At 58.8% G+C, this 113,631-nt stretch carries 109 protein-coding genes, 1 tRNA gene and 2 pseudogenes (1 of these 112 only partly in view); 39 read left to right on the top strand and 73 right to left on the bottom strand.

The features are described 5' to 3' along the window. Nucleotides 1–339: the 3' portion of a hexitol phosphatase HxpB gene (gene hxpB, locus GRH90_RS09850; RefSeq protein WP_162365770.1), read on the top strand. 327 nt of this gene lie to the left of the window's left edge; only the last 339 of its 666 coding nucleotides appear in the window; its start codon lies beyond the left edge, outside the window; its stop codon occupies nucleotides 337–339. A gap of 104 nt (nucleotides 340–443) precedes the next feature. Here hxpB and GRH90_RS09845 read toward each other — a convergent pair whose 3' ends face one another. Then, a complete protein-coding gene (locus GRH90_RS09845) occupies nucleotides 444–776 on the bottom strand; it encodes a cupin domain-containing protein (protein ID WP_162365769.1) in 333 nt (110 codons plus the stop codon). 281 nt (nucleotides 777–1,057) lie between these two features. Here GRH90_RS09845 and kduI point away from each other — a divergent pair, with 281 nt between their 5' ends. From kduI to katE, 4 genes are all read left to right on the top strand, one after another. Beyond that, nucleotides 1,058–1,894 carry a 5-dehydro-4-deoxy-D-glucuronate isomerase gene (kduI, locus tag GRH90_RS09840; protein WP_162365768.1) on the top strand — a complete coding sequence of 279 codons (837 nt, stop codon included), beginning with the start codon at nucleotides 1,058–1,060 and terminating at the stop codon, nucleotides 1,892–1,894. Between the two features lie 83 nt (nucleotides 1,895–1,977). Continuing rightward, nucleotides 1,978–2,739: a 2-dehydro-3-deoxy-D-gluconate 5-dehydrogenase KduD gene (gene kduD, locus GRH90_RS09835; protein WP_162365767.1), complete on the top strand. Its 762-nt coding sequence runs from the start codon at nucleotides 1,978–1,980 to the stop codon at nucleotides 2,737–2,739. Nucleotides 2,740–3,004: 265 nt separating this feature from the next. Beyond that, a complete protein-coding gene (locus GRH90_RS09830) occupies nucleotides 3,005–3,574 on the top strand; it encodes a metal-dependent hydrolase (RefSeq protein WP_162365766.1) in 570 nt (189 codons plus the stop codon). A 165-nt stretch (nucleotides 3,575–3,739) separates the two neighbouring features. After that, nucleotides 3,740–6,013 carry a catalase HPII gene (katE, locus tag GRH90_RS09825; RefSeq protein ID WP_162365765.1) on the top strand — a complete coding sequence of 758 codons (2,274 nt, stop codon included), beginning with the start codon at nucleotides 3,740–3,742 and terminating at the stop codon, nucleotides 6,011–6,013. A gap of 129 nt (nucleotides 6,014–6,142) precedes the next feature. On the opposite strand, the gene osmE is transcribed toward katE, so the two are convergent. Further along, the gene (gene osmE, locus GRH90_RS09820) at nucleotides 6,143–6,475 is read right to left on the bottom strand and encodes an osmotically-inducible lipoprotein OsmE (protein ID WP_162365764.1); all 333 of its coding nucleotides are present in this window, start codon (nucleotides 6,473–6,475) and stop codon (nucleotides 6,143–6,145) included. A gap of 229 nt (nucleotides 6,476–6,704) precedes the next feature. Between osmE and nadE the strand changes: the two genes are divergently transcribed. Continuing rightward, a complete protein-coding gene (gene nadE / locus GRH90_RS09815) occupies nucleotides 6,705–7,532 on the top strand; it encodes an NAD(+) synthase (protein ID WP_162365763.1) in 828 nt (275 codons plus the stop codon). 157 nt (nucleotides 7,533–7,689) lie between these two features. On the opposite strand, the gene spy is transcribed toward nadE, so the two are convergent. From spy to GRH90_RS09795, 4 genes are all read right to left on the bottom strand, one after another. Then, on the bottom strand, nucleotides 7,690–8,175 hold the full coding sequence (spy, locus tag GRH90_RS09810) for an ATP-independent periplasmic protein-refolding chaperone Spy (RefSeq protein ID WP_162365762.1): 486 nt from the start codon (nucleotides 8,173–8,175) through the stop codon (nucleotides 7,690–7,692). 421 nt (nucleotides 8,176–8,596) lie between these two features. Next, nucleotides 8,597–9,937 (bottom strand): N-succinylarginine dihydrolase, encoded by a 1,341-nt coding sequence (gene astB / locus GRH90_RS09805; RefSeq protein ID WP_162365761.1) that lies wholly within the window; start codon nucleotides 9,935–9,937, stop codon nucleotides 8,597–8,599. Continuing rightward, complete coding sequence (gene astA / locus GRH90_RS09800; protein WP_162365760.1) at nucleotides 9,921–11,021, bottom strand: arginine N-succinyltransferase; 1,101 nt, start codon at nucleotides 11,019–11,021, stop codon at nucleotides 9,921–9,923. Before astA ends, astB begins: the two co-directional genes overlap by 17 nt. 543 nt (nucleotides 11,022–11,564) lie before the next feature. Continuing rightward, nucleotides 11,565–12,995, bottom strand: a complete 1,431-nt coding sequence (locus tag GRH90_RS09795) for a YchO/YchP family invasin (RefSeq protein WP_162365759.1) — start codon at nucleotides 12,993–12,995, stop codon at nucleotides 11,565–11,567. Nucleotides 12,996–13,234: 239 nt separating this feature from the next. Here GRH90_RS09795 and GRH90_RS09790 point away from each other — a divergent pair, with 239 nt between their 5' ends. Next, on the top strand, nucleotides 13,235–14,530 hold the full coding sequence (locus GRH90_RS09790; protein WP_162365758.1) for an acyltransferase family protein: 1,296 nt from the start codon (nucleotides 13,235–13,237) through the stop codon (nucleotides 14,528–14,530). A 136-nt stretch (nucleotides 14,531–14,666) separates the two neighbouring features. Here the strand turns inward: GRH90_RS09790 and GRH90_RS09785 are convergent, their stop codons facing one another. Both GRH90_RS09785 and chaB read right to left on the bottom strand, forming a co-directional pair. Further along, the gene (locus GRH90_RS09785; protein ID WP_162365757.1) at nucleotides 14,667–15,374 is read right to left on the bottom strand and encodes a gamma-glutamylcyclotransferase; all 708 of its coding nucleotides are present in this window, start codon (nucleotides 15,372–15,374) and stop codon (nucleotides 14,667–14,669) included. A 251-nt stretch (nucleotides 15,375–15,625) separates the two neighbouring features. Further along, the gene (chaB, locus tag GRH90_RS09780) at nucleotides 15,626–15,856 is read right to left on the bottom strand and encodes a putative cation transport regulator ChaB (RefSeq protein WP_162365756.1); all 231 of its coding nucleotides are present in this window, start codon (nucleotides 15,854–15,856) and stop codon (nucleotides 15,626–15,628) included. 414 nt (nucleotides 15,857–16,270) lie between these two features. Between chaB and chaA the strand changes: the two genes are divergently transcribed. Further along, nucleotides 16,271–17,365: a sodium-potassium/proton antiporter ChaA gene (chaA, locus tag GRH90_RS09775; RefSeq protein ID WP_162365755.1), complete on the top strand. Its 1,095-nt coding sequence runs from the start codon at nucleotides 16,271–16,273 to the stop codon at nucleotides 17,363–17,365. Between the two features lie 291 nt (nucleotides 17,366–17,656). Beyond that, nucleotides 17,657–19,363 carry a C4-dicarboxylic acid transporter DauA gene (dauA, locus tag GRH90_RS09770; protein ID WP_162365754.1) on the top strand — a complete coding sequence of 569 codons (1,707 nt, stop codon included), beginning with the start codon at nucleotides 17,657–17,659 and terminating at the stop codon, nucleotides 19,361–19,363. Between the two features lie 145 nt (nucleotides 19,364–19,508). On the opposite strand, the gene kdsA is transcribed toward dauA, so the two are convergent. From kdsA to hemA, 6 genes are read right to left on the bottom strand one after another with little or no spacing between them, the layout of a single operon-like run. Beyond that, nucleotides 19,509–20,363 carry a 3-deoxy-8-phosphooctulonate synthase gene (kdsA, locus tag GRH90_RS09765; RefSeq protein ID WP_162365753.1) on the bottom strand — a complete coding sequence of 285 codons (855 nt, stop codon included), beginning with the start codon at nucleotides 20,361–20,363 and terminating at the stop codon, nucleotides 19,509–19,511. 60 nt (nucleotides 20,364–20,423) lie between these two features. Further along, a complete protein-coding gene (gene sirB1 / locus GRH90_RS09760) occupies nucleotides 20,424–21,233 on the bottom strand; it encodes an invasion regulator SirB1 (RefSeq protein WP_162365752.1) in 810 nt (269 codons plus the stop codon). Then, nucleotides 21,230–21,628 (bottom strand): SirB2 family protein, encoded by a 399-nt coding sequence (locus GRH90_RS09755; RefSeq protein ID WP_178113101.1) that lies wholly within the window; start codon nucleotides 21,626–21,628, stop codon nucleotides 21,230–21,232. The genes sirB1 and GRH90_RS09755 overlap by 4 nt, the downstream gene beginning before the upstream one ends. A gap of 33 nt (nucleotides 21,629–21,661) precedes the next feature. Further along, nucleotides 21,662–22,495 carry a peptide chain release factor N(5)-glutamine methyltransferase gene (prmC, locus tag GRH90_RS09750; protein ID WP_162365750.1) on the bottom strand — a complete coding sequence of 278 codons (834 nt, stop codon included), beginning with the start codon at nucleotides 22,493–22,495 and terminating at the stop codon, nucleotides 21,662–21,664. Continuing rightward, the gene (gene prfA / locus GRH90_RS09745) at nucleotides 22,495–23,577 is read right to left on the bottom strand and encodes a peptide chain release factor 1 (RefSeq protein ID WP_162365749.1); all 1,083 of its coding nucleotides are present in this window, start codon (nucleotides 23,575–23,577) and stop codon (nucleotides 22,495–22,497) included. The genes prmC and prfA overlap by 1 nt, the downstream gene beginning before the upstream one ends. A gap of 32 nt (nucleotides 23,578–23,609) precedes the next feature. After that, nucleotides 23,610–24,866, bottom strand: coding sequence for a glutamyl-tRNA reductase (gene hemA, locus GRH90_RS09740; RefSeq protein WP_162365748.1), 1,257 nt, complete (start codon nucleotides 24,864–24,866; stop codon nucleotides 23,610–23,612). A 222-nt stretch (nucleotides 24,867–25,088) separates the two neighbouring features. On the opposite strand from hemA, the gene lolB reads away from it, so the two are divergent. From lolB to prs, 3 genes are all read left to right on the top strand, one after another. Next, nucleotides 25,089–25,712 (top strand): lipoprotein insertase outer membrane protein LolB, encoded by a 624-nt coding sequence (gene lolB / locus GRH90_RS09735; protein ID WP_162365747.1) that lies wholly within the window; start codon nucleotides 25,089–25,091, stop codon nucleotides 25,710–25,712. After that, nucleotides 25,709–26,569: a 4-(cytidine 5'-diphospho)-2-C-methyl-D-erythritol kinase gene (gene ispE, locus GRH90_RS09730; protein WP_162365746.1), complete on the top strand. Its 861-nt coding sequence runs from the start codon at nucleotides 25,709–25,711 to the stop codon at nucleotides 26,567–26,569. The genes lolB and ispE overlap by 4 nt, the downstream gene beginning before the upstream one ends. 151 nt (nucleotides 26,570–26,720) lie before the next feature. Beyond that, entirely contained in the window at nucleotides 26,721–27,668 is a 948-nt protein-coding gene (prs, locus tag GRH90_RS09725; protein WP_162365745.1) for a ribose-phosphate diphosphokinase, read from the top strand. Between the two features lie 364 nt (nucleotides 27,669–28,032). Here prs and ychH read toward each other — a convergent pair whose 3' ends face one another. Beyond that, the gene (gene ychH, locus GRH90_RS09720; protein WP_162365744.1) at nucleotides 28,033–28,302 is read right to left on the bottom strand and encodes a stress-induced protein YchH; all 270 of its coding nucleotides are present in this window, start codon (nucleotides 28,300–28,302) and stop codon (nucleotides 28,033–28,035) included. A 505-nt stretch (nucleotides 28,303–28,807) separates the two neighbouring features. Next, nucleotides 28,808–29,287 (bottom strand): GNAT family N-acetyltransferase, encoded by a 480-nt coding sequence (locus GRH90_RS09715; protein WP_162365743.1) that lies wholly within the window; start codon nucleotides 29,285–29,287, stop codon nucleotides 28,808–28,810. 229 nt (nucleotides 29,288–29,516) lie between these two features. On the opposite strand from GRH90_RS09715, the gene pth reads away from it, so the two are divergent. Continuing rightward, complete coding sequence (pth, locus tag GRH90_RS09710) at nucleotides 29,517–30,101, top strand: aminoacyl-tRNA hydrolase (protein ID WP_162365742.1); 585 nt, start codon at nucleotides 29,517–29,519, stop codon at nucleotides 30,099–30,101. Between the two features lie 197 nt (nucleotides 30,102–30,298). Beyond that, on the top strand, nucleotides 30,299–31,390 hold the full coding sequence (gene ychF / locus GRH90_RS09705) for a redox-regulated ATPase YchF (protein ID WP_162365741.1): 1,092 nt from the start codon (nucleotides 30,299–30,301) through the stop codon (nucleotides 31,388–31,390). 330 nt (nucleotides 31,391–31,720) lie between these two features. On the opposite strand, the gene GRH90_RS09700 is transcribed toward ychF, so the two are convergent. From GRH90_RS09700 to GRH90_RS09665, 8 genes and pseudogenes are all read right to left on the bottom strand, one after another. Beyond that, on the bottom strand, nucleotides 31,721–33,985 hold the full coding sequence (locus tag GRH90_RS09700) for a pentapeptide repeat-containing protein (protein WP_162365740.1): 2,265 nt from the start codon (nucleotides 33,983–33,985) through the stop codon (nucleotides 31,721–31,723). Between the two features lie 496 nt (nucleotides 33,986–34,481). Beyond that, nucleotides 34,482–34,697, bottom strand: coding sequence for a hypothetical protein (locus tag GRH90_RS09695; protein ID WP_246235966.1), 216 nt, complete (start codon nucleotides 34,695–34,697; stop codon nucleotides 34,482–34,484). A gap of 10 nt (nucleotides 34,698–34,707) precedes the next feature. Next, nucleotides 34,708–35,100 carry a hypothetical protein gene (locus tag GRH90_RS09690; RefSeq protein ID WP_162365739.1) on the bottom strand — a complete coding sequence of 131 codons (393 nt, stop codon included), beginning with the start codon at nucleotides 35,098–35,100 and terminating at the stop codon, nucleotides 34,708–34,710. 44 nt (nucleotides 35,101–35,144) lie between these two features. Further along, nucleotides 35,145–36,086: a pentapeptide repeat-containing protein gene (locus GRH90_RS09685; protein ID WP_162365738.1), complete on the bottom strand. Its 942-nt coding sequence runs from the start codon at nucleotides 36,084–36,086 to the stop codon at nucleotides 35,145–35,147. Nucleotides 36,087–36,721: 635 nt separating this feature from the next. Then, a complete protein-coding gene (locus GRH90_RS09680; RefSeq protein ID WP_162365737.1) occupies nucleotides 36,722–36,919 on the bottom strand; it encodes a hypothetical protein in 198 nt (65 codons plus the stop codon). A 922-nt stretch (nucleotides 36,920–37,841) separates the two neighbouring features. After that, nucleotides 37,842–38,279 carry a GNAT family N-acetyltransferase gene (locus tag GRH90_RS09675; protein WP_178113099.1) on the bottom strand — a complete coding sequence of 146 codons (438 nt, stop codon included), beginning with the start codon at nucleotides 38,277–38,279 and terminating at the stop codon, nucleotides 37,842–37,844. Between the two features lie 206 nt (nucleotides 38,280–38,485). Next, nucleotides 38,486–38,944: a GNAT family N-acetyltransferase gene (locus GRH90_RS09670; RefSeq protein ID WP_246235964.1), complete on the bottom strand. Its 459-nt coding sequence runs from the start codon at nucleotides 38,942–38,944 to the stop codon at nucleotides 38,486–38,488. 222 nt (nucleotides 38,945–39,166) lie between these two features. Continuing rightward, a pseudogene (locus GRH90_RS09665) lies at nucleotides 39,167–40,246 on the bottom strand (MFS transporter); the annotation flags it as partial. A gap of 2 nt (nucleotides 40,247–40,248) precedes the next feature. Between GRH90_RS09665 and GRH90_RS09660 the strand changes: the two are divergent. Then, nucleotides 40,249–40,509, top strand: a pseudogene (locus GRH90_RS09660) (helix-turn-helix transcriptional regulator); the annotation flags it as partial. Between the two features lie 195 nt (nucleotides 40,510–40,704). Here GRH90_RS09660 and GRH90_RS09655 read toward each other — a convergent pair. The 3 genes from GRH90_RS09655 to GRH90_RS09645 all read right to left on the bottom strand — a co-directional run bounded on the left by GRH90_RS09655 (nucleotide 40,705) and on the right by GRH90_RS09645 (nucleotide 43,220). Continuing rightward, nucleotides 40,705–42,084: an ATP-binding cassette domain-containing protein gene (locus GRH90_RS09655; protein WP_162365736.1), complete on the bottom strand. Its 1,380-nt coding sequence runs from the start codon at nucleotides 42,082–42,084 to the stop codon at nucleotides 40,705–40,707. 61 nt (nucleotides 42,085–42,145) lie between these two features. Next, entirely contained in the window at nucleotides 42,146–43,018 is an 873-nt protein-coding gene (locus tag GRH90_RS09650) for an aKG-HExxH-type peptide beta-hydroxylase (RefSeq protein WP_162365735.1), read from the bottom strand. Nucleotides 43,019–43,082: 64 nt separating this feature from the next. Next, nucleotides 43,083–43,220, bottom strand: a complete 138-nt coding sequence (locus GRH90_RS09645) for a hypothetical protein (protein WP_162365734.1) — start codon at nucleotides 43,218–43,220, stop codon at nucleotides 43,083–43,085. A gap of 625 nt (nucleotides 43,221–43,845) precedes the next feature. Between GRH90_RS09645 and GRH90_RS09640 the strand changes: the two genes are divergently transcribed. Next, a complete protein-coding gene (locus GRH90_RS09640) occupies nucleotides 43,846–44,310 on the top strand; it encodes a nuclear transport factor 2 family protein (protein WP_162365733.1) in 465 nt (154 codons plus the stop codon). Between the two features lie 6 nt (nucleotides 44,311–44,316). Here the strand turns inward: GRH90_RS09640 and GRH90_RS09635 are convergent, their stop codons facing one another. After that, entirely contained in the window at nucleotides 44,317–45,114 is a 798-nt protein-coding gene (locus GRH90_RS09635) for an alpha/beta fold hydrolase (protein ID WP_162365732.1), read from the bottom strand. Between the two features lie 87 nt (nucleotides 45,115–45,201). Between GRH90_RS09635 and GRH90_RS09630 the strand changes: the two genes are divergently transcribed. Continuing rightward, nucleotides 45,202–45,585, top strand: a complete 384-nt coding sequence (locus tag GRH90_RS09630; RefSeq protein ID WP_162365731.1) for a MerR family transcriptional regulator — start codon at nucleotides 45,202–45,204, stop codon at nucleotides 45,583–45,585. 9 nt (nucleotides 45,586–45,594) lie between these two features. On the opposite strand, the gene GRH90_RS09625 is transcribed toward GRH90_RS09630, so the two are convergent. Genes GRH90_RS09625 through GRH90_RS09610 form a run of 4 tightly spaced genes read right to left on the bottom strand, consistent with a single transcriptional unit; the run spans nucleotide 45,595 to nucleotide 47,737 of the window. Then, the gene (locus tag GRH90_RS09625; protein WP_162365730.1) at nucleotides 45,595–46,194 is read right to left on the bottom strand and encodes an ATP-dependent Clp protease proteolytic subunit; all 600 of its coding nucleotides are present in this window, start codon (nucleotides 46,192–46,194) and stop codon (nucleotides 45,595–45,597) included. A 45-nt stretch (nucleotides 46,195–46,239) separates the two neighbouring features. Continuing rightward, nucleotides 46,240–46,602, bottom strand: a complete 363-nt coding sequence (locus GRH90_RS09620; protein ID WP_162365729.1) for an SRPBCC family protein — start codon at nucleotides 46,600–46,602, stop codon at nucleotides 46,240–46,242. Next, complete coding sequence (locus GRH90_RS09615; RefSeq protein ID WP_162365728.1) at nucleotides 46,599–46,913, bottom strand: ArsR/SmtB family transcription factor; 315 nt, start codon at nucleotides 46,911–46,913, stop codon at nucleotides 46,599–46,601. The genes GRH90_RS09620 and GRH90_RS09615 overlap by 4 nt, the downstream gene beginning before the upstream one ends. A 44-nt stretch (nucleotides 46,914–46,957) precedes the next feature. Next, nucleotides 46,958–47,737 (bottom strand): SDR family NAD(P)-dependent oxidoreductase, encoded by a 780-nt coding sequence (locus tag GRH90_RS09610; protein WP_162365727.1) that lies wholly within the window; start codon nucleotides 47,735–47,737, stop codon nucleotides 46,958–46,960. 159 nt (nucleotides 47,738–47,896) lie between these two features. On the opposite strand from GRH90_RS09610, the gene GRH90_RS09605 reads away from it, so the two are divergent. After that, the gene (locus GRH90_RS09605) at nucleotides 47,897–48,772 is read left to right on the top strand and encodes an AraC family transcriptional regulator (RefSeq protein WP_218586234.1); all 876 of its coding nucleotides are present in this window, start codon (nucleotides 47,897–47,899) and stop codon (nucleotides 48,770–48,772) included. Nucleotides 48,773–48,776: 4 nt separating this feature from the next. Here the strand turns inward: GRH90_RS09605 and GRH90_RS09600 are convergent, their stop codons facing one another. Further along, nucleotides 48,777–50,156, bottom strand: a complete 1,380-nt coding sequence (locus GRH90_RS09600; RefSeq protein ID WP_162365725.1) for a CoA transferase — start codon at nucleotides 50,154–50,156, stop codon at nucleotides 48,777–48,779. 185 nt (nucleotides 50,157–50,341) lie between these two features. Between GRH90_RS09600 and GRH90_RS09595 the strand changes: the two genes are divergently transcribed. After that, on the top strand, nucleotides 50,342–51,184 hold the full coding sequence (locus tag GRH90_RS09595) for a helix-turn-helix transcriptional regulator (protein WP_162365724.1): 843 nt from the start codon (nucleotides 50,342–50,344) through the stop codon (nucleotides 51,182–51,184). Nucleotides 51,185–51,295: 111 nt separating this feature from the next. Here GRH90_RS09595 and btsR read toward each other — a convergent pair whose 3' ends face one another. The 3 genes from btsR to GRH90_RS09580 all read right to left on the bottom strand — a co-directional run bounded on the left by btsR (nucleotide 51,296) and on the right by GRH90_RS09580 (nucleotide 54,912). Beyond that, nucleotides 51,296–52,021, bottom strand: a complete 726-nt coding sequence (btsR, locus tag GRH90_RS09590) for a two-component system response regulator BtsR (protein ID WP_162365723.1) — start codon at nucleotides 52,019–52,021, stop codon at nucleotides 51,296–51,298. Next, entirely contained in the window at nucleotides 52,015–53,706 is a 1,692-nt protein-coding gene (locus GRH90_RS09585; protein WP_162365722.1) for a sensor histidine kinase, read from the bottom strand. The genes btsR and GRH90_RS09585 overlap by 7 nt, the downstream gene beginning before the upstream one ends. Before the next feature lie 198 nt (nucleotides 53,707–53,904). Beyond that, a complete protein-coding gene (locus tag GRH90_RS09580) occupies nucleotides 53,905–54,912 on the bottom strand; it encodes a zinc-binding alcohol dehydrogenase family protein (protein WP_162365721.1) in 1,008 nt (335 codons plus the stop codon). Nucleotides 54,913–55,213: 301 nt separating this feature from the next. On the opposite strand from GRH90_RS09580, the gene GRH90_RS09575 reads away from it, so the two are divergent. Beyond that, the gene (locus tag GRH90_RS09575) at nucleotides 55,214–55,903 is read left to right on the top strand and encodes a GntR family transcriptional regulator (protein ID WP_162365720.1); all 690 of its coding nucleotides are present in this window, start codon (nucleotides 55,214–55,216) and stop codon (nucleotides 55,901–55,903) included. Here the strand turns inward: GRH90_RS09575 and GRH90_RS09570 are convergent. The 5 genes from GRH90_RS09570 to GRH90_RS09550 all read right to left on the bottom strand — a co-directional run bounded on the left by GRH90_RS09570 (nucleotide 55,900) and on the right by GRH90_RS09550 (nucleotide 62,089). After that, nucleotides 55,900–56,730 (bottom strand): ABC transporter permease, encoded by an 831-nt coding sequence (locus GRH90_RS09570; RefSeq protein WP_178113098.1) that lies wholly within the window; start codon nucleotides 56,728–56,730, stop codon nucleotides 55,900–55,902. The genes GRH90_RS09575 and GRH90_RS09570 overlap by 4 nt on opposite strands. 14 nt (nucleotides 56,731–56,744) lie before the next feature. Beyond that, nucleotides 56,745–58,004: an ABC transporter permease gene (locus GRH90_RS09565; protein WP_246235974.1), complete on the bottom strand. Its 1,260-nt coding sequence runs from the start codon at nucleotides 58,002–58,004 to the stop codon at nucleotides 56,745–56,747. Nucleotides 58,005–58,056: 52 nt separating this feature from the next. Beyond that, entirely contained in the window at nucleotides 58,057–59,085 is a 1,029-nt protein-coding gene (locus tag GRH90_RS09560; protein WP_162365718.1) for an ABC transporter substrate-binding protein, read from the bottom strand. 256 nt (nucleotides 59,086–59,341) lie between these two features. Continuing rightward, nucleotides 59,342–60,799 carry an NAD-dependent succinate-semialdehyde dehydrogenase gene (locus GRH90_RS09555; protein ID WP_162365717.1) on the bottom strand — a complete coding sequence of 486 codons (1,458 nt, stop codon included), beginning with the start codon at nucleotides 60,797–60,799 and terminating at the stop codon, nucleotides 59,342–59,344. A 21-nt stretch (nucleotides 60,800–60,820) separates the two neighbouring features. Continuing rightward, the gene (locus GRH90_RS09550) at nucleotides 60,821–62,089 is read right to left on the bottom strand and encodes a 4-aminobutyrate--2-oxoglutarate transaminase (RefSeq protein WP_162365716.1); all 1,269 of its coding nucleotides are present in this window, start codon (nucleotides 62,087–62,089) and stop codon (nucleotides 60,821–60,823) included. 130 nt (nucleotides 62,090–62,219) lie between these two features. On the opposite strand from GRH90_RS09550, the gene pdxR reads away from it, so the two are divergent. Continuing rightward, nucleotides 62,220–63,704, top strand: coding sequence for a MocR-like pyridoxine biosynthesis transcription factor PdxR (gene pdxR / locus GRH90_RS09545; protein WP_162365715.1), 1,485 nt, complete (start codon nucleotides 62,220–62,222; stop codon nucleotides 63,702–63,704). A 452-nt stretch (nucleotides 63,705–64,156) separates the two neighbouring features. After that, nucleotides 64,157–65,257: an ABC transporter ATP-binding protein gene (locus GRH90_RS09540; RefSeq protein WP_162365714.1), complete on the top strand. Its 1,101-nt coding sequence runs from the start codon at nucleotides 64,157–64,159 to the stop codon at nucleotides 65,255–65,257. Nucleotides 65,258–65,455: 198 nt separating this feature from the next. Here the strand turns inward: GRH90_RS09540 and GRH90_RS09535 are convergent, their stop codons facing one another. Together GRH90_RS09535 and GRH90_RS09530 are read right to left on the bottom strand one after the other, a co-directional pair. Then, on the bottom strand, nucleotides 65,456–65,704 hold the full coding sequence (locus GRH90_RS09535; RefSeq protein WP_162365713.1) for a GlsB/YeaQ/YmgE family stress response membrane protein: 249 nt from the start codon (nucleotides 65,702–65,704) through the stop codon (nucleotides 65,456–65,458). Nucleotides 65,705–65,884: 180 nt separating this feature from the next. Further along, the gene (locus GRH90_RS09530; RefSeq protein WP_162365925.1) at nucleotides 65,885–66,541 is read right to left on the bottom strand and encodes a metallophosphoesterase; all 657 of its coding nucleotides are present in this window, start codon (nucleotides 66,539–66,541) and stop codon (nucleotides 65,885–65,887) included. 260 nt (nucleotides 66,542–66,801) lie between these two features. Between GRH90_RS09530 and GRH90_RS09525 the strand changes: the two genes are divergently transcribed. Continuing rightward, complete coding sequence (locus GRH90_RS09525; RefSeq protein ID WP_162365712.1) at nucleotides 66,802–67,674, top strand: DMT family transporter; 873 nt, start codon at nucleotides 66,802–66,804, stop codon at nucleotides 67,672–67,674. 61 nt (nucleotides 67,675–67,735) lie between these two features. Here GRH90_RS09525 and hutU read toward each other — a convergent pair whose 3' ends face one another. The 6 genes from hutU to GRH90_RS09495 form a co-directional block, all read right to left on the bottom strand. After that, nucleotides 67,736–69,421 (bottom strand): urocanate hydratase, encoded by a 1,686-nt coding sequence (gene hutU / locus GRH90_RS09520; RefSeq protein ID WP_162365711.1) that lies wholly within the window; start codon nucleotides 69,419–69,421, stop codon nucleotides 67,736–67,738. Nucleotides 69,422–69,438: 17 nt separating this feature from the next. Then, complete coding sequence (gene hutH / locus GRH90_RS09515; protein ID WP_162365710.1) at nucleotides 69,439–70,998, bottom strand: histidine ammonia-lyase; 1,560 nt, start codon at nucleotides 70,996–70,998, stop codon at nucleotides 69,439–69,441. 126 nt (nucleotides 70,999–71,124) lie between these two features. Beyond that, nucleotides 71,125–71,910 carry an ABC transporter ATP-binding protein gene (locus GRH90_RS09510; RefSeq protein ID WP_162365709.1) on the bottom strand — a complete coding sequence of 262 codons (786 nt, stop codon included), beginning with the start codon at nucleotides 71,908–71,910 and terminating at the stop codon, nucleotides 71,125–71,127. After that, nucleotides 71,907–72,683 carry an ABC transporter permease gene (locus tag GRH90_RS09505; protein WP_162365924.1) on the bottom strand — a complete coding sequence of 259 codons (777 nt, stop codon included), beginning with the start codon at nucleotides 72,681–72,683 and terminating at the stop codon, nucleotides 71,907–71,909. The genes GRH90_RS09510 and GRH90_RS09505 overlap by 4 nt, the downstream gene beginning before the upstream one ends. Before the next feature lie 98 nt (nucleotides 72,684–72,781). Further along, nucleotides 72,782–73,672, bottom strand: a complete 891-nt coding sequence (locus tag GRH90_RS09500) for an ABC transporter substrate-binding protein (RefSeq protein WP_246235972.1) — start codon at nucleotides 73,670–73,672, stop codon at nucleotides 72,782–72,784. Nucleotides 73,673–74,037: 365 nt separating this feature from the next. After that, on the bottom strand, nucleotides 74,038–74,637 hold the full coding sequence (locus GRH90_RS09495; RefSeq protein WP_162365707.1) for a HutD/Ves family protein: 600 nt from the start codon (nucleotides 74,635–74,637) through the stop codon (nucleotides 74,038–74,040). Nucleotides 74,638–74,895: 258 nt separating this feature from the next. On the opposite strand from GRH90_RS09495, the gene hutC reads away from it, so the two are divergent. The 3 genes from hutC to hutG are packed head-to-tail and all read left to right on the top strand — an operon-like array spanning nucleotide 74,896 to nucleotide 77,694. Beyond that, nucleotides 74,896–75,606, top strand: coding sequence for a histidine utilization transcriptional repressor HutC (hutC, locus tag GRH90_RS09490; protein ID WP_162365923.1), 711 nt, complete (start codon nucleotides 74,896–74,898; stop codon nucleotides 75,604–75,606). 31 nt (nucleotides 75,607–75,637) lie between these two features. Further along, entirely contained in the window at nucleotides 75,638–76,858 is a 1,221-nt protein-coding gene (hutI, locus tag GRH90_RS09485; protein WP_162365706.1) for an imidazolonepropionase, read from the top strand. 35 nt (nucleotides 76,859–76,893) lie between these two features. Next, nucleotides 76,894–77,694, top strand: a complete 801-nt coding sequence (hutG, locus tag GRH90_RS09480; protein ID WP_162365705.1) for an N-formylglutamate deformylase — start codon at nucleotides 76,894–76,896, stop codon at nucleotides 77,692–77,694. Between the two features lie 160 nt (nucleotides 77,695–77,854). On the opposite strand, the gene GRH90_RS09475 is transcribed toward hutG, so the two are convergent. Next, nucleotides 77,855–78,400 carry a nitrogen fixation protein NifQ gene (locus tag GRH90_RS09475; protein WP_162365704.1) on the bottom strand — a complete coding sequence of 182 codons (546 nt, stop codon included), beginning with the start codon at nucleotides 78,398–78,400 and terminating at the stop codon, nucleotides 77,855–77,857. Further along, nucleotides 78,400–79,830 carry a nitrogenase cofactor biosynthesis protein NifB gene (nifB, locus tag GRH90_RS09470; RefSeq protein ID WP_162365703.1) on the bottom strand — a complete coding sequence of 477 codons (1,431 nt, stop codon included), beginning with the start codon at nucleotides 79,828–79,830 and terminating at the stop codon, nucleotides 78,400–78,402. The genes GRH90_RS09475 and nifB overlap by 1 nt, the downstream gene beginning before the upstream one ends. Nucleotides 79,831–80,062: 232 nt before the next feature. On the opposite strand from nifB, the gene GRH90_RS09465 reads away from it, so the two are divergent. Together GRH90_RS09465 and rlmF are read left to right on the top strand one after the other, a co-directional pair. Then, the gene (locus GRH90_RS09465) at nucleotides 80,063–80,230 is read left to right on the top strand and encodes a hypothetical protein (RefSeq protein WP_162365702.1); all 168 of its coding nucleotides are present in this window, start codon (nucleotides 80,063–80,065) and stop codon (nucleotides 80,228–80,230) included. Between the two features lie 124 nt (nucleotides 80,231–80,354). Continuing rightward, nucleotides 80,355–81,332, top strand: coding sequence for a 23S rRNA (adenine(1618)-N(6))-methyltransferase RlmF (rlmF, locus tag GRH90_RS09460; protein WP_162365922.1), 978 nt, complete (start codon nucleotides 80,355–80,357; stop codon nucleotides 81,330–81,332). Between the two features lie 49 nt (nucleotides 81,333–81,381). On the opposite strand, the gene nifA is transcribed toward rlmF, so the two are convergent. Continuing rightward, entirely contained in the window at nucleotides 81,382–82,965 is a 1,584-nt protein-coding gene (gene nifA, locus GRH90_RS09455; RefSeq protein ID WP_162365701.1) for a nif-specific transcriptional activator NifA, read from the bottom strand. Next, nucleotides 82,962–84,473: a PAS domain S-box protein gene (locus tag GRH90_RS09450; protein WP_162365700.1), complete on the bottom strand. Its 1,512-nt coding sequence runs from the start codon at nucleotides 84,471–84,473 to the stop codon at nucleotides 82,962–82,964. Before GRH90_RS09450 ends, nifA begins: the two co-directional genes overlap by 4 nt. A 327-nt stretch (nucleotides 84,474–84,800) precedes the next feature. Between GRH90_RS09450 and rsxA the strand changes: the two genes are divergently transcribed. From rsxA to GRH90_RS09410, 8 genes are all read left to right on the top strand, one after another. Continuing rightward, the gene (rsxA, locus tag GRH90_RS09445; RefSeq protein WP_162365699.1) at nucleotides 84,801–85,379 is read left to right on the top strand and encodes an electron transport complex subunit RsxA; all 579 of its coding nucleotides are present in this window, start codon (nucleotides 84,801–84,803) and stop codon (nucleotides 85,377–85,379) included. 10 nt (nucleotides 85,380–85,389) lie between these two features. Then, the gene (locus tag GRH90_RS09440; protein WP_162365698.1) at nucleotides 85,390–85,932 is read left to right on the top strand and encodes an RnfABCDGE type electron transport complex subunit B; all 543 of its coding nucleotides are present in this window, start codon (nucleotides 85,390–85,392) and stop codon (nucleotides 85,930–85,932) included. Continuing rightward, complete coding sequence (gene rsxC / locus GRH90_RS09435; protein WP_162365697.1) at nucleotides 85,925–87,373, top strand: electron transport complex subunit RsxC; 1,449 nt, start codon at nucleotides 85,925–85,927, stop codon at nucleotides 87,371–87,373. Before GRH90_RS09440 ends, rsxC begins: the two co-directional genes overlap by 8 nt. Then, nucleotides 87,367–88,344: an RnfABCDGE type electron transport complex subunit D gene (locus GRH90_RS09430; RefSeq protein WP_162365696.1), complete on the top strand. Its 978-nt coding sequence runs from the start codon at nucleotides 87,367–87,369 to the stop codon at nucleotides 88,342–88,344. Before rsxC ends, GRH90_RS09430 begins: the two co-directional genes overlap by 7 nt. Continuing rightward, nucleotides 88,341–89,006 (top strand): electron transport complex subunit RsxG, encoded by a 666-nt coding sequence (gene rsxG, locus GRH90_RS09425; protein WP_218586233.1) that lies wholly within the window; start codon nucleotides 88,341–88,343, stop codon nucleotides 89,004–89,006. The genes GRH90_RS09430 and rsxG overlap by 4 nt, the downstream gene beginning before the upstream one ends. Next, a complete protein-coding gene (locus GRH90_RS09420; protein WP_162365695.1) occupies nucleotides 89,006–89,707 on the top strand; it encodes an electron transport complex subunit E in 702 nt (233 codons plus the stop codon). Before rsxG ends, GRH90_RS09420 begins: the two co-directional genes overlap by 1 nt. After that, nucleotides 89,707–89,967 carry an RnfH family protein gene (locus tag GRH90_RS09415; RefSeq protein WP_162365694.1) on the top strand — a complete coding sequence of 87 codons (261 nt, stop codon included), beginning with the start codon at nucleotides 89,707–89,709 and terminating at the stop codon, nucleotides 89,965–89,967. Before GRH90_RS09420 ends, GRH90_RS09415 begins: the two co-directional genes overlap by 1 nt. Nucleotides 89,968–90,130: 163 nt before the next feature. After that, nucleotides 90,131–90,658, top strand: coding sequence for a flavodoxin (locus GRH90_RS09410; protein WP_162365693.1), 528 nt, complete (start codon nucleotides 90,131–90,133; stop codon nucleotides 90,656–90,658). 97 nt (nucleotides 90,659–90,755) lie between these two features. Here GRH90_RS09410 and GRH90_RS09405 read toward each other — a convergent pair whose 3' ends face one another. The 3 genes from GRH90_RS09405 to GRH90_RS09395 form a co-directional block, all read right to left on the bottom strand. Then, complete coding sequence (locus tag GRH90_RS09405; RefSeq protein WP_162365692.1) at nucleotides 90,756–91,076, bottom strand: PTS sugar transporter subunit IIB; 321 nt, start codon at nucleotides 91,074–91,076, stop codon at nucleotides 90,756–90,758. Between the two features lie 153 nt (nucleotides 91,077–91,229). After that, nucleotides 91,230–91,868 (bottom strand): pyridoxamine 5'-phosphate oxidase family protein, encoded by a 639-nt coding sequence (locus GRH90_RS09400; RefSeq protein ID WP_162365691.1) that lies wholly within the window; start codon nucleotides 91,866–91,868, stop codon nucleotides 91,230–91,232. Nucleotides 91,869–91,943: 75 nt separating this feature from the next. Continuing rightward, complete coding sequence (locus tag GRH90_RS09395) at nucleotides 91,944–92,603, bottom strand: O-methyltransferase (protein ID WP_162365690.1); 660 nt, start codon at nucleotides 92,601–92,603, stop codon at nucleotides 91,944–91,946. A 106-nt stretch (nucleotides 92,604–92,709) separates the two neighbouring features. Between GRH90_RS09395 and GRH90_RS09390 the strand changes: the two genes are divergently transcribed. Continuing rightward, complete coding sequence (locus GRH90_RS09390) at nucleotides 92,710–93,606, top strand: LysR substrate-binding domain-containing protein (protein WP_162365689.1); 897 nt, start codon at nucleotides 92,710–92,712, stop codon at nucleotides 93,604–93,606. 127 nt (nucleotides 93,607–93,733) lie between these two features. Here the strand turns inward: GRH90_RS09390 and nifM are convergent, their stop codons facing one another. The 16 genes from nifM to nifH form a co-directional block, all read right to left on the bottom strand. Then, complete coding sequence (gene nifM, locus GRH90_RS09385; RefSeq protein ID WP_162365688.1) at nucleotides 93,734–94,591, bottom strand: nitrogen fixation protein NifM; 858 nt, start codon at nucleotides 94,589–94,591, stop codon at nucleotides 93,734–93,736. A gap of 59 nt (nucleotides 94,592–94,650) precedes the next feature. Next, on the bottom strand, nucleotides 94,651–95,094 hold the full coding sequence (locus tag GRH90_RS09380; RefSeq protein WP_162365687.1) for a nitrogen fixation protein NifZ: 444 nt from the start codon (nucleotides 95,092–95,094) through the stop codon (nucleotides 94,651–94,653). Further along, a complete protein-coding gene (locus GRH90_RS09375; protein ID WP_162365686.1) occupies nucleotides 95,091–95,450 on the bottom strand; it encodes a nitrogenase-stabilizing/protective protein NifW in 360 nt (119 codons plus the stop codon). Before GRH90_RS09375 ends, GRH90_RS09380 begins: the two co-directional genes overlap by 4 nt. A gap of 1 nt (nucleotide 95,451) precedes the next feature. Next, nucleotides 95,452–96,612, bottom strand: coding sequence for a homocitrate synthase (gene nifV, locus GRH90_RS09370; protein ID WP_162365685.1), 1,161 nt, complete (start codon nucleotides 96,610–96,612; stop codon nucleotides 95,452–95,454). 17 nt (nucleotides 96,613–96,629) lie between these two features. Then, entirely contained in the window at nucleotides 96,630–97,838 is a 1,209-nt protein-coding gene (gene nifS, locus GRH90_RS09365; RefSeq protein WP_162365684.1) for a cysteine desulfurase NifS, read from the bottom strand. Nucleotides 97,839–97,847: 9 nt separating this feature from the next. Continuing rightward, nucleotides 97,848–98,720: a Fe-S cluster assembly protein NifU gene (gene nifU / locus GRH90_RS09360; protein ID WP_162365683.1), complete on the bottom strand. Its 873-nt coding sequence runs from the start codon at nucleotides 98,718–98,720 to the stop codon at nucleotides 97,848–97,850. A gap of 68 nt (nucleotides 98,721–98,788) precedes the next feature. Then, nucleotides 98,789–99,109 (bottom strand): hypothetical protein, encoded by a 321-nt coding sequence (locus tag GRH90_RS09355; RefSeq protein ID WP_162365682.1) that lies wholly within the window; start codon nucleotides 99,107–99,109, stop codon nucleotides 98,789–98,791. Between the two features lie 154 nt (nucleotides 99,110–99,263). Beyond that, a complete protein-coding gene (locus GRH90_RS09350; protein WP_162365681.1) occupies nucleotides 99,264–99,725 on the bottom strand; it encodes a NifB/NifX family molybdenum-iron cluster-binding protein in 462 nt (153 codons plus the stop codon). After that, the gene (gene nifN, locus GRH90_RS09345; RefSeq protein ID WP_162365680.1) at nucleotides 99,722–101,101 is read right to left on the bottom strand and encodes a nitrogenase iron-molybdenum cofactor biosynthesis protein NifN; all 1,380 of its coding nucleotides are present in this window, start codon (nucleotides 101,099–101,101) and stop codon (nucleotides 99,722–99,724) included. The genes GRH90_RS09350 and nifN overlap by 4 nt, the downstream gene beginning before the upstream one ends. A gap of 10 nt (nucleotides 101,102–101,111) precedes the next feature. After that, on the bottom strand, nucleotides 101,112–102,494 hold the full coding sequence (gene nifE, locus GRH90_RS09340) for a nitrogenase iron-molybdenum cofactor biosynthesis protein NifE (RefSeq protein ID WP_162365679.1): 1,383 nt from the start codon (nucleotides 102,492–102,494) through the stop codon (nucleotides 101,112–101,114). Between the two features lie 194 nt (nucleotides 102,495–102,688). Continuing rightward, complete coding sequence (locus GRH90_RS09335) at nucleotides 102,689–104,314, bottom strand: carboxylesterase/lipase family protein (protein WP_162365678.1); 1,626 nt, start codon at nucleotides 104,312–104,314, stop codon at nucleotides 102,689–102,691. Nucleotides 104,315–104,607: 293 nt separating this feature from the next. Continuing rightward, a complete protein-coding gene (locus tag GRH90_RS09330) occupies nucleotides 104,608–105,285 on the bottom strand; it encodes a NifB/NifX family molybdenum-iron cluster-binding protein (protein WP_162365677.1) in 678 nt (225 codons plus the stop codon). Between the two features lie 23 nt (nucleotides 105,286–105,308). Then, the gene (nifT, locus tag GRH90_RS09325; protein ID WP_162365676.1) at nucleotides 105,309–105,524 is read right to left on the bottom strand and encodes a putative nitrogen fixation protein NifT; all 216 of its coding nucleotides are present in this window, start codon (nucleotides 105,522–105,524) and stop codon (nucleotides 105,309–105,311) included. A gap of 53 nt (nucleotides 105,525–105,577) precedes the next feature. Continuing rightward, complete coding sequence (nifK, locus tag GRH90_RS09320) at nucleotides 105,578–107,149, bottom strand: nitrogenase molybdenum-iron protein subunit beta (protein ID WP_162365675.1); 1,572 nt, start codon at nucleotides 107,147–107,149, stop codon at nucleotides 105,578–105,580. Nucleotides 107,150–107,211: 62 nt separating this feature from the next. Beyond that, entirely contained in the window at nucleotides 107,212–108,660 is a 1,449-nt protein-coding gene (nifD, locus tag GRH90_RS09315; RefSeq protein ID WP_162365674.1) for a nitrogenase molybdenum-iron protein alpha chain, read from the bottom strand. Between the two features lie 78 nt (nucleotides 108,661–108,738). Next, the gene (nifH, locus tag GRH90_RS09310; RefSeq protein ID WP_162365673.1) at nucleotides 108,739–109,623 is read right to left on the bottom strand and encodes a nitrogenase iron protein; all 885 of its coding nucleotides are present in this window, start codon (nucleotides 109,621–109,623) and stop codon (nucleotides 108,739–108,741) included. Nucleotides 109,624–110,050: 427 nt separating this feature from the next. Between nifH and GRH90_RS09305 the strand changes: the two genes are divergently transcribed. After that, nucleotides 110,051–110,126 (top strand) — tRNA-Asn (locus GRH90_RS09305). 229 nt (nucleotides 110,127–110,355) lie between these two features. Then, complete coding sequence (locus GRH90_RS09300; protein WP_162365672.1) at nucleotides 110,356–111,795, top strand: tyrosine-type recombinase/integrase; 1,440 nt, start codon at nucleotides 110,356–110,358, stop codon at nucleotides 111,793–111,795. Between the two features lie 968 nt (nucleotides 111,796–112,763). Here the strand turns inward: GRH90_RS09300 and GRH90_RS09290 are convergent. After that, on the bottom strand, nucleotides 112,764–113,631 hold an 868-nt coding region (locus GRH90_RS09290), incomplete at its 5' end, for a threonine ammonia-lyase (RefSeq protein WP_162365671.1).

Here is a 113,631-nt window from a genome sequence, read left to right as displayed (position 1 = left end):
AAGATTGGCATGGCATCGGCCTCGCCGCTGTTTATGCTGGAGAACGTGCTGGAAATGTTCAATCTGCGCCGCTATTTCGACCATCTGGCGTCGGCGCAGAATTTGCCCTACAGCAAACCGCACCCCGAAGTCTATTTGCAGGCGGCGGCAAGCCTGGGCGTCGCGGCGGAACGCTGCACCACCCTTGAGGACTCCTTTAACGGCATGATCGCCACCAAAGCGGCGCGGATGCGTTCGATTGTGGTGCCGGATGCCGCCTTGCGCGCCGATCCCCGCTGGGCGGTGGCCGATTTCAGGCTGGCGTCGCTTGAGGAGTTAACCCCCGGGCACATCCGCTAAATAACGGGTAAGCGGCACTGTCGCTTCCCGCGCCGCCGGTTATCGGCAACACCAACGCGCCGCATGCCGGCCGGGGCCGATACGCGCCCCGCGGGCAGCGCGATTCAAAGAAAATCATCCCGTTTCGGCGTGAAGGTGTCGATCAGCACGCTGTTATCCTCAAGCGCCAGTACGCCATGCATTTCATGTTTTACCGCGCGATAGGCATCGCCGGTTTTCAGCACCCGCGTTTCACCTTCGATGGTTACCTCGAAGCTGCCGGCGGCAACGTAGGCGATCTGATCGTGGATATCATGCTGATGCGGCGTGCCGATCGCCCCCTTGGCAAAATGGACGCAGACCATCATCAGGTCGTCGCTCCAGGTCATGATTTTTCGTTTAACGCCCTCGCCCACGGCTTCCCATGGCGTTTCCCGATCGATATAAAAAGTTTTCATGCTCACTCCCGATTAAAACCGCCCGGCCGATAGGGTGCGTAAAACGACGTTTGCGGCGGCGGTACAACGTCTTTTCAGATGACTCATTTTAAAGTGAAGCGGACGGAATGAAACCGAAAAACATCAAAAGCATGACGTTCCTCATAAAATAAATAAAACAATATTTCATTTTTATTGAATTAACATCCCGCTAGCACTATCATTTCAGCATTAAACGAGAACGCTTTCCTTCGGGTTAAAGCCATATTGAGAACATGTTCTGAAAGAGAGGCATTACCATTATGCAAGTTCGCCAAAGCATTCATAGCGATCACGCTAAACAACTGGATACCGAAGGACTGCGCAGCCAGTTCATGATCGAGAAAATCTTCGAGGAAGATGCCTATACCATGACGTATAGTCATATCGACCGCATCATCGTCGGCGGCATCAAGCCCGTCACCAAAGCGGTCGCCATCGGCGCCGAAGTGGGCAAGCAGCTGGGCGTGAGTTATTTCCTGGAACGTCGCGAACTGGGCGTTATCAATATCGGCGGACCGGGCGTCATCGTCGTCGACGGCAAAACCTACGAAATAGGCCATCAGGAAGCCCTGTATGTGGGCATGGGGGCTAAAGACGTGCAGTTCACCAGCGTGGACGCCGCCAAGCCGGCCAAATTTTATTACAACAGCGCCCCGGCGCACACGACTTACCCAAGCCGCAAAATCACCCTGGCCGAAGCGTCTCCGCAGACCATAGGCGATAACGCCACCAGCAACCTGCGCACCATCAACAAATTTATCGTTCCCGACGTATTGCCGACCTGCCAGTTGACCATGGGCCTGACCAAGCTGGCCGAGGGCAACCTGTGGAACACCATGCCGTGCCATACCCATGAGCGCCGCATGGAAGTCTATTTCTACTTTGATATGGACGAAGAAACCGCGGTATTCCATATGATGGGCCAGCCACAGCAAACCCGTCACCTGCTGGTGCATAACGAACAGGCGGTGATCTCGCCGAGCTGGTCGATCCATTCGGGCGTGGGCACTAAAAACTATACCTTTATCTGGGGCATGGTCGGCGAAAACCAGGTTTTCGACGATATGGACCATGTAAAAGTCAGCGAAATCCGCTAATAACGTTTCCGGCCGCACCTTTCCGGCCCTTTAAACACACAACGTTGTCGGCCGCGTCCGGCCGCCAATAATGAGGTTCTGGTATGATTTTAGATTCATTCAATTTGCAGGGTAAAGTGGCGCTGATTACCGGTTGCGACACCGGCCTGGGTCAAGGCATGGCGATCGGCCTGGCGGAAGCCGGTTGTGATATTGTCGGGGTCAACATCGTCGATCCGGAGGAAACCATTGCCAAAGTCACCGCCCTGGGGCGTCGTTTCCTGAGCCTAACCGCCGATTTGACCAAGACCGACGATATCCCGGGCATCATTGGAAAATCAGTAGCTGAATACGGCCATATCGATATTTTGGTGAACAACGCCGGGATTATCCGTCGCGAAGACGCCATCGAGTTCAGTGAAAAGAACTGGGACGACGTGATGAACATCAATATCAAAACCGTGTTCTTTATGTCGCAGGCGGTGGCGCGCCAGTTTATTAAGCAGGGCAAAGGCGGCAAGATCATCAATATCGCCTCCATGCTGTCCTTCCAGGGCGGGATCCGCGTGCCCTCCTATACCGCGTCAAAAAGTGCCGTCATGGGCGTTACCCGTTTGCTGGCCAACGAATGGGCCAAGCACAATATCAATGTCAACGCCATCGCGCCGGGCTACATGGCCACCAACAACACCCAGCAGCTGCGCGCCGACGAAGGCCGCAGCAAAGAGATCCTGGAACGTATCCCCGCCGGTCGTTGGGGCCTGCCGGGCGATCTGAAAGGTCCGGCCATTTTCCTGGCCTCCACCGCTTCGGACTACATCAACGGCTACACCATCGCCGTGGACGGCGGCTGGCTGGCGCGTTAATCGGAACGTGCTGAGAGCAACACCATGAATGCGGGGATGGGTAAAGACGCCGTAAACACATCCCCGCAGGCTCAGGCGCGCCATCCGTGGCGCGCTACGTTTTTTTTCCCTCGCCCGCCATCCCCGCATCAAACCCATGCGCAGATTTGCCGGCAAATTCAACGCTGTTTATACAGTTTTTTTTTGTTACGATGTAACCTATTTCAGCTTTAGCCGGATTCCTCTATACTGGACAAATGACCAGTTCGATAGGCATCCACCCGTTATGACCGCTGAAGGGCACCTCATCTTTGCTCTGGCAAGCACCATTTTGGCCAAAAAAATGGAGCTTTCACCTGCGCTCGCCCAAGGCGATTGGTGGCATATCGTGGCCGGCGGGCTGTTGACCTGCCTGCTGCCCGATATCGATCATCCCCAGTCATTTCTTGGTCAACGCCTGAAATGGCTGTCGCTGCCCATCGCCCGCGCGTTCGGGCATCGCGGCTTTACCCACAGCCTGCTGGCCATTATCGCCGGTATCCTGCTGTTTACCTTAAAGCCGGACCCCGCCATGCTCATCCCGCTGGATGCGTTCCAGGGCATGATTCTCGGCTATTTGAGCCATATCGTCGCCGATATGCTGACACCGGCCGGCGTGCCGTTGCTGTGGCCGTGCCGGTGGCGCTTTCGCCTGCCGATACTCTATCCGCAAAAAGGCAACCAGCTGGAACGGGCGCTGTGCGTGGCGGTATTGATCTTTGCCGTGCAGCATCCCCAGGGGACGCCGCTGGGCGCCCAAATATCCATGCCGGATTCCGTTGCGGCGTTATGGCACAGGGTACGCGGTAATTTCTAACCTCCCTTTTGCCGCCAATATCATCTTTTCAGAAAATAAAGTGCAATTGCGTCACGCCCCCCGATCCGCTGCAAAAACTGTTCTATAGTTGATCTACCGCGCATATAACCATAACTGCGGACCAGCCAATGTTTGCCATTTCACTGGTAAGAGGAGCAATGTACAATGTCAAAACCCACAGATCCCGCGCAAGGTAAAAAACTCCTGACCCATCCGGCCCCTGCCCCCGACGGCAGTTCGGCGCAACCTGGATTGGGCCATTTGGCCCCGGACGACAACAGTCATCTGGCGCAACCCGGCAGTTCGGAACCCGGAAAGCAGCCCACCGTCTCCGGCTCGGTTAAAAGCCCGCAAAACGGCAATGCCAAGCTCGACGCCCTGGAACCCCACCGTAAATCAGGCTACCAGCAGCCGCTGACTACCGACCAGGGCGCAAAAATCTCCGACGACCAAAACTCCCTGCGCGCCGGCAAGCGCGGGCCGACCCTGCTGGAAGATTTTATCCTGCGTGAAAAAATCACCCATTTTGACCATGAGCGCATTCCCGAGCGTATTGTCCACGCCCGGGGATCCGCCGCGCACGGGGTGTTCGAGGTCTACCGTCCGCTGACCGAAATCACCAAGGCCGGCTTCCTGAACGACCCGGCGGTCAAGACACCGGTCTACGTCCGGTTTTCCACCGTGCAGGGTTCCCGCGGCTCGGCGGATACCGTGCGCGATATCCGGGGGTTCGCCACCAAATTTTATACCCAGGAAGGCAATTTCGACCTGGTGGGCAACAATACGCCGGTGTTTTTTATCCAGGACGCCGTGAAATTCCCCGATTTCGTGCATGCGGTCAAACCCGAGCCGCATAACGAAATGCCGCAGGGCGGGTCTGCCCACGATACCTTCTGGGACTATGTCTCCCTGCAGCCGGAGACCCTGCACAACGTGTTCTGGGCCATGTCCGATCGCGGCATTCCGCGCAGCTACCGCACCATGGAAGGATTCGGCATTCATACCTTCCGGCTGATCAATGCCGAGGGCAAGGCCACCTTCGTGCGTTTCCATTGGAAACCCGTGGCGGGCAAAGCCTCGCTGGTATGGGATGAAGCGCAGAAACTGGCCGGTAAAGACGCTGATTTCCACCGTCGCGACCTGTGGGACGCCATCGAGGCCGGCGACTATCCGGAATATGAACTGGGCCTGCAGCTGATACCGGAGGAGGACGAACATAAATTCGACTTCGATCTGCTCGACCCCACCAAGCTTATCCCCGAAGCGCTGGTGCCGGTGGAGATCGTCGGCAAAATGACGCTGAACCGCAATCCGGACAACTTCTTCGCGGAAACCGAGCAGGTGGCGTTTCATCCCGGCCATATCGTGCCCGGCATCGATTTTTCCAACGATCCGTTGTTGCAGGGCCGGTTATTCTCCTATACCGACACGCAGATCAGCCGGCTGGGCGGGCCGAACTTCCATGAAATCCCGATCAACCGCCCGGTCTGTCCTTATCATAATTTTCAACGCGACGGTATGCACCGGCAGGATATCGATACCAATCCCGCGGCGCATGGACCCAACTCAATCAATGACAACTGGCCGAGGGAAACCGCGCCGGCGGCGGAAAACGGCGGTTTTGAGTCGTATCAGGAACGGGTGGACGGCCATAAAATCCGCGAACGCAGCGACTCGTTCCTGGAATATTTTTCCCATCCGCGCCTGTTCTGGCTCAGCCAGACCCCGGCCGAACAGGTGCATATCGTGGACGCCTTCAGTTTCGAACTGGGCAAGGTCGGACGTGCCTATATTCGTGAGCGCGTCGTGGATTTGCTGACCCGCGTCGATGTCGATCTGGCCAGGCAGGTCGCGACCAAGCTGGGCATCCAGCTGTCCGACGATGCGCTCAGCACGCCGCCGCCCAAGCCGGTTAACGGCGTTACGCAGGATCCGGCCCTAAGCCTGTATGCCACCGGCAGCGGCGCGCTGAAGGGCCGCCAGGTGGCGCTGCTGGTCAGCGACGGCGTCGACGCCGCCGATGTGCTGGAGGCATTGCAGGCGCTGAAAGCCGAGGGCGTGCATGCCAAGATACTGGCCGGCCACGGCGGCAATGTAGTGGCGAACGACGGTTCCACCCTGCCTATCGACGCCACCTTTGACGGTTCGCCGTCGATAACCGTCGACGGGGTGATCGTGCCGAATGGCAATCTGGACGCTCTACTGCTTAACGGCGCCGCTCGTCATTATATCCTGGAAGCTTATAAGCACCTGAAGGTCATCGCCCTGAGCGGCGACGCCAATCGCTTCAAACAGCCGTTGGGATTGACCGATCAATTGGAAGACGGGATTTGTGAAGGCGCCTCGACCCAGGGCCAGCTGATGCAGGATTTCCTGGATCAGTTGAAACTGCACCGGGTGTGGTCGCGAATTACCAAGATTGACGGCGTGCCGGCCTGACCGCCGGCGCGTGGCGCCCTTTCCCGGGGGCCTGACCTGCGATGATACGGGCGCAGAAACCAAATGGGCGATAAGTGAAATTATTCACTTATCGCCCATCGCCAAGCTTAGCCAATCGTCAGGAACGGATTATTTCTGTGGGTTGGTATCGTATTCCTGGCAGCTTTGGAAGCCCTTGTTCAGCACGATATTGTTCTGGTCGTAGCTGACGAAATAATTGATCGGCTTGCCGTCGCGTGTGCCCAGGACATAGGAATCACAGGTCCCGCGGGCGTTGATCATGGTGGCGGAGGTGGAAGGAATGCCACCGATAGCGCGCGCCTGCTGTTTAGTCATGCCTTTTTTTACATCGCTCACTACAGGTTTTTTCATATAACTATCGGCGCGATCGTAAACGGTACAGCCGGAAAGGATGGCAAGCGCGGTAGCCGCGGTAAAAGCAATAACAATCTTCTTATTCATAAGTGTCACCTCATTTTGGGTATGTATGGTTAAGTGTAGAAGGCAAAAGGCTTTTTCACAAATGTAAGCGCAGCGGTTAGTCACTTTTTTCATCCGCCCACATAATGTACAATCGGAGCGCGTGCCGTGGGTTATGCTTTCTCCAGAAATCAATTCGCCTTACACTCAGGTAATTAATCAATTTTTGGCAGCGATACCGCAGCGCGGTATTATTGAGGGGAAGATACGGATGGCACGACAGCAAGACATTATCGAGGCGTTAGGCGTGAAACCGGTTATTGATCCGGCGGACGAATTTCGCGTTAGCGTGGATTTCCTGAAACGGTATCTGCAAACCTATCCGTTTATCCGCTCGCTGGTGCTGGGCATTAGCGGCGGCCAGGATTCCAGCCTTACCGGCAAGATCTGCCAGGCCGCCGTCGGCGAGCTGCGCCGGGAAACCGGTGACGCGCGCTATCAATTTATCGCCGTGCGCCTGCCCTACGGCGAGCAGCAGGACGAAGCTGACTGCCGGGACGCCATTGCCTTTATCCAGCCCGATCGCCTGCTGACGGTGAATATCAAACCCGCCGTCCTGGCCAGTGAAGCCGCGCTGCGGGACGCCGGCATCACCCTGAGCGATTTTATCAAGGGCAATGAAAAGGCGCGCGAACGCATGAAGGCGCAGTACAGCATCGCCGGCATGAATGCCGGGCTGGTGGTCGGCACCGACCACGCGGCCGAGGCGGTAACCGGCTTTTTTACCAAATACGGCGACGGCGGCACGGATATCAATCCGATTTACCGCCTGAACAAGCGCCAGGGCCGCTCGATGCTAAAATACCTGGGCTGCCCGGAACACCTTTACCTGAAAGCCCCGACCGCCGATCTGGAAGAAGATCGCCCGGCGCTACCGGACGAATCCGCTCTCGGCGTGACTTATGAAATGATTGATGATTATCTGGAAGGAAAAACTATCGCGCCTGACGCGGCAACAATTATTGAAGGCTGGTATCATCGCACCGAACATAAACGCCGCCCGCCGGTAACGGTATTTGACGATTTCTGGCAACCATGACCGAATGGGCAGTGCGCCGCAGGCTGGCTGCGATAAAAACGCGGCCGCATTGTCCGCTGCGTCGCCGGTGCGCTAATAGCGTCCTGGTAATGCCGATATAAAAAGATAAAAAAACGCGGCCGGCCGGCCGCGTTATTATGTTATGTCGCTAGGTAAATTATTTTGCATCGCGCTGTTGCATTTTTTCCGCGCGTTCCTGGAATTTTTTATTAAATTCCGTCTTTTGTTCCGGCGTCAAAACGTTATACATTTTGTTTTGCATTTCCAGGTTAGCCAACATCCTTTGGTTCTGGTCCTGGGACATGGCGCTTACCAGGGCCTGGGCCTTGGTGGAATCAAAACTGTCGGCGGCGATCACGTCATGCATCTGCTGATGCTCGGCGGCAGACGGCTTTTTCATATCTTTCATGGAATCACGCGCAATATCATGCATTTTCTGGCGCTGTTGTTCCGTGAGTTTAAGATCCTTGAACATGTGATCCATCATCATAGGACCACCTCTATGTTGCATATCGCCTTTATGATGCATCTCGCCTTTGGCCGGCGCATTGTCGGTGGCGGCAGTGGTATCGGCGGCGCTGGCTAATTGAACAGAACCTAACACCAGGGTAGTGGCCATAAATAAAGCGGTTAATTTGCGCATAATTTCCTCATATCTGATTATCGTCTGCCGCAAAATAATTTCGCCGGCAGTGTTCGTTACAAATATAAGTGTACTCCGGTTATCTTCAAGTAATGCGAGTAAAAGTAAATAACTTAAAGCCTGAAACTCACTTTGCTGCCAATCATGGAGAAAAGATGGATTTTGTGTGTGGAAAGCGTTATTTTTCGTGGCAATGAAACTTTATTTTAGCTCATGTCAATATGATAACTCTTACTTCCTCACCCGCCAACGAATACTTAGTAATATCCAGCGCGGCCCCGCATGAATAATAATTGTCTGTATTCGCGGATTATGCCCGCGATAAATAAAACCCGCCAGCGCCGGCCCGGATATTGTACGTTACGGAGACTGCGCCCTATGTCGGGTTAGGCCCGCAATCGCCTGACCTGAAATGATGGCTTCATTGCTGGAATGGATAAATCGCGCCCAAATCCAGCAGTTGGGTCAGTTCGTCCAGCGCGGTGCGCACTTCATTAAGCAGCGCCGGATCCGCAAGGTCGTCCTGGTTAAGCCGGTCACGGTAATGACGGTCGACCCAAAGGTTTAGGCTGTCGAACAACGCCGGGGTCATCAGGGTACGGGGATTAACCGCCAACTGCTCCCGTGGCGTGAGCACCACCCGCAGGCGCAGGCAGGCCGGACCGCCGCCGTTGCGCATGCTTTCACGCAAATCCACCACGTCGACCCGGTCTATCGCCAGGCCCTCGGCGACCACTTCGCCTAGGTAATCCCAGACGCCCGGATGCTCCCGGCACTCCTGCGGCACGACGATGGTCATCTTGCCGTCCCCTCGGCTCAATAGCTGACTATTGAACAGGTACGTCCCCACCGCGTCGGCCACGGATACGCGCCGCTCCGGCACTTCAAGACCGATGAATTCCTGGCCGAGCAGCGCCAGGCCGCGGCTTAATTGCCCGCGCACCGCGCCGCCGTCGGTAAACGCCTGCTGGTGATAGAACAGCACCTGCTCGTTGCTCACCGCAATAACGTCATTATGAAACACGCCCTGGTCAATGACGGCGGGATTCTGCTGCACCATCAGGCAGCGCTCCGGCGCCAGCAGGTGCAGGCGCGCGACGGCCTCGCTGGCTTCCAGCGTCTGCCTGGCGGGATAACGCATCGGCTCGCGGCCTTCATCCAGGCCACGTTTACCATAGACAAACATTTGCAGTCCCGGGGCGTCGTAACGTCCCAGGCGATTATGGTTGGCCGCGCCCTCATCGCCGAACAGCGCCGACTGCGGCAACGCCGGATGGTGGCAAAAATAACGCGCGTCGCGAAACACCGCCCGCAAAATGGCGCTGGTGGTGTCGGCTTCTATGGCGCGATGGAATTTATTATGCAGGTTGGCGGCGGTAAAATGCACCTTGCCGTCGGCGCTGTCCGCCGATGGGCTGACGGTGGCGGCATTGGCCACCCACATGGCCGACGCCGAGCTGAGCGCCGATAGCAGTTGCCGGTGATCCCGCGCCACCTGCGCCAGGATCTGCGCGTCGCTGCCGCTAAACCCCAGCCGGCGCAGATAAGGCAAATGCGGCCGCTCATGGGGCGGCAGGACCCCCTGCACAAACCCCGCGTCGGACAACGCTTTCATTTTAGCCAGCCCCTGCCTTGCGGCCAGGCGCGGATTGGCGTCTTGCCGGCGGTGGCGCGTCGAGGCCTCGTTGCCAAAAGAAAGCCCCGCGTAATGATGCGTGGGGCCGACCAGTCCGTCGAAGTTCGCTTCAACACAACGCTGCATGGGTAAATCCTGTTTGATGATGTGAGGCGGTAGATCCCGCACGTGAGCGCCCGTCGGCGTAGAGTGTCGCCGCCCGCAGCGGTTGGCCCGGGGAAAGGCCGAGCGCCGCGGCGGTATCGACGCCTATCTCCAGCGGTTCCTGGCCGATAACGCACCGGCAGGCCACGGCGCGGAACCCCTGGTAATCCTCGTTGGCCAGCAGGCACCAGGCGGCGTCCTGTCGCGACCCGACGTCGCCATCAGCGGCAATACGCGCCGTCGCCTGGCGGCTGTCGCGCACCGTGCGGATATGATCAATTTCAGCCTCAAGCGTCGGCCCGCCGTCAAAAATATCGATATAGCCGCGATAACCCAGCCCCTCGGACTCGAGCAGCGCCCTGGCCGGCTCGGTCTGCGGATGCACCCGGCCGATAACCGCGCGGGCCTCGGGCGCCAGGAAATCGACGTAGAGCGGATGTTTCGGCATCAGTTCGGCAATAAACGCCTTGTTGCCGGTGCCGCTTAAGTAATCAGCCTGGGCAAAATCAATGGAAAAAAACCGCTGGCCGAGATTGGCCCAAAAAGGTGAATGGCCCTGTTCGTCGCAATAGCCGCGCATTTCCGCGAGCACGCGCTGGCCAAAATGCGCGCGGAAGGTTGCCATAAACATCAGGCGCGCTTTGACCAGCAACTGGCCGTTGGTGCCGTGACGGTATTGCGGATCGAGGAACAGCGTGCACAGTTCGCTCAGCCCGGTATGATCGTTGCTCAGGTACAGGGTCGGCACGGCGTTATAGACGTTTAACGCCGTGGACGCATGCACCAGGGTGCCAACGCGGAAATTGTACCAGGGTTCCTTGAGTCCCACCGCCACCTCGATGGCGCTGACACCGACCACCTTGCCCCGCTCGCTGTCTTCGAGCACAAACAGGTAACCCTGTTCGCCGCGCGCGACGATGCCTTGCCAGGTGCGCACCGAACGATCGATGCGGGCCGCCAGCACCTGCTCATTGGACGGGAGGGAGGTCAGTCCCGCGCCGGCCTTGCCCGCCAGCGCCAGGATATCCCCCAGATCACGGTATTCAACCGGCCGGATAATCATCATAATTAAGGCTCCTCGGAACGCAATGGGGTGTAATTAAACGGTTTTCAACCGATCGCCCTATTAATGGGCACAATGTCCAGGCCCGATTAATGGAAAACGTGGCTGGATCTACCCCGCCTGTGAGCCACAGGTGAACCGCGATAGTTGATATTGAGTATAGACTGCACACACCGTGCCAGCCATAGCCAAATAAGTGAATAAAATTTAATGGTGTCTTTAAAAACAATAAGTTACATAACATCATTATTCATTTTTTATGAATATAAAATGAATATTATGCACTGGCGGTGCGATTGCGCGCTTAAAGGAGAAAGTTTATGCAAAGCGATGACGCATTGCGACAGGCGGGCATGGAGACGATGTGCGGATGCGGCGCGGCGGCTCCCGGTTGGCGGCCATGCCTCATTAGCGCGCGCGACGGCACCAAAACGGTGCGTCGGGACGTCTTATCACCTGACCGCCCTTTTGCCTGCGCGCGCGGAAACGATGACCGGCGGATGTTAAAACATCTATGCCCGAATCCCGTCCATGCGCATAGGGAATTCACTCATAAACGCCGCTGCCGGCGCCGATGGTTAATGGAGGTTCGACTTTCAGCACGATCCAGTTCGAGGTTACGCGCTGCTGTTTTTCATCCTCCACCGTCAGGGACAAATGGTATTCGTTGGCGGCGCCCGCCGAGTCATCCCATTGCGGCATGATGATGCTCCAGCCGTCCGGCTGGTCGCCGCGCGCGGGCGGCGTCAGGCTGAGCGCATGGGTATCGCCCTGCCAGCTGACGGCGGTAATTTTATTACGCGCGTCAACCTGGGGTTTCAGTTCCAGGGATTCGCCGCCATGCAGCGACCACGGCGGGGTGGCGAGAAATACCGACAGTGTTTTGCGCTGCTTGAACGCCAGCACCGGCGTATTGTTGCGGGAAACCAGATCATAACGGCTGCCGCGCAGCGCGTGCGCATCCGCGACATAGCGCGCGGAAATCTGTTGTTCAAAGGGCACGCCGAACCGGTAATTCACCGTCAGGGAATAGTGATCCTGCGATTCGCCGCTGTCGCCCTGTTTATGCGTGGCCGTCAGGCTCATCAGCGGCACCGGCGTGTAGTTGACCCCGAATTCCAGCGCCGATGGATCGCTGCGATAGTTGCCGCTATCGAATAAATCCACGTTATCGCCATAATAACGCTCATATTTCACCGAGGCGCCCAACTGACGGTAAAACGGCAGGTAGCCGCGGGTGGTCATGTCATAGCCGCTGGCCGTTTGCCGCAGGAACCTCTCGGCGTTTTGCCCGGCTTTCATGGCGGACAACGGATAATAATAGTTGGTGGAAAAACGGAGGTAATCACCGCTCGCCTCGGCACCGAGGGCGCCGCGCCGCAAAGACTCCTGCTCGAGATATTGATCGTAAAACAGGCTATAGCCCACCTGCCAGCGGCCGGTATTCCAGCGCTGCCCGAGGCCGATATTGGCCACCGCGCCCCGGTCCGTACCCAGCACGCCGACCTGGCTGAACGTCAAGGCCCGATTGGGGTTGTCGAATAGCGGCAGCAGCAACTGCCCCGCGCTGCCGGACACATCGCCGTCCGGGGAAACATCCAGCGAGACGCTGGAATGCCCCAGCGGTTGCAGCATGCTCTCACTTTGCTGCTGCAATTGGTTTAACATCTTTTCTTTTGCTTGATTAAATAGATAGGTACGCCAGGACCGATCGGCCGAGTCGTTATTGGCCGCGGCCAGCTGTTTAGCCAGCGCCGCGAGCTTCTTTTCCGTATCACTTTCGTTTAAACTTCCGCTCCCCAAATCCGGTAGAGTCTGCTGTTCGGCACCTGCTGGTGTTGTCTCATCCGGGGTCAACGCCGCTGCGCTTAGCGGCAACAGGCCCATGATTACGCCACCCAGCGCCAGCGGGGGAAAAAACGCGCGCAGGTGAGCTGGCCGCTCACAGGGCATACGACATTGCATACGATAGGGCATAAGGATGATATCCCCTCTCAGTTCGCACCCGAAAACAGGCGCGGCGCCTTGATGACCGGCGCAATGCCGGACTGCTCATAAAGTAACCCGAGACGGGCACTATAACATAACCCGGGATCGTCGCTAACACCCAAGCCAACTAAGCATTTTAAACTACAATTATTAAACTGCTATGTTTTAACCGGCACCTGCCCGCCACAAAAAAAGTCCATACAAGACTACGGCCCGGAGATAACGTTATGAAACCCTTAGAAAAGGAACGATTTATTGGCTTAGAGTGGCTGCGTTTTTTGCTCGGCTGTTATGTCATGCTCTACCATACCGCCCATACCTATCCCCAGATCCAAAGCCTCGGGGGGGTCGGTGAACTGACCAGTATGGGTTTTTTTGCCACCAGTTCATTTTTTGTTTTATCCGGTTTCCTGCTGGCGCATGTCTATGTGCGCGGCAATCAGCTGCGCGATCCGGCCGCCACGTTCTGGGCCAAGCGTCTGTTTAATCTTTACCCGATCCATATCGTGGCGCTGGTGTCGTCCATCCTGGTCATCGCGCTGATGCAATGGCTGGCCATCCCGCCCGAAGGTCCGGCCGCCAGCGTGCGTTTTGTGGTGTACGACACCAACGAAGTTTTGGGCCAGACCAACCCGGAGCTGTTCCGCCATTATATGGACAACGGCCAGCTGGCCTTCAACAGCGTGCTGCAGCTGTTGTTGATGCAGGCCTGGAACCCCTACTTCCTGACGTTTAACGCGCCGCTGTGGTCGCTTTCCACCTTGTTTTTCTTTTATATCCTTTTCCCCTGGTTTGCACCGCGGCTGATGAACGCGCGCCGCACCTGGCTATGGCTGGCGGTTATCTGGGTGATTTACCTGCTGCCGCCGGCGTGGGTGGTATGGAAACATTTGTACGGCGTCCCCTATACCGGCCTGCTGCAGCGGGTGCCGATTTTTCGCGTGCCGGAATTCTTCGGCGGGATACTGGGTTATGCCTTGTTCCGCCGCGCCCGGCTCAAAGAGCAGGTATTGACCCTGTGGCAACGCCGCGCCATGGCCTTATCCATCCTTGGGTGTTTTGTGGCCGCGGCGGTGCTGTTCACCCACGGGCCGAAATACTGGTATTTCCTGCTGCATAACGGCCTGCTGCTGCCGTCGCAGATTGCGCTGATTTACCTTTGCGCCCTGGCGCGCAACCCGGACAGCGAATGGCTGCGGCATTGGTCCCCGCGCCTGGGGGCGGCGTCGCTGTCCATGTTCGCGCTGCATGTGCCCTTATTCAACCTTTGGCGCACCCTGGAGCAGTTTTTCCGCGGCGATCCCAACTTGTGCTTCAGCGATTGGAGCGGTTGCATCGCCGCGGCGGGCAACGTACAGCTGTCTGTCGGCGGGTATGTTACTTATCTGTTGATGACCATCGCGCTGTGCGTCGTCTTCCAGGAACAGTTTGTTACCCGCATGCGCAAACGCCTGGTGGCAAGATTTTTAACCAAGGACCAGCATGTCCGGCGTTTAGGCGCACCCGGCCGTTCCCCTTCCTGATTATCACCCCAACGCGCTAAGCGCGACACGCCGCCCGGTCAATGCCGGGCGGTATGCGTCAACGCTGACGCCAGGATAAAAACCGGCCGGGGTCTTTTCACCCTGCCATTTACCGGAAGCGCTGCGCCGCCATAGACTAGAGCGCGAGCGGTGAGCCGTCAAAGGGGTGACGGTTGATAGCGGAACGAGCCTGCAGCAGTTGACGGACATGCTTGACCAGTTCGACCATACATTCATCATGCATCCCGTAATTATTCAGTTCCTGCTCCAGGGCAAACAGATATTGGGCGTTGGTCCCCAACGGACCACTGGCGCAGGCAATCAACGGAGCAATAATCTGCGAGCGGGTATCCGCTTCAAAAAAAGGATGTTGCGGGTCCATCACAAACGCCAGCGCCGTGACTTTTTCGTCCTCTTCAAGCCTAAGCTCCGTCCAGGTCGGAATATAACAACCGGTCAACATTTCCCGCTTCCATAACAATTCCAGCTCTTCATGCAATTTTTCCTCCGGCAGCCTGAAGGCCAGGCCGGTGGTCTGCCCGCCCTCCTTCAGGGCCAGCATCCGTCCGGGCTGGGTGGCGGTGCCGCGCCCGGCGGTAAGCCGCAGGCAAAAAGCGCGGTGCCATCCCATCAGCGTAGCGGGACTGACTTTGTCCGCTTCAAAAATGGGATTCCACATCAGGGAACCATAGCCGAAGATCCACACCGGGCTATTGTCCGGTCGACGCGAAAGCGTATTTTGCAGTGAGGCGGAGCGTTGTTCAGCGGTCAGCAGCAGCGCCTCGTCGATAATGCCGAAGGCGGTCTTACAGTCGGCTTTTTGCAAAAAATCACGTGTTAACACTCGTTTGTTTTCTCCAGGCCCCGGTTGCCACAGGCTAAGGTAAAGCCGTTCACCCGACACTAACAATAAGAATTATGTAAGAGTCAATTATTTTATTGTGAACATTATGACATTATTCGTTTATCGGGACGCTGGCAAGTTTGATCTTTATCACGCTAAAAAAAGCGGCGGCCTTGCCCGGCGCAGATATCAGGCAAGGCCGTTACTTTCAATCCGGGGGAAATAATGGCGGGAGCGGCCGGGGCGTTGGGTTATTTCTTGGGATGCCATCTGTCGTCATCGCCTTTCTGGTAACCGTGCTTCACCGCGGCCCAGGCCACCTTATGCGCGGTTTGCTCGCGGGATTCATCACCGCGCCGCGCCGACTTATCGGCATATTGATCCCAGGCGTGGTTAAACGCCTCGCGATAAATATCCTGCGCATGTTTGGGTAATGCGTTGGCCACGCTGTCCGGTAATGATGAATTGCTTTTATAAGGCATGGTGCGTCTCCTTGGCTGCGCTGACAAAGTCTCCCTAAAGTATAGGAACTTCGCAGGCCTTCGCCAGGACGGCCGGCAACAGGCCGACGCACATGAGTCTAATTATAGGTGCCTAATATCGATACTTCATAAAAACCTTCAAATATACGTCATTAGATAAGTAACATATGGCGGCAAAAAGAGAAAATTATTATCATTTCCTCCACTAGGGTGTGATTTACCCGGTAAAATTGATTACATATTGTATTTTATCGGCGAATTACGGCCTATTTTTATCGAAGCAGCGATTTATACATAACTTGACGTTATATTCGCCCGTTTTCTGGTAGGCTTGTTCCATTAATATCATCGCTGGCGCCTGGTTATAATGATATCCGGTATCAGACCTTACTTTTTGCAAGGAGATCAACTACGATGAAATCCTCCGTCCAAGGTGTCAAAACGCGTCACAAGGAATATACTCTGCTGTTTCCCATTGCGGCGCTGGCGGTATTGATAGTATGGGGCGCCACGCCCTCTTTCGCCGTGACGGTTATCATCAATCTTATCGCCCTGGCCGCTATCCTGGTCAGCGCGTTCAACGTCGTGCGCCACGCGGATGTGCTGGCGCACCGGCTGGGAGAGCCCTTCGGGTCCCTGATCCTGAGCCTGTCGGTGGTGATCCTCGAGGTCAGCCTGATTTCGGCGCTTATGGCCACCGGCAACGCCTCACCGGGCCTGATGCGCGATACCCTGTTTTCGGTCATCATGATTGTTACCACCGGCCTGGTAGGGTTTTCCCTGCTGCTGGGCGGTCGGAAATTTGCCACCCAGTCGGTGAACCTGGCCGGCATCAAGCAATACCTGATGGCCATTATCCCGCTGGTGGTGATTGTGCTGGTGCTGCCCGCGGCCCTGCCGGAGGGAAATTTCAGCACCGCGCAGGCACTGTTCGCCGCCGCCATCTCCGCCGCCATGTACGGCGTATTCCTGTTGATACAGACCAAAACGCACCAAAAATATTTCATCTACGAGCATGAAGATGGCGACGACGACGATTCGCACGGCAAACCCTCCGCCCACAGTTCCAGATGGCACAGCATCTGGCTGCTGCTGCACCTGCTGGCGGTGGTCAGCGTTACCAAGTTCAACGCCGGCCCGCTGGAGCAACTGCTCGGCGACCTGAACGCCCCCCAGCAATTTACCGGTTTTCTGGTCGCGCTGCTGATCCTGTCGCCTGAGGGACTGGGCGCCATCAGGGCGGTGCTTAAAAACCAGGTGCAACGCGCCATGAACCTGTTTTTCGGTTCGGTGCTGGCCACGATTTCCCTCACGGTGCCCACCGTCACCATCATCGCCATCCTCACCGACCATCCGCTGGCGTTCGGCCTGGGCATGCCGCAAATCGTGGTGGTATTAACCTCGATGATACTGTGCCAAATCTCCTTTTCGACCGGGCGCACCAATGTATTGAATGGAACCGCGCATCTGGCTCTGTTCGGCGCCTATGTGATGACCCTGATGCTGTGACGGTATACCCCTCAAATTGAAACGCTTAGCGGGAGCAACGCGGCTCCCCCGCTCATTTTTTAATGCCCACCAGCCTGCGGAAATGGAGGGTCCCCAACGCCGCCCGGCGGCATAAAGCCCTTTTTTATGCCGATAAGAAAGAATTTAAAGCAAAATAGTAGCCATGCCTGTTCTTTTTCACCTTTATAATGATGTAGTACTGGTTTTCCATTCCCCATAGCTGGTATTTTAACGGCTCTTTACGACGGACCGCACGGCCCGCCTCTGCTAACGTTTTGGCTCGTTGTTTTAATGAAAAATCGTCTCTTTGCCGGAATACGGCCGTTCAGCGCGCTTATCGATGCCTGCTGGAAAGAACCTTACACCACTCAACGCTTCATCAAAGACATCATTGCCGGTATTACCGTCGGCATTATTGCCATTCCCCTGGCGATGGCGCTGGCTATCGGCAGCGGCGTGGCGCCCCAATACGGGCTTTATACCTCCGCCGTCGCCGGTATCGTCATCGCCCTGTGCGGCGGGTCGCGATTCAGCGTATCAGGTCCCACCGCGGCCTTTGTGGTGATCCTGTATCCGGTGTCCCAGCAGTTCGGGCTGGCAGGGTTGCTGATAGCCACCCTGCTTTCCGGCCTGATCCTGGTGATCATGGGTTTTGCCCGGCTGGGCAAACTGATTGAGTTTATCCCGCTGTCGGTCACGCTGGGTTTTACCTCGGGGATTGCCATCACCATTGCCACCATGCAAATCAAAGACTTCTTTGGTCTATACCTGCCGGTGGTGCCGGAACAATATGTCGGCAAGGTGGCGGCGCTGGTCGGCGCGTTGCCGACGTTTAACATCGGCGATACGCTGATTGGCGTGGGAACCATGGCGGTATTGGTCTATTGGCCGCGCCTGGGCATCCGTTTCCCGGCGCATCTGCCGGCGCTGATAGTCGGCTCAGGCATCATGGCGCTGTTATGGCTGTTTGATATGCCGGTGGCCACCATCGGCACCCGTTTCGGCTATATACTGGCGGACGGCACCCATGGCCAGGGCATTCCCCCGATCCTGCCGCAGTGGCTGGTACCCTGGAATATGCCGGACGCGCGCGGCGTGCCGATGGGCCTGAACTGGCATACCATCTCCGTGCTGCTGCCCGCGGCGTTTTCCATGGCGATGCTCGGCGCCATCGAGTCGCTGCTGTGCGCCGTGGTGCTCGACGGCATGACCGGTAAAAAACATCAGTCCAATAATGAGCTGATCGGGCAAGGCTTGGGCAATATTGTCGCGCCGTTCTTCGGCGGCATCACCGCCACCGCCGCCATTGCCCGCTCGGCGGCCAACGTACGCGCGGGCGCTACCTCGCCGGTGTCGTCGCTGGTGCATTCCCTGCTGGTACTGCTGGCGCTGCTGGTGCTGGCGCCGGCGCTGTCCTACCTGCCGCTCTCCGCCATGGCGGCGCTGCTGCTGCTGGTGGCCTGGAATATGAGCGAGGCGCGCAAGGTGATTTACCTGCTGCGCCGCGCGCCGAAAGATGACATCGTGGTCATGCTGCTGTGTATGTCGCTGACGGTCTTGTTCGATATGGTGATAGCCATTACGGTCGGCATCGTCCTGGCTTCGCTGCTGTTCATGCGGCGCATTGCCAACATGACGCGTATCAGCGAACTGCCGCAGAGCGCCGGCGGGCGCCGGGTGCTGCGGGTGAATGGTCCGCTGTTTTTTGCCGCCGCCGAGCGTATCTTTGAAGAAATTGCCACCCTCACCGCCCGGGATCAGGTGATTATCCTGCAGTGGGATGCGGTGCCGGTGCTGGACGCCGGCGGCCTGCAAGCCTTTTTGAACTTCAGTGAACACCTGCCGGCGGGCAAACGACTGGTGATTACCGATATTCCTTTCCAGCCGCTGAAAACGCTGGCGCGGGCCAATATCCATCCGATAGCGGATCGACTGGCCTTTTACAGTACGCTGGAGCTGGCGCTGCGCGACGAGCCCCGGCCGGTACCGGCCGACTGACACGCCGGAACGCCGGGCAATAACAGGGATACCAATGGTTACCCCCAGTTATTGCTTATTGACCATGTACTCATGGCACGCCGCGCGCACGTTCACCGCACTCAAATCAAACGTGTTAAAGGGAGGGCGCGCCAATGAGGTCCGGTTAGCTGCCCGTATCCAGCGCCGGGAAACTTTTCACCAGATCGTCGATGGCTTTCATTTGTACCAGGAACGGCTCAAGCTTATCCAGCGGCAGCGCCGAGGGACCATCGCATTTAGCATGATCCGGATCGGGATGGGCCTCGATAAACAAACCGGCAATACCCACCGCCATGCCGGCGCGGGCCAGCTCGCCTACCTGCGCGCGACGGCCGCCGGAAGCGGCGCCGAAAGGATCACGGGTCTGCAGCGCATGGGTAACGTCAAAAATTACCGGACAGCCGCCGGATACCCGGTTCATCACGTTAAATCCCAGGATATCCACCACCAGGTTATCGTAGCCGAAGTTACTGCCGCGATCGCACAGGATAACCTGCTCGTTACCGGCTTCCCGAAATTTATCGACGATATTGCCCACCTGTGAAGGGCTGATAAACTGCGGTTTCTTGATATTGATCACCGCGCCGGTACGGGCCATGGCTTCCACCAGATCGGTCTGGCGCGCCAGGAACGCCGGCAGCTGGATAACATCAACCACCTCGGCCACCGTCTGCGCCTGCGCCGCTTCATGCACATCGGTAATCACCTTCACGCCGAACTGTGCTTTCAGCTCCTGGAAGATTTTCATGCCCTCTTCCAGGCCCGGTCCACGATAGGAGTGAATGGACGAACGGTTGGCTTTATCAAACGAGGCCTTGAATACATACGGAATACCCAGCTTTTGGGTAACGGTCACGTAATGCTCACAAATGCGCATGGCCAGTTCACGAGACTCAAGCACGTTCATGCCGCCGAACAGCACGAAAGGACGATCGTTTGCCACCGGAATATCGCCAATATTAACCACGAGTTGTTTCATACCTATACCTTATAATCTTAATCGAAATGCCAGTCAGGGTCATGCCGGGCGTCATCGGGTTTAGTGTAGGGTCACCGATTTTTGCTCGATAGAATGTATTTGTACCTTAATCATCTCGCTGATCGGATCTTCCGGGCATTGCTCGACAAAATAATTGAGATCCGACAAAGCCACATGGTCGCATTCCAACTGCGCGTAAATCAAACCGCGATCGCGTATTTCGTACGGATCATCGGGATCAAATTCAAGCATTGCCTCGCTGGCGCCCAGGGCCAATTCCATCTGTTTTTCGTCCATCAGCGCGGATTTAAGCGTATCGAGCAGCTTGCGCACCACGGTATTGTTATCCGCCTCTTCCAGATCCTCATCCGCCAGTTCAATGCCGGTGCCGATATTGCCGCGCAGCCAGATATCCAGGGTATGCTCGTCTAGCGTATCGCCGTTGATCGGATTGATCAGCCACATTTCGCCGTCAAGCCAGCCGGCGCGCAGGATCATCTGGGTCGGGAATATCACCGGCAGCAGGGGAATATCAAGCGCCTGCGCCACGTGCAGCAGGATAATGCCTAACGACGCGGGCAGGCCCTGGCGGCGCTCCAGCACATTGTCCAGCCATAACGCGTCCGACAGGCGGTAAACCCCGCCTACGCCGCCAAAACCCCAGGTGCGGTAAAACAATTTTATCAACAGACCCAGCTGTTCGTCCTGGTTCAGCTCCATCGGGATCTGTTCCCGCGCCTCATCAGCCAGCACACGCAACTGCTGGCGGACGCTATCGGCGGGAAAATCCTGGCGAATGGCAAGGGAAATACGTATGACACCCTCGCTGAGCGGTGAAAGGTTATATTCGAAATCCGCAATATTACTCATAGAGATCCTGTCAGCAGGGGAAGCTTACTGCTAGCCAGCCGGTAAATAGTGTACAGACACGCCAGCCCGCAGATAAATGCCAGCCAGCGAATTTTTTCACGCCGCGTATGTTTGCCCAATGCAACGAAGCCGAGCAGGATGTAAACAACGACCAACACCAGTTTATCCAGCAGCCAGCGGCCGTTGGCACTGAAAGGAGAGAGGCCTGAGAGGATGATAAGCGTCGCGCCGGTAATCAATAACAAGGTATCGTTGATATGCGGAGTCACTCGCACCCACCCCCGCGTTAACCAGGGGGAACCGCGCCAGCGCCAATAAAAACGGATAACAAACAGTGTAATGGTGATCCCTACCGTTGTTAAATGTAAGTACTTGATTGCCATATAAGCACTCATCACTGCTCCAGCATCGTTATTACGGGACAGGACTTAACCCGGCCATTGTCCCATTGATACGCGTTCGTTACCGCCATAATCCTTCCGCGAACCCACCTGGCCGAAGCCGGCGCGTGACAATAGCCCGCGCACCGCCTCGCCCTGCCGCCACCCATGCTCCAGCGCCAGCCAGCCGCCGGGTTGCAGATGTCCGCCGGCGCCTGCGGTGATGGCCGCCAAATCGGCCAGCCCGCCGTCGCCTGCCATCAGCGCGCTTGACGGCTCGAAGCGCACGTCTCCCCGGCCTAAGTGCGGATCGTTCACATCAATATAAGGTGGATTACTCACAATAAGGGTATAGCGCATTCCCTGCAATGATTTAAACCAACTTCCCGTTTCGAAGCGCGCGTTGGCGATGCCCAGGCGCAGGGCGTTCTCGCGCGCCAGTGCCACCGCATCCGGCAGCACATCCACTCCGGTCACCCGCCATGACGGCCTTTCGCTGGCCAACGCCAGGGCGACGGCCCCGGTGCCGGTGCCCAGATCCAGTATTTCCGCCGGCAGGTCCGGCAGCAAGGCCAGCGCCTGCTCGACCAGGCATTCGGTATCGGGACGCGGTATCAGCGTGGCGGGAGAAACCCGAAGCGTCAGGGACCAAAACTCGCGCTCGCCGGTCAGGTAGGCTATCGGCTCCCCCGCCGCGCGCCGCTCCAACAGGGCGTCCAGACGGGAAAGCTCTTGCGGCGTAAGCGGGGTTTCACCAAAGGCCAGCAGCCAGGTACGGGTGCGCCCGATGACAAAACCAAGCAGGATTTCCGCATCCCGTTTGGGGCTGTCGCCGCCGGCGAGCCGCCGGCAGGCGTTATCAAGCCACTGGACGCACCGCATCAGGACTGTTCTGCCAGCGCCGCCAGCTGATCCGCCTGATACTCCTGCATGATCGGCTGGACCAGCATGTCCAGCTTGCCTTCTATCACTTCATCCAGCCGGTAAAGCGTCAGGCCGATACGGTGATCGGTCACCCGGCCCTGGGGGAAGTTATAGGTACGGATACGATCGGAACGATCGCCGCTGCCCAGCAGATTGCGCCGGGTTGACGCCTCCTCCAGCTGGCGACGGCGCACCTCGGCCGCGCGCAGCCTGGCGCCGAGCACCGACAGCGCCTTGGCTTTATTCTTATGCTGCGACCGCTCATCCTGGCATTCCACCACCAGGCCGGTGGGCAGATGGGTAATGCGGATGGCGGAATCGGTAGTATTAACGTGCTGGCCGCCCGCGCCGGAAGAGCGGAAGGTATCGATACGCAGATCACCGGGATTGATCACCGGCAATTCTTCTGCCGGAATCGCCGGCATCACCGCCACCGTACAGGCGGAAGTATGGATGCGACCCTGGGATTCGGTTTCCGGCACCCGTTGCACGCGGTGCCCGCCGGACTCGAACTTCAACTGGCCATAGGCGCCGTCGTTGTCGATTTTGGCGATAACCTCTTTGTAGCCGCCGTGCTCGCCGTCGCTGGCGCTGACAATCTCGACCCGCCAGCGCCGGGTCTCGGCATAACGGCTGTACATCCTGAACAGATCGCCGGCGAAAATGGCGGCTTCATCGCCGCCGGTGCCGGCGCGCACCTCGAGGAAGCATCCGCGTTCGTCATCCGGATCCTGTGGCAGCAGCAATAGCTGCAACTGCTGTTCAAGCTCTTCCTGCAGCGCCTTGGATTGTTTCAGTTCATCTTGCGCCAGGTCGTGCATTTCCGGGTCGTCGAGCATCATTTCCGCAGTGTGGATATCCTCCTGCACCCGCTGCCAACGCTTAAAGGACGCGGTAACGCCGGTCAGCTGCGCGTACTCTTTCGACAGCGCGCGAAATCTATCCTGATCGTTAATAATGCCGGCGTCGCCAAGCAATACCTCGACTTCTTCCTGGCGTTCTTGCAACGCTTCCAGTTTGGCAACGATAGAAGGCTTCATAGGTGATGGTTTTACCTTATTAGTATAATGAGCTAGTCCAGTCCCAGACTGTCCCGCAGGATTTGCAGCCGTTCGACATCACCGTCACGGGCGGCTTGTTGCAGCGATTTGGTTGGAGCGTGGATAAGACGGTTGGTAAGACGGTGGGCCATATCGCGAATAACCAGCTCCGGATCGGCGCCGAGCCTGAGGGCCGCCAGGGCGCGCCGCTCCATTTCCGCCCGTAGTATATCGGCCTGGGAACGATAATCACGAATAGTTTCCACCGCGCTTTGCGCGCGCAGCCAGCCCATGAAATCCAGGCATTCCTGCTCGACGATGGTTTCGGCCTGGACGGCGGCGGATTGGCGCTGCGCCAGATTCTTTTCAATGATGGCCTGCAAGTCATCGACCGTATAGAGATAGGCATTGGGGATTTTACCCACTTCCGGCTCGATATCGCGCGGCACCGCGATATCCACCAGCAGCATCGGCTGGTTACGGCGCTGTTTCATGGCCCGTTCCACCATGCCCTTGCCCAGGATCGGCAGGGTGCTGGCGGTGGAGCTGATGATGATATCTGCCTTGGCCAACTGGCCGTCAAGTTCAGCGAGGCCGATAACCTCCGCCCCCACTTCGTCGGCCAGCAGTTGCGCCCGCTCGCGGGTGCGGTTGGCAATCATCAGTTGTTTGACGTTATGCTCGCGCAGGTGGCGCGCCACCAGTTCGATGGTTTCACCGGCGCCCACCAGCAGCACCGTGACATCGGCCAGTGATTCAAAGATTTGCCGCGCCAGGGTACAGGCGGCAAACGCCACCGACACCGCGTTGGACCCGATCTCGGTTTCGGTACGCACCCGTTTGGCGACGGAAAAGGATTTCTGGAATAAGCGCTCCAGCTCGCCGGAAACGGAGTGCCCGCGCTGGGAATCGGCAAAGGCTTTCTTCACCTGCCCGAGAATCTGCGGCTCGCCGAGCACCATGGAATCCAGCCCGCTGGCCACCCGCATCAGATGGCTGACCGCCTCGTCGTCCAGATGCCAGTAGAGGCTTTGGCGCACCTCGTCCGGCCGCAGATGGTGATAATCACACAACCAGCTTACCAGCGATTCCTTGAAATTTTCCTGTTGCTCCACGCTTAGGTATAATTCGGTCCGGTTACACGTGGACAGCACGACACCGCCCTGCACCAACGGCTGCTGGAGCAGGCTGACCAGCGCCTGGTCAAGGGTTTCCGGCGAAAACGTCACCCGCTCGCGTAACGCGACCGGCGCTGTTTTATGATTTATACCTAATGCAAGCAGAGTCATGGATTACGGCTATTAAATAATACGAGTGTTAGTATGGTTATCGTTTGAGAGCATTCTACTTGATGAGCGTGATCAAGAAAAGTCACACCGCATTTTCGACCTATCCAGCTGTGATGCCGGTAATGAAATAAATGCAACTTAGCGTGAAAATTGACGCTATCATGGTTTTGACCCTTTGATTTAACGTCGAACCCACGAGCAAAATTAAGGAAGCAGTTCCCTATGCCGAAGCGTATTTTAGCCTTCTACCGCGTGCTGCCGCTGGCCAGCCTGATCCTCGCGGCCTGTAGCGTCCACACGCCCTCGGGTCCGGCAAAAAGCCAAACCTCCCCCGAGTGGCAACAACATCAACAATCGGTGTCGCAGCTCGCCAGTTACCAAACCCGCGGTTCTTTTGCCTATATATCGGGCCAGCAAAAAGTGTATGCCCGCTTTAACTGGCAGCAAACCGGCGCCGATCGCTACCGGCTGCTGCTGACCAATCCGCTCGGCAGCACCGAAATGGATTTGAACGTTCAGCCCGGCGTGGCGCAGATTACCAACAACCAGGGCAAAAAATATGTCAGCAACGATCCGCAGCAGATGATCCAAAAGCTGACCGGCATGAATATCCCCCTCGACAACCTGCGTAAATGGATGCTTGGACTGCCGGGCGACGCCACCGACTTCACCCTGGACGCCCGTGGATTGCTCAAACAGGTCAACTATGACCAGGAAGGCCAGAAATGGACGGTGGTCTATCTGGGCTATCACGACGACGGCCGGCCGATACTGCCGGCCAACCTGGAGCTGCGCCAGGGCGAGCAGCGAATCAAACTCAAAATGGATAGCTGGAACCTGAAATGATTCGCCAATGGCCGGCGCCGGCCAAACTCAATTTATTTTTATATATCACCGGCCGGCGGGCCGACGGATATCATTTGCTGCAAACGCTGTTCCAGTTTCTTGACTACGGCGATACCCTGACCATAGAGCCAACGGCGGGCGGGGCTATCCGCCTGCTGACCCCGTTGCCGGGCGTCCCGGACGAGGATAATCTCATCGTCCGGGCGGCGCGGCTGCTGCAGCGCCGCCGGTGGAGCGGAAAAAATAATTTTGCCCTGCCCGGCGCCGATATCCGGCTGCACAAACGCCTGCCGATGGGCGGCGGACTGGGGGGCGGATCCTCCGACGCCGCCACGGTGCTGGTAGCCCTTAATCATTTGTGGCAATGTGGTCTTTCCTGCGGGGAATTGGCCCGTACAGGCTTGTCCCTGGGGGCCGACGTACCGGTCTTCGTACGGGGCCACGCGGCCTTTGCCGAAGGAATCGGCGAAATACTAACCCCCGCCGCGCCGCCGGAAAAATGGTACCTGGTCACCCTCCCCGGCGTAAGCATTTCAACCCCGGTTATCTTTGCCGATCCGGCCTTGAAAAGGGACTCGCCGGTACGCTCGGTTGAGGACTTATTGGCCGGGCCTTTCCATAATGATTGTGAGCCAATCGCAAGAAAACACTTTTACGAGGTTGAACAGCATCTTTCATGGCTGTTAGAATACGCGCCGTCGCGACTGACTGGCACCGGTGCTTGTGTATTTGCCGAATTCGATACCGAGACCGCCGCCCGTCAGGTGCTTGAGCAGGCCCCGGCATGGATGCGTGGTTTTGTAGCCCGAGGCGTTAACGTCTCGCCGCTGCATCGCGCGCTGGCCGGGGCAGATTGAGATAGCCGGACCGTCACGCCGCCGAAAGTAGACGGTTCCGCCAGGTTACCTTAATAATATATACCCGTGTGGCATTGCCCTGTATGGCGCTCCGGTCCCGAGTGTTATGCTGTGCAATACCTTCTCTGGACGCAAGCCTGAGGTTCTTCTCGTGCCTGATATGAAGCTTTTTGCTGGTAACGCCACCCCGGAACTAGCACAACGTATTGCCAACCGTTTATACACCAGCCTTGGTGACGCCGCTGTAGGTCGCTTTAGCGACGGCGAGGTCAGCGTGCAAATCAATGAAAATGTACGCGGTGGTGATATTTTCATCATCCAGTCCACCTGTGCGCCCACCAATGACAACCTGATGGAACTGGTGGTCATGGTCGACGCGTTACGCCGGGCATCCGCCGGACGTATCACCGCTGTTATCCCCTACTTTGGTTATGCCCGCCAGGATCGCCGCGTGCGTTCCGCCCGCGTGCCCATCACCGCGAAAGTGGTGGCGGACTTTTTATCCAGCGTAGGGGTAGACCGTGTCCTGACGGTGGACCTGCACGCGGAACAGATCCAGGGCTTCTTTGATGTCCCGGTGGACAACGTGTTCGGCAGTCCGATTTTGCTGGAGGATATGCTGCAGCAGGATCTGGAGAATCCGATCGTGGTTTCGCCTGATATCGGCGGCGTGGTCCGCGCCCGCGCGATCGCCAAACTGCTCAACGATACCGATATGGCCATTATCGATAAACGTCGTCCGCGCGCAAACGTTTCCCAGGTGATGCATATCATCGGTGACGTGGCGGGTCGCGACTGTGTATTGGTCGACGATATGATCGATACCGGCGGCACTTTGTGCAAAGCGGCCGAAGCGTTGAAGGATCGCGGCGCAAAACGGGTTTTTGCTTACGCCACCCATCCGATCTTTTCCGGGAACGCGTATGAAAACATCAAGAGTTCGGTTATCGATGAAGTGATTGTTTGCGATACCATCCCTTTGGATCCGAAGATCAAGGCGCTGCCCAACGTCCGTACCCTGACCTTGTCGGGCATGCTGGCCGAGGCTATTCGCCGCATCAGCAACGAAGAGTCCATTTCGGCCATGTTCGAGCATTAATTTCCACCGGCGATGCCGTCCCGGCGGCACGCCAGTCCAGACATTCCACACGCCGGATGATGCCGCGGGACGCGGCAGCGTTTCTCCGGGCTTTGGTCGTTAACCTTCCGGCATGCGGGTTGCTGGATTGAGCGCAAAAAAATCCCGAACCGGCAAGGCAGGTTCAGGATAGGGAAGAAAAACCAGTCATTTGGGTTGTTACCTATGTCGTTATTTTTTGAATGTTATCGCTTTTAACATGCAGTATGAGACACAGACACCGTGTCAATGGCGTCAATTGATGACCGGTTGTACAACCGACAGTGCAGGAAATACTGCTCCGTCGATTCAATGCTGTCTATATTCCATGCGGTTTAATTTATGATTAACGGTGTCCGGTGCGACGGCAGCGTTCGTCAAATCTGCGGTGCCACCAGTAACGATCGCTAATGCGTTCATGCCCACCCATGCGGGCGCCCGCAACCCATAACAGCGCGCCGATAAATATCCCCATGACTGCGCTATGGGCGACCAGCGCGGTAAAATGCAGTTGCGGCAGCTGGTTTAACACTGAGCAGGCCAGCCCGGCAACCATCATTACCATACCCAGGCCCATCAAGCTGTTACCGCACAGCAGTGCTGATTTGCGTTTCATCGTTCACCTCCGGGTTAATCAATGAAATCGTGAATTCTTCTCGTTGCCGTCCTTTGTATCTGTGTAAAGTATAGTCAATATATCGCTAAGGGCATCGTGCCCCGGATCACATCCTCAACAATTAGTCACACAAATCAATAAAGCGTTATCTTACTGCTTTGACGGCGAATTGATCTGGATCAACTGCCTGGCCAATAACACCCTGACATGCATTCTTGCAGAATTTATGAATAGCAGATCACAACCCCGCGCGGCGGATGGAGCCATTATCTGGACAAAAGAGAGGAGGTGATTATGTACACTGACGATCTGGAAGTGATGTCCACCATGGCGCTGGCGTTGGGGGTTATTATTCTGTTCTGCGCCCTGCTGTAAGATTAGCGCGACTGTAGTTACTGGCATTGTTACTGGCATTGTTACTGGCATTGTTACTGGCATTGTTACTGGCATTGTTACTGGCATCGTACTGACGCCGCAACACGCCCATGGTACAACCGCGCACAGGCTATTGATCCATATCCAGCCTCATCTCGATACAGGGCAGATAGCGTTGCGCCGAACGGGAATAATATTGCGCCGGTCCCAGCACCCTGAACCCGTGGCGACGGTAGAAATCCACGGCATTAGGCGTGGAGGACAGGGCTAAACGCGGCAAATGCCGGGCTTTGGCTTCGCCTATGATTCTCCGCATAATCCTTGAAGCGCACCCCCTGCCCTGATACGCCGGCAGGGTAAAGATGGCTTCCACCAGCCGACGTTCAATATCCAGGTACCCGGTCGCCACCGGCCTGTCGGCGTCCGTATCGGTTATGACAAAAAAGGGATTTTGCATGACGCAGGCGCGAAAGCCCGCCGGCATCGTATCGGGCGTGAAGGCGCTGATGGTTTCCGCATCGTATACCTCGACGCATCCCGCCCGTACCGCCTGGTTGCGGATACCCCATAACTCCTGCGCCTCATCGGGACGCGCCAGCCTTAGGTTCATTATTTACCTCTTTTCCAGCGCCCGTCCGGCGCATTGCCTTATTATTGCCCCTGCCCGTACCTTAAAGAAAGACCTTCCAGTTTGGATAAGCCGCTCCGGCTTAAATCTGCTAACATGGCCGACTGGTATCATAAGCCGCGGGGACCGCGCGCGCGCAAGGCAACGGCCCATCGGGTCCCCTATCGGTTGGCATCTTAAAATTATTGGAAAAGCAGAGAATTATAGCGTAATGACTATCAAGTTGATCGTTGGCCTGGCGAATCCGGGCGCGGAATATGCCGCCACCCGGCATAACGCGGGCGCCTGGTATGTTGACCTGCTGGCGGACCAGTTTCGCCAGCCGCTGAAGGAAGAGAGCAAATTTTACGGTTATACCGCCCGCCTGGCGATGGCCGGGGAGGATGTCAGGCTGCTGGTCCCGACCACTTTTATGAACCTGAGCGGCAAGGCGGTGGCGGCGATGGCCACGTTCTACCGAATCCTGCCGGAAGAGATCCTGGTGGCGCATGACGAACTTGACCTCCTGCCGGGCAACGCCCGCCTGAAGCTGGGCGGCGGGCACGGCGGCCATAACGGCCTGAAGGATATCATCAGCCGGCTGGGCAATAACCCCAATTTCCATCGTCTGCGCATCGGCATCGGCCACCCGGGCGATAAAACCAAGGTAGTGGGTTTTGTGCTGGGCAAACCGCCCGCTAGCGAGCAGGCCTTGATCGGGCAGGCCATTGATGAAGCGATTAAATGTACCGATATCTTAATCCAGGACGGCCCGGTGAAAGCCATGAACCGCCTGCATAGCTTCAAAGCGGCCTGAGCGCCGTTTTGTAGGGTGCTGGCCCGCCAGCCAGGCCCCGACGCGGCAGCCGGGCATCGAAATGCCGGCGGCAACGACCCGCCCGCCGTCAATCGAGTTATGGCCGGTTTGTGTGTATAATAGGGCGCTAAGGTATTGATGGTATTGTTAGCTAAATTTAACCATCTGATAATAAAGCTATTTAAGGTGATATAACCATGGGTTTCAAATGCGGTATTGTGGGTCTGCCGAACGTGGGTAAGTCCACGCTATTCAATGCATTGACCAAAGCGGGGATTGAAGCGGCCAATTTCCCGTTCTGCACGATTGAACCGAACACCGGCGTGGTGCCGATGCCCGACCCGCGCATGGACCAGTTGGCGGCCATCGTCAAGCCGCAGCGTATCGTGCCGACCACCATGGAATTCGTTGATATCGCCGGCCTGGTTAAAGGGGCGTCAAAGGGCGAAGGACTGGGCAACCAATTTCTGACCAATATTCGCGAGACCGAAGCCATTGGTCACGTTGTGCGTTGTTTTGAAAACGACAATATTATCCATGTGGCCGGCAAGGTCGATCCGGCGGATGATATCGATGTTATTAATACCGAGCTGGCGCTGTCCGATCTGGAAGCCTGTGAACGGGCGCTGTTCCGGGTGCAAAAACGCGCCAAAGGCGGCGATAAAGAGGCAAAAATCGAACTTGCCGCGCTGGAAAAATGCCTGCCCCATTTGAGCGAGGCCGGAATGCTGCGCACGCTGAATCTTGCTGATGAAGAAAAAGCGGCCATCCGCTACCTGAGTTTTCTTACGCTGAAACCCACCATGTATATTGCCAACGTCAATGAAGACGGCTACGAAAACAATCCTTATCTGGATATCGTACGCAAGATTGCCGAAGCCGAAGGCTCGGTGGTGGTGCCGGTATGCGCGGCGGTGGAATCCGATATCGCCGAACTGGAAGAGGACGAACGGGCCGAATTCATGGCGGAGCTGGGGCTGGATGAACCGGGCCTGAACCGGGTGATTCGCGCCGGCTACGAGCTGCTGAACCTGCAAACCTACTTTACCGCCGGGGTGAAGGAAGTGCGCGCCTGGACCATCCCGGTCGGCGCCACAGCCCCGCAGGCGGCAGGTAAAATCCACACCGATTTCGAAAAGGGCTTTATCCGCGCGCAGACCATCGCCTTTGACGACTTTATCACTTATAAAGGCGAGCAAGGCGCCAAGGAAGCCGGCAAGATGCGCTCCGAAGGCAAGGAGTATATTGTCAAAGACGGCGATGTGATGAACTTCCTGTTTAACGTCTGACGATTTTTTCGGCCCCCGAGGGCGTTCAGTGAACTGGGCAGGTTTTTTAAATCAAAGGCTTGCCGAACAATGCGTCGGATGGCCTCCTCTATGACCGGCGACGGCGACGCTGCGCATAAAAGTCCTGGCACAGGTGACGAATGCGGCTGAGCCTGCCGGGAGTTTTGAGCGGCTATTGACAAAGGCGGGTTCCGAACGATTCTTCAGTTAATGACTTACCGCGCTTTGGGTGATATGCAGTTCTTCTGAAGCGGAGGTGAATGTTGCGTGCCGTGTCGCACTAAGCAAGAAGGACTGCTCCCTTGACAGCGCGATCGCCGGCGGCCATTTTCAGTTCCAGGCGGGGGGCATGATGCCTGCCAGTACCTCGGGAAACCGTTTTCTGCTATATTCCGTCATCATATGAAATAACATCGCAGCGCAGGTAAATTTCCCTTTCAGCCCCAGCAAACTATCCGTCCAGTTGGTAAATTGGCCTGAGTCAAAAACAGCCGAATCAAGCTGGTTCGCCTTTGCCATCAAGGCCCAGGCATAATACCTGAGCATTATCGGGGAATCATATTCCGTGCCGAAGACGGCGCTGGATGAATAGCGGATAAACACCGCGGCCAGGCAAAGCAACGTCCGGGCCTGTTGGCTCAGGTCAGCGGCGGACAAACCACTTGCGGCCATTACCGCCTGATAATGCGCCTCTTTTAAAAAGTAGCGGTCATTCTCCGGCGAGGGATCCAGTAGGGTATCGAAGATGTTCTTGAGCTCCTCTCGCTTTTCTGGGCTGACCAGCTTTTCCGAACAGGATTTCTCCCTGGTTGCGGATTCAAACAGAGGGCGCATAGCGCCAAGCTGCATGGCGTTAAGTAATTTGCGAAAACCGGCGGCTCTCTCCTTCTCCTTATACGGCCCAAGAAACAGGTGGAAATCATGTTCAAAGAGTTCGGACAGCTGATATTGGCCGGCGCTTTGGTTTTCCAACCCCCGGTAAACAAAAATATGGTTCCAGACCGGCCTGGCCGGGTCGGGTTTCAGCATACCGTTCAGGGTATGTTGTGACAGCATTATCACCGGGCCGTTTTCCCGGGAAGAAAACAGCACATAATTATCGGCAAAGGGGGTCGACCAATCCGGCCGGCCCTTGAAATTGCCAAAGATGTTCAGCCGCGTATAGGGAATAACCTGTTCATCGCTTAGGTAGCGATTGTAAAGCTCAATGTTTTTCTCCCGCAAGGTATCTTCCCGGGGGATGCCCCGGCTGATTAACTGGATAAATAGGTGATTGTGTTGCAACATCAGCGGTGGAGTACGCTGAAAATAATAAAGTAGCGCAGTAATAACCGGCTCATCCAGCGGCGGCATGACAGTGCCGGCATATCTCTGCATAAAATCGGCGCAAATCGGGTCCAGCCACGCTGACAGGTGCTTTTCGTCGGAATAAGGGGATTTTCCGAGGATGGACAGCAGGGGTAACGCAACGGTAGAAACGTCAACATGTTGTAATGACTTCATCAATTTCAAAGCAAATTGTACCTTCAGCTCGTTATTACCCAGGCTGTCTATAAGCTTAAGCAGACTGCCGCTCTCGGTATTATTGAGGTGGTTCAAATGCCTGTCCAGCATGGTTTCATCCCACCGGTCAGGCAATGTCAACTGCAGTCTAGCCCCGTCTAGCTGGCGCGGAAATACCCCGAGTGCAGAAAGGAGGGGCATCCAGGTGTTAATATCAATCATTACCCTCGCATTGGTCAGGTTTACCCAGGTCAGGTTTGCCCTGTGCAGGTCCGCCCCGCACAGGTCCGCCTTGCGCAGGTCTGCTCCGGTCAGGTTTACCATATGCATGGTTGCCTCGCGCAGGCCCGCCCCGCACAGGTCCGCCTTGCGCAGGTCCGCCCCGCTCAGGTCCGCTTTGCCCAGTTTTGCTCCGCCCAGTTTTGCCCCGCCCAGGTTTGCATCGCGCAGGTTCGCCTTGCGCAGGTCCGCCCCGCGCAGGTCCGCCCCGCGCAGCTTCGCCTGGCGCAGGTCCGCCCCGCTCAGGTCCGCTTTGCCCAGGTTTGCCCCGCCCAGGTTTGCATAGCATAGGTCCGCCTTGCGCAGGTCCGCCCCGCTCAGATCCGCTTTGCCCAGGTTTGCATCGCCCAGTTTTGCCCCGCCCAGGTTTGCCCCGCCCAGATTTGCATAGCATAGGCCCGCCATGCGCAGGTCCGCCCCGCTCAGGTCCGCTTTGCCCAGGTTTGCCCCGCCCAGGTTTGCATAGCATAGGTCCGCCTTGCGCAGGCCCGTCCCGCTCAGATCCGCTTTGCCCAGGTTTGCCCCGGACAGGTCCGCTTTGCCCAGTTTTGCCCCGCCCAGGTTTGCCCCGCCCAGGTTTGCATAGCTTAGGTCCGCCTTGCGCAGGTCCGTTTTGCCCAGTTTTGCCCCGCCCAGGTTTGCATCGCGCAGGTTCGCCTTGCGCAGGTCCGCCTCGCTCAGGTTTGCCCAGGCCAGTGTTTTCCCATGTAGGTCTACATTGCTCAGGTTTAATCCGCTTAGGTCTATTCCCCTTAAGTCTGGTGCTTTTACTATTTCCTGTGCAATCAAGGTAGCCTCGGACGAATTTTTCAAATCAGCATCCGATTGCCGGATCTCTTCCAGTTGCGCGACAAGCCGAGCGCAGACTCCGCTTTCTGGCGTTGGCGTTTCTTTCCAGGGCCAATAAAAGATATTAACGATATTTTTGATCATAGGTGGTAATCATCCATTTTCGAATTTATATGAGAAAAGTCCTCAACATGACTCTGGCAATTTCATCGGCTTTTGCGCCTGCTTCTTTCTTAACATCAATGAGATTAAATAATTTCGCAGCAATATAGTGGGTTATGAAACATTCCCATGGCTTTTCATAAAAGTTACAACAATTTGATAATCGGCCTCATCAAATCCGTCCCATCTCCTATTACTCATTATCTGCACCAAGGCGCATACATAAATTATTATCTTTGATAATATTTTCAAGTGAGCAATAATCTTTCAACTCATCACTTAATGATGCCAATGTGAAATATATTATTGAAATCTAAACATCCTGTTTATTTCATCAAAGCGCCGCCTTCGGCTGCGTTCAGTTCCAGGCGGGGGGCATGATGCCTGCCAGTACCTCTTGAAACCGTTTTCCGCTATGTTCCGTCATCATTTGAGATAACATCGCAACGCAGGTAAATTTCCCTTTCAGCCCCAGCAAACGATTTGTCCAGTTGGTAAATTGGTCTGAGTCAAAAACAGCCGAATCAAGCTGTTTCGCCTTTGCCATCAAGGCCCAGGCATAATACCTGAGCATTATCGGGAAATTATCTTCCGTGCCGAAGACTGCGCTGGATGAATAGTGGATAACCGGCGCAAATCAGGTCCAGCCACGCTGACAGGCGTTCATCTTTGGAATAAGGGGATTTTCCGAGGATAGACATCAGGGGTAACGCAACGGTAGAAACGTCAACATGTTGTAATGACTTCATCAATTTCAAAGTAAATTGTACCTTCAGCTCGTTATTACCCAGACTGTCTATAAGCTTCAGCAGACTGCCGCTTTCGGGATGATTGAGGTGGTTTAAATGCCTGTCCAGCATGGCTTCATCCCAATCCCACCGGTCAGGCAATGTCAACTGCAGGCTAGCCCCGTCTAGCTGGCGCGGAAATACCCTGAGTGAAAAAAGGAGGGGCATCCAAGTGTTAATATCAATCATTACCCTCGCATTGGTCAGGCTTGCCCCGGCCAGATCCGCCCTATTTACTCCTGCTTTGCCAAAGAAATCAGGTCCAGCCACGCTGACAGGCGTTCATCTTTGGAATAAGGGGATTTTCCGAGGATAGACCGCAGGGGTAACGCAACGGTAGAAACGTCAACATGTTGTAATGACTCCATCAATTGTAAAGCAAATTGTACCTTCAGCTTGTTATTACCCAGACTGTCTATAAGCTTCAGCAGACTCTCGATCCCGGGATATTTGATGTGGTTTAAATGCCTGTCCAGCATGGCTTTATCCCACCGGTCAGGCAATGTCAACTGCAGGCTAGCCCCGTCTAGCTGGCGCGGAAAGTCCCTGAGTGCAAAAAGGAGGGGCATCCAAGTGTTAATATCAATCATTACCCTCGCATTGGTCAGGTTTGCCCCGGTCAGAACCGCCCTATTTACTCCTGCTCTACTAAAGGCTGCTCCGGTCAGGTTTGCTCCGGTCAGGTTTGCTCCGCGCAAATCTGCCATCTTCAGCCTTGCCATTTTCAGGTTTGCTCCGGTCAGATTTGCTTTGTGCAAATCTGACCGGGATAGGCATGCTTCATCCAGACACGCCCCGGTCAGGGTTGCCTCGCTCAGATTTGCATCGGTCAGGTCTGCCCCGGCCAGATTTGCCCCGGCCAGGTTTGCCTTGGACAGGTTTGCCAGAGCCATGTTTACCCCGCGCAGGTCCGCCCCGCTCAGGTCCGCTTTGCCCAGGTTTGCCCCGCCCAGGTATACACCGCGCAGGTTTAATCCGCTTAGGTTTATTCCCCTTAAGTCTGATGCTTTTACTATTTCCTGTGCAATCAAGGTAGCCTCGGACGAATTTTTCAAATCAGCATCCGATTGCCGGATCTCTTCCAGTTGCGCGACAAGCCGAGCGCAGACTCCGCTTTCTGGCGTTGGCGTTTCTTTCCAGGGCCAATAAAAGATATTAACGATATTTTTGATCATAGGTGGTAATCATCCATTTTCGAATTTATATGAGAAAAGTCCTCAACATGACTCTGGCAATTTCATCGGCTTTTGCGCCTGCTTCTTGCTTAACATCAATGAGATTAAATAATTTCGCAGCAATATAGTGGGTTATGAAACATTTCCATGGCTTTTCATAAAAGTTACAACAATTTGATAATCGGCCTCGTCAAATCCGTCCCATCTCCTATTACTCATTATCTGAACCAATGCCCAAAAATTATTATATTTGATAAAATTTTCAGGTAAGCAATGATCTTCCAACACATAACTTAATGTTACTCCCTACAATTTAACATCATCAGAAATCACTGTTCCTTTGACAGTAACATCCTTTGCATGCGGTACGCGCTGTTTAACGCATTCTTTCGCTACGTCAATAGCCATATCGAACTCAATCATTTCCCCATATCCATTACACCAGGGAAACTTCTGTTTCTACAACATTAGAACAATTACCATCTCCTTATTGCCGCCCGTTTTTTATGTCGTAAATCTGTACCACCCTATGTTTTGGGCCAGACGCAGTTTGCCTTGACGCATGTGGCTCAGCCGGGGGCTGCAACTCCACCTCTCTCATTATGGGACTTGCAGGGTCATTAAAAGCAGCAGTATTAATTCAGCGAGTCGACCTTTATCAGCTGGGTAGCCGGTAACCGAATTTCCAGCTGCTGCTGTTTTTCTATCAAGGTATATAACAACAGCTCCCGGACATCTTCATCTTCGATTTTATACGCGGCATAGGCCAGCGCCTGACATTGGCCCTGCACATCGTCAAAACACAGCTCAGCGGGATTGATAAGATTTTCCATGGCAATCACCTGAAAAAGAAGAGGTACGGCGTAAATATTCACTCATGGCAAGCAAGAAAACAGATACGGTGGCCTCAGTTGCAAGCGCCACCGCGAAAAAAATCGATGGCGGTGGCCCAAATCGGGATCTCACTACCGCCCTACCACGCGGCCAGCTCTTAAGCTGCCCGATCTGAGCCACCATTGACATGACAAACGAGGGTTAGCTCGCTGTGCAATGATTACTTAGATAACGACATAACACAACCTGCATATTATGCCGTTAGTAGGATAGGGAGTGAGTGTCCCGGCAATAATAGAATAATGCCGGGTTATAATAACGGATTGCTTTTCATTATGGCAAGCAGTGAATAACGAAAAATAGTTGCTAAGATAATATAAACAATTGGTTATAATATTTTTTATAGTGGTTAGAGAACAAATAGATTGATTTTTTTGATAATGATGTTTATCTGTATTTTATCATCATATTGGCTTGAGTGAAATTAAGTAAATATTAATTTTTTGTGAAATGAATGATGTCATCATATTATTTTGCTATTCAATATTAATGAGGCCGAATGCATCTGTCGTGTTGACCTGCCCCGGAAATTAAGCCAACATTTAATCAGTAACATCGTTTTGATGACCCGCCCCCCCGAATCAGCTCCGCCCATTATTGGAAATTGCCGGTTGATGACGTGGCTCTCTATTCCTCCCCATTAAACTCAACCTGCTGAATTTCAATGACCGGTTGAGCCGTAAGGAATTCCAACATTTTCCATCACCCAGCATCTAAATAACGCCTACGTGGCGAGCTTTAGTTCTCTCATTTGCATCCCTGAATGACCGCCCCTTGCCTGTGACTGGCTGAGTGACGGTGATTGTTTACCAGCCCTAGGTTGTATACGGTAGGGAGGTGGCCTGTTCACAGCATCACGCATCAGTTATCCCTTTTGATCCGTTTGCAGAAATATAAAGGTGATTCAGCATACCCCTGCCGATAATAAAAACGGTGGGCATCGGTCCGTCTGGCATGGCAATGCACTTCAATTCTGTCACAGCGGCGCGCAAGGGCCAATTCTTGCGCACGGGATTCAAGCGCGTTGCCAATTCCTTTACCCCGGGCGGCCGGGTCCACGCAAAAATAGCTAATCCTGCAAAAATCACCGGCCAGCGCCAACTGGGGAATAAAATGCAGTGAAACGACGCCGAGGATGCTGTTGTCCTCTTCCGCCACCAGCAGCGTTTCATCAGGATGCGCAAGAAGCTGTTGCATCCTGTCGTTGATAAACCCGCCGGTGTCTGGATAACCGAGATCGGAAAGCAACGATGCAATAGCGGGTGCGTCTGAGAGCACGGCGGTCCTGATTATTGCCAAAATCTATCTCCTCGCAACAAAGGCCTTAACAGATGGAACACTTGTGGCCAAGCTAACATGGTCCATCCGCCATTCACCGGGATAAGTCGAGAAGCTGGACGAGACACTGCGCCATCGTGGAGAAAACCGGCAAATAATCCTGTGCTTCCTGAAAGGAGTGGCGACACCCGGCATAAGGAGCTCAATTTACGCTAGCCGCAACGACGTTAGATGCGCCGTTTTTTTTCAAGACGGATATCGCCCCCGCCAACGTCCTGCTCCATTCCCCATCCCAGATGGCGGTAGAAACCAGCGGCACGGGTCGACTTACCTGTTTCAAGCCATGCGACGGTGTGTTGCCGGAATAAAGCCTCCTCCGCGGCTTGCACGAGCATTTTGCCAATGCCCTTACCTTCATGGGACGGTAGCACGAACGCGGCGAACAGTGAACCTTCCGCGAGATCAATCATCGAAAAACCAACGACCTGGCCCTTATCGTTTGCCACCCAGGCACAAGAAGCGCCGAGGATCATCTTGGTGATCGAAGCCTCGGTTATGCCTGCTTCGGCCAACTCATCCCTGGACAGGATGTTCTCGGTCACCGACGTTCGGACATGGAACATACCCGCGACGTCGGCCGGCTGGGCTAATCTAATTTGCATCAGCATGGTGGTCTCAAGATTCATTACCGTATCGCCATCCCACAGTTCGCCTAAAGGCTAAGCGAGTGACGGATCAATTGCAAGGCGGGATCCCCGCGGGTTGCCGATCGTGGGCGCAACATCGGCGTGGTTTGCATCCCCGTGCATGGGCAAACGCCCGGTACACATGGTCCGCGCACAGGCCAATCTATCATCCGGGGCAGATGGCGAACGGCGCGAACCTACCCCGGCATCCGCCCGCGGATATCACCGATGCGACGCCGGACCAGCGCCGGCGCCGTGCCGGGGTGATTCGACCCTGACCCGCAGCGCTATCAGCAGCGCCGCAAGCATCATCAAGACGCCGGCGGCCATGAACACGCCGGCGATGCCTTTGAAGCTAAACATCGCGCCCCCCGCGGCGGCGCCGGCGGCGATGGCGGCCTGCACCGACGCCACCACCATCCCGCCCGCGCTTTCCGCCTGGTCGGGCACCGCGCGGGCCACCCAGTTCGACCACGCCACCGGCACGCCGCCAAAAGCCATGCCCCAGAGCGCCACCAGCAGCGCCTGGCCGGCCACGGAGGCAGGCAGCAGCGCCAGGGCCAACGCAGCAACGCCGACCAGCGCTGGCATCAACGCCAGCGTCCCGCGGGGGCTGCGCTCAAGCAGCCGCCCGGCCAGCAGCGTGCCGGCAAAGTTGGCCACGCCGAACCCCAGCAGCATGAGCGCCAGTCCGTCGGGGCCGACGCCGGTAGTACTTTCCAGGAACGGCCGGATATAGGTGAACAGCGCGAAGTGACCGGTGTGCACCAGCACGCAGCCCAGCATTCCCAGCGCAATACCCGGGCGCAACAGCACCTCCAGCACCGTTCTCAGCCGCGCCGTCCTGCGGGGCGCCAGCCGCGGCAGCGTGAACAACTGGAAGATCAACGTCACCACACCGACCGCGGCCGCCGCCACGAAGGCGCTGCGCCAGCCGTACATTCCGCCCAGGTAGCTGCCAAGCGGCACCGCCACGACGGTTCCCACCGCAATGCCGCTGAAGATAATCGACAGGGCGCGCGGCAACAGCGCCGCGGGCACGAGGCGCATCGCCACTGCCGCCGCCATGCTCCAGAAACCGCCCAGTGCAATGCCCAGCAGGATCCGCATCAGCAGCAGCACCGTCAGGCTTGAGGAGAAGGCCACCAGCAGGTTGGAGGCGGTCATCAGCGTGGAAAAACACAGCAGTACCAACCGCCGGTCGATCCCTCGCGTCAGGCCCGGCACCAGCAATCCGGAAAACAGCGCCGCCGCCGCCGTCACCGTTACCGCCTGCCCCGCCAAGGCTTCCGATACCCCCAGCGCTGGCGGCGGAATGCCATGCCTCCCGCTCCGTCTTTGCGGAACGTTTCCAGGCCATTATCGGCACGCCGCCGCTACGCTACGCCACGGAACTGCGGATGCGCCTCGCCAGCCAGTGGCTGATCCACGACAGGCTGCCCATCGAAGCCGTGGCGCTGCGCCTCGGCTACACGTCCCAGGCCGCCTTTAGCCGCGCCTTCAAGCGCACCACCGGCCTGCCGCCCGGCGCCAGCCGAAAATCGGCCCCGCCCGCCGGTTCCTGAGGCACGTTGGCCTGGGTTGTCCGGGTGGCGAGCCGCCGCCCCGGTGCTATATAAGCATCAAACTCGACCGCGCATGGGCATCCGTGACCCGGTCAAGAACTGCCCCTCCTCCCGCGATTTGCTGACATCGGTTACGTAACGTCGTTCGGCCGCGCCAGCCAAATATTTTAAGTTTTAAAGCGACCTTCACTAAAATTAGTAGCCGTGACGAACTTCAACAATCAGTATCGACTGGCTTAGCTTATCGATCAGATTATTCAACCTAGTACGTGAACTAAGATCTAAATTAGCATCCCACTCATCCAACATGAGAATTTTTATTTCTATCGCAGCCACTTGTGAAAGTTCCTCAAGATATTCCTGTGCCGCTTGTCCGGTTGATAGATTTTTACTGAGGGTATTTTTAAAAATCAATTCATGATGTGCCGGCAGATAATAGGCACAATCGCCAATTTGTTCTTTAAGCCAGCAAAGATAAGAAGATTTACCTGCGCCGTTCGGTCCTCTAATCGTTATTCTACCAGAGAGAGGCATAGAAGCGCTGTTCATGTGCTGTAAATTTACTCCTTCAGATAAAGCACCGGTAGTCTCACATTCAAATAGTTCCCATTGGATACGATCCTCAATTTTCTGAGATATCACTGGGATCTCGGCGGACTTACCAAGGCCCAATAATCTGGCTTTTAACGCTGACCAACTTGTAGTATAAAAAATAGCGATATAAGCATGTTGAAGAATCATTATTTGCCTAGGCAGTGTGGCAACCAGTACAGCAAGGATAGACGGGACTGCTATATTTTTATAGAACAGCACACCTGACCATATGAAGACCGGCGCCATCGTCAGTAGCATGCCCAAAGTGGATGCAATGTTGCTCCAATATTGACAATGAATTGCAGATTCCGAGGCTAATATCTGGCGTACCTGCAACTCGCGTTGATAAAGCAAAAGATTGTATTTGTTACCCAATAAGATATTATCCCATGAAAGTGATAATACCCGCTGAAGAGCAGTTCTTGAAGTTTGAGAATGAGCGCCTTCATCCTGTATTTTTTTCCTGAATAAAAAAACATTAACGCATATCAAACAGAGACTTATAATATATGGCCATACAATTGAAACATTAACAACTAGCGCTAATACTAAGACACTAAACGAGACATTGAGAATTACAGATATCCAGTCAAAAATGAATTTGAAGCTCTCCTCAAACACTAAAAATCCCTCAGTAGAAACATAGGGAAGATGGAGATCTTTATAATTTTTATTTGTTCTTATGGAGGCTTTATTCCAGAAATTACGTCTAAATATATCTATGTATTTTTCGAGCGCTATAAACTTTGATTTTTCCAGAAAAATCGCAGAGAAAAAAGAAGGAATATATACTATTATCAAAGACAACACAAAAAAAACCAAATACAACGTGAAATTTTCATTGCTACCAACTTGTTCAGCCAGTCCACCTATCCAATATGTGGATGAAGCCACAATGAGTTGTTGGATGATGAGAAAAAACAGAGAGAGAAAAAAATATCGGTTAATCAAGAATCTGAACGCTGAATTCCTTCCTGCCATTTTAACTTTAGTCCTTTATCAGAAGGTGTAAGTATCAGAACCCCAGCGGTTATTTTACGAGCTATGCACTTTTCCTTTCCTGCATAATCATGATGTCAATATGCTCACGGCACTTCAGAATGAGTGACTGCCCTCTGTCTGTTAGCAAATTTTTATAATTTTCAAGGCTGGTTAATGAATCCGGCGCTTCAAGTGTTTGAGTAATCATTTTACCTGATGGTGGGTGAACGTGAGTTTTTTCCGGTTCACTGAGATAGTTACGTCTGGCAATCAGCACTTCGACAGCGACAATGATGCTATGAAAGACCTTATCAATTGGCCTGTTCATATTAAGTATTGCTGACTTTGCATAGTTCTCTTTTTTCTGAAGGAGTTTATAATCCCTAAAATGTAAGTAACGCAGTTCATCAATAAATACTAAATTGTGTGTTAACTCATGTATAAGCAACTCTGTCAAGTCCTGTTTATGCCAGTGATTACGGCTATTTATCCAGATAACGCCCACGGCATTAGAAGTAGAACCTCCACCTGAGCCGATTGAATTCCTTTGAAATAAAGAATCAATCGTCATCTGGAAAACATAGAAGTTTTTTGGCATTTTATCTTTCATTTCCTCAATTGCTGTTAGTAAAAAATTGTTTCTTTTTTCACGCAGTCCATCCTCTAGAGGGTCTCCAATCAATGAAGATTGTTCTCTGTCATTTAACAAAGCATCTGTGCGATAAAGTTCTGTCAGTTTGTCTTCCATTTCACGATCATCAATTATTTGTGAGCCCAAAATATTTGATCGCGGTACATCAGGTTGATAATCTCTCAGAAAATCATGGAATCCAAACTCTATCTCATCAAAGCCAGCAGGAGACTTCCTCGATAGCGGAGCCCCAAGTACAGCCATGTTTTTCAAAACTTCATCTACGCCGATCAAATGTATCATTTCCATCTCCATATCTATATTTATATTAGCGGGGAACATGTTGAGTTCCCCACCATATTTACATTCAGGCCAAATCGTCGTAAGCAATCATTCGAACATTCACGAAACAGCCTTCTTCGTTACGCATGACATCAACGTTTTCTTGCGCCTTCAGAAAATCTTTTTCATCGAGTCCTTCAAGAATTTTTTGCAATTCAGGCATATATATTTCCTCCAATTAATTTTAATTCAAGAAAGGTTAGCGGTCTAAGGACATTCATTTCTTCAGCCGCAATCTTTTATATATAATTAACCATAGTGATGTCAACAAGTTTATCCAAGGCCAGCATAAATACTTTAAAGCATTTCAGATATGATTTTATTGAATTTAAAAAAAAGATAAATTTATCAAATAATTTATTGTTATCCCTAATTTTATAATTGAATATAAAATTAAAAAAATATGCTTCAGAATAATCCGCTATATATTTTATTCGTAAGACAACGACTGAATATTAGACGGATAATAACGGCTCGGTTTTCGAGCCAGGGAAGACGATAAGTCAACGTGTTATCGATGATGCCGTTCACGCGGCGTCTGGTGGCCTTTAACGACAACGGCATCTCGCAAAGCGTCATGAGGATCGGGACAGACTTCTTATCTGTAGCCACTGACGGCAGACCTGCCCTTTGCCCCTGCTTACAAGGATAACCCGGCTTAAGCCACCAGCCGATCGCCGGTATTCAACATGCGGTTTCCTCCAGGATACCTGCTGGCTTTTAAGTGCCTGATTGACACCTAGTATACCTAATATACCATTGAGGCCCACTTTAATAAGGAGTTACCCATGTCGTCCACCTATGTTGAGGAAACCGCAGTCAAGCTCGCTGTGGTCGAGGCTTTATACCGATTCGCCGCCGGCATCGATCTGCGCGACAAAGACCTGCTCGCTTCCGCGCTTACAGAGGATGCGGTATCCGATTTCAGGCCCGCCGCGGCAAAAGCCGGCTTTGAATATCCCGTGCTGGAAGGCAGGGACAATATCGTCACGGCCCTGTCGAACGCGCTCAGCCAACTCGACACCACGCATTCCGTGAGCAACCCGCGGATAACCGTCGACGGTGATACAGCGCATCTGGAGGCGCTGGTGGAAGCGCAGCACGTGCCGCGAAACGATCGCTCGCGCCACTACCTGATGAAAAACCGCTACAATGTCGAACTGGTGAGACGGGGCGAGATCTGGCTCATCCAGCGCAACACGGTCGACAATGTCTGGCTTACCGGCGATCCGTCCGTCCTCTCAGGCGTTTAGAAACGCTTATCGCCCGCCGGCGAGCAGGAAGTCCGTCACCAATTGCGTAAATTCATCAGGACGTTCCAGCGTCGCCAGGTGTCCGCAGGCCAGCTCCGCATAGCGGGCGCCGGCAATCGACGCGGCCAGCGCCCGCGCATGGGCGGGCGGCACCATGTGATCCCGGAGGCAGCCGATCACCAGCGTGGGTTTGGCGATGCGCCTGACCTGTCCGCTCACATCCAGCGTCAGGTTAAGCGCCACCTGGCGCCCCATGCCTTCCCATTGGTTGCCGGCGATAATGGCGTCGATATTTTCCTCAATCTGCCGGGGGCTAAGGCCGGCGAGAAAATCGGGGCTCAACCCGGTCAGCAACAGAAGACGGGCCATTGCGCGGCGGTCGCTGTGGATCAGGTCGCGCCACAGGCCGAACTCCAGCTGCATACGCCCGTCCCCAGCTGAGGCGAAGCCGGCCAGCAGCACCAAGGCGCGCACCTCCTGCGGATATTCGGCGGCGATATACGCCGCCAGGCTCGCCCCCAGCGAAAAACCGACCAGATCGAACGGCGTTGCGCCGGCGGCCCGCGCGGACGCGACAACCTGCGCGGCCAGCTGCGCGATAGACAGCGGCGCGCCGCCGTCCACGGTCTTTCCTGACCCCGCGTAGTCGGGCCGCACGACTTTCCAGCGCGGCGTGAAACGTTCGACCACATTTCCCCAGTTGCTTTCCCCATCGCCGCCGGTGCCATGCACCAAGACCAGTCCAGGACCCGCTCCATCGGCCTGATAGGAGACTGTAGTACCCTCAATTTCGATCGTCGGCATGATTTTAACGCTCTCTGTTATCTATGAAGGCTATAGGCTAAACTCTGACAGTGCTGTCAAGGTCAAGCAAAAATACAGGGGTTGGTCATGCGCATTGGAGAATTGGCGCGCCGCGCCGGCGTCAGCGAGCGGATGCTGCGTTACTACGAACAGGAAGGCTTGCTGCAACCGCTGCGCGCGGTGTCAGGCTACCGCGACTATGGCGAGATGGAAATACAGGCCGCGCAGCGCATCCGCATGCTGAGCGCGGCGGGTTTGAAGATTGAAACCATCCGTATCCTGCTGCCCTGTATCCTGGACAACCAGCCGCGTTTTGTACCCTGCAACGAGGTCAGGGCGGCGTTGCGCCGGGAAGTCGAGAAGATGGACGAAAGGCTGCGCGACCTTGGCGAGAGCCGGTTAATCGTCGCGGGTTTTCTTGATGGCGTGGAAGCGGCTGTCAATGGCGATCGGCCGTCGCGACCGGCATGACTTCCGGCATTAACCTTGCGCCTTATACAGAATGCGATCGATTAATCCCCACTCAAGCGCTTGCTCGGACGACATGAAGCGGTCGCGGTCGAGATCGCGCTCAACCTCGTCATAGGCGCGTTCGCAATGCTCGGCGTACAACCGCGTAATGCGGCGTTTCGTTTGCCGCATTTCTTCGGCATGGATAAAGATATCCGATGCCTGCCCCTGGAAACCGCCCAACGGCTGATGAACATGCAGACTCGCGTTGGGCAGCGCCGCACGCTGGCCCGGCTCGCCAGCCATCAGCAGGAATGATCCCATTGAGCGCGCGGTTCCCATGCAAAGGGTATAGACCGGCGCCTTGATGAATTGCATGGTGTCATACATGGCGAGACCACTGGTGATAACCCCGCCGGGCGAATTAATATACAGATGGATGGGCTTTTCCGGATTCTCGGCTTCCAGGAAAAGAAGCTGCGCGCAGACCAAAGCGGCTATCGCATCGTCGACTTCACCATTGAGGAAGATGATGCGCTCGCGCAGCAGACGTGAATAAATATCGAACGATCGTTCACCCCGGCTGGATTGCTCGACGACCATCGGGATGAGTTGCATCGCTTCGCGCATGGACGACTCCTGTTTGCCAACTATTGTGTGCCCCGCCAAGCCGGCTCAGGCGGCAAGCATCAGATAACACGCGTCGTCGTTTGCCGCAGCCGACGAATGACCGTTCAGCCGCGCGTCAGGCAGCCGGTGGATGATGGTCAGAATGGTTCCGCCCATGTCGTTGGGCCTGATTTGCAAGGTGACCCGGCTTTCAAGGAAAGGCGGTTCTTCATCATCACGCATGCGGTAACATATCTCCGCCTCCGGGGTAGATGAAATGGGCTCGGACTGCGCGCAGGCAACATCGGGCAACCATTTTTCACGCAGCGCGGGAATACTGAGGGCCCGCCACACCTTCTCCGGGGACGCATCAAGCACGTATTCGAACAGCAGTTCGTTGGCATGATTTTCGGTTTTTGGGTTGGTCATTGATCCATGTCCTTCAGCAAAATCTTCAAATCATCCACCCGCGCGGGCCAGTAGGCACGATACTTCGCCAGCCATCGGGCGACAAGTGCCAAGCCCCGCGGATCAATTTGGTAGTTAACAAAACGGCCCTGCCGCTCTTCGCGCACCAGCCCGGCGTTACGCAGCACCGCCAGGTGCTGCGACATGGCGGATTGGCTAATCTCAATGCCTACGCGCAATGCGCTGGCGTTCATGCTGCCGACCGCCAGTTTTTCAAAGATGGCGCGGCGGGTCGGATCGGCCAACGCCTTGAAGATGTCGTTTTCAATCATGCTTAATACATTAGCGTATACTTATGTGTTGTGCAAGTGTACGACTAAATACGCATCCCGCCCGAGACCTCGATACGCTGGGCATTGACCCAGCGATTATCGTCGCTGAGCAGCGCGGCGATCATCGGCCCGATATCGTCCGGCAGGCCGGCGCGGCCCAGCGCGGTGCTCTGCGCAACGCGTTTATTCATCTCGGGATTGTCACGTACCATGCCGCCGCTGAAGTCGGTGGCGATAGCGCCCGGCGCCACGGTGTTGACGGCAATGCGGCGCGGCCCCAGCTCCAGGGCAAGATAGCGGGTCAGCACCTCGACCGCGCCCTTCATCGACCCATAGGCCGCGCTGCCTGGAAAAGTAATGCGCGTCAGGCCGGATGAGATATTCACGATACGTCCGCCGTCATTGATCAGCGGCAGCAGCCGTTGCGTCAGGAAAAAGACGCCCTTGAAATGGACATTATACAGATTGTCCAATTCTTCCATGGTGACCTGCCCGAACGGCGCGTGATGGGATATACCGGCGTTGTTGACCAGGTAGTCGAAACGCGCGGCGCCAAGCTTAGCCAGCGCCTCCCCCGCCCGCCCGGCAAATACGCCGAAGGTTTCGGCCCGGCCGGTGTCGAGGGGTAATGCCACCGCCCGCTGACCTTCAGCCTCCACCAGGCTGACCACCTTTTCCGCTTCCGTCCGGTTGGCGCGGTAGGTGAAGATGGAACTGACTCCCCGGCTGGCGAGGTTAAGTACGGTACTCCGCCCCAGGCCACGGCTTCCCCCGGTGACAATGGCAACTTTTGCCGCCGGCCCCCTTGCATGTTCTGTCGTCATATCTGGCTCCTTAATACGCTGTGCGAACCAGCTTATGCCGGCCGGTCGGTCGGCTGAATGCCCGATCTCACCCCATTCTTGCCCAATCCTGCCAGGCCCCTACACTTTGGCGCCGCACATCGCTACTATGCTATCACCGACGAACGCGGAGATATCGCCGTGAAAAATGCCCTGGCCGACGCCCTCGAATGTTACACCGACACCCACGCCGGGGAGAATCCTTTCGTGACCGCCGTCGAAGGGCTGACAATCCTGTGCTCGGAGCATGAAAGGCCGCCTTCGCATTTGATTATGAAACCCGCCCTCTGCGTGGTGGCCCAGGGCGCGAAATGGACGCTGTTCGGCAACCGGCGGTATGACTACGGGCCGGGCCAGGCGCTGGTCGTCAGCGTTGAAATGCCCGCGTTCAGCCGGGTGGCTAAAGCCAGCTCCGACCAGCCGTTTCTTGGCGTGGTGATTGAGTTCGACCTGGGGGTAATGCGCGACGTTTTAGCCCATCTCGGGACACCGCCGGCACTGGATGTCGCGACCGGCCACGGCGTTTGTGTCACCGACTTTGCCGGCCCGCTGTCGGACTGCGTGCTACGGATGGTGCGTTTGCTCGATACGCCCAACGCGATCCCGGTGCTGGCGCCGATGATCATGCGGGAAATATGCTATTGGCTGCTGACCGGTCCCCATGGCGGCGAGGTGGCCAATATCGTGCTGGCAAACGGTCACGCGCAGCGGATCGTCAGCGCGATTAACACCCTGCGGGAGCGCTATGCCGAGACGGTGCGTATCCGTGAACTGGCGGCGGTGGCGCGGATGAGCCCATCGGCGTTTCACCGCCGGTTCAAGGCGTTGACCGCGATGACGCCATTGCAATACCAAAAGCGCCTGCGCCTGCTTGCGGCGCGTCAGTTGATGGTGACGGGCGCCGCCAACGCGGAGATGGCGGCCTGGCGGGTAGGATATGAAAGTCCGTCCCAATTCAGCCGTGAATACGCGCGTATGTTTGGCGCGCCGCCGCGACGGGATATGACGACGTGGTAACCGTTCACCACCATACCGCCGGGCTGCTGCCGGGCGGCATCGAGGTGAACGCATATCCCGCCGGCGTGCGTTCAAGCTGTGCGCTGGGCCTTACGGCGCGCAGCTCGCCGAAGCCGGACGCCGCGGTATCGAGCCAGGGGCTGAAATCCGGCGGGACGCGGTGCAATCCGCGCTCGACGCGTCCCAGTCCGCGCAGCCAGTGGCCGGTCTGGGCCAACGAAACCTGTACATGCCAACTCCCCCCTTCCCGCCGCTGGCGCCACAGCGCCGCCGCCGCGCCGAAGACCATCAGGTAGCCGGTGGCCTGATCGAGAATTTGCATTGGCAGCGGCCGCGGCCGGCCGTTGCCGGCGGCTTCGCCTTCGGCATGGTTAAACCCCATGGCGGTCTGCACCAGTGAGTCAAAACCGCGGCGCATGGCCCAGGGACCCTGGGTGCCGTAGGCGGTAAGGGAAACGCAGACGATGCCCGGCCGGCGTTCGGCCAGCGCCTCGGGTGAAAACCCAAGCGCCGCCAGCCCGCCCGGACGATAGCCCTGCGAGAACACGTGCGCGTGCCCAATCAGGCGCCATAGCGTGGCGCAGCCTTGCGGCGTGCGCAAATCCACCAGCGTCGAGCGTTTTCCCCGGCTGGTGTCGGCAATCGACTCGATATTGGGCAAGTTGGGCGAATTCACCAGCATCACGTCGCCGCCCAGGGCGGCGAACGCCCTGCCGCCCACCGGACCTGCCAGGATCCGGGTCAAATCCAGCAGGCGCACCCCGGTCAGGGGCAATTGATCATCACGCAGCGGCGTAAGATCCGCCGGAGGCGCGTCACCGATACGCTCGAGGGTCAGCAGGGGTTGGCCGGCAACCGCCCGGCCCTGCGGCGTGTCGTCCCATTGGTCAAAACGCCGCAGCGCCGCCGCCACCAGGCCGCGCCCGGCGCTGGCCTGTTCGTAGTCAAACGCGTCCCAGGCCGACAAGGCGCGTTCGGCGTCGGCGCGCGTGGCGTTTGCCGGATCCAGGCCCAATAGGAATAATGCCCCCTCGCGATGATGCGCAAAGTTGGCATGAATGCGCACATGGCCGTCGCGGCAGCGATACAGGCCGGAAAAATGATCCCACGGGCCGGGCACCCGGCCGTCAAGGGAGAACCAGCCGCTGCATTCCACCGCCGCATGGGCCATATCCACCGCCACCCGCTGGCGGGCCGCGCCGCGCGCGTGTCCCAGCTCACAGGCCGCCAGCGCCGCGGCGGCTATGGCGCTTTGCGCGGCGGCGCCGACGCGGAAAGAGGATGGAAAGAGCGGATCGGCGCCGGTCAGGAAGGTTTGCGCCAGCGCCTCGGGCGGCAGCGCGCCCAGGCGCCAGAGCGACGCCAGCAGGTCATGATGTTGCATAGGTCCGTTTCCCCGCACGCTATCTTTACCGCCAGCTTGCCCTATTATGCCGGCCCTGCCAAGCAGGACAAGGGATAGGCGATAACGCCGTCTGGCCGGCGAAAGGCCGTGGCGTTATACTGCTACGATAACCGACAGGCCGGGCATGCGACCATGCGCGGCGAGGACCCGCGGGAAGGTAGGGCATGGCAATTTCAGAGGATGGCAATCTGCTGGGAAACTATCTCAGGTACCGCCGCACCAGGCTGGACGCGTCGCGCCTGGGGTATCCCATGAGCCGCAGGCGCACGCCGGGGCTGCGTCGCGAAGAGGTGGCGCAGCGCGCCAACGTCAGCGTCACCTGGTACACGTGGCTTGAGCAGGGACGCGGAGGCGCGCCCTCGGCCGAGGTGCTGGACCGGCTCGCCCGCGCGCTCGAACTGACGGACGTCGAGCGCGAGCATCTGTTTCTCCTTGCGCAAAACCGCCCGCCCGAAATCGATTATCCCAAGAGTCGCTGCGTATCGCCTCAACTGCAGCGGGTGCTGGACTCGCTGGAGTTCATCCCCGCCTATGTGAAGACCGCCGAATGGGACATCATCGCGTGGAATCGCGCCGCCGTGGTGGTGCTGGCCGATTATGCGACGCTTCCCGAGGCGCAGCGCAATATCCTGCGCATGATCTTCTGCAAGCCCGGCGTCCAGGCCAAGATACCCAACTGGGAAAGCGTCGCCCGCTTTGTGGTGGCCACGTTTCGCGCCGAAACGGCGAGGACCGGGTTTGGCGCGCGCGCCAAGGCGCTGGTCGATGAGCTGGGCCTGTCCAGCCCGGAGTTCAGGGAATTGTGGCGCGACCAGGATGTCGGCCTGCACGGCGAGGGAACCAAATATATCCAGCATTCGACCCTGGGACTGATTACGCTGGAATATTCGGCTTTCGCGGTCGACGGCAAACCGGATCTGGGCATGGTGATCTACAATCCGGCAACGGCAAAAGATCGGGCCGGGGTACGGGCGCTAATGGAAAAAACCCTGCCCGGCCAATCTTGAACGCCGCCGCCGGCCCCCGGCGGCCGGCGCTGATAGCCTGAATCTCCCGCGCAGCCGGGCCGTCAGGTGCGGCATGACGCCACGCGCCTGCCGCGGGCGACGCGTTGCCGCTCAGGCCTTCAGTCCCAGTATTTGCTTGAGGGACTTCAGGTAACGGCGGCTAACCGGCACCGACTGGCCGTTGTTCAATACGATTTCGGCCTGCCCGGACTCCTCCAGGCGAATCTCGCGCAGATGCGCCATATTGACCAGAAATTGCCGGTGGCAGCGCACCAGGGGCGTGCGGCTTTCCAGCACTTTCAGCGTCAGCTCGGTGAAGCACTCGCCGCCCTCAAGGCCGGTAACATACACCCCGCTCAGCCTGGAGTTGGCAAACAGCACCTCGTCGGTTTTCAATAAATAAATCCGGCTGTGGCCGGTGCAGGGAATATATTTCAGGTCGTTTTCCTGTCCCGATAATACGGCAATATCCTGCTCCGGCCGCGCATTATGCAGGCGGTTCAGGGTTTTGGCCAGGCGGCGCGATTCAATCGGCTTTAACAGGTAATCGAACGCATGCTCCTCAAAGGCGCGGATGGCATATTGATCGAAGGCGGTGAGGAACACGATATAGGGCATGCAGGCCGGGTCGATCATGCCGACCATTTCCAGCCCGCTGATGCGCGGCATCTGGATATCAAGGAAAATCACGTCCGGATGCAGGCGGTGCACCGCGCCTATGGCTTCCAGCGCGTTGGCGCTCTCGCCGATAATAGTGATTAACGGGTCCTGCTGGAGCAGGCAGCGCAGGTTTTCACGGGCCAGCGGCTCATCATCGACAATCAGCACGGTCAGCATTTCGCCTCTTCCTCCAGCGGCAGGCTCAGGATGATACGGGTAAACAGCTCGGGCTTGAATTCGACACTGATGCCATAGCCCTCGCCGTAGCGTACCCGCACGCGTTTATCCACCAGGTTCATGCCAAGGCCGGTATTGCCGGCCGCCAGTTGGTATAAACCGGCGTTATCCTCGATGCTGAGCAATAAGCGGTGGTCATGCCGCCGTGCGCGCAGCGTCACGATCCCCTCGCCGAGCAGTTGCGACGTGCCGTGCTTGATGGCGTTTTCCACCAGCGGCTGCAGCGAGAAGGCCGGCAGGTGCATGCCGAGCAGGGCTTCCGGCAAATCAAAGCGGATTTGCAGACGGTCCTGGAAACGCGCTTTTTCGATCTGCAGGTAGGCGTTAACATGCTCGATTTCGTCGGCCAGCGTGACCACTTCTTCCGAGCGCTTGAGGTTCTTGCGAAAAAAGGTCGAAAGGCTTTGCACCAGCTGGCTGGCCTGTTCGCTGTCGCGGCGGATCACCGCCACCAGCGTATTCAGGGCGTTGAACAAAAAATGCGGATTGACCTGGGCGTGCAGCAGCTTGATTTCCGACTGGGTCAACAGAAGCTTGTGCCGCTCATACTGCCCGGCCAGGATCTGGGCCGACAGCAGGCTGGCAATGCCTTCGCCCAGGGTGCGGTTGATGGAACTGAACAGGCGGTTCTTGGCCTCATACAGCTTTATGGTGCCGATCACCTCGCCGTTCTCGCCCCGCAGCGGGATCACCAGCGCCGAGCCCAGCTTGCAGTTACGTTGTAACGAACACTGGTATGGCGTCTCGTTACCGTCGGCGTAAAAGACCTCATTGTTGTCGATGGCCCGGCGTGAATGCGCCGAGGAAATCGGCGTGCCCGGCAAATGATGGTCGTCGCCGAGGCCGATGAACGCCAATAGCTTTTCCCGGTCGGTAATGGCCACCGCGCCGATATCCAGCTCCTGGTAGATGACCTCGGCCACCTTCATGCTGTTTTCCTGGTTAAACCCCTGGCGCAGGAAACCCTCGGTACAGACGGCGATTTTCAGCGCCCTGGCGGAAAAGGCCGAGGTATATTTTTCGAACATCGCCCGCCGGTCCAGCAGGATGCGCATAAACATCGCCGCCCCGACGCTGTTGGTGACAATCATCGGCAGGGCGATGCTCCTGACCAATCGCAATGCCTCCTCATACGGTCGGGCTACCGACAGGATAATGATCATCTGGAAAATTTCCGCCAGCAGCGTTACGCCGGCCGCGGTAAAGGGGTTAAACAGGCGATCGATGCGCCCGCGCCTGAGCAGCAGCCGGTGCGCCAGGCCGCCCAGTAGCCCTTCCACCACGGTGGAAATCATGCAGCTGACGGCGGTCATGCCGCCCAGGGAATAACGGTGCAGGCCGCCGGTCAAACCGACCAGCACCCCCACCACCGGACCGCCCAGCAGACCGCCCAGCACCGCGCCGATGGCGCGGGTATTGGCGATGGAGTCCTGGATATGCAGGCCGAAATAGGTGCCCATGATGCAAAACATGGAAAACATGACATAGCACAGCAGCTTATGGGGCAGGCGGACGGTGACTTGCATCAACGGGATAAACAGCGGTGTTTTACTCAGCAGATACGCAATGACCAGATAGACGCACATCTGCTGCAGCAGCAGTAAAACCAAATTGAACTCATGCATAGACAACGGCTCGGAAAATAACTCCCGTCATGCGCGGCTCGCAACCTGGCATAGTGAGGGCATTATGAGGATATCGGCCCGCTAAATTACCGAAAAATTCCCGCGTTGTCTTTGACAGCACTCACTAATTTTCATGCTTATTACATTAACGCCGCTAAATAAGTCGGCGTTAATGTAATGATAATACCAGCGCGGGCTTCAGAAGCCCTCGAGCACGATCTTGCCGCGCGCGGCGCCGCTTTCCAACAGCGCATGCGCTCCACGGAGATTGGCGGCGTTGATGACGCCGAAATGCTGGCCCAAGGTGGTCTTGAGCACATCCTTATCGATAAGCGCCGCGACGCGATCCAGCAGGTGATGCTGTTCGATCATATCGGCGGTTTCATATTTGGCGCGGGCAAACATAAATTCCCAATGCAGCGACAGGCATTTGGTTTTGAGCGGCATGGCGTCAAGGGCGGCCGGATCGTCAATCAGGGCCAGGCGGCCCTGCGGCGCAAGCGCGTCGATCAGCTGCGGATAGTAGCTGTCGGTGTGGGTCAGGCTGGCCACGTACCTGACATTCGCGATGCCCAGTTGCGTTAACTGTGCCACCAGCGGGCGGCGATGATCGATCACATGGTGAGCGCCAAGCTTAAGCGCCCACTCGCGGGTCTCCGGGCGCGAGGCGGTGCCGATGACGGTCAGGCGGGTCAGCCTGCGCGCCAGCTGCGTTAATATCGATCCGACGCCGCCGCCGGCGCCAATAATCAGCAGCGCGTCGCCTTCCCCGCCGTTTTCGGCCACGCCCAGGCGGTCGAACAACAGCTCCCAGGCGGTAATCGAGGTCAGCGGCAGCGCGGCGGCATTGGCAAAGTCCAGCGAGGCCGGCTTGCGCCCGACGATGCGCTCATCCACCACATGGAATTCGCTATTGCACCCCGGGCGGGTGATGGAACCGGCGTAAAACACCTCATCGCCCGGCTTGAACAGCGTGACCTCCGGCCCGGTCTGGTCAACGACGCCGGCGACGTCCCAGCCCAGCACGCGGGGCGCGGTTACCGCCGCGCCGGCGCGGACTTTGGTATCGACCGGATTCACCGAAACAGCCTTGACCGCCACGACGATATCGCGTGGACCGGGGGTCGGTTTGGGCAGGTCGATATCAACCAGCGCCCGGGGGTCTTTGATAGGTAAGCCGTGCTGGGTATAAGCAATCGCTTTCATAGGTGTGTCTCCCTTAATAATGAATAAGCCCGGACCATCCGGCCTCGGCGGCGAACCTTGCGCCATGGGCCGTTACCGGCGGCGCCGGTCAACGATATGAAAGATTAGGCTTTTTTTTGGCGAACGCCTATCGTCAAAACCAACTAACACCTACTCGGCAAAAGTGTAAATCACGATCCCCGGCCGCCCTGCGGACCCGCATTAACGGGATCGCGGCGCGCGTGGGCATTTGACGCATCATGTTGTATATTTGATGTAGACATTTTTTTGCCGCCGCGGCGGCTTTCAGGCAGGTCCACCCTTGAGTTACCAACCAGGTCCCATAGAACACTCTTATCTTGGCTCAAGCGTTTACGCCAATCTGCGCCAGGCGTTGATTACCGGCCAGTTAAAGCCCAACGATCGCTTGCGCATCCGTGAGCTGGCCGCCCAGGTCGGCACCAGCGTGACGCCGGTCAGGGATGCGGTGTTGCAATTGGCCAACGAACAGGCGCTGGAGATGCGTACCCCGAAAGATATTCGCGTACCGTCGCTGACCCATGAACAGTACCTGGAGCTGAAGACGCTGCGCATTGAATTGGAAGGACTGGGCGCGCAGCGCGCGGCGGCCAGGATCACCCCCGCCGCCGTCCAGTTGCTGACCGTGAATATCCGGCGCAATATCCGCGCCATTACCGAAGAGGATTGGGTGGCGGCATTGCGGCTCAACAGCGAATTTCATTTACTGGTGGCGCAAAGCGCGATGATGCCGGTGCTGAGCAGCTTTGTCGACCGGCTCTGGATGCGCACCGGCCCGCTTATCGCCCAGGCTTATGCCCAGTTAACCCAGCAGATGACCATCGGCCATCACCAGGAACTGCTGGCCGCGTTGCGCCAGCACGACGGCGATGCCGCCGCCGCCGCCATTCGGCAGGATATACTGGACAGTCACGGAATCCTGGCGCAATTTACCGCGGCCAACCGTCCATCGGACGACCTTCCGTCCGCTTAGAAGCGTCCTTCGGCGCCGCGAATGCGCGCGGCCCGGCGGCGCAGCATCTCCATGACCAATAACAGTATCAGCGAGGCGCCCACCATCAGGGATGCGGCGGCGGCAATCGTCGGGTCGAGATTCTCGCGGATGCCCGCAAACATCTGGATCGGCAGGGTACGCTGCCCCGGGCTTGCCAGGAACAGCGTCACTACCACTTCATCAAATGACGCGGCAAAAGCGAACAGCGCGCCGGAAAAAACGCCGGGGGCAATCAGCGGCAATGTCACCCGGGCAAACACCAGCCAGGGCGGCGCGCCGAGACTGGCGGCGGCGCGCGACAGGTTACGATCGTAGTTTTTCAGCACCGCGGTAACGGTGATGACCACAAAGGGTACGCCCAGCATGGCGTGCGCCAGCACCAGGCCGAGATAGCTGTTCAACAGCGAAATGCGGGCGAAAAAGAAAAACATGCCCACCGCGACGATCACCACCGGCGCTATCATCGGCGAGACAATGATCGCCATTACCAGGGTCTTGCCGCGAAACTCGCCGCGCACCAGGCCCACCGAGGCCAATACGCCGAGGACCGTCGCCAGCAGCGTGGCCAGCGGCGCTATCAGCAAACTGTTGCCCAGCGCCCCCAGCCATTCGCGGGAATGAAAAAACGCCTGATACCAGCGCAGGGAAAAGCCATTGAGCGGATAGCTGAGAAACGAACCGGAGTTAAACGACAACGGCACGATTATCAGTACCGGCACCACCAGGAACAGCAGCACCGCCGCGCCGTAAAAATTAAATACGGCGTTCCACAACCGCATCAGCAACAGGCCTTCTTGTCTGATCATTTTTATTCTCCCGGTTAATGCGCGGCCAGCTCCGCCTGAGTCCGGGTCACCCGGAGATAGACGATGTAGAGCAGGATCACGATGATCAGCAGTTGACTGCCGAGCGCCGCCGCCATGCCCCAATTCATCGTGGTATTGGTAAAGAACGCCACGAAATAACTCAGCATCTGATCGCCGGGTCCGCCGAGCAGCGCGGGCGTGATGTAATAACCGATGGCCATGATAAACACCAGTAATCCCCCCGCCGCCACGCCGGCGTAGGTTTGCGGCACATACACCCGCCAGAAGGCGGTGAACGGATGCGCGCCGAGCGAAATGGCGGCGCGCATGTAATTGGGTGAAATGCCTTTCATCACCGCATACAGCGGCAGGACGATAAAAGGCAGCAAGATATGTGTCATGGCGATATAGACGCCGACGCGGTTAAACACCAGGACCAGCGGTTTGTCGATAATGCCGGTATGCAGCAGCGCGCCGTTGATTAAGCCGCCGGATTGCAGCAATACAATCCAGCTGGCGGTGCGCACGATTAACGAGGTCCAGAACGGCAGCAACACCATAATCATCAGCAGATTGGCGCGCCCGGCCGGCTGTTTGGCCAGCCAATAGGCCAACGGATAACCCAGGGCCACGCAAATAAGCGTCACCACCGCCGCCATCAGCAGCGTGCGCAGCAGCACATCCACATACAGCGCCTGTCCTTCCGGCAGGTGCGTTATCTGTCCGGTCCGGATATCCACCTTGCGGTCGAAGACCGCCAGGGCGTAATAGCTGGTTAAGGGCCGGCTGGCGCGCTGCACCGAACGCCAGACGGTAACGTCCCCCCACTGCGGCAGAGCCTCGATCAGCGCCGCGCGCGTGCCGGACTGCGCGTCGGGAGCGGCGCGCAGCGTATGCATAATCAAACTGCGGTACGCCGGGCTTTCGTAGCTCAGCCGCTTGGCCACCGAGGCGATTTGGCCGTTGGCGCGCGCCAGGCGCAGATCGCTGACCAGCGCCTGGAAGGTTGCCTCATCCGGCAGGCTGGCGCCGTCCCAACGGGACAACATCGCCGTCAGGGTGGGCAAGCCTGCGCGAATTTCCGGATTCGCCACGCTTTTCATCAGGACAGACGCAATGGGCACCACAAAACTGACCAGGATAAACAGCAATAGCGGGGCCACCAGCAGCCAGGTGCGGCGCTTGTAGACCTTTTGCGACTGATACAGTTGCTGTTTCAGCGTGGTGGTGTTTAAAGCGTCGGCGATCACGTCTTTCGCCGGCATAGCTTCCATGGGTGTCATTGTTTCTTCTCCGGTGTGCATGGCGATTCCATTCGGTCAAACCTTACTGAGCGGCCCAGGCGTTAAAGCGCTGTTCAAGATCTTCGCCGTGCTCAATCCAGAACTGCGTATCCACCGCCAGCGCATTGGCCAGGTTATCCGGGGACGTCGGCAGGTTGGCGGCAATCGCCGGTTCGATCAGGCCGATGGTTTTTTTATTGGTGGGGCCGTAAGGAATATTTTCAGCGAATACCTTCTGGTTTTCAGGCTGATTGGCGAAGGCGATAAACTGTTCGGCCAGGGCCTTGTGCTTGGATCCTTTTACGATGGCCCAGCTGTCCAGATCGTACAGGCTGTTATCCCATACCATCTTGAAATCATGCCCTTCGGTGGCCGCCGCCGCTACGCGACCGTTATAGGCGGAGCTCATGACCACGTCGCCGGATACCAGCCATTGCAGCGGCTGCGCGCCGGATTCCCACCATTGGATATGGGATTTGATTTCATCGAGCTTACGGAAGGCGCGGTCGACACCCACCGGCGTCGCCAGTTGTGAATACACGTCCTCGCGCCTTACGCCGTCGGCCAGCAGGGCAATCTCGAGCGTAAACTTGGCGCTCTTGCGCAGCGCGCGCTTGCCGGGGAAATCCTTCACGTTCCAGAAGTCGGCCCAGCTGGTCGGCGCTTTTTTCAGTTTCTGCGCGTCATAGGTCAGCACGGTGGACCAGAGGAAAATACCGGCGCCGCATTCGGTGGCCGATCCCGGCACATATTCACTTTTGTCGCCCAGCTTCGACCAGTCCAGAGGTTCGAACAACCCTTCGTCGCAGCCGCGGCGCAGTTCAGGCCCTTCGACTTCCACCAGGTCCCACCCCACCTGCCCGGTTTCGACCATGGAACGGATCTTGGCCATTTCACCGTTATACTCCCCGGCCTCGATCTCGCCTTTGCCCGCGGCCTTGAACGGCTGGTAAAAGGCTTTTTCCTGCGCGACCTTGTTCTGTCCGCCAAAGGAAATCACGGTGAGCGTGTCGGCCTGCGCCTGGAAGGCCAGACCGACCAGTAATGTGGATACCGCTAATTGTTTCAACATACCCTATCCCCTAAAATTTTCGCCAGCGAAAGTTAAATGATGCATCATACATCAAGCAGGTTTCGTGCCACTTTGGCGACTTTTTGAAAATGGAGCAGGAAGCGGTAAAATCAGGGTATGGCTGGGCGTTGGATACCGGGTTGTACCCGGATGATGCGTTAAGGCTGTGCATTTAATTACCGGGTTGCACCTTGGCGATGCAACCCGGGTTGCGGCCCCGGTCCCAGGCGAAAGCGGGCCGGGGAAACGCGGGTTATCAGGACGCGGCGATATCCACGCACAGGTATTTCATTTCCAGGTATTCGTCGATGCCGAAGCGCGATCCCTCGCGCCCGAGTCCTGACTGCTTGACGCCGCCAAACGGCGCCACTTCATTGGAAATCAAGCCGGTATTGATGCCGACCATACCGTATTCCAGCGCTTCGGGCACCCGCCATTGCCGGGCGGCGTCACGGGTAAATACGTAGGCGGCCAGGCCGAATTTGGTGTCGTTGGCCATGGCGATAGCCTCGGCTTCGTCGCCAAAGGGGAACAGCGGCGCCACGGGACCGAAGGTTTCCTCGCGGGCAAAACGCATCCGGCTTGTCACATCGCCTACCAGGGTCGGCTCAAAGAAGGTGCCGCCCAGCGCGTGGGGTTTGCCGCCCGCCAGGAGCGTGGCGCCCTGCGACAGCGCATCGTCGATATGCGAACGCACCTTGCCGACGGCATCCGCGTCAATAAGCGGCCCCTGCGTGGTGCCCTCCGCCATGCCGTTGCCCACCCTGAGCGCCCCCACTTCGGTTATCAGCCGGGCGACCAGGGCGGGATAAATCCCCCGCTGAACGTAAATGCGATTGGCGCAAACGCAGGTCTGCCCGCTGTTGCGGAATTTCGACGCCATGATGCCGGCCACCGCGGCATCGAGATCCGCATCATCGAATACGATGACCGGCGCGTTGCCGCCCAGCTCCAGCGAGAGCTTTTTGACGGTCGGCGCGCACTGCGCCATCAGCAGGCGCCCTACCTCGGTAGATCCGGTAAAACTCAGTTTGCGCACCACCGGGCTGGCGCACAGTACCCGGCCCACGTCGGCGGCGGGGCCGGTCACCACCTGCAAAACGCCGCGCGGGATGCCCGCCTGCAGCGCCAGTTGCGCCAGCGCCAGCGCGGTAAGCGGCGTTTGTTCGGCGGGTTTGACGATCATGGTGCAACCCGCCGCCAGGGCGGGTGCAACCTTACGGGTGATCATCGCCGCCGGGAAGTTCCAGGGGGTGATGGCGGCGGTAACGCCGATGGGCTGCTTTAACACCAGCAGCCGCTGCCGGGCCTGGGGCGACTGCAGGATGCTGCCCTCAACCCGTTTGCCCTCTTCGGCAAACCATTCGATGAAGCTGTTGGCATAGGCGATTTCGCCGCGCGCCTCGGCCAGGGACTTGCCCTGTTCGGCGGTCAGCAGCCGCGCCAGATCTTCCTGATGCTCGCTGATTAACCTTGCCCATTGTTGCAGCAGCGCGGCGCGCTGTTTGCCGGTCAGCGCCCGCCAGGGCGCCAGGGCCAGCGCCGCGGCATCGATGGCAAACCGGGTTTGGGCGGCGCTGACCTGCGCCACCTCAGCCAATATTTCCCCGGTCGCCGGATTGATGACGGCTTCGCGCGCGCCGCTGTCGCCATCGCGCCATTCACCGTCGATCAACGCCTGGTGACGGAGCAGTTGCGGGTGATTAAGCTGCATAATCGTTACATCCTTACGTATTTATGACTTGAGTAGCCGGCTCAGCAGGTCCAGCGCCGCGGTGAACTGGTCATCGGGGATGGTGAGCGGATACAGAAAACGAATTACGTTGCCGTGCACGCCGCAGGTCAACAGCAATAATCCCTGTTCCAGCGCCTGTTGCTGGATGGTCTTGGCGTACCGCGCGTCAGGCTTGCCGCTGGCCGGGTCGGCAAATTCGACCGCCACCATGGAACCCCGGCCGCGCACGGCGGAAATGGACGGACAAGATTGCCGCGCCTGTTGCAGCACTTCCATCAGATGGCCGCCAAGGCGCTGGGCGCGTTGGCAAAGCTGTTCATCCTCAATCACCCCCAGCACCGCCAGCGCGGACGCCACGGCCAGCGGATTGCCGGCGTAAGTGCCGCCCAGCCCGCCCGGCGCCGGGGCATCCATCACGTCGGCGCGGCCGGCGACGGCGGAGATGGGGATGCCGCCGCCCAGGCTTTTCGCCATGGTTATCAAGTCCACTTTAACCTGCGGGCAGTGATCCATGGCGAACAGTTTACCGGTGCGGGCAAAACCGCTTTGCACTTCGTCGGCAATCAGCAAAATGCCGTGCTGGTCGCACAGCTTGCGCAACGCAACGATAAATTCGGCGGGCGCGACGTTAAATCCGCCTTCCCCCTGGATGGGTTCGAACAAAATCGCCGCCACCTGATCCGGGCTGATATCGGTATGGAACAGGCTGTCGATGCTGGCAAGAGCCTGCCCGACGGACACGCCGTGCAGCTCATTGGGATAAGACGCATGGAAAATCTGGCCGGGCAACGGACCGAAGCCCAGCTTATAGGGCGCGACTTTGCCGGTTAGGGCCAAGGTCAGCAGCGTGCGGCCATGGAACGCGCCGCCGAAGGTGATGACGCCGGGACGCCTGGTATAGGCGCGGGCGATTTTCACCGCGTTTTCCACCGCTTCGGCGCCGGTGCTGAACAGCGTGCTTTTCACCGGACCGGCGACCGGCACCCGGGCGTTAAGCTGTTCGGCCAGTTCCACATAATTGCCGTAGGGCACAATCTGGTAGGCGGTATGGGTAAACAGCTCTAGTTGCGCTTTGATCGCCGCGACGATTTTCGGATGGCGGTGTCCGGTGTTCAATACCGCGATACCGGCGGCGAAGTCGGTATACTCACGGCCCTCGACGTCCCACAGCGTGGCGTTTTCCGCGCGCGCGGCATAAAAATCACACATAACGCCGACGCCGCGCGGCGTGGCGGCTAGACGACGTTGGTTTAATTCGCTGTTGTTCATGCTGGCACTTCTCCCAATATGATGCGGCATAACGTGCGCTGGTATCGATCCCGGCCTAACTCCCGATTGCTATTTACCCGCTTTGTGGATCTATAATCCAGTGCCAGTTTTAATTTATTGAAGGTGCCAATTGCGTTCGTTATTAACCGATATGCTGCTGCAGCATCTATCCGCCCGCACCGAGGGGCCGCTGCACCGGCGTTTATATGACTGTATTCGCCTGGCGATCCTCGACGGCGACATCCGTGCCGGCAGCCGCCTGCCGCCGACGCGCGACTTGGCTATAGAGCTGACGCTTTCGCGCAACACCGTCAGCGCCGCCTATGAACAGCTGCTGGCGGAGGGCTATATTTTCACCCGCGCCGGCAGCGGCACCTTCGTTACCGATCATATGCCCGACGGGGCCATGGCGCCGGTGAACGAGCAGCAGCCCGCCTGCGAGCGCCTGGCCGGGGACGAGTTTTCGGCGCGCGGCGCCAATTTGCTGGCCCGTTCCGGCGCGTCGCCCCATCAATGGGGGGCATTTATGCCGGGAGTGCCGGATGTATCCAGCTTTCCGCACGGCCTGTGGCGACGTATCCATTCCAGGCTTATCCGGCGCATCAAACCCGATTACCTGACCTATTCCCGCATGGGCGGCAGCCCGGAGCTGCAGCAGGCGCTGGTGGATTACCTGCGGGTGGCGCGTTCGGTAAACTGCGGCGCGGAGCAGATTATCATTACCGAGGGTACCCATCAGGCGGTCGATTTGCTGGCGAAAATGCTGTGCAACCCGGGCGATCGCGCCTGGATTGAAGAACCTAGCTATTGGGGCATGCGCAATGTGCTGACCATTAACGGCGTCGACGTCCAGCCGGTACCGGTGGACGACCAGGGATTAAAGCCGCCGGAAGGCAGTGAAACGCCGCCGCGGCTGATCTGCGTGACACCGTCACATCAATATCCCACCGGCGCGGTAATGAGCCTGCAGCGGCGCCAGCGCCTGCTGGCTCTCGCGCAGGAGCATAACGCCTGGGTGATCGAGGATGATTACGACAGCGAGTTCCGTTTCTCCGGCAACCCTATTCCCGCCTTGCAAAGCCTGACGCCGCAGGCGCCGGTGATTTATATCGGCACCTTCAGCAAGACGCTCTATCCAGGGCTGCGCATCAGCTATATGGTGCTGCCGCAGACGCTGGCGCGGGAGATGCGGGTGGCCCACGCCGAGCTGTATCGCGGCGGACACTGGATAACCCAGCTGGCCCTGGCGCAGTTTATCGCCGAAGGGCACTACGCTTCCCATATCCGCCGCATGCGCCTCCTGTACGGCAAGCGCCGCGCCGTCCTGAGCCGGCTTATCCTGGCGCATCTCGGACCGGACGCGCTGCGCGACGACAGCAACGCCGGCCTGCACCTGGTGATGTCGCTGCCCGACGAGGCCGACGATATCCTGCTCTCCCAGGCGGCGGGCCGGCAAGGCGTCTATGTCAGGCCGCTGTCGACCTATTATCTCGGTTCGGCGCGCAAAAAGGGGTTGTTGCTGGGGTATGCCTGCGTGGATGAAGAACAAATAGAAAGCGCGTTCATGACCCTGCTGGCCTGTATGACGCAGCCGGCGCCTGTCGAACCGCGCTGATACGACGTTCTGGCGCATCCGGATAATGGCGCCCGCCTTTCAGGGACGGCGCCGTGTGGCCAGGGCGCCCATGCGCGGGATCGGGCCGGTTGCCGCCTTTTGGTGCGCGCGGTTAAGTGCGGGAACGCGGCGATCAACCAGGCGCCTGAGGTGCTAGGTGACCGGGTACGGCGTGGACGCGGAGCGCCGATTATGGCTAAAAAAGCGTAGAAATTCATGAGCTTGCTTATATAAAGCCTACCCGGGATATTTGCCTTTTCAGCGTTGAAATCGCTTGTCGCGGCACAGGCGCGATGGTAAAAATAATCACCGTAAGCACCGGGACATGCCGCCCGCCTAAAGATAAGCATATTCCGTGCCATAACCTCGTCGGCAAACCGCTGCGCCTGCTTAACTCCCATTAACAGGACATCGTTTCCGAATCGGTCTTGATTACGAGGTTGAGTTTTATCATGAAGAATTACGTTAGCTTTAAAAATATCCAAAAGACCTACGATGGCGACAAGCTGGTGGTTAAAAACCTCAACCTCGATATAGGCGAAGGGGAATTCCTGACGCTGCTCGGCCCGTCGGGGTCCGGTAAAACCACCAGCCTGATGATGCTGGCGGGGTTCGAAACGCCCACCCAGGGCGAAATCTACCTGCGCGATCGGCCGTTACATCATCTACCGCCCCACCGGCGCGATATCGGCATGGTATTCCAAAACTACGCCTTATTTCCCCATATGACGGTGGCGCAGAACCTGGCCTTTCCGCTGTCGATTCGCCGGATGAATAAAAGCGATATCAAGGAGAAGGTGGATAAGGTGCTGGATCGGGTCAAGCTGACCGCCCTGGCCGACCGCTATCCCGCCCAGATGTCCGGCGGCCAGCAGCAGCGCGTGGCGCTGGCGCGGGCGCTGGTGTTCGAACCCAAGCTGGTCTTGATGGACGAACCGCTGGGGGCGCTGGATAAACAACTGCGCGAGCATATGCAGATGGAAATCAAGGCGCTGCACCAGGCGTTGGAATTGACCATCGTCTATGTGACCCACGATCAAAGCGAAGCGATGACCATGTCGGATCGGGTGGCGGTATTCAACGACGGCATTATCCAGCAGATCAACAGCCCCAGCACGCTGTATGAAGAACCGCAGAACAGCTTCGTGGCGCGGTTTATCGGCGAAAACAACAGTCTGCTGGCCACCCAGACGGGCAGCGAGGATGAATTTTATCGCACCGCCCTGGACGACGGCACCGCGCTGCGCGCGCTGAAGGTGCGCCCCAGTTCGCCGGGACGCAAGATCATGCTGTCCATCCGGCCGGAGCGCGTCGGCATCAATGTGCCGGCCGGCCAGCTGCCGGCGGGGTCGCAGCAAATCAACGCCAGGATCACGCAGTTCATCTATTTGGGCGATCACGTGCGCATGATGACCGAGGTGGCGGGCCAGCCCAACTTTATGGTGAAGCTCAGCGCCGCCGCTATGGATGCCGCCTGGAAGCCGGGCAGCGAGGTTACCCTCTCCTGGCAGGAGCGCCACCTGCGCGCGCTGGACGCCGTGACCCTGCAATAAAAGAAGGCTGGAAAATCCAGCCTTGCTGATACTGCGGTGGGCCGGTTGCAGCCCGATGCGGCGATAAGACGCTTTATATAAGGTGCGGCCTGGGGCGCCAACAGCGTCACCGTGCCTTTTAAGTTACCCTTCCACCGCCCGGAGCCGGTACCGGCAATGCCGCGGCGCGCTGATCCGCGAAATTAACCGCGATGCCGATTACCTTCTCACCAGGCGGTAGATCCACAGCACCACGACGGCGCCGATCACCGCCACGACAAAACTGCCGAAGTTAAAGCCGTCGACGCGGCCATAACCAAAGAAGGTGCTGATATAACCACCGACCACGGCGCCGACGATACCGAGGATGATAGTGATGATAAAACCGCCGCCGTCCCTGCCCGGCATGAGAAATTTAGCGATAATGCCGGCGATAAGTCCAAAAATAATCCAAGATAGAATTCCCATAACCACACTCCTTATATAGCGTTTGCTTTTCGCAAAATGCTTGATTGACACGGGTCTTGAATAAATGAACCCAGAAACCTTTACCAGTATAGCCGAAGGTGATGATTATGCTGGCAAAGGGCAACTATTCCCCGCCGTCCGCCGGCAACGGACGCTGGCCGACGCCGAGCGGCCCCGGTACTAGAACGGCAGGGCCGTTAACTCGACCAGTGTTAACGCGCCGCCGAACACCGCCCCGGTATCGATATAAAACTGGTTGTAGAAATGCCTGACGCGTTCGAGGGGCGTATGACCGAAAAAGAAGTGCGACGCGCCGGTGATGGGCGCCCCGCGCCCGCGCTGATTGCGATTGATGCGCTGGCGGCTCCATACCACCAGTTCCGGATCGACGGCTTGCCCGTAGCGATAGCTGTCCAGGGGATAATCCGCGTGCGCCACCACGACATGACGCCGCGGCATCTCGATATCGATAATCAGCGGCAGGCCGGCGCAGCGTTCAATCAGCGCCGCCGCCCGCCGCCGCTGTTCGTCGTCCAGGCGCAAAAACCATTGACCGCCGTTGGCCAGCCAAAGTCCCTCGTCGCTGGAGGATAAGGCATCCATCGCCATCTGTTCATGGTTGCCGCGCACCGCGCAAAACCAGGATTGTTCGAGCAGTTCAAGACACTGGAGATTTTGCGCGCCGCGATCGATCAGATCGCCCACCGAGATCAGCAGATCGGCCGAGCGATCAAACCCTTGCCGCGCCAGTTTAGCGAGCAGCAGATCGTAACAGCCATGCAAATCCCCCACGATAAAGATCCGCCGCCAGCCATTGGGATCGATTTTGCGGTAGATCTGTTCCAGCACTAACTGATTCATCGCCCCCCCGTGATAACCCGCCGGCCAGCGGGTAGAAAACGCCGCCGACCGTTCGTTGCCGGACATGTTGTTATTTTCGTCCCGCATTGGTTAAAAGAATAGCAGGCGGGGATACGCCGGCACGATAAATTCGGCCATAGGCGAATAGAATGAAATCTACACATTAAAAGCTGTTAAAACAGGCGGCTGACAGGCAGCATAGACGCTATTCGCCTTTTTATATCCCGGTTCGCTTAATGAACAAACGCCACGCTCTCGTCTCGCTGAACATCGCGGCATTCTTTTTTGGCCTTTCCGGCATCCTGGGCAAAGTTATTGCCATCTCGCCGGCCGCCATCGTATTTGGCCGCGCCCTGTTCGCCGTGCTGGCGCTATCGCTGCTGATGCTGGGCCTCCGCGGCTTTCGCTGGGAACGCATCAGCCGTAAAAGCGCCCTGGTGGTAATTGGCGCCAGCGTGATCCTGGCCGGACACTGGCTGACCTTTTTTATCTCGGTTAAAGCCGCGGGCGTGGCGATCGCCACGCTGGGGTTCGCCAGTTTTCCCGCCTTTACCACCCTGTTTGAGAGCCTTGGGTTTCGCGAGCGGATTTCGCTGCCCGAAGTGATGCTGATTGCCCTGATTTGCCTTGGCCTGATAATGGTCTGTCCGTCATTTGATCTGGGCAGCGGCAATACCCGGGGCTTTTTATGGGGAATTTTGTCCGGGGCGCTGCTGGCGCTGCTGATTATCTGCAACCGTGTTACCGCCGTGAGCATCAGGCCGGTGCAGGCGGCGTTATGCCAAAACGTCGTCATCAGCCTGCTGATGCTGCCTTTCGCTTTCCATGAGCTGGCGCTGGCGTCCGCCGGCGACTGGTTTTACCTGGCGCTGCTGGGCATATTTTGTACCGGGGTGGCGCACAGCCTGATGGTCACCAGCCTGCGTTTCGTCAAGGCGCGCGCCGCGGCGGTGTTTTTCGCCCTGGAGCCGGTCTACGCCATTTTGTTTGCCTGGGGATTGTTCAACGAGCGGCCGACGCTACGCATGTTCGCCGGCGCCGCGTTGATTATTTTGTCGGTGACATTATTTTCGCGCAAAGGGAAAAAAAGCGCGGCGGCGGCCGCGTAAAAACAATGGCGATGAACGGCCATGATAATGGTGCTTCACGGCCGTTCCCACCACAGGGCGTTTAGCGGATCATCGGCAGCTTCAGGCCGTATTTTTCCGCGCAGGCGATTGCCTCCGGATAACCGGCGTCGGCATGGCGCATCACGCCGGTGGCCGGGTCGTTCCATAACACCCGCGCCAGACGTTGGTCGGCCTTTTCCGTGCCATCGCAGACGATAACCATGCCCGCATGCTGGGAAAAGCCCATGCCCACGCCGCCGCCGTGGTGCAGGCTGACCCAGGTGGCGCCGCCCGCGGTGCTGAGCAAGGCGTTCAGCAGCGGCCAGTCGGAGACCGCGTCCGAGCCGTCTTTCATGGATTCGGTTTCACGGTTGGGCGAGGCGACCGAACCGCAGTCCAGATGGTCGCGACCGATAACGATGGGCGCCTTCAGCTCGCCGGTGCGGACCATTTCGTTAAACGCCAGTCCGGCAAGGTGACGCTCGCCCAGCCCCAGCCAGCAGATGCGCGCAGGCAGGCCCTGGAAGGCGATGCGCTCCTGCGCCATGTCCAGCCAGTTGTGCAGCAGCCGGTTATCCGGGAACAGTTCCTTGAGTTTGGCGTCGGTCTTGTAGATATCTTCCGGATCCCCCGACAGCGCTACCCAACGGAACGGCCCTTTGCCTTCGCAAAACAGCGGGCGGATATAGGCGGGGACAAACCCCGGGAAGTCAAACGCGTTCGACACGCCCTCCTCCAGCGCCACCTGGCGAATATTGTTACCGTAGTCCACCGTCGGCACGCCCATCTCATGGAACGCCAGCATGGCCTTGACGTGCGCCGCCATCGACGCCCTGGCGGCGCTGATAACGCTTTGCGGGTCTTCTGTTTTAGCCTGATTCCATTGCTCAAGGCTCCAGCCGGCGGGCAGGTAGCCGTTCAGCGGGTCATGGGCGGAGGTCTGGTCGGTGACGATATGCGGACGTGCGCCGCCGGCGGCGGCGCGTTCGGCAAGCAAAGGCATGATCTGCGCCGCATTGCCCAGCAGTCCGACGGAAATGGCCTCGCCTTTGGCGTGGGCGTCCTCAATCATCGCCAACGCTTCGTCGATAGTATAGGCCTTGCGGTCCAGGTAGCGGGTGCGCAGGCGAAAATCAATGCGCGACTCCTGGCATTCGATGGCCAGCACGCTGGCGCCGGCCAGCACGCCCGCCAGCGGCTGCGCGCCGCCCATGCCGCCCAGGCCGGCGGTGAGGATCCATTTGCCCTTCAGATCGTTGCCGTAATGCTGGCGGCCCGCCTCGGCAAAGGTTTCGAAGGTGCCCTGCACGATGCCCTGGGCGCCGATGTAAATCCAGGAGCCGGCGGTCATTTGCCCGTACATCATCAAACCGGCCCGGTCCAGCTCGTGGAAATGCTCCCACGTCGCCCAGTGCGGCACCAGGTTGGAGTTGGCGATCATCACGCGCGGCGCGTCCGCATGGGTGCGGAACACGCCGACCGGTTTACCGGATTGCACCAGCAGGGTCTCGTCTTCCTCCAGGTCGCGCAGGCTTTGCAGTATGGCCTCGAAGCAGGGCCAGTTGCGCGCCGCCTTGCCGATGCCGCCGTAGACCACCAAATCGTCCGGACGCTCGGCGACGTCCGGATCCAGATTGTTTTGGATCATGCGGTATGGCGCTTCAATCAGCCAGTTTTTGCAGGTCAGTTCGGCGCCGCGCGGCGCGCTGACCGGTCGGGAAACGGCATTGCTAAAATCGTTTTTCATTACGGATTCCTTAATCCTTAGCGCGTTGACGCATAGCTGGGTAGTAGAGATTGCACTTCCGGCGGCAGGCTGAATTCGGCGACCCACAGACGCATCGCTTCGATATCCGGCGCCAGCAGCCGGTCGCTGGCCAAAAAGGCGACGCGGTCGCGAATGGCCGCAAGCTGTTGCTCGAGCGCCGCAGAGCTGGCAAGCGGCCGGTTAAAATCAATACCCTGGGCGGCGGCCATGGCTTCTATGCCCACCACCACCGAGGTGTTGAAGCACATATCGCCCAGGCGGCGGGCGGCAAAGGTCGCCATCGACACATGGTCCTCCTGGTTGGCCGAGGTCGGCAGGCTGTCGACGCTGGCCGGATGGGCCAGGGATTTATTCTCCGAGGCCAGCGCCGCGGCGGTGACCTGGGCTATCATAAATCCCGAGTTCACACCGCCTTCGTTGATCAGGAACGGCGGCAGGCCCGATAGGCCGGTATCAAGCAGCAGCGCCAGGCGGCGTTCTGAAATCGCGCCAATTTCCGCGATAGCCAGCGCGATGATATCGGCGGCGAACGCCACCGGCTCGGCATGGAAATTACCACCGGAAATCACTTCGCCGCTATCGGTAAAGACCAGCGGATTATCAGAAGCGGCGTTGGCCTCGATTTGCAGGGTCCGCGCGGCATAGGTCAGGTTGTCCAGGCAGGCGCCCATCACCTGCGGTACGCAGCGGATGGAATACGGATCCTGCACCCGACCGCAGTTGGCATGGGAGACCACGATCTCGCTGCCGTCCAGCAGCGTCGACACCGCCTGCGCCACCGCAATCTGTCCCGCCTGGCCGCGCGCCCGGTGAATTCGGGCATCGAAGGGTTTCACCGAGCCTTTGATGGCTTCCAGGGTCAGGGCGCCCGCCACCAGCCCGGCGGCAAAGGATCGTTCGGCGCCAAACAGGCCGGCCAGCGCCAGCGACGTGGACACCTGGGTGCCGTTGAGCAGCGCCAGCCCTTCTTTCGGCGCCAGCTCGATGGGGCTTAAGCCGGCAAGCCGCAGCCCCTCCACCGCGCTGATCAACTCACCCTTGACCCGTACCTGCCCTTCGCCTATCAGCATCAGGGATAAATGCGCCAGCGGCGCCAGATCGCCGGAGGCGCCCACCGATCCTTTGGCCGGGATGCACGGCATGACGCCGGCGTTGTACAGCGACAGCAAGGCTTCCACCACCGATAACCGGATGCCGGAATGGCCGCGTGCCAGGCTTATCACCTTGCAGGCCATGATCAGCCGCGTCACATTGTCCTCAAGCAACGCGCCGGTGCCGACGCTGTGCGACAACACCAGGTTGCGCTGCAGCTCGGCCAGCCGTTCGGCGGGAATGCGGGTTTGCGCCAGCTTGCCGAAACCGGTGTTGATGCCGTAGACCACCTCGCCGGTGGAGAGGATACGCTCCACCGTATGCTGCGCCGCGTTAATGGCGGCAAAAGCCCCTGGATCCAGGGACAGCGCCAGCTCGCCATGATAGATGGCCCGCAGCGTCGCCAGGTCCACTTCGCCCGGCACCAGACGGTATGGGCGTAAAGATGTTACAGAAGATGACATAATCTATTCCTGTCTATACAAGTAAAACCAACGGTAAGGCGCATCTCTGGATTGCGCCGTTACCCTCGCAGTTGCGGCCCGTAATCAATACCCGCTGCGCTAAAACCTATCGGGCCGGTCCGGTGTTCAAAGGGCCATGCTTTGCAGCGTTTCGCCGCGTATTTCCTCGGTGACGCGCGCCTTCAGCGCCATAAATTCCGGCGTGGTCTTTAAGGTATAGTCGCGCGGATGCGGAAAACTTACCGCCACCTCGCTTTTGATCCGTCCGGGCCTGGCGCTGAAGATGGCGACTTTATTAGCCATAAAAATGGCCTCGTCGATATCATGCGTGACAAACAGCACCGTTTTGCGTGACGATTCCCAGATTTTCAGCAACAGCTCCTGCATCAGCACCCGGGTCTGGTTATCCAGCGCGCCGAACGGCTCGTCCATCAATAACACCTTGGGATCGTTGGCCAGGGCGCGGGCGATGGCGGTGCGTTGCTGCATGCCGCCGGACAGCTGGCGCGGGAAATGCTGCTCAAAGCCGCGCAGTCCCACCTGGTTGATAAAATAATCGCAGCGCTCCTGCTGCACGCTAAGGCTCAGGCCGCGCTCGCGCAGGCCAAAGCAAATATTCTGCGCCACCGTCAGCCAGGGAAACAGGGTATAGCTCTGGAACACCATGCCCCGATCGGCGCCCGGGCCATCAATCAGGCCCCCGTCCAGCCATACTTCCCCGGATGTGGGCCGGTCGAGGCCGGCGATAATGCGCAACAGGGTGGATTTACCACAGCCCGACGGGCCGAGGATGGTAATAAAATCATTTTCCTCCACCAGGTAGTCGATGGGCAGCAGCGCCTGGGTCTGCTGACCTTTCGGTCCGCCGAAAATGCGCGATACCTGACGGATGGCAAGCTTGCTGTGGTTCATGACGCCATGCTCCAGGCAAACAGACGGCGGTTGACCGCCTTGAACAGGAAATCCGAGATCAGTCCGATACAGCCGATCACGATAATGCCGAAAATAATCTGCCCGGTATTCAGCAGCGCCTGGCTGTCGACGATCATATGGCCGATGCCGCTGGAGGAGCCGATAAGCTCGGCCACGATCACGTAGGTCCAGGCCCAGCCCAGCACCAGGCGCAGCAGCTCCGCTATCTCCGGCGCCGCGCCGGGGATCAGCACCCGCCGGACTATACTGCGGTTCGAGGCGCCCAGCGTATAGGCCGCCTCCACCAGGTCGCGCCTGGCCGCGCCGACCGTGACCGCTATCATCAGCACAATCTGGAAGAACGAGCCGATAAAAATCACCAGGATTTTTTGCATTTCACCGATACCGGCCCACAGGATCAGCAGCGGGATAAACGCCGACGCGGGCAGGTAACGACAAAACGAGACGAAAGGCTCGAGAAAGGCTTCCACCAGCTTATACGACCCCATCATAATGCCGAGCGGCACCGCCAGCACCGCCGCCAGGATAAAACCGCCCAGCACGCGCATCACCGTCATGCCGATATCCAGCGAAAAATTGTATTCGGTGAACAGCAGGTAGCCTTCGCGCACCATGGTTAGCGGGTCGGCCAGGAAGGTCGGCGATACCCAGCCGGCAAAGGTGGCCAAGGCCCAAAAGGCGAAAAACAGGATAAAAAAGCCGACGCCGAGAAACCAGCGCTGCCCGAATGACACCGGACGCAGCGGCACCATCAACGGGTTATGCCGCACTTTTCCCGCCGGTGGCAGCGGCGCCGGTTGGCCGGCGGCATGCGCCGGCGCGTCCTTTTCAACAGACATCATGCTCAACCTTATTGATTAACGTAGCTGGCATCATAGAGCGTCTTGATATCGGGGATCTTGCGTATTACCTTCATCTGTAGCAGCAGTTGGGCCGCCTCATGGCTAAAACTGTCGATTTCGCCGTTAAAGAACTGGCGGTTCTGCGCCCGATCCTGCCAGCGCAGGTAGCTGGCCGACTCGGCAAATTCCCTGCCGGAAGACTTCACCGCCGCGCCCATGATTTCATTGGATTTATCCGGCTGCGCCCTGATCATATCCAGGGCGTCGAAGTAGCTGTCGACCAGCGCCTTGGCGGCTTGGGGATGCTGCCTGAGAAATGCGGGGGTACAGCCCAGGGTATCCATGACCATCGGATAATCGAGCGTGGTGGCCAGGATCTTGCCTTTATCCGGGCTTTGCCGTACCGAGGAAAGATAAGGCTCATAGGTCATGGCGGCATCGTTGCTGCCGGCGATAAACGAATGGGCGGCGGCTTCGGGCGAGAGCGTGGTGGTCTTGACGTCCTTCAGGCTCATGCCGTTCTTATCCAGCATCCAGGCCAGGGCAAAATAGGGCGAGGTGCCGGGCGCGTCGACGCTGATGGTCTTGCCTTTCAACGCCTTGATGCTGTCTATGCCGTTGCGCGCCACCAGGCCATCGGCGCCGTAGGATTTATCGAGCTGGACAATCTGGGTGATGGGCACGCCGCTGGCGTTCCAGGAAATGTAGGTTTCAACCGTGGTGGCGGCGCACTGTATGTCGCCGGAGGCAATGGCCAGGTGCCGGTCTTTTTGCGGGATCATCTTGACCGATACATCCAGCCCGTGGCGTTTAAATATCCCCGCCTTGTCGGCCAGGGTTAACGGCGCAAAACCGGTCCAGCCGGAAATGCCGATGGCCACCGGCGTATCCGCCGCCATCGCCGGCAAAACGCCGGCCAGTCCCAGCGCCAGGGCGAGGGCCGACGTCAACGGTTGAAAGCGACGTAAAGAGGTGCTGACAATGCTCATATCCCACTCCTGAAGAATTGACGGTAAAAACCGGCAAAAGACCTTAATCGCAATCGGTACAGGTGCCGATCGTCGCGGCGAACCACTGTATAAGCTTGTCTATACAAGACGCTTTAATCAGGCAAGAACTAAGCAAAGCCTGTGCCATATTGCCCGCGGTTGGTTAATTCGCGTTAAGCGTCGCGTTAAGGGGGCAAGGGCCATGGCCTGTGCCGCAGGCGGTGATTCATTTTGGCGCGTCACGCACCAAAATCATGCAAACGCCGGCAGAATCGTTACCGCTGCGCGATATCAGCCCACAGCGCCACGCCGCCGCCGGCCGGCCACAGGCGAGCCGGCGCGCCGAGCTGGTGCCACCACGCCCCTTCCCGCGCCGCCAGCGGCGTTCCGTCGTCCATCTGCCACCGGCCCGACAGGATATAGATCACGCCGTCGCGCCCGGCGGGCAGCAGGTGTTCGCCGGTAAGGCGCTCTACCCGCGCCCGCCAGTCCCGGCGCCGGGTCATGATATTAAAATCGCGGCTTGAGGCGCCGGCCAGGGCGGCGCTAATCGCTTCCTCGCCGGCAAAAGCGTGGGGCGCGCCCGGCCGGGTCAAATCATGGGACTGGCCCGACGCGTTATGCAACGTCACCCCATCGCCCTCCAGCAGCGCGATGATCCGATCCACGCCGGGAAACGACGAAAACGCCCCATCCCGGTCGATGGTAGCGATACTGGCGCGCCAGGCAAACGCCACCGCCGGCTCCGCCGGAACGCGGGCATCGGCGGCGGCGTCCGGACCCGGCCAGCTGATAATTTCCCGCGTTTCGCCGCCGCCATTGCGCCAGCGGGAGACGGGCAGCGTGTCGAATGAAAACCTGACCGGGCGGTTCATGGAGCCTCCTGCCGCAATGGGCGCCGGACACGGGTGAACGCCAACGGCGCTCTGGGGACAATATAGAGAGGCATAGCGGTTTCCGATTAATGTTAGGGGGGTGGAGGGCCTATCCAGACGAAATGCTTATCCACTTGTCTATACATATACATACGCTGAATTGAACAGTAAACTGTTTTGTCATTATCCCTGCCAGCAGAGGTCGGAAACGTGTCTGAACTACATGAACTACAGTCCGCGGCGCAACTGTCCGCCATCATGAGCGATACCCCGGCCCCCATTTACCAGCGGGTCAAGCAGGCTATCGTGCAGCAGATACGCTCCGGGGCCTGGGAGCCTCACCGGCGCATCCCGTCGGAAAGCGAGCTGGTGGCCGAACTGGGCGTCAGCCGGATGACCATCAACCGGGCGCTGCGCGAACTGACCGGCGAGGGCTACCTGGTGCGCATGCAGGGCGTCGGCACCTTTGTCGCCGAGCTGAAGCCGCAGACCGCCATGCTTGAGGTGCGCAACATCGCCGATGAAATCGCCGCGCGCGGCCACCGTCACAGCAGCGTGCTGCTGGCCCTCGAAGCGCGCCAGGCCACCGGCGAGGAAGCGCTGTCGCTGGGCATCCAGCCCGGACAACAGCTGTTCCATTCGATGATCGTGCATTATGAAAACGATATTGCCGTGCAGTTGGAAGACCGCTGCGTCAACCCCCTGACCGCGCCTGACTACCTGCGGCAGGATTTTAACCGGATCACGCCGTATTATTACCTGACGCAGGCCGCGCCGCTTACCGCCGGCGAGCACCGGGTGGAAGCGGTATGGGCCAGCAGCCGGGAGCGCGAGCTGCTCCAGTTGGCGGAAAATGAACCCTGCCTGCTGATTCACCGGCGCACCTGGTTCGGCAAACTGGTGGTGACCTCGGCGCGCCTACTGTATCCAGGCACGCGCTATCAGCTTTTTGGCAGCTTTATTGCTTAATGTTTTTATGAACCTATCGGGAGAGCAACCCATGCCGGTAACGGAACAATTCGACGCCGTCTGGTCGGGCGCCGACATAGCCACTCTGCGCAACGGCCGCTATGACATCATCAGGGACGGCGCGATTGCCGTCAGGGGCGATCGCATCGCCTGGGTCGGTCCGCGCGGCGCCTTGCCGCCGGCGGACGTGACGGCTCAATTCGATTTTGGCGGCGGCATCATCACGCCCGGATTGGTCGATTGCCATACCCATCTGGTGTTCGGCGGCAATCGCAGCCATGAATTCGAGCAGCGGCTCAACGGGGTCAGCTATGCGGAGATTGCGGCCGCCGGCGGTGGAATCCTGTCCACCGTCAACGCCACCCGCAACGCGTCCGAGGATGAGCTGATGGCCGCGGCTGAGGCCCGTCTGGCGATGCTGATGGCCGACGGCGTCACGTGCATCGAGATAAAATCCGGTTACGGCCTGACCCTTGAAAGCGAGATAAAGATGCTGCGCGTCGCCCGGCGCATCGCGCAGGCCTATCCGGTGCAGGTCAGGACCACGCTGCTGGCGGCCCACGCCCTGCCGCCGGAATACCGCGGACGGGCCGACGACTACATTACGCTTATCTGCGAAAGCTGGATCCCCGAAGTGGCGGCGCTGGGGCTGGCCGACGCGGTGGACGGCTTTTGCGAGCATCTGGCCTTCTCCCCGGCGCAGATTTCCCGGGTATTCGATGCCGCCGTTCTGGCGGGCCTGCCGGTAAAACTGCACGCCGAACAGCTCTCGTCCCTGGGCGGCAGCACCCTTGCCGCGCGTTATGGCGCGCTGTCGGCGGATCATCTTGAATATGCCACCGACGCCGACGCCCACGCCATGGCGCAATCCGGCACCGTGGCGGTGTTACTGCCGGGGGCCTGCTATATGCTGCGGGAAACCCAGCTGCCGCCGGTGGAGCTGTTTCGCCGCCACGGCGTGGCGCTGGCGCTGGCCAGCGACATCAACCCCGGCACCTCGCCCGCCTGTTCCTTGCGCCTGATGCTGAACATGGCCTGTACCCTGTTTCGCATGACACCCGAAGAGGCGCTGGCCGGCGTGACGATTAACGCGGCGCGGGCGCTGGGATTATCCGCATCTATCGGCACGCTGGAAGCCGGCAAGATGGCCGATTTTGTCCACTGGCCGGTGGCGCATCCGGCGGAATTGGCTTACTGGCTGGGCGGGCAGCTTGCCGGCACCGTTATTTACCGCGGCGTACGCCGCGCGTAAGACGTTATTCTCAGGACTTATCAGGAGGGCACCCTATGAATCTTACCGAACCTTATACCTACGAAGCCGGCACCATTCCCTTGTTGTTGAGCATTCCCCATGCCGGCACCCGGCTGACGCCCGCGGTGGAGGACGGATTGAGCGACGCCGCCCGGCCGCTGGGAGATACCGATTGGCATATCCCCCGCCTGTATGATTTTGCCCGCGCGTTGGGCGCGCATATTCTTATCGGCACCTACTCGCGCATGGTTATCGATCTTAACCGGCCCGCCGACGACCAGCCGTTGTATACCACCGCCACCACGGGTCTGTATCCCGAAACGCTGTTCGACGGCACGCCGGTGTTCAAACCGGGCGCCACGCCGGACAAGGCCGAACGCCGGCGTTATCTTGACGAGATTTGGCACCCGTACCATCGCAAGCTGCAGGACTGCCTGAGCGAGATCAAGGCGCGGCATGAGTATGCGCTATTGCTGGACGCCCACTCCATCGCCTCGGTTATCCCGCGGCTGTTTGACGGCACCCTGCCCGATTTGAATTTCGGCACCAACGACGGACTGAGCTGCGCGCCGTCCCTGAGCGAAACGCTGGCCGAGTTTTGCCGGCAGCAGCCGTTCACCCACGTGATTAACGGCCGCTTCAAGGGCGGATATATTACCCGCGCCTACGGCCAGCCCCATGCCCGCCAGCATGCGGTGCAGTTGGAACTGGCCCAGTGCAATTATATGAGCGAGCGGCAGCCGTTCGACTACCTGCCGGAGCGCGCCGGACAGCTGCAGCAGGCGCTGCGCTCGCTGGTGTCCGCCCTGTTAACCTGGGGCCAGCAGCCCCGCTAGGCCGTGGCTGCCGGTTATCGCCCGCGGTTGCCCCGCAGCGGCGCGGGCAATCGGCGTTCCGGCGCCGGGGCGCTACCCCGCCTGGGGGCAACCTGGCTGTTATCGGCGCGTTGCCCGATCGGTCGTCGGGAGCAAAACAGCGTTCCGGCGCGTCGTTTGCTCAGTCCTCGGGGGCAAAGCAGCTTTCGCGTTCGCAGCAGCTGTCGCAGCTCGGGGATCGGCAGGTCACCTCGCCGGTCTCCGCCAGACATACCTGGCGGTAAAAAAACTTTTTCCAGCGCATATTCCCCTGGTTCATCACCACCAGTTCGGGAAAGCATGCCTGCATCAGCTCGCGCAGCTCGCCGCGCGACGCCAATCCCAAATCCTGCCATAAATGATTAAACCCCAGGGACGCGGCGGCAATCAGCCGGTTGAGCGGTTCGGCGCCGGCGCACATATATTGCGCCAGCCAGTCGCCAAGCGCCCGGCATTCCGGCTGGCGGGTACGCGCGAGCAGGGCGAGCAGCGCGTCCTGTTGTTGCAATACCGCGCTGCGGGGACCAGGATCCAGCCGTAGCCGACGCGCCAGTTCCCGGTACTGCCCGGGCGGCAGCCCCATGGCGGCGGGAAAACGCGCGCCGCCCGCCAGATGGTTGGCCAGCAGCCGGCGCAGCCAGATGTCCGGCGGAGCGCCGGGCAGTTTATTGGCGGGACAGGCTCCCATCAGGCCACCCCCTTGATGGCCGGCCCCTGCCCGGTTGCGACGGCGTCCGTCTCCTTGCCGCGCTGCCGCCACCACTGGCCGAGCGTGGCGGCGACAGGCTGCCACGCGCCGCCGACGCAGGGTTCAATACCGGCCTGTTCCAGGCGCTGCCAGGGTCCCATGCCGATGCGGGCGCAAAATACCGCCGCCACGTCGGCCAGCAGGTCCACCACGGCGTCCAGGCGCAGCTCCGGCTGGAGCGCCTCGTCGTCGCAGTCGGTTTTACCGGTGCAAAACGGCGGGGTAAACCTTTCGCCGATGGGGATCACGCCGGCGGCGGATACGCTGTAAATCTGGAAGCGCCGCGCATGGCCGAAATGCTCATCGATTGCCGCCCCATGGGAGGTCGCCACCGCCACCAGGCAGGCATCCGGAGACTCCGATTCTCCTTGCGAGGCGATACCGGCCTGGATTTGCGCGCGTCGGCGCATCACCGGCAGGTAGGATCCGGCATTTCGCGGTATTGCCGACATCGGGAAACTCTGGCTGCGGTCTTCGCCGAGCATGCCGATGGCATCGGCGCGACACTGCTGGCAATGCGCCATTTGCTGCATGGATCCGCCGCATAACCTGCGCACCTCGTCCACTTCCCCGGCGGTAGGCTCCGGCTGGCCGCGCAGGCCGTATACCGTGCCATGCTCCGGCTGGGAAATCAGCGGCATCACGTTGTGCAGGAACGCGCCCCATTCCCGCACTTTTTCGCTGACCGCCGGTAAATGCCGGTCGTTGATGCCCGGGATCAGCACCGAATTGATTTTCACCAGTACGCCGCGCGCGGTGAGCCGGCGGATGCCTTCCTGCTGGCGTTCCAGCAGCAGGGCCGCCGCTTCCCGTCCCTCCAGGCGCTCGCCGTCAAACCATAACCAGGGATAGATCTGCGTGGCGATATCCACATCCAGCGCATTGACCGTGACGGTCACGTGATCGACGCCGATATCCACCAGCCGGTCGACCACATCCGGTAGCGCCAGGCCGTTGGTGGACAGGCACAGTTTCATATCCGGCAGCGCCAGCCGCAGTCCCTCGAGGGTTTTAAACGTGCGGGCGATGTTCGCCAGGGGATCGCCGGGACCGGCGATGCCAATTACCGACAGCTGTGGCAGCGCCGCCGCCACATGGCGCGCCTTGGCGATAGCCTCGGCGGGAGACAGGACCTCCGATACCACGCCGGGGCGGGATTCGTTGCTGCAGTCGTATTTGCGGTTGCAATAATGGCATTGCAGGTTGCAGGCCGGGGCCACCGCCAGGTGCATGCGGGCGTAGCGGTGATGGGCAAAACGCGAATAGCAGGGATGCTGCGCCACCTTGTCCGCCTGTAGCGGCGTCAGGGAAACGCCGGGGCTGGAGGAGCCGCAGCCGCTGTTGCTTGATGAGGAATGACAGGATGCCATGGAAACCGCCTTATTCAAAACGACATAGGCCAGGTTGTTGCAATCGCCATGCCCGGATAAAAAAAGACACAAATCATCGATTTAACAATGGGTTATTTGTGCGCGTTTTTTTCTGCTCCGGCGCATGGCAACGACTGGTCCCGACAATGTCTTAAACCCGACAACGCGTGACAACGTCCGGGAGGCCGTCGGCAAAGCCTTAGCTGCCTGGGAATGTGTTACCGGACGCCCGATGCGGCGACGTCCGGATGCCGGTTGCGCCGTCCGCGCCATCATCCCGCGGGGCAAGCCGATACAGGGTAAAGCCGTTGTCGTCGGCGGGACGATTGCCGCGCCACAGCGCCAGCCACTGCCGCCCCGCGCGTTGATAAAGACCGGGCAGCAGCGCCATGCGCGCTAACGGCGTCGCGCCGGCAATGCGAGGTGTATCGGCCTTTTTTGCCCGCTATGTGTTATCTTAAGCGCCGGAAAAGCCGGTCAGAGAATGACGGCTTAAGGATGGAAAATACGTGGTGGAACCTATGATGGAAAAAAAGAAGACCTTCCCGCAGCAGAAAAATCACCTGCATCCGCGCAACCGCCATCGTTCACGCTATGATTTCACCGCGTTGATAACCAGCCTCCCGGCCCTGGAGCCTTTTGTCAAACCCAACTCCTGGGGCGATATTTCGGTGGATTTCGCCGATCCCAATGCGGTGAAAATGCTTAACCGCGCGCTGCTGAAGCACTATTACGCCATCGAGCATTGGGATATTCCCGCCAATTATCTTTGCCCGCCGATCCCCGGCCGGGCGGACTACCTGCATTACCTAGCCGATTTACTGGCTGAAAGCAGCGGCGGGGAAATCCCCACCGGCAAAGGCGTGGCCATCCTGGATATCGGTATCGGCGCCAACTGCATTTATCCGATTATCGGCCAGCGCGAATACGGCTGGCGTTTCACCGGCACGGAAAACGACCCGCAGTCGCTCAATGCGGCAAAAACGATCGTGGCGATGAACCCGACGCTGAAAAACAGCGTGCGCCTGCGTCAGCAAAAGGACGACAGCGCCATTCTCAACGGCATGATCGGCATCGCCGAGCGTTTCGACGCCACCATGTGCAACCCGCCGTTCCATGCCTCGGAGGAAGAGGCGAACGCCAGCACGCGGCGTAAATTGCATAAGCTGGGCAAAGGCGAGGTGGCCGATAAGCCGGTGCAGAACTTTGGCGGCAAGAGCAGCGAGCTGTGGTGCGAAGGCGGTGAACTGGCGTTTGTCGGCAAGATGGTCACGGAGAGCGTTGGCAAAGGTAAAAATTGCCTGTGGTTTACCTCGCTGATTTCCAAACACACCACGCTGCCGCCGCTGTATGAGGCGCTGAAGCAGGCCGGGGCCGCCGACGTGCGCACCGTGGAAATGGCGCAGGGGCAGAAAATCAGCCGCTTTATCGCCTGGACCTTCCATAACGCGGAACAGCGCGCGCTGTGGGCCGCCGGGCGCCGGCACGCAAAGCAGCAGTAAACGCGGCGGATCAACCCGGCGCCCTGCGTCGGGTTAACCGCCAAACCGCTTACAAACGATGCATATTGATATTTAAAATCTGGATGCGGTAAGCCACCTGGCGCGGGGTCATGCCCAGCAGCCGCGCGGCCTTGGCCTGCACCCAGCCGGACTTTTCCAGCGCGGCGATAAGCTTTTGCCGATCGTCCATATCGCTGTCGCCGGGCGCGTCCAGATGCGCCGGCGGCGCAACGCCGCGCGGCAATCCCTGTGGCGCCATGGCGGACGTCTCGCTGTGGTTGAACAGGATCACGTCACGATCGATAAGCCCCTCCTCCGACATCACCGACGCGCGCTCCAGGCAATTCTCCAGCTCGCGCACATTGCCCGGCCAGCTGTAGCCCATCAATAAACGCAGCGCGCCGTCGCTGATGCGCAGTTCACGCCCCTGTTTCGCCGCCAGCTTGGCGATAAGGAACTGGGACAGCCCGACGATATCGTCCTGGCGCTCGCGCAGCGGCGGCAGGTTTATCGGCATCACGTTAAGCCGGTAATAAAGATCTTCACGGAAATGACCGGCGCGGACCTCTTCCTCCAGATTACGATTGGTGGCGGCGATGATGCGCACATTGACCTTAATCGTGGTGTCGCCGCCCACGCGCTCCATCTCGCCCTCCTGCAGGATACGCAATAACTTAGCCTGGAACGACGCGCTGCTTTCGCCAATTTCATCGAGGAACAGCGTGCCGCCGTCGGCCAGCTCAAACCGGCCTTTACGCTGGCGCACCGCCCCGGTAAACGCGCCCTTCTCATGTCCGAACAATTCGCTTTCGAGCAGGTTGTCCGGCAGCGCGGCGCAGTTGAACTTAACGAACGGCTCGAGCGTGCGCGGCGAGTTGTAATGGATGGCGTTGGCAATCAGCTCCTTGCCGGTGCCGCTCTCGCCGCGCACCAGCACGGTGGTGTCCCATTTGGACACCTGGCGGATCACGTCGAAGATCTGGCGCATCGGCTGGCTGTTGCCGACCATATTGTCAAAACCATACTGATGCTTGACCTTACGCCGCAGGGTATCGCGTTCCTGGCGCAGGGCTTCGGTTTCGACGCTCATATGGCCGACCAGCCGCACGGTCTGGCAGATCAGGTTGGCCACCATTTCCAGGAAACGGGTACTGGCCGGCAGGCGATCCTCGTGCAGCTCCATCGGCTGCGCCGCCAGCACGCCCAGCGGCACGCCGTCCGGTCCCGGGATCGGCACGCAGATAAACGGCAGGCCGTAATCATACAGGTTCAGCCGGTCAAGAAAGCGCGGATCGTCGGAAACGCGCGGCAGCACCAGCGAACGCTGCTGGCTCATCACCGTGCCCAGGATGCCTTCGCCGATACGGTAGCGGACGTTTTTACACCCCTTGACCACCTCGGTGTCGGCACCGTACAGCGCTTCGATAAACAGGGCGCTGCGGGTTTTGTCGAACAGGCAAACCATGCCGTACTGCATATAGGCGTGCTCATACAAGGCCTGGATCATGGCCTCCAGCGTCTGGCCTAAATCCAGCGAGCGGCTGAGCGCCACGCTTATCTTGTGCAGGGCGGTAAACTGTTGGGAAAGATCAAAACGCCGTGAAGCCTGGGCGGTAGTGGGAAGCTGACTCATTCTGATTCTCCTGTCATGACCGGATGCCTGAACAGCCTGGCGGGCAAAGGCAGGCGCAGGGTTAACAACGTGCCGCCCTCCGCTTGGGTATGAAGATCAATCATGCCCTGATGGTTGCCAATCAGGGTTTGTATCAGCCGCAGCTCCATGCCATGCCCCGGCATGGTGAAGGTTTGCGTCGGCACGGCGTTGTGGACCGGATGCAGGGACAGGTTATCCCTCAGGGCAAAAAAGAACGCGTTATCCTGCGAGTAGGCATGCAGGGTAATGATAAGCGGAGAGGCCGGCCGCTCATTGGCCAGGATCAGGCAGCGATCCAGCCACAGGCTAAGCGACGCCAGAATCTGGTGACGCTGGCCGAAGCCCAGCAGCATTTCCGGTTCGCACCGCCATTGCAGCTCGCCCAGATCGCGAACGCGCGGCTGGTAGAGATCGGACAAATCCTTAAGCAAATCGCCAATCGACCAGAAATCGCTCTCTTCCTGTTCCAGCGAAGGCCGGCAGGCCTGCAGCCGCGCCAGCGCCTGCTGGCCTTCCTGCCAGGCGGCGTCCAGACCCGGATGCAGGGCGCCGTCGAGGCTGAGGCGGCGCGCGGCGGCCAGCATATTCAGCGGACCGCTTAACTGTACCATCGCCGCGTCCAGGGATTCGCGGATCGCCGCCAGCAGCTTACCGGAGACCAGCTTGTGTTTAAGCCGTTCCAGCCGCTGCTGCGCCCGCTGTCGCTGTGATTCGCTGTCATCGATAAGCGTTACCAGGGTGCGCGGCGGCGCGACATCGGAGAAATAACGGCTAACCTCCTCATTCACCTCCGCCAGCTGCCAGATATTCAGGCCGAACACCCGCTGAACGCCGCCGATATCCAGGGTCACGCGCTCGCCGGCCGCCAGACCCGCCTTATTGGCCGGATAACCCATCTCCGCCAGCAGTTCCCGGCCGCCGTAGTCGGCGCACAGGGTTTTATAGGCCAGGTTGTCCATCACGATATGGTCATGTTCATCCAGCACCACCACCGGCGCCGGCACGTTATTCAATACTGCGGCGATCAGGGACATCTGGTTGCGCAGGCGCTGCATCAGGGCATAACTGTCCGAGATGTCCTTATGCATGCCGAGGAAATGCTCGATTTGGCCGTCGGCGCTGAAAATGGGCGATATGCTGACCTCGGCCAGATACAGGCTGCCGTTCTTGCGCTGGTTGATTAATTGCCCGACCCACGGCAGGCCCTGGGTGATGGTGCTCCACATTTCCTGGTAATGTTTTTTCGGCGTCTGGCGACTGGACAATATATTGTGGTTCGTCCCGGTCAGTTCCGGCTCGCCATACCCGGTCAACTGGCGGAACGCCAGGTTGGTGTAGACGATGCGGGCGTTGGGGTCGGTTATCGATATCGCCACCGACGACTGTTCCACCGCCGTGTAAAACAGCCCGGGACGCAATGCCGACGGCATCGGGGCGCAGGCGGTTTGTTCCATCAGCGAAGCATCATCAAATAAAGGAATGCGCATAACAACTCCTGCGGGTCGGGATAGAAATATGCTGTGCGATTCACGACAATTTGTCTGATCTCCCGACAGGATGGCATGAACCGCGGTAACCCTATAAATTGTGCAAGATTGGTACCTAAAGTTGAAAAACCGCCGAAAATCTTGATCTGGACAGGGGTTTTCGGGCATAAAAAACCATTTCCGCCCGCGCGCGCGGTCCCGGCCGGCGGCCGCGCGCGCCGTAATGATCCCTTCCCTGCACCGTATTTGCGCATTTTTTGTCCAGCACGAATTGGCACAGCTTTCGCAATACCCCTATGAATATGTGCTGCGTCGTCGGGGACCCGAATGAAAGAAATATTGTTGATAGTGTTGGCCAACGGCCTGGTGAACAACATCGTGCTCGCGCGCTTCCTCGGCCTGTGTTCCTTTATGGGCGTGACCAACAAAGTCGATTCGGCGTTGGGCATGTCGATGGCGACCACTTTTGTCATCACCCTCTCCGCCGGTCTGGGATGGGTGATCTATCACTGGATCCTGGTGCCGCTGGGCATGGAATACCTGCGGCTGCTGTCGCTGATTATGGTGATTGCCTCGCTGGTACAGCTGCTGGAACTGTTTATCGCCAAACAAAGCCCGGCGCTGTACCGTACGCTGGGCATCTTCCTGCCGCTGATTACCACCAACTGCGCGGTGCTTGGCGTGGCGCTGCTGGTGCTGGACGACAACCTGAGTTTCCTCCACAGCGTGGTGTTCGGCTTCAGCTCGTCGCTGGGATATTCGCTGGTGATGGTGATTTTCTCCGGCCTGCGCGAACGCCAGGGCAACGCGTCCCCGCCGCTGGTGTTCCGCGGCGCGCCGATTAACTTTATTACCGCCGGCATACTGGCGCTGGCGTTCACCGGCTTCGCCGGGCTGGCCGGCTAAGGAGAGAACCGTGGATTTTATCTTACCGGTGCTGGCGGTTCCCGCCATCGGCACCCTGATCGGTTACCTGCTGGGTTATGCCGCCATCTATTTTAAGGTGGAGAAAGACCCGCGTATCGAAGCGGTCATCGCCCTGCTGCCCAACGGCCAGTGCGGCCAATGCGGTTTTCCCGGCTGCGCCCAGGCCGCCGGCGCCATGGTGCGCGGCGAAGCGCCGGTCGGGGCCTGCACCCCGGGCGGCGCGGCGCTGGCGAAACGCATCGCCGTGCTGCTGGATCTGCCGCCGGACGACGGCGAGGAAAGCGTGCCGCAGGTGGCGGTGATTAATGCCCAGGCCTGCGACGGCTGCGGCCGCTGCCAGAAAAAGTGCAATTTTGACGCTATTATCGGCGCGACCCGGCAACAGCACGGCATCCTGGGCGATGATTGCACCGGCTGCGCCGCCTGTATCGCCATCTGTCCGCAGCAGGCCATCGAGCTGCGGGCCGACCCGCAGCTCACCCCGTCGGCCGCAAAACCGCGTTTTGACGTTCGGGAGGCATCTTATGTTTAGCGCCAGGTTAAAACCCCACGGCGGCATCCGTCCTTATAGCCATAAATCCTTAACCCGCGATATCGCCATCCGGCCGCTGGCCATGCCGCGCCAGCTGATTATCCCGCTGCGCCAGCATACCGGGCCGGCGGCGGTGCCGCTGGTCGCCCTGGGTGACAGTGTCACAGCAGGCCAGCAGATCGCCGGAGCGCGCGAAAGAATGTCCGCGCCGGTACATAGCGCGCTGGCCGGAGTGGTGACCCGGATCGTTGAGGGCGAACAGGGGTCCATTACCGTCAACGTGTCCGTCGACCAGCCGGCGGCGCCCCGCCTGACGGCTGCCGATGGCCTGGATGAAACGCAGGCCATGCTGTCGCTGATTGAACAGGCCGGCATTGTCGGCATGGGCGGCGCCATGTTCCCGGCCGCCGACAAAATCCGCATGAGCCTGCGCCACCCCATTGAAACGCTGATCGTCAACGGCGGCGAATGCGAGCCTTATCTCACCACCGACGATCGTTTGATGCGCGAGCAGGCCGAATTCATCATCGGCGGCATCCGTTACCTGCAGGCCATAACCCATGCCAAGCAGGTCTATATCGGCATCGAGGACAATAAAACCGAGGCCATCGCCCGGCTGGACGAGCTGTGCCGGCAGGAAGAGCATATCGAGGTGGTGATTTTGCCCTCGCTCTACCCCATCGGCTCGGCCAAACAGATGATCGAAGCGGTGACCGGCCGTCAAATTCCGCAAAACCGCCGCTCCACCGAAATGGGCGTGCTGGTGCAAAATGTCGGCACCTGCATCGCCATTTTTCACGCCGTTCGCTTCGGCAAGCCGGTCACCCACCGGGTGATCACCGTCAGCGGCCGCGCCATTGAACAACCGGCCAACCTGCTGGTGCCGATCGGCACGCCGATCAAGGACATTATCGGCCAGTGCGGCGGCCTGAAATCCCAGCCGGCGCGCATGGTGCTCGGCGGACCGATGATGGGCCGGGCGGTGGAGTCGCTGGATACGCCAATCACCAAAGGCACCAGCGGGCTGCTGCTGCTGAACGGCGACGAACTGCCGCAGACCCGGCCCAGCGCCTGCCTGCGCTGCGGCCGTTGCCTGGACGCCTGCCCGATGAGCCTGGCGCCCCAGGCCATATTTGCCGAACTGAAAAACGACGGTTTCGCCAAGGCCCGGCAGCAGGGGCTAAACGCCTGCCTGCTCTGCGGCTCCTGCGCCTACGTCTGCCCGGCGGCGCTGCCGTTGACCCAGTTTTTTGACTGGGGCCAACAGCAGCTACGTCTTATCAAGCGCCAGGAAGATAAGCTGGCGCGCACCCGGTTAAACAGCGCCAAACGCCAGGAACGCCTGGCGCGGGAAGCCGCCGAAAAAGCGGCCGCCCAGGCGGCAAAACCCGCCAGGCGCGCCAGGCGCGCCGCGCCGCCCTCGGAGGAAACACCATGTTAACCGCGCCACATGCCCACCAGGGGCTCAGCGTCGACCGGCTGATGTATCGGGTCAATATTTCCCTGTTCCCGGTGGTGATCCTGGCCTTTTTACAGTTTGGCGCCCAGTCGATCCTGCTGATTTTTTGCTGCCTGCTGACCGCGCTTATCTGTGAAGCCCTGTGCCTGAAGCTCAATCCAGCGGCCCAGGGGCATACCTTCGACGGCGCGGCCATCCTGACGTCGCTACTCCTGGCGCTGAGCCTGCCGCCCCATGCGCCGCTGTGGCTGGGGGCTTTCGGCAGCGCGGTGGCTATTGTCTTCGGCAAGCATATCTACGGCGGCCTGGGGCAAAACCTGTTTAACCCGGCCATGCTGGCGCGGGTGGTGTTGCTGATCGCCTTTCCGGTGGAGATGACCCGCTGGGTCAGCCCCGCCGCCTTTTACGACGGCGCCTTTTACCACCTGGGCGTGGACGGCATCACCGGCGCCACCCTGCTGGGCGGCTTTAAAGAAAGCGGACGCGCCCCGCTGGAACTGCTGTCCAACCTGCTTGGCAACCGTAGCGGCAGCCTGGGCGAAACCTCATCGCTCCTGCTGTTGCTCGGCGGGCTTTGGCTTATCCAGCAGCGGGTGTTCAGTTGGCATATCCCGGTGGCCACGCTGCTGGGATGCCTGGTCCCCGGCCTGATCCACTGGCTGATTGCGCCGGCGGGCATAGTGCCGCCCCTGGCCCAGTTGACCAGCGGCGGACTGCTGCTCGGGGCATTTTATATCCTCACCGATCCGGTCACCGGCCCGGGCAGCGTGCGCGGACGGCTGATCTACGGCCTGCTGGCTGGATTCATCACCTATTGCATCCGCGCCTTCGGCAATTTTCCCGAGGGCATGGCCTTCGCGGTGCTGCTGGTCAACGCGGTCACGCCGCTGATTGACAACTATACCCAGCCGAAGGCCTATGGCTATGTGGGCGGCAAGGAGAAGTCATCATGAGCAATATGCTAAACCGCGCGGCGGCGCAATACCTGCCGGCGCGGGAAAGCCCGTTTACCCAGGGATTTCTACTGGGCTCCTTTACCCTGGTCGTCTGTTTGCTGGTAGCCGGCTGCTGGTGGCTCACCCACGAACAGATCGTGCGGCGCGAAAAGGAAGATACCCAGGCCATGCTGTCGCAGGTGTTCCCCGCCGGTCATTACGACAACGCATTGGCGGATGCGCAGCGGAGCATCGTTATCGACGGCCGGACGGTAAGCTTTTTCCGCGCCAGCCTGAACGGGCAGCCCAGCGGCATCGTCCTGGCCAGCGAAACCCAGGGTTATGGCGGCCCGATCCAGCTGCTGACCGGTATCGACGCCAAGGGCGTGATCACCGGCGTGCGGGTAATAAGCCATAAGGAAACCCCGGGCCTGGGCGATGCCATCGAGCTGGGCCATAGCCCGTGGATCCGCGGCTTTGACGGCAAGTCGCTGAACAATCTTAGCGAGCAACAGTGGCATGTCAAAAAGGACGGCGGCCAGTTCGACGCCTTTACCGGCGCCACCATCACGCCGCGCGCCGTGGTCAAGGGCGTACATGAAAACCTGGTGTTGTATCGGGAAAAACAGGCGGAATTCTTGGGTAGCCAGGACAAGCCAGATAATGGAGGGGCCAAATAATGAGTGAAAACAGCCAGCCGCTGCTGCGGGATATCATGAAATCCGGCATGTGGACCAATAATGTCACCTTTGTGCAAATCCTCGGGCTGTGCCCGCTGATGGCCATTACCACTACCGCCACCAACGGGCTGGGCCTGGGCCTGATGACCGCCCTGGTGCTGGCCTGCTCCAATTTTATCGTATCTCTGCTGCGCAAGGTCACGCCCAACCAGATCCGTATCCCGGTCTACATTTCCATTATCGCGTCGCTGGTAACCGTTCTCGATCTGACCATGAATGCCTGGATGCACGACCTGCACAAGGTGATGGGGCTGTTTATTCCGCTGATCGTGGCCAACTGCGCCCTGCTGGGCCGGGCGGAAGCGTTTGCCGCCCATAATAAAATCATTCCGGCGGCGCTGGACGGTCTGGCCACCGGGCTGGGATTCACCCTCGGGCTGACCAGCGTCGGCGCGGTGCGTGAAATCCTCGGCAGCGGCACGCTGTTCAGCGGCGCCGCCCTGCTGCTCGGCCCGCATTTCCATTTTCTCGAACTGCACCTGCTGCCCGGCTACCGGGGCTTTTTGCTGATGCTGTTGCCGCCCGGCGGGTTTGTGGTGATGGGCATGCTGCTCAGCGGCATACGTCTGGTAAAACGCCTGACCAGCCGGGAAAACGCATCGGTTAAACTTGCCCGTCAACCCAGCGGGGGCTGTCATTGATGAAATTTTCCGTAGCCCACGTCAACGGCGCTCAGGGTCGTTGCATCGAAATGAAGCTCGACGCGCCGGTCACGGTACGCCAGGCCATACTGGCCTCGCCGCTGCCGCATCTGTTTCCTTATCTCGATCCGGACACGCACCGCACCGGCATTTACGGCCGGCTGTGCGCGCCGGATACGCCGGTAAGCGAAGGCGATCGGGTCGAGATTTATTTGCCGGTGGCGCGCGGCGGCGGCGACGATGAAGATGAGCAGGATTAACGCCGGCTGGGATCATCGTCCGGGACAACGCGCCGTTCCCGGCCGGCGGCGCCGGCTTCCGGCCAGGTTTTACCGGACGGCAGGCCATCCGCACGACGCCCGGGCAAGCCTGCCCGCAGGCTATCCTATTTACTGACAAAGTTAACTTTTGGGGAGCATATTAATGGCTAATATCGGCATATTTTTTGGTACCGACACCGGCAAAACCCGCAAGATCGCCAAGCTGATTCACCAGCATTTTGACGGCGAGGCGGATGAGCCGAAAAACATTAACCGCGCCAGCATCGACGAGTTGCTCGGCTACCAGGTGCTGATCCTCGGCACGCCGACGCTGGCCGACGGCCAGTTGCCGGGCCTGGAGGCGGAATGCCAGAGCGAATCCTGGGCGGAATTCGCCGATACCCTGGCGCAGGCCGACCTGAGCGACAAAACCGTGGCGCTGTTCGGTCTGGGGGATCAGGAGGCCTATCCGGATAACTTTGTCAGCGCCATGGGCGAGCTTTACGATATCGTTTCTGACGCGGGCGCCAGGGTCATCGGCGCCTGGCCGCGGGAAGGTTATGTCTTCAGCTCGTCGGCGGCGCTGGAAGGGGATGAATTTGTCGGCCTGGCGCTGGACCAGGATAACCAAGCGGATCTTAGCGCCGACCGGGTAGCCGCCTGGGTCGGCCAGGTGAAAGCGGCGCTGTAGCCGGTAATGGCGCAGGCGCGGATCGCCCGCGTCTGTGCTATTCCTTTGCCGCGGGATACCGATTTGATCGCGTTAACCCCCTATCAATGACCGGATCTCATGCGGGCGTCGATTCGTCCAGCATCGCCAGGGCGTCGCGCAGGATTTTTTCCACGTCCATCATGCCGTAGTCAATACCGCGGATAATGGCGACGGGCTTGGACGGCGAGTTATAGATGCTGGTTATTTCTTTTAGCTTGTACTGGATATGCGGCCCCAGCAACAGGCAATCATAGTCGGCGCAGGTGTCGCCGATATGCTCCAGGTCGACAAAGCTTACCTGGATAGCCAGTCCTTTGGCCTCGGCGAGCGCCTGCATCCGGCGCGCCAGTACCGAAGAGGACGTGCCGGAAACGCAGCATATGAGAATTTTTTTCATGCTTAACCCTTATCTTTGTGAGGTTAAGACCAGTATGCGCTTGCCGGCAAATGGAATTGTGCCCTGTATCCCGAATTAACCCTAGCGGATTTGCCGGACAACGGCTTGCGCAGCCCCGGGCTTATGCGATGCGCAAGGCCAGATCAGGCTTGGCTAATACAGCGTGGTTTTTAAACGCTCGGGCAACGCCTGGTCATACGCGTCCCCGTCGATGGCGTCGTTGGAAATCGCCTTGAGAATGCTGCCGGTGCTCGGCAACCTGGCGCGCTCGATTTGCGTGGCGGGATCCCACAGGCGCGAGCGCATAATGGCGCGGCTACACTGGAAAAACACGCTTGCCACCTTGATGCGCAGTACCGATCGCGGCAGGTTGCCCGCCATGGCAAAACGCGCCAGCAATGCGGGATCGATGCTGATTTCAGCGCTGCCGTTTACCCGCAGCGTCTCGCCGATGCCGGGAATAAGGAACAGCAACGAGACGCGCGGGTCCTCCAGGATATTCCTCAGGCTGTCGATGCGGTTATTACCCCGCCGGTCGGGCAGTAGCAGCGTCCGGCTGTCTTCGATATGAATAAAGCCGGCCGGATCGCCACGCGGCGAGACATCCAGCCCGGCGCTGCCCGCCGTTGCCAGCACCGCGAAAGGCGCGGCTTCGATAAAAGGCCGATACGCCCGATGAATATACTCCGTCTCTTTGAGAGTCGAGGGCGGCGCTACCGCGCCATAAAGACGCTCCAGCCGTTCTGGCCGTGTGATGCGAAAATCACCATCGTTATGTATGTCGTTTTGCATACGCCCCCCTGCTCTATAGCTTAGTTAATAACGTAATATATCGCTGCGGCCACCCCGGTGGCACGTCGTGGCGTTCTAATTCACCAGCGAAATGGAAAAACCGTCCCATCCCTTGCTGCCCACCGTTTGGATGGCGGTCGACGTCAGCCCGGGATTAGCGGACAAGGCAGAGAAAAAGTGCCGTATACCCGTCACGCGTTCATCCCGGCTGGCGTGATCCAAAATGCTCCCGTCACGAATGACATTGTCGGCGATAATGACCGTGCCGGGATGGGACAGTGTTAACGACCAGCCCAGGTAGGCAGGGTTGTTGGCCTTATCCGCGTCGATGAATATCAGATCGAACGGGTCGTTAACATCCAAGGTCGCCAGCGTATCCAAGGCCGGCCCCACCCGCAAAGTAACCCGCGCGGCCGGCGCCGCGCGCTCCAGGTTTTGACGCGCGATAGCGGCGTGGTTTTTAGCGCATTCCAATGTTACCAATTCGCCATTTTCAGGCAACGCCCGCGCCAGCCAGATAGTGCTATACCCGCCCAGCGTGCCGATTTCAAGAATACGCCTGGCCCGTACCATGCGGGCAAAAATATGCAGCAGCTTGCCCTGGTTAGGGGCGACATCATGGGGCGGCAGGCCCGCCTGGATATTTGCCGCCAAAGCACGCCGCAGCGCCGCGTCCTCAGGTACCAGCCAGCCGGTTAGGTAATCGTCCACCGCCCGCCACGTTGTTTGATCCATTTGGCCTCCTCAAGAGATAATCAACCTTTCTTGCATACCACCTTACTTCCTGATTAGATCGCTGTTAATCGACTTTTCGTGACTGCGTAAGTGAGGAAAAATCACAATGAGACGCCGAATCCCTTCCCTGAACGCGCTCAGGGCCTTTGAAGCGGCCGGCCGATTGGGGCTGATGAAGCTGGCGGCGGCAGAGCTGTGCGTGACGCACGGCGCGATCAGCAGGCAGGTCAGCCACCTGGAGGAATGGCTGGGCGTGGCCTTATTCGCCGGCCCAAAGCATGCGCCGCGGCTGACCGAGGCGGGAAGCGCGCTGCTCCCGGCATTAACCACCGCGTTTGATCAGTTGGGCCAGGCGGTGGGACGGATTGCGGACACCGATGAAGGCCCGCTGGATGTCTCCTGTCCCGGCACCTTCACCATGCGCTGGCTGATACCGCGTCTTCATCATTTTAATGCAACGCATCCCCATGTCGATGTGCGCCTGAATTCATCAGGCACCTCGTCCGATCCCCTCCGGGATAATGTCGACGTGGCCATCAGGGTGGGTTGCGCGCCCTGGCCGCAGGGGGTTGACGTCATCTACCTGTTTAACGAAAAATTCGGCCCGGTTCACGCGCCGTCCATCGCTCTTTTGCCGGGAAAATCCTGGCATGTCCCGCTGTTGCATACGGTTTCGCGGCGCGGCGCCTGGTCTGACTGGAGCGCGCGTTCGGGAATCGATGCCGACGGTGAAGGCTCGGCCGAGTTCGAGCATTTTTATTTTATGCTGGAAGCGGCAATCGCCGGCCTGGGCGTATCGGTATCGCCATGGCCGCTGGTAGCGGAAGATGTAACGTCGGGGCGGCTGATTGCCCCCTGCGGGTTTATCGAGAGCGGCTTAAACTATGTTGCCCTGCGGCGCCGGAAACAAAACCGCAAAGCCACGCTCTTCTGTGACTGGCTGAAAACGGCGGCGGAAGAATATAGGGCAAGCGATCGGTCCTCGCCGCCGGAATCTATCTGATATTGCCCTAATCACAGGCAAGCTGTCCGTCGGCGCGCCGGCGGCAATGGGATCCAAGCCCTCGGGACCCGCGAACAGCGGTCGTTGGCTACCGGTCGCCGTCCAGCGCGCCAGTGCCTGGGACGCGTTACCGCTCCGCCGGGGGAAACCGTCCATCCTGCGCCAGGGTCTCCAGCCAACGGCGCTGGAATAGCCGGCGGGATTCGGCGCGCAGCCGGGCCTCGACGGCGGCCATGGCCTCCGCGGCCGGTATCGGCGCGGCGGGACGGATATCCCGGCAGTAGAGGATATGCAGGCCCATGGGACTGGTGACAACGTCGCTGATATCGCCCATCGGCAGGGAAAATAGCACGTTATCCAGCGCCTCGTACAGCAGGCCGCGGCCGATCCATCCCAGGTTGCCGCCGTCCAGCGCCGTGGGACATTCGGAATGGCGCAGCGCCAGTTGGGCGAAGTCGCGCGCGTCACGGCGCAGTCGCCGGTGCAAGATGCCGATGCGGCGCGCCGCCTGATCCGGCCGGCAGCCCGGCTGCTCCTCATCCACCGTCAGTAAAATATGGCTGCATTCCCGTTGTTCCGGGCGCGTGAATTTGTCCTGGTGCGCGGCATACCACTGCGCAACCTCCGCCCCGGAAGGTTGCGGCGCCTGCTGCGCCACCTGCTCCAGCATCTTGTCCAGCAGCACCTCATGGGTCATGGCCTGGTATAATCCCCTGGCATCCAGCCCCATTTCCGCCAGTTGCCGGGGTTGCAGGACGGCATGATCCAGGCGCTGGTCAAGGTCGGCCACCGCCGCCCGGATCTCATTTTCCGTGGCGCGCAGCCCAAGCGCCTGGGCCTGCGCCACCACGCGGCTCTCCAACCGCAGCTGACGGGCGTAGCGCGGTTCGAACTGCGTCAGCACCTCGGCGCTCAATAACCACGGCGGGGTTTGATACAGCGCCAGCGAGAGCTTTACGCGGGAAAAAATCTGCCATTTTTCCATAGTGTTATCCTGCGGTGGAACGCGTGGTCCGCGGCCCGGCCCGTTTTCCCGCATGGGCTTCACGGCTCGCAGACCCTGGGGGCCAGCGCCTGCTCCGGGACGCGGAACAACCTGCCCTCGAACAGCACCACGTAGGCCATGGGCTCGAAATCGCGGATTTCGTCCATAATCTGGCCCACCTGGCCTTCCGTCACCACCGGCTCGCCGTTGATCGCCAGCGGCAGCGCGGCGCTGACCCAGTCGCCGAACTGGAATTGCCCGGCAATCCACGGCGCTTCGCCGGAAACCAGCTCATGTTCGCGGCAGCCGACGATGCAGTCTTCCTCGACAAAGTGTACCTGGTAAATAATATTATCCTGTAAAAACGTGCCCCATTCACGCACGTAGCCGATGCTGCCTTTACGGACCAGCATCGCGCCCCGGGCCTTGCCGGGGAAAGTGCCGTCGTTGCGCAGCGAACGGATAACCCGTACCCGGTCGCCAAATTCATAGGTCGGTTTCAATGGTGAACCTCCATTAAGCCGCTCCAGGGGGTAAAGCAGCGTTGGTTGCGCCGGTAGATTGACAGCCCCGACTGCTCGGCCACCTCGCCCGCCAGGAAGCGCCGGTAGCTTTCGCTCAACAGGCGCCTTGCCAGCGACCAGTGCGCCTTGATACGCCGCAGTTCACCGGCCTCGCCCGGCGGCAGATCGGCCAGCGGCAGGCTGATGACCCCGGCCAGGCGCTGGTGGAAATCATGCATGATATGCAGGCGCTTGGTGCGGATCACCGCCGGGTCGCAGGGCAATTCGAAATAGTTAAAAAACGCTTCGGCGGATTCCAGCTCATCGACGCCCGGTAATGTGCTAAACCACTCCATCCTATCCTCCCGCGCAACATGCCAAACCGAAGCCCGAACCGGGCAAGCCGAATAACTCCGCGTAAAGATCGTGCAGCCGGTCGTTGGAGGGGATCTGCTTCCACTCTTCGGCCCGCGCGCGCAGCGCGTACAGCAGTTGCTCCACCTGCCCGCCGGTAAGCTGGTAACCCAGGGAGCCGTAGATACGTTCGACCGCATGCCGCCCTGAGTGCTTGCCCAGCACCAGCCGGTGGCCGCGGCCCAGCCGCGCCGGATCGATGCTTTGATAACAGGCGGGGTTTTTCAGCAGGCCGGCCACATGGATGCCCGATTCATGGGTAAACACCTGTTCCCCGACCAGCGGCTGCTGGGGATCGATCGATCGCCGCGCCGCCTGCGCAACCTGCTGGCATAACCCGGGCAGGCGGTTGAAATGGACACCGGTGTCGATGTGCAGGCATGACTCCAGCGCCATCGCCACGCTTTCAAGCGATGCGTTGCCCGCGCGCTCGCCCAGCCCCAGGACCGTGGTATTGACATGGGTCGCCCCCGCGCGCGCCGCCGCCAGCGTATTGGCCGTGGCCAGCCCCAGATCGTTATGGGCGTGCATCTCGGTTTCGCCGTGCCAGTGACAACGTAACAAACCGATGCGTTCGAAAGTGGTGAAGGGATCGAGCACGCCCAGGGTATCGGCAAATCGCAGCCGTAGCGCGCCGGCGTCGCCGGCCACCAGGGCTATCTGCCGCAGCTCCTCGTCGCTGGCGCGCGAGGCGTCCTCGCAGCCGACGCTGACCTTCAGCCCCAACGACCGCGCGTAGGCGATATGCGCGGACAGCTCCCGCGCCAACTGCGGCCAGCCCATGCGCAGCTTATAGTCGCGCATTTGCCCGGACGCCGGCAGCGAGACATCCACCCAGTCCAGCCCCAGGCCGGCCGACAGCTGGATTTCGTGGCGGTTCAACCGGCACCATGACATCAGCACCTGCTCCGGCAGCGCCCGGCGCACCAGGGCAATGCGCCGGCACTCCTCGTCGCCCATCGCCGGCGTGCCGACCTCCAGCTCGCCGACCCCCGCCCCGGCCAGCGCGCAGGCAATGGCGACCTTTTCCCCGGCGCTGAACGCCACGCCGGGGCTTTGCTCGCCGTCGCGCAGCGTGGTGTCGTTAATCACGATCGCGGTCATTGGCCTGTTTCCCCTGGTTAACCATAGATCGGCACAAAAGCGGCGTTTTCGGCCACCAGGGGACGATCGCCCTGCCAATAAGGTGACAAGGCGCGCAGTTGGGCGATGATCGGCGGCAGTTGCCCGATGACGTAATCAATCTCTTTTTCGCGGGTATAGCGGGACAGCGAGAACCGGATGGTGCCGTGGGCCGCGGTATAGGGAATGCCCATGGCGCGCATCACATGGGAAGGCTCCAGCGAGCCGGAGGTACAGGCGCTGCCGCTGGAGGCGGCGATGCCGACGTGGTTCAGCAGCAGCAGGATAGCCTCGCCTTCGATATATTCAAAAGCGATATTCACCGTGTTCGGCGTGCGCGGCTGGTCGCCGCCCATCACCAGGGTGTGGCGGATGGCGCCGAGGATGCCGTCTTGCAAGCGATCGCGCATTTGGGCTATCTGGCCGGTCATCATCGGCAGATGGATATCCGCCAGCTCCGCCGCCGCGCCCATGCCGACGATGCCGGCGATGTTCTCGGTGCCGGCGCGCCGCCCGCGCTCCTGGTGGCCGCCGCGCAGCAGGGGCCGAAACCGGGTGCCGCGCCGCAGATACAGGCAGCCGATGCCTTTGGGACCGTGGAATTTATGCCCGGAGCAGGACATCATATCAATGGCGGTCGAGCCAACGGCCACCGGCACCTTGCCCACCGCCTGCACCGCGTCGCAATGGAACAAAATGCCGTGCTCATGGGCCATCTCGGCCATGGCGGCCACCGGATAGACCACGCCGGTTTCGTTATTGGCCCACATGATGGTGACCAGCGCCACGCGATCGCTGAGCGCCGCCCGGTAGGCGTCCATATCCAGCGCGCCCTCGCCGTCCACCGGCAGGCGGTGAATCACGTAACCCTGGCGTTCCAGGTGTTCGCAGACCGTCAGCGTCGCGGGGTGCTCCACGATGCTGGTGATGATTTCCCGCCGCTCGGGGTACGCCTCCACCGCCGACAGGATGGCGGTGGACGTGGCCTCGGTGGCGCAGGAGGTGAAAATAATTTCACTGTCGTGGCGCGCGCCCAATAGGCTGGCCACCTGTTCCCGCGCCCTGGCCAGGCCAATGCCCGCGGGCTGGCCGAAATCATGGATTGAGGAAGGATTGCCATAATGTTCGCTGAGAAACGGCAGCATCGCTTCGAGGACCATCGGGTCCAGACGGGTAGTGGCGTTATTATCCAGATAAACGGCTTTCATCGGCTTACCTCATTCAACTTCGCTGGTGGAGACCGTGGCCGGGTCGGCCACTACATGCATAAACCGGCCCAGGCGTTCGATAAGCTTCTGCTGCAGCCAGGCCAGGGTCATATCGGTCATCATGCAACCGCTGCAGCTGCCGGACAGCGACACGGTCACCTGTTTTTCAGACACGCTCAGCAGGCGCATATCGCCGCCGTCCGCCTGGATATGCGGGCGCAGGCCGGCAATCACCTCTTCCACCGCCAGCCAGTTTTCGTCGCGCGGCTGCGCGACCGGCGCCGGCCCGGCGGCGGCCGGCGACGATGCCGGCTGCGCGCTCAGGATCTGCCCGAGGGTCCGCTCGATTTTTTCATGGCAGGAGGTACAGCCGCCACCGGCCTTGGTGTAGTTGATAACGTCCTCGAGGGTGGACAGGCCGTTTTCGATTACCGCGCGGCGGATATGGCCTTCGTCGACGCCGAAACACTTGCAGATAAGCGCCCCTTCTTCATGATCGGCTTCCGGCGCCTCGCCCCTGAACTGGGCGATGGCGGCGCGCAGCGCTTCCTGGCCCATCACCGAGCAGTGCATTTTTTCCGGCGGCAGGCCGTCGAGATAATCGGCTATTTGCTTATTGGTCAGCTGCGCCGCTTCGGTCAGGGTGCGGCCGATAATCAGTTCGGTCAACGCCGAGGATGAGGCGATGGCGCTGCCGCAGCCGAAGGTCTGGAACCCCGCCTCTTCGATAATTTCAGTCTCGGGATCGACGCGCAGCATCAGGCGCAGGGCGTCGCCGCAGCTCAGCGAGCCGACATCGCCTATCGCGTTCGCCTGTTCGACGACTTTGGCATTGCGCGGATGGAAAAAATGGTCTTTGACTTTTTCTGAATAATTCCACATACATTTTTCTCCAGTTCACGGGGCGATGCCTGGCAATACCCCGGGTGAATGCCTTAGCTGAATGCCGGTTATGATGAGCACACCTGATTGTCGCAATGGCAGGCTGTCGCCTGCAGGTCAATCCAGACGCCCTGCTCCCCGCCCCGGGCTCCCGCCGTGAGCGTCGCGCCCTGCAAATAAGGCCAGTGCGCAATGGCCGCCAGCAACACCAATCCCTGGTACTCGACGGAGTACTCCTCCTCCCGTTGTACCCCGCTCCATTCCAGGGACACCCGCCAGCCGTGACAGGCGTCGCCGTCAAGCCACAGGCGCAGACCGGCACAGGGTTCGGTCAGCTTCCGGCGCAATAAAAGTAACTGCTGCAAGGCTTCCGCTTCGATCTGAATCATGATGTCGCTCCGCGTTGGGGGGTACCAAGTAATGAGCAAATGCGATGCCAGTCACATCTTTATCGAAATTTCAACAAGATAGCGGGATCGGGGCCAAAAAAAACCCCGCACATGTCGGGGCTGGTTGTCGGTTTTGTCAGGGAAATGACACAAATCAGCGTTCGTCCTCCTCCCATCGGCTCTCCCGCTGGAAACGTTCGAAGCGCCTTGGATCGCGTTTTTCCTGATGACGCTGCACGGTCGGCGCGTCCCAATTTTGCTGGATTTCAGTCAGCAGATGGGCAATGGAGGTGGTGGCCGGCACGCTCACCGCCCGCACGCCGACGCGCAGCAACTGCCGGAATACGCTTTCTCCCACCGCCACGCAGTACAGCGACAGGCAGCCGTCCAGCGCCGCGATACGGCAGCTAAGCTTATCCAGGTCGTGTCCCGGCTGGACGATAAAATCCGTCACCTGCAGCAGCGTCACCCGGTCGGGTTTGACGCCATAAATCGCCAGACGGGGCGTCGATCCGAAATGCTGGTTGACCAAATGCAGGTCGGTACTGGCAAAAGCGACCCGTAACGCCCAGTCGGAAGCGGTGGTGACCCTAAGATTGCGCTGGAAGTTGTTCATAAGCCGGCGTCCTGTGCGCGTGAGACGGCAGGGAATTGTTGTTTCAGCGGCGAGTGGTACACCGGCTGATGATGGTGGCGGTGGCGCATGATATTGCCCAGGTCGAACAGGGTGTCGCGGATGCCGGCATACCCCTGCCGGGTACGGCGAAATTCCCCCAGGCGGTCATAGAGGGGAAAGCCGGTGCGCACCAGCGGCACATCCAGGCGTTCTGCCAGGTCGGCGGCGTGGGAATTGGCGAATATCATATCGGCGGGCGTCGCATCTAGCAGATCCGCCAGATCCTCCAGATCGCCGATGGTCACCTTATCCACCTGCAGCGCGGCCAGCCCGGGCTGGTTAACCGGCGCCACCGCGTTTACCACGCTCATGCCCTGGCTGAGGGCAAAATCGCTCCAGCCGCGCAGCAGATCCGCCTCGGCGGCCAGCGCGATACGCCCGCCCTGCAGTTCGCCATGGCAATCGATCATCGCATCCAGCAACTGGCCGCGCTGCCGCTCGATCCAGGCCGGCACTTCGCGCCCGGATATGCGGTGCAGTTGCTGGATAAACTCATCCATCTGCGTCAGCGTCATCAGGTGCGGCAGGCGCACGCAGACGCCGCGTCCGCGCGGCTCCATCAGCGCCGCCACCCTGGCCAGCGAGACGCCGATCACAAAGGTGGCGACGCTTTGCCCCAGCTGTTCCATCAGGCGCAGCGGCGTCCCGCCCTGGGTCAGCGAGCTGTAGTCGCCCACCGCCAGGTGGCCGTCCATGGACTGCGTCAGATCCGGCAGGATAACCGGCTGCAGGCCGAAGGCCTCGACATAGCTGCGGATCAGCTCCTGGTCGCCGGGGGTAAACATATGGCTCAGGAAAATATTCACCCGTTTGCTGCGGATCCCCGCCGATGGCTCGGCGGGCACCCATTGCTGCACCACGCTTTCCAACAGCGCGGCGTAGCCGTTTTCCATCGAACCGTAAAAATCCGGCGTGCTGACGGTCAGGATGCCGACCTGGCGGTGTTTGGGATGGCTGGCGCGAAACAGCGTCACCGCCCGCCCCAGATCGCTGCCCTGCGCCTCCGACAGGCCGGTGCTCAACAAGACGATAATACGCGGCGTATTACGCTCGCACAGGGTTTCCAGGGCGGCATAGATATTATCATCGGCGCCCATGATGGTGGTGATCGGCTCCATGGCGGTGGATTGCAGCGGCACCGGCTCATGGAAATGCTGGATAAAAAATACCTTGGCGAACGCGCTGCACCCCTGGGCGCCGTGCACCAGCGGGATACAGTGTTCCAGCCCCATGGCGGCCAGGATAGCCCCCAGCGGCTGGCCGCTTTTGATTGGGCTGGTGGCGAGCGGTTTTACCGAACGGACAACTTGCGTCATGATTTTCTCCTCAGCCTTTATGCGCCCATGGCGCCGGCTGGTTAACCTGCGACCACACCGGGCTTTCCAGCGTGCGACAGACCGCCTCCGCCAGGTTAACCATACCGCTGTAGCCGGCGAAAGCTTCCTCGCGTTCCTGGTTGATATCCAGGAACGGCAGCCTGGCTTTGTACGCGGTATACATATTCCTGCCGCCGGCAATCATCATGTCGGCGCGAAAGCGATAGGCGGTATCGAGCAACAGGCGCGGGTTGCCTTCGTCGAGCATCAGCGCGTCCTCGCCCATCAGGGCGCGGATGCGCGCCTTATCCTCCTCGGTGGATTTGCGCGTGCCGGTGGCCACCACTTCCAGCCCCAAATCCTGCAACGCCGAGACCACCGACCAGGACTTCACGCCGCCGGTATACAGCAATACCCGCTTGCCGCGCAGCCGGTCGCGCCAGGGTTCCAGCGCCCGCAGCGTCGCCGCCTCCTCGCGCGCGATAAGCGCTTCGGCGCGCGCGGTTAAATCCGCATCGTCCAACAGCCGCGTCAACTGGCGCAGGGAAGCCGACATTTCACGCATGCCGTAAAAGCTGCCCTCAAACCAGGGCGTGTCGTAACGTTCTTCCAGCCTGCGCGCGACGTTGATCAGGGCGCGGGAGCAGACCAGCATATTGACCTCGGCGCGGTGCATGGTCTGGATCTCGGCAAAACGCGCGTCGCCTGAGAGCGTGCACAACACGCGCACCCCCAGCTCGTCGAGCAGCGGCAGTACCTGCCAGAATTCACCGGCGATATTGTATTCGCCGATAAGACCGATGTCATGGCCCCGGGGTTCGGGCACCGGATAATCCACCGGCCAGGGCGCCGGCTCGCGCTGCCCCACCACCCGGCGCAGCATCACGTCGCCGGCAATGCGGTTGCCGAGGTTTTTGCTGCCGTAAAACCCGGCGGAGTCGACTGCAATCACCGGGATGCCGGCCGCCACCGAGGCGGAACGGCAGACCGCCTCGATATCATCGCCCTCCATGGCAGGTACGCAGGTGTTATAGATAAACACCGCGGCGGGATGGTAGCGCTCGGCGATATGCCTGACTGCGTGGAACAGCCGGCGTTCGCCGCGTCCCATTATGACATCCTGCTCGCTTAAATCGGTGGTAAAACCAAGCCGGTTGAGGGTCGGTCCCGAGCTGCGGCTACCCCGATTGTCCCAAGAGCTGCCGGCGCAGCCGATCGGCCCGTGCACCAGATGCGCCACGTCCGCCACCGGCAGCAGGGTGATCTGCGCGCCGTCAAAGGCGCAGCCGCCGGCGGTGGAGCCGGGTTTGGGCGGTTTACACCCGGTTTTATGCTTGCCGTTGTGCTCGCAGGCAGGCTCCACGAACAGCGCGGCGATTTCAGTGCTTTTCATCAGGTTCTCTCCGTAACCGGCAATAGTCTCGTGATGACTAAGATGTGCAAATCACGCGCCAGGGTTTACCTGCTGTTTTGAAAAGGATTTTTATTGTCGTGAACGCGACAAAACAGACAACCGGCCTGACAGGGAAATACACATTCACCCCGGATCGCCCGCCGGTTCAGGACGCCTGCGGCATAGCGTCAATCTCAGTAGCCCCTGGCGTTCCAGAACGCGCAGCGATGCCGGCGGGCAAAGTCTTCCACATAACCGGTCCGTTGCGCGGAAAGCGCGTAGGGCCGCGCGCCGTCAAAGGCCAGCCACGCCGGGTTACCCGCCGGCTGGCTGGTATGGGCGAACGTCCCCCACGCATGCTGGATACGCCCGGCCAGCGCCTGCTGCCTCAGGTCGAAGTCGTTCGGATCGCCCAGGGCCCAGGGACGCTGGAAGACATAGGCGATTTCCGCGGCATGGTATGATCCCATGGCGGGGGTGAACGGCGCGCGCGGCAACGACATGGGCGCGCGGGGATCGTCGAACTCGTAGGCATAGAACGCCGCCCGGCCGCCGAGCAGCCGGGACATCGTCAGGATCGGACAGGCAAAGTGCGAGTCCGTGACGATATCGGCAAAAGCCTGGTAGTACGACCCGGCGGCAACGCCGGCATACTCCTTCAGCACGGGGGCTATATCGCCGGGCAAGGCGCTGGCGACGGTATCTTCATAAGCCCTGCGGGTACTCAGGGCAAAACTGAACGACTTGACGTTGGCGAACAGCCGGCCTTCGTCGCGGTTACTGCCCATCAGCACCGGCACCGCCGCTCCCTCGCCCGCTGCAAACGCCTGGTCCGGCGGCTTGGGCAGCACATCCCCTCCGGTCATCGGCGCCCACCCATCGCGGCCGCCATTACCACGCCGATGGCTGGTAGCGCGGTAAAGCTTTTCCGCCGGCAGGCGGCGCAAACACGCCAGCGCGCTATGCCCGTCGCCACAGCCGAGATCGCGCGCCATCATCAGCCCGCCGGCTTCCGCCTCCGCCATCGGCAATGACGTGTCCGGCTGCGCGCAGCTGTCGCTTTGCAGGATCGCCCGCTGGAACAAACCCCGCGATCCGGGCAACAGGAGATGAACGCACGCGCTGAGCGCCCCGGCCGACTCGCCGAACAGCGTGACATTGCCGGGATCGCCCCCGAACGCGGCGATATTACGCTTTACCCAGCGCAGCGCGGCCTGCTGATCGAGCACGCCATAGTTTCCCTCGCCTGGTCCCCGCAGCGCCGGATGAGCCAGGAAACCCAGGGCGCCCACGCGATAGTTGGGCGCCACCACGATAACGCCTTGCCGTTCCGCCAGCAGGCTCGGATCGTATTGCGCGTTGGAACCTAATGCGAGCGCGCCGCCGTATAGCCATACCATGACCGGGAAAACCATGCCCTGTCCGGCATTATGCGGCGCGTAGACATTCAGCGTCAGGCAATCCTCGGAACTATTGCCGGCGGCCAGCAGCACGGACTGCGGGCACGCCGGTCCAACGCTGTCGGCGGCGCGCGCCCGATGCCAGGGGATTACCGGCGCCGGCGGCGCGAACCGTAGCTCCCCGACGGGCGGCGCCGCGAAGGGTATGCCCAGGAACGCCTGCCCGCGGGGCGAAACGACGCCCCGTACCGAGCCGTCCGCAGTGGCGACAATCCTCGATGACGCGGAGGGATCCTTGACGATGTAGGACACCTTTCCCGGCATGGCCACGCAGCCGGAAAGCATGACCCCTGACAATACCAGCCCGATATACCGCCGGATCGATGCGACGTTGCCGAGGTTACATTTTTTACCGACCATCCATTAGCCTCGTGATATAGAGATAAAAATATACGGCCGCCCTTAAAATCCATGCCGGCCAACAGCACTGGTGCCCGCATCCGGTTAAGCGCTTCCCCTGGAAACTATATTAGCCGCCGCGCCGCCGGGCGCTTTTTTTTTCGCGATACATCCATGAGATAAAAAAACGGCGCCCACAGGGGGCGCCGAAACGGGCTGACAACGGGTTAGGTCAGGGCGGCGGCGGGCCAACGCGCCCTGAGCGCTCCCTGTTATACCCCGGGGCTAAGCTTGCTCATCAAGCCCGCGGAGCGTCACAGCGAAAATTGATGCTGCGATAGAGGGTGGGTTTTGCCCAGGCGTTTCGCCAGCCACGGCGGGATACGCCCGGCCAGCATGGTACGCAACGCCTGCAGCTGTTGTTCGATGGTCATCGGCGGCTTGATTTTTATCGGATGGATATTATTGCGGATCACCCTGGCCGCGGCCGGGCCGCCAATCGCCTCGCAAAACAGCAAATGGCAGTCGCTCAGCATCCGCGCCCGCGCCTCGTTGCCCTCCTCCGGCGCGTCGGGTTCGTCGCGGTGGCGCCTGACCTGTTGCAGGTAGGGACCTTTATCATCAAAGGCGTAGATAAAAAACAGCTTACCCTGGCCGAAATGGCCGTCAATCATCAGGCCGTCGCTGGAGGCAAAGGCGGCGCGCAACTGCAGCGGTTCCGCCCGCTCCGGGTGGGTGGTCAGATGCTCCGGCAGTTCGCCCGCCAGGCAGGACATCACCAACTGCCACAGCCCCACCGTCGGCTGGCCGGCCACCGACGGGAATTCCCGCGCCAGATGGTCTAGGCTAAGCCGGGCGAGCCGGGCCGGCGTCAACGGCTGGCCGGACACCTTCTCCAGCCATAGGATCATTTCACGGGGCGGCAACCGCGGCAAGGTCTGCGCCAGGGCGAACAAACGCCAGAATAAGGGATCGTCGGTTGCGACATTCATCGGTATGCTCCTGTTGCCGGTAATTAACCGGCATTTTTGCTGGCGCGTAAACGCACCGGGAACGGCGGTTTCCCCGGCTGCGGATAGATGTAGTACGACTTGCCGCCCTCCAGCTCGAACATGCCGCCCCAGCAGGCGGCATCATCGAATTCAATGCGGATCACCCGCGCTTCCAAATCCTGCTTGGCGATATAGCAATACAGATCGTCGCCTTTTTCACTGAATAACACACTCGGCATAGCGGCTTTCTCCCGTCGGGGCGGCTCCGGAGGGGATCCCCGGAGCCGGTCGGTCAGCGGATCAGGTCGAAGTTATAGTCGGTCTTGCCGATCTTCATGGTATCGCGATCCAGTTTTTCCAGCGTGGCGTTGACCAGGGTGGTCAGCACCGTCATGGCGCCCTCGTAGCCCCAGGTGGAGAGGCGATGCAGGTGATGCCTGTCGAAAATCGGAAAGCCGATGCGGATCAACGGCACTTCAAACTGCTCGCCTTTAGCAAGGGTATCGCGCTGGATAAACTTGCCGTAGGAGTTGCCAATCATGAAATCCGGCTTGCGGGTAAACATCAGCGAACGGAAATGCCACAAATCGCAGTTGATATACACCTCGCTTTCCTGGCCGTAAGGGGACGCGGCCAGCACCTTTTTCATCTCTTTCTGCCAGCGTTTATTGGCGTTGTGGCACAGGACAACCGTCGGCTCGCAGCCCAGCTCCAGCAGGAACCTGGTCATGCCCATGACAAAATCCGGATCGCCGTACAGGCCGTAGCTTTTACCGTGGATCCAGGTATGGGAATCGAGCATCATATCCACCAGCCGGCCGCGCTCCAGCGTCAGGGCGTCGGGAATAGGCTTGCCGGTCAGCTCGCTGATTGTCATCAGCAGCCGATCGGTGGCTTCCAGGCCCAAGGGCACGTCCACCGGCGTGGCGGGCTGCCCCCAGTTCTCCTGCACCATTTTTTTGGTCTTCAGCAGATGCCAGGGTTGCAGCAACAGGGTATCGATGGCGTTCGGCGCGTCGCGCATCTCGTCCTGGGTGGTGCCGCCTGCGTACATGCGGTATTCGCCGTCCGCCGGGGTATCCAGCACTTCGGACGGATCGGACAGCAGGCTGTAGCCGACGCCCATCTGGTCCATCATGCGTTTCAGCACCCGGAAGTTGCCGAGATAGGTTTCAAAACCGGCCACCAGGTTGATCTTGCCGTTACGGCCGGGCTGGTAATCCCGGGCGTCGGTCTTATCGGTATATTCGCGGGCAAAACCTTCGAACATATTATCCCAGCCGGTGATATGGCTGCCGATAAAGCTCGGGGTATGGGCATAAGGCACCGGCACCGACGTATCGATAAAACCGTCTTTCTTGGCGTTGGCTATAAAGGCGCTCAGGTCGTCGCCGATCACCTCCGCCATACAGGTGGTGGAAACGGCGATGGCCTGCGGCTTGTACAGCGCATGGGCATTCTGCAGGCCGTTGTTCAGGTTGTTATTGCCGCCGAATACCGCCGCGTCCTCGGTCATCGAATCGGACACGCAGGCCACCGGCTCCTTGAAATGGCGGTTGAAATAGGTGCGAAAATAGGCCACGCAGCCTTGCGAACCGTGCACATAGGGCAGCGTATTGGCAAAACCGAGCGAACAGAGCACCGCGCCCAGCGGCTGGCAGGCCTTGGCGGGGTCGATGGTCAGCGCCTCGCGCTTAAAATTCAGTTCCTGGTATTCCGGCGTGGTGGTCCACTCGAACACTTCCTTGACCCGGGCTTCGCCATGGGCCTCCTCCAGCTCGCGTTTGCTGGTAAACAGCGCCTGGTATTCCGCTTGCTCAAACAACGGATAGCAGGCCTTGGTTTTTTCTACACTCTGACTCATGATTCTCTCCTCCCGCGCCACAAATCTGTGAACTGACGGGTTCAGGCTTCAGGCAAACAATCTCAGGCGGTTTTCAGCCAGGGCGCGGTCAACTGGGTCCAGCTTGGGTTATTCAGGGTCATGTCCATATCGCGGGCGAACACGGCAAAACCGTCATAGCCGTGATACGGGCCGGAGTAATCCCAGGAGTGCATCTGCCGGAACGGGAAGCCCATTTTCTGGAAGATGTATTTTTCCTTGATGCCGGAGCCGATTAAATCGGGTTTCAGCGCCTTGATGATTTCCTCCAGCTCATAGCTGCTGGCGTCATCGAACAACAGCGTGCCCTTTTTCAGGTCCGGCAAGGTACGGTCGTAGTCATCGTTATGGGCGAATTCATAGCCGCTGCCGATAATTTCCATACCCAGATCTTCATACGCGCCGATTACATGGCGCGGACGTAGGCCGCCGAGATACAGCAGCACGCGTTTGCCTTCCAGGCGCGGGCGGTATTTAGCGATAATGGCATCGGTCTGCGCCTGGTATTTGGCGATCACCGCTTCGGTATTGGCCTGGATGGTTTCGTCAAACAGCGCGGCAATTTTGCGCAGGGACTCGGCAATCTTGGTCGGGCCGAAGAAGTTATATTCCATCCAGGGAATGCCGTATTTTTCTTCCATATGGCGCGAGATGTAGTTCATGGAGCGATAGCAGTGCACCAGGTTCAGCTTCACCTTGGGCGTATTTTCCATTTCCACCAGGGTGCCGTCGCCGGACCATTGCGCCACGACCCGCAGGCCGATTTCCTCGAGCAGGATCCTGGAGGCCCAGGCGTCGCCGCCGATATTGTAGTCGCCGATAATTGCGATGTCGTAGGGGGTGGTAACAAACGCTTCATCGTCGCGGTTGGACAGGATCCAGTCGCGCACCACGTCGTTGGCGATATGATGTCCCAGCGACTGGGAAACACCTCGGAACCCTTCGCAGCGTACCGGCACTATCGGTTTATCGAGTTTTTTTTGCATTTCCCGCGCCACCGCCTCGATATCGTCGCCGATAAGGCCGACCGGACATTCGGACTGGATGGAGATGCCTTTGGTTAACGGAAACAGGGTTTCCATTTCCTCAATCAGCTGGGTCAGCTTTTTGTCGCCGCCGAACACGATGTCCTTTTCCTGGAAATCCGAGGTAAAGTTCAAGGTGCCGAAGGCGTTGACGCCGCTTACGCCGGTATAGTAGTTGCGGCGGCCGGCGCGGGAGTACTGGCCGCAGCCGATAGGGCCGTGGGAGATATGGGCCATGTCCTTGATCGGTCCGAACACTACCCCTTTCGAACCGGCGTAGGCGCAGCCGCGCACCGTCATCACGCCGGGCTGGGATTTACGGTTGGAGGTAATGCATTTGCCAACGCTTTCCATTTCCGGATCGCTGAGCATATAGTGCTTGGCACGTTCTTTGCGGGCTTTTTCAGGAAAGACTTCCAGAACTTCCTGAATCAGCGCCAGCGTTTGTTCGCCGGTTATATCAGTCATGGCGATGTCCTTACATAATGATTGGAGGTAGTGACCTAAGCCAGCCGTTGCCGGCTCAGGGAGCAGCGCGCGCCGCTATCAGACCGACTGTGCTTCTTCCGCCGCGGTCTTGCCGATAATGGTTTCGTCTTCCACATCCATGATGCCGAATTCCATCAACAGCGCTTCCAGCTCGTCCATGGTGACCGGGGTGGGTACTATCATTTTTTTGTTGTCGACAATCTTGCGCGCCAGCGTGCGGTACTCTTCGGCCTGGGTGCAGGTCGGATCGTACTCAATCACCGTCATGCGGCGGATTTCAGCCCGCTGCACGATGTTATGGCGCGGCACGAAGTGGATCATTTGCGTGCCGAGCTTTTCCGCCAGCGCGATGATCAGCTCATCCTCGCGGTCGGTCTGGCGCGAGTTGCAGATCAGGCCGCCCAGGCGCACCTTGCCGGACTTGGCGTATTTCACGATGCCCTTGCAGATATTGTTGGCGGCGTACATCGCCATCATCTCGCCGGAACAGACGATATAGATTTCCTGCGCCTTGTTTTCGCGGATCGGCATGGCGAACCCGCCGCAAACCACATCGCCCAGCACGTCGTAAAACACAAAGTCCAGGTCTTCTTCGTAAGCGCCCTCTTCCTCGAGGAAGTTAATGGCGGTGATAACGCCGCGGCCCGCGCAGCCCACACCCGGCTCAGGGCCGCCTGATTCAGCGCAGCGCACGCCGCGATAGCCGATTTGCAATACGTCTTCCAGCTCCAGGTCTTCCACCGAGCCGACTTCGGCGGCCAGTTCCATAATGGTGTTCTGTGCTTTGGCATGCAGGATCAGGCGAGTGGAATCCGCTTTGGGATCGCAGCCGATGATCATCACCTTTTTGCCAATCTCGGCCAGAGCGGCAACGAGATTCTGTGTCGTAGTGGATTTACCTATGCCACCTTTGCCATAAATGGCGCATTGACGGATAGCCATGTGCGTTCTCCTGTTAGTCGATTGACCCTTTCTATTAAGCAGGGAACGTACCAGAAGCGGCCATATCTCAATCATATGAAATATAACGATAAAAATATGTCGTGGAATTTTGTCGCCACCGGGTTATGGACAAAAATCAAACCTTTTGTCATAAAGCAGACAGAACCTGTGCGGCTCCCGGCCGCGGTAAGGGTCCGGGTTGGCATGGGATTGGCACATTGCAATAAGCAGGCATTGGCATAGTGGGAAGCGGAGTTTGGCGCCTGCCTGGATGTCACGCGTCCAGCGCACGGAAACGGCGCTCAAGCGACGGAAATTGCGCGGATAATCAGCAAACTGGCGATCTCCTGGCCATCCGGCGGCAATTGCTGAAAAGAACTTTGACAAAACCGGCCGGTGCCTTTAGTATTCGCTCCGTTCTCGCGATTCCTCTGTAGTTCAGTCGGTAGAACGGCGGACTGTTAATCCGTATGTCACTGGTTCGAGTCCAGTCAGAGGAGCCAAATTCTGTTCTGTAGATGTCTACTGACATCTACAGGCTATTGAAATATGGATGAAATCCATCCTTCTCCGTTCCAGCGACGTCCACTGAAATCCACCTATATCCGATGCTTTTAAGTCCATTTTTAAGTCCATCGGAAATGCGGGGGAGTTTGATTCCGGATTGTTGCTAGATGACTCTACGATTGGAAACCAAAATCCAGCTCTGACCATAAATCAGGAGCTACGATCATGGCACTTTCCGATACCGCAATCCGCCGGGCCAAAGCGACCGGCAAAGCCTATACCCTCTCCGATGATGCCGGCCTTTCGCTGGCTGTTTCACCCAAGGGTGGAAAAACCTGGCACTTCCGCTATTACTGGGGAGGAAAACAAAAGCGAATTTCCCTGGGTTGCTATCCAAGCGTAACACTCCGTGAAGCAAGACAGTCAAGAGATCAAGCTTCTGCCCTGTTGGCAAAGGGCATTAATCCGCGGGCTGCCCGCGAGCAGCAACGTTATGCCACCTTGTTGGCTTCTGAGAACAGCTTTGAAACCGTATTCAGGGAATGGACTGCATACCGGGCACTGACGTCGAAAGAAGGGAGAAAGTCGCCGCTTTCCCAGTGCAAGCGAGTTTTCAACAATGATGTCCTGCCGAGAATTGGCAAAACATCTATTTATGATGTCCGCCGGACTGACCTCTTACAAATCATGAGCAAAATTGAACATCGCGGCGCATTCACCGTTGCCGAAAAAGTCCGCGGCTGGTTGAATCAGTTATTCCGCTTTGCTTTAGTCAAAGTGGAAGGATTGGAGAATAACCCTGCTACCGACCTGAAGGTGGTCGCACTGCCTAAACCACCTTCTGTCCATAACCCCTTTTTATGGATGCATGAGATCCCCGCTTTTTTACAAAACCTACGTTGTTATCCTGGCCAACAGAACACCCAGATGGGGCTTCGACTGCTGCTGCTGACCGGTGTTCGCACCGGCGAGCTACGCCTGGCTACGCCAGAGCAGTTTGATCTGGCGCGCGGGTTATGGCTTATTCCGCCGGATAACGTAAAACAGCTAAAAAAACTTTTGCGCAAGAACGGCAAACACACGCAAGATATCCCGCCCTATACCGTTCCTTTATCTGTCCAGGCTATTGAAATCATCCGCCACCTGCTCGGAAATAGTAGACCTGCGCAGCAATTCCTTTTACCCCACAGTTCTGACCTGAAAAAGCGCATGAGTGAAAACACACTCAACCAAGCCCTCAAACGAATGGGATATAAAGATCGTCTGACTGGCCACGGTATCCGCGGCACAATTTCCACAGCACTGCATGAAATTGGTTATCCAAAGACATGGATAGAAGCACAGCTTTCTCATACCGACCCGAACAAAGTGAGCGCAGCCTACAACCACGCGGCCTACGTTGAACAGCGACGGATCATGATGCAGGATTGGGCGGACCGTCTTGATTTGTTAGAGCAAGGGCATATAGACGCCGCCAATAGCCGGTTGGTTATTCAAATAGCCGGTATTCCAACAATGTCCAGCATCAATTCCGGCATGAGTGCAGTGCCCCTGCAAACTAATAGCGGGAAGGAAGAGATGACCATTACCTTATCCACCCCTGTTGAAAATGGAGCACGTCGGACAACGTTTCATCAGCCACAGCCATCCCCACGAGAAAATTAAACAAAATGAGCGAGGGAGCCCCTTACAGCAATTACGCTACAGTGAGACTAACTCGCCTTTTCTGAACGGCTCAAGGTAACAATCTCCCGGCAAGGCCGGGGCATTCATAGCGTAAGCCGCTCAAAAAGCGGCTGGCGTGGATGCTAATGCGCGTCCCTGAGTTGGCGCTATTTAGTGGTGGATGGCCTATCACAGCAGGTGCGACTGATTCATGCGATCATCTTTCAACGGCATCAGCAACATCATGTGCACTTGACCTGTGTACAAATTCACCTTCCTCAAATTGGCTCTCCTTTTCCACAGCCAGGCGCTGAAACACCTCGCCCAAGTGGATCCGAATCCCCCTTGCACAACCTCTCTCATCCCCGCTTAGGAATGAACACGACGTCATACGAACACTCCCATTGGCTGTGACTTAAACTCTGATACTTTTCCGGCGTTCAGCCCGGTGCGTTGTGCGGTTATAGGCCAGGTCCATGGACGCGCACCGCATGCCCCAGTTGGTGCTCGGTGTAGTCAGGGCGAAAGCCCAGCACCTCATATAAGATCGTGCGCGCCATCGCACGTAAGCCGTGCCCGGTCAACCCACAACTATCCCCCGGGGATAGATCCGACACCGTTGGCATCTGGGTATGTAAAGGCGTCCTCAAGCGTGGCGGCCTATTCCGCGCTATCCCCTGGGGATAGCCGATTGACGCCACATCGCAATTTCATCGACCCAGCAGTATCGCTACTCAGGCACCACGCGCGACGATTTCGCCGCGAACAACGCCTTAGCCCACGCCTCGCTTGAGAAGTATGGGCCCTGCCGCAGGACGTGCTCGATGGCACCCGACGCTCACGCGTTGCCCCATCACTGCTGCTGAGTCCGCCGCCGCCGGCCATGACCACACGCTAACGCAGCTCAGCGACCGCAAAAGTTGGCCCCATGCGGTTTGATATACAAAACTATTGCCAGATGACGACGCTTAGCCACATGCTATATTCGCTCCGGTCAGAATAGCAGCGACCGGGCCGGGGCATGGCACCGGTTCCCCTGGCGACTGTGACAAAATGCCAGCCAGGGATACCGCGCCGGAAGGCTCCAGGATAAGCCCGGCATACTCAAGCGCATAACGTGTCGCCACGGCTATCTGCTCCTCCTCAACCAATATCATTTCATCAACCACATCGCGCATATCTTCCAGCGCCTGCGGCACCGGCACGCGCACCGCCAAACCCTCGGCCTGGGTATTTACCACTCCGCCGATCACCACCCGATGAGTCAGCCAGCTTTGGTACATGGCGTCAGCGCCGCGCGGACACACACCGATAATGCGGATATCCGGCGCCGACGCTTTGATCCAGCTCGCCATGCCGCCAATCAACGCGCCGTTGCCGACCGGGATATAGATTGCGCGGAACGGAACACCGGCTGACAACAGCTCCAAAGCGATAGTGCCGGCCCCTTCGCTCACTTCCGGCTCCAGGCCGTCTTCGATAAACCAGCCGCCGATGCTGTCGCAATATCGCCGGCCCTGTTCCTTGGCGCTATCAAAATCGGCGCCGGCCTGCCTGATATCAGCGCCGTAGGCTGCAATGGCCTCAATTTTCAGCGGGTTGGCATTTTGCGCGGCAAATACCGTCAGCGGCAGGCCGGCCTTATGACAATAGTACGCCAGCGCCAGCCCCCAATTGCCCGCGCTGGCGCAGACCAGCGGACGCGATTCGCCTCGGGCGACCGCGCCGGCGATAACCAGGCCCGCGCCGCGCCCTTTAAAACAGCGCAGCGGATTAAGCGTTTCCACTTTGAGCCATATGGCGCGCCCGAGCTGAGCCGATAACTGGGGGCATTCG

This window comes from Acerihabitans arboris (assembly GCF_010131535.1).
Classification (GTDB): Bacteria; Pseudomonadota; Gammaproteobacteria; order Enterobacterales; family Enterobacteriaceae; genus Acerihabitans; species Acerihabitans arboris.
The sequence above is the reverse complement of the archived record's forward strand: the minus strand, read 5'-3'. Positions and strand labels throughout refer to the sequence as shown.

Bases quoted from the DNA above. Each gene is read 5' to 3' on its own strand.
- GRH90_RS09845 (WP_162365769.1), bottom strand. From the start codon at position 776: ATGAAAACTTTTTATATCGATCGGGAAACGCCATGGGAAGCCGTGGGC.
- kduI (WP_162365768.1), top strand. From the start codon at position 1,058: ATGCAAGTTCGCCAAAGCATTCATAGCGATCACGCTAAACAACTGGAT.
- kduD (WP_162365767.1), top strand. From the start codon at position 1,978: ATGATTTTAGATTCATTCAATTTGCAGGGTAAAGTGGCGCTGATTACC.
- GRH90_RS09830 (WP_162365766.1), top strand. From the start codon at position 3,005: ATGACCGCTGAAGGGCACCTCATCTTTGCTCTGGCAAGCACCATTTTG.
- katE (WP_162365765.1), top strand. From the start codon at position 3,740: ATGTCAAAACCCACAGATCCCGCGCAAGGTAAAAAACTCCTGACCCAT.
- osmE (WP_162365764.1), bottom strand. From the start codon at position 6,475: ATGAATAAGAAGATTGTTATTGCTTTTACCGCGGCTACCGCGCTTGCC.
- nadE (WP_162365763.1), top strand. From the start codon at position 6,705: ATGGCACGACAGCAAGACATTATCGAGGCGTTAGGCGTGAAACCGGTT.
- spy (WP_162365762.1), bottom strand. From the start codon at position 8,175: ATGCGCAAATTAACCGCTTTATTTATGGCCACTACCCTGGTGTTAGGT.
- astB (WP_162365761.1), bottom strand. From the start codon at position 9,937: ATGCAGCGTTGTGTTGAAGCGAACTTCGACGGACTGGTCGGCCCCACG.
- astA (WP_162365760.1), bottom strand. From the start codon at position 11,021: ATGATGATTATCCGGCCGGTTGAATACCGTGATCTGGGGGATATCCTG.
- GRH90_RS09795 (WP_162365759.1), bottom strand. From the start codon at position 12,995: ATGCCCTATCGTATGCAATGTCGTATGCCCTGTGAGCGGCCAGCTCAC.
- GRH90_RS09790 (WP_162365758.1), top strand. From the start codon at position 13,235: ATGAAACCCTTAGAAAAGGAACGATTTATTGGCTTAGAGTGGCTGCGT.
- chaB (WP_162365756.1), bottom strand. From the start codon at position 15,856: ATGCCTTATAAAAGCAATTCATCATTACCGGACAGCGTGGCCAACGCA.
- chaA (WP_162365755.1), top strand. From the start codon at position 16,271: ATGAAATCCTCCGTCCAAGGTGTCAAAACGCGTCACAAGGAATATACT.
- dauA (WP_162365754.1), top strand. From the start codon at position 17,657: ATGAAAAATCGTCTCTTTGCCGGAATACGGCCGTTCAGCGCGCTTATC.
- kdsA (WP_162365753.1), bottom strand. From the start codon at position 20,363: ATGAAACAACTCGTGGTTAATATTGGCGATATTCCGGTGGCAAACGAT.
- sirB1 (WP_162365752.1), bottom strand. From the start codon at position 21,233: ATGAGTAATATTGCGGATTTCGAATATAACCTTTCACCGCTCAGCGAG.
- GRH90_RS09755 (WP_178113101.1), bottom strand. From the start codon at position 21,628: ATGAGTGCTTATATGGCAATCAAGTACTTACATTTAACAACGGTAGGG.
- prmC (WP_162365750.1), bottom strand. From the start codon at position 22,495: ATGCGGTGCGTCCAGTGGCTTGATAACGCCTGCCGGCGGCTCGCCGGC.
- prfA (WP_162365749.1), bottom strand. From the start codon at position 23,577: ATGAAGCCTTCTATCGTTGCCAAACTGGAAGCGTTGCAAGAACGCCAG.
- hemA (WP_162365748.1), bottom strand. From the start codon at position 24,866: ATGACTCTGCTTGCATTAGGTATAAATCATAAAACAGCGCCGGTCGCG.
- lolB (WP_162365747.1), top strand. From the start codon at position 25,089: ATGCCGAAGCGTATTTTAGCCTTCTACCGCGTGCTGCCGCTGGCCAGC.
- ispE (WP_162365746.1), top strand. From the start codon at position 25,709: ATGATTCGCCAATGGCCGGCGCCGGCCAAACTCAATTTATTTTTATAT.
- ychH (WP_162365744.1), bottom strand. From the start codon at position 28,302: ATGAAACGCAAATCAGCACTGCTGTGCGGTAACAGCTTGATGGGCCTG.
- GRH90_RS09715 (WP_162365743.1), bottom strand. From the start codon at position 29,287: ATGAACCTAAGGCTGGCGCGTCCCGATGAGGCGCAGGAGTTATGGGGT.
- pth (WP_162365742.1), top strand. From the start codon at position 29,517: ATGACTATCAAGTTGATCGTTGGCCTGGCGAATCCGGGCGCGGAATAT.
- ychF (WP_162365741.1), top strand. From the start codon at position 30,299: ATGGGTTTCAAATGCGGTATTGTGGGTCTGCCGAACGTGGGTAAGTCC.
- GRH90_RS09695 (WP_246235966.1), bottom strand. From the start codon at position 34,697: ATGCTCAGGTATTATGCCTGGGCCTTGATGGCAAAGGCGAAACAGCTT.
- GRH90_RS09690 (WP_162365739.1), bottom strand. From the start codon at position 35,100: ATGATTGATATTAACACTTGGATGCCCCTCCTTTTTTCACTCAGGGTA.
- GRH90_RS09685 (WP_162365738.1), bottom strand. From the start codon at position 36,086: ATGATCAAAAATATCGTTAATATCTTTTATTGGCCCTGGAAAGAAACG.
- GRH90_RS09680 (WP_162365737.1), bottom strand. From the start codon at position 36,919: ATGGAAAATCTTATCAATCCCGCTGAGCTGTGTTTTGACGATGTGCAG.
- GRH90_RS09670 (WP_246235964.1), bottom strand. From the start codon at position 38,944: ATGAATCTTGAGACCACCATGCTGATGCAAATTAGATTAGCCCAGCCG.
- GRH90_RS09655 (WP_162365736.1), bottom strand. From the start codon at position 42,084: ATGGCAGGAAGGAATTCAGCGTTCAGATTCTTGATTAACCGATATTTT.
- GRH90_RS09650 (WP_162365735.1), bottom strand. From the start codon at position 43,018: ATGATACATTTGATCGGCGTAGATGAAGTTTTGAAAAACATGGCTGTA.
- GRH90_RS09645 (WP_162365734.1), bottom strand. From the start codon at position 43,220: ATGCCTGAATTGCAAAAAATTCTTGAAGGACTCGATGAAAAAGATTTT.
- GRH90_RS09640 (WP_162365733.1), top strand. From the start codon at position 43,846: ATGTCGTCCACCTATGTTGAGGAAACCGCAGTCAAGCTCGCTGTGGTC.
- GRH90_RS09635 (WP_162365732.1), bottom strand. From the start codon at position 45,114: ATGCCGACGATCGAAATTGAGGGTACTACAGTCTCCTATCAGGCCGAT.
- GRH90_RS09630 (WP_162365731.1), top strand. From the start codon at position 45,202: ATGCGCATTGGAGAATTGGCGCGCCGCGCCGGCGTCAGCGAGCGGATG.
- GRH90_RS09625 (WP_162365730.1), bottom strand. From the start codon at position 46,194: ATGCGCGAAGCGATGCAACTCATCCCGATGGTCGTCGAGCAATCCAGC.
- GRH90_RS09620 (WP_162365729.1), bottom strand. From the start codon at position 46,602: ATGACCAACCCAAAAACCGAAAATCATGCCAACGAACTGCTGTTCGAA.
- GRH90_RS09615 (WP_162365728.1), bottom strand. From the start codon at position 46,913: ATGATTGAAAACGACATCTTCAAGGCGTTGGCCGATCCGACCCGCCGC.
- GRH90_RS09610 (WP_162365727.1), bottom strand. From the start codon at position 47,737: ATGACGACAGAACATGCAAGGGGGCCGGCGGCAAAAGTTGCCATTGTC.
- GRH90_RS09600 (WP_162365725.1), bottom strand. From the start codon at position 50,156: ATGCAACATCATGACCTGCTGGCGTCGCTCTGGCGCCTGGGCGCGCTG.
- GRH90_RS09595 (WP_162365724.1), top strand. From the start codon at position 50,342: ATGGCAATTTCAGAGGATGGCAATCTGCTGGGAAACTATCTCAGGTAC.
- btsR (WP_162365723.1), bottom strand. From the start codon at position 52,021: ATGCTGACCGTGCTGATTGTCGATGATGAGCCGCTGGCCCGTGAAAAC.
- GRH90_RS09585 (WP_162365722.1), bottom strand. From the start codon at position 53,706: ATGCATGAGTTCAATTTGGTTTTACTGCTGCTGCAGCAGATGTGCGTC.
- GRH90_RS09580 (WP_162365721.1), bottom strand. From the start codon at position 54,912: ATGAAAGCGATTGCTTATACCCAGCACGGCTTACCTATCAAAGACCCC.
- GRH90_RS09570 (WP_178113098.1), bottom strand. From the start codon at position 56,730: ATGATCAGACAAGAAGGCCTGTTGCTGATGCGGTTGTGGAACGCCGTA.
- GRH90_RS09565 (WP_246235974.1), bottom strand. From the start codon at position 58,004: ATGGAAGCTATGCCGGCGAAAGACGTGATCGCCGACGCTTTAAACACC.
- GRH90_RS09560 (WP_162365718.1), bottom strand. From the start codon at position 59,085: ATGTTGAAACAATTAGCGGTATCCACATTACTGGTCGGTCTGGCCTTC.
- GRH90_RS09555 (WP_162365717.1), bottom strand. From the start codon at position 60,799: ATGCAGCTTAATCACCCGCAACTGCTCCGTCACCAGGCGTTGATCGAC.
- GRH90_RS09550 (WP_162365716.1), bottom strand. From the start codon at position 62,089: ATGAACAACAGCGAATTAAACCAACGTCGTCTAGCCGCCACGCCGCGC.
- GRH90_RS09540 (WP_162365714.1), top strand. From the start codon at position 64,157: ATGAAGAATTACGTTAGCTTTAAAAATATCCAAAAGACCTACGATGGC.
- GRH90_RS09535 (WP_162365713.1), bottom strand. From the start codon at position 65,704: ATGGGAATTCTATCTTGGATTATTTTTGGACTTATCGCCGGCATTATC.
- GRH90_RS09525 (WP_162365712.1), top strand. From the start codon at position 66,802: ATGAACAAACGCCACGCTCTCGTCTCGCTGAACATCGCGGCATTCTTT.
- hutU (WP_162365711.1), bottom strand. From the start codon at position 69,421: ATGAAAAACGATTTTAGCAATGCCGTTTCCCGACCGGTCAGCGCGCCG.
- hutH (WP_162365710.1), bottom strand. From the start codon at position 70,998: ATGTCATCTTCTGTAACATCTTTACGCCCATACCGTCTGGTGCCGGGC.
- GRH90_RS09510 (WP_162365709.1), bottom strand. From the start codon at position 71,910: ATGAACCACAGCAAGCTTGCCATCCGTCAGGTATCGCGCATTTTCGGC.
- GRH90_RS09505 (WP_162365924.1), bottom strand. From the start codon at position 72,683: ATGGTGCCGCTGCGTCCGGTGTCATTCGGGCAGCGCTGGTTTCTCGGC.
- GRH90_RS09500 (WP_246235972.1), bottom strand. From the start codon at position 73,672: ATGGCGGCGGATACGCCGGTGGCCATCGGCATTTCCGGCTGGACCGGT.
- GRH90_RS09495 (WP_162365707.1), bottom strand. From the start codon at position 74,637: ATGAACCGCCCGGTCAGGTTTTCATTCGACACGCTGCCCGTCTCCCGC.
- hutC (WP_162365923.1), top strand. From the start codon at position 74,896: ATGAGCGATACCCCGGCCCCCATTTACCAGCGGGTCAAGCAGGCTATC.
- hutI (WP_162365706.1), top strand. From the start codon at position 75,638: ATGCCGGTAACGGAACAATTCGACGCCGTCTGGTCGGGCGCCGACATA.
- hutG (WP_162365705.1), top strand. From the start codon at position 76,894: ATGAATCTTACCGAACCTTATACCTACGAAGCCGGCACCATTCCCTTG.
- GRH90_RS09475 (WP_162365704.1), bottom strand. From the start codon at position 78,400: ATGGGAGCCTGTCCCGCCAATAAACTGCCCGGCGCTCCGCCGGACATC.
- nifB (WP_162365703.1), bottom strand. From the start codon at position 79,830: ATGGCATCCTGTCATTCCTCATCAAGCAACAGCGGCTGCGGCTCCTCC.
- GRH90_RS09465 (WP_162365702.1), top strand. From the start codon at position 80,063: ATGCGGCGACGTCCGGATGCCGGTTGCGCCGTCCGCGCCATCATCCCG.
- rlmF (WP_162365922.1), top strand. From the start codon at position 80,355: ATGGAAAAAAAGAAGACCTTCCCGCAGCAGAAAAATCACCTGCATCCG.
- nifA (WP_162365701.1), bottom strand. From the start codon at position 82,965: ATGAGTCAGCTTCCCACTACCGCCCAGGCTTCACGGCGTTTTGATCTT.
- GRH90_RS09450 (WP_162365700.1), bottom strand. From the start codon at position 84,473: ATGCGCATTCCTTTATTTGATGATGCTTCGCTGATGGAACAAACCGCC.
- rsxA (WP_162365699.1), top strand. From the start codon at position 84,801: ATGAAAGAAATATTGTTGATAGTGTTGGCCAACGGCCTGGTGAACAAC.
- rsxC (WP_162365697.1), top strand. From the start codon at position 85,925: ATGTTTAGCGCCAGGTTAAAACCCCACGGCGGCATCCGTCCTTATAGC.
- GRH90_RS09430 (WP_162365696.1), top strand. From the start codon at position 87,367: ATGTTAACCGCGCCACATGCCCACCAGGGGCTCAGCGTCGACCGGCTG.
- rsxG (WP_218586233.1), top strand. From the start codon at position 88,341: ATGAGCAATATGCTAAACCGCGCGGCGGCGCAATACCTGCCGGCGCGG.
- GRH90_RS09420 (WP_162365695.1), top strand. From the start codon at position 89,006: ATGAGTGAAAACAGCCAGCCGCTGCTGCGGGATATCATGAAATCCGGC.
- GRH90_RS09415 (WP_162365694.1), top strand. From the start codon at position 89,707: ATGAAATTTTCCGTAGCCCACGTCAACGGCGCTCAGGGTCGTTGCATC.
- GRH90_RS09410 (WP_162365693.1), top strand. From the start codon at position 90,131: ATGGCTAATATCGGCATATTTTTTGGTACCGACACCGGCAAAACCCGC.
- GRH90_RS09405 (WP_162365692.1), bottom strand. From the start codon at position 91,076: ATGAAAAAAATTCTCATATGCTGCGTTTCCGGCACGTCCTCTTCGGTA.
- GRH90_RS09400 (WP_162365691.1), bottom strand. From the start codon at position 91,868: ATGCAAAACGACATACATAACGATGGTGATTTTCGCATCACACGGCCA.
- GRH90_RS09395 (WP_162365690.1), bottom strand. From the start codon at position 92,603: ATGGATCAAACAACGTGGCGGGCGGTGGACGATTACCTAACCGGCTGG.
- GRH90_RS09390 (WP_162365689.1), top strand. From the start codon at position 92,710: ATGAGACGCCGAATCCCTTCCCTGAACGCGCTCAGGGCCTTTGAAGCG.
- nifM (WP_162365688.1), bottom strand. From the start codon at position 94,591: ATGGAAAAATGGCAGATTTTTTCCCGCGTAAAGCTCTCGCTGGCGCTG.
- GRH90_RS09375 (WP_162365686.1), bottom strand. From the start codon at position 95,450: ATGGAGTGGTTTAGCACATTACCGGGCGTCGATGAGCTGGAATCCGCC.
- nifV (WP_162365685.1), bottom strand. From the start codon at position 96,612: ATGACCGCGATCGTGATTAACGACACCACGCTGCGCGACGGCGAGCAA.
- nifS (WP_162365684.1), bottom strand. From the start codon at position 97,838: ATGAAAGCCGTTTATCTGGATAATAACGCCACTACCCGTCTGGACCCG.
- nifU (WP_162365683.1), bottom strand. From the start codon at position 98,720: ATGTGGAATTATTCAGAAAAAGTCAAAGACCATTTTTTCCATCCGCGC.
- GRH90_RS09355 (WP_162365682.1), bottom strand. From the start codon at position 99,109: ATGATTCAGATCGAAGCGGAAGCCTTGCAGCAGTTACTTTTATTGCGC.
- GRH90_RS09350 (WP_162365681.1), bottom strand. From the start codon at position 99,725: ATGAACAACTTCCAGCGCAATCTTAGGGTCACCACCGCTTCCGACTGG.
- nifN (WP_162365680.1), bottom strand. From the start codon at position 101,101: ATGACGCAAGTTGTCCGTTCGGTAAAACCGCTCGCCACCAGCCCAATC.
- nifE (WP_162365679.1), bottom strand. From the start codon at position 102,494: ATGAAAAGCACTGAAATCGCCGCGCTGTTCGTGGAGCCTGCCTGCGAG.
- GRH90_RS09335 (WP_162365678.1), bottom strand. From the start codon at position 104,314: ATGGTCGGTAAAAAATGTAACCTCGGCAACGTCGCATCGATCCGGCGG.
- GRH90_RS09330 (WP_162365677.1), bottom strand. From the start codon at position 105,285: ATGAATGTCGCAACCGACGATCCCTTATTCTGGCGTTTGTTCGCCCTG.
- nifT (WP_162365676.1), bottom strand. From the start codon at position 105,524: ATGCCGAGTGTGTTATTCAGTGAAAAAGGCGACGATCTGTATTGCTAT.
- nifK (WP_162365675.1), bottom strand. From the start codon at position 107,149: ATGAGTCAGAGTGTAGAAAAAACCAAGGCCTGCTATCCGTTGTTTGAG.
- nifD (WP_162365674.1), bottom strand. From the start codon at position 108,660: ATGACTGATATAACCGGCGAACAAACGCTGGCGCTGATTCAGGAAGTT.
- nifH (WP_162365673.1), bottom strand. From the start codon at position 109,623: ATGGCTATCCGTCAATGCGCCATTTATGGCAAAGGTGGCATAGGTAAA.
- GRH90_RS09300 (WP_162365672.1), top strand. From the start codon at position 110,356: ATGGCACTTTCCGATACCGCAATCCGCCGGGCCAAAGCGACCGGCAAA.